Raw genomic sequence first — 115,343 nt, 5'->3', positions numbered from 1 at the left:
CTCTTGAGGACTAGCTCTGCCAATAAAAGTTTGTTGATGAATAGAAGATAGTTTACAAATGTATAAGATTGTCATTTAAGTCTTATTTCAATATGCTTACACTAAAACGTGGTCTGAATAAATAAAAGTGTTGGACTTAAATCAATCAGTAACACGACATGGCAGAAGAACCTACATCTACCTTAACTAAAAACTATGTCTCTGCTGCCAATAGACTGTCAAGTAAACCGACAAAAGTAACTTCGACAGCATCGGCTCGGCAATCCAGGTGGATGGTTCGCTTAGGTCATCTCCTGGCTGGCAGTTGGGCAATCGGGGCAGGGCTGCTGAGTGCTTCTGGGTGGGAATTGGTTCAATTGATGGATAATCAGGTGCTTTCTAGCTTTTTTCAACTGCGTGGGCCGATTGTGCCTCCAGAAGACATTGTAATTTTAGCAATAGACGATCAGTCAATATCAGTTCCCGAACAGTACTATAAAACAGATCCGAAACAGTATGCCTACCTAGAAACACTGAAATCTTATCCTTATCAACGTGCTGCATACTCCCAGGTAATCACAAAATTAATCCAAGCAGGTGCTAGCTCTGTAGCCTTAGATATTGTTTTTGATACAACTAGCAGCTATGGAGTTACGGACGATCGCCAATTCCAAGGCGTATTGCAAAAATATGGTAGTAAAGTCACTTTAGCGGCCGTTTACGAAAATTCCCAGACGCACCAAGGGTCTTTTATGCAGCTAACAGACCCACACCAAATGTTTCGCACCGGATCAGTGTCTATTGGCTCAGTTAATTTTCCCTTAGAACTAGATGGAAAAGTTCATCGATTAGCGAGTGAATTTCCCAAGTTATTAGGTGAAGATAATTTATTTACTCAGAAGCGACTTTCCTTTGATGAAGCAACTCTCAGGGCAGCACAAGTAAATTATCCCCGACCAAAGGGCGATCGCATTTATTTTTGGGGGAGTGCGGGTACATTTGAGCAAATACCCTTTTGGCACGTATTAGACCCAGAAAACTGGAACACCTATTTACAACAGGGAAAGTTCTTCAAAGACAAGATAGTGCTAATTGGTGCGACGGATAAGTTAAACAATGATTATTATCCAATCGCTGCGAGCAAAAGTACTGAACCCATGTCTGGCGTGGAAATTCATGCCAATGCGATCGCAACTTTGATGACAGGTAAAGCGATCGCCCCAGGAATTCACAATTTACCATTGCAGGGTTTGTTCGTGCTAATGCTAGTTGGCAGCACAGCCTTGATGATTAGCAAACGCAAGCGTAGTATCAATAGATTTCTCTATAGCCTTGCCTTATCTGGCAGTTGGGGAGGAATTAGCTATGGGTTATTTGTCTATGGTCAGTTAATTTTTCCCACTACTGTACCAATGATTGCGATCGCCATGACTGGATTTTGCTACTTGGGAACCTCTGTGGCGAGGGAAAGCATCAGAAAACGCCAATTAGTAGATATTTTTCAGAAGTATAAAACTTCCCCCGTTGTCCAAGAGATTATCAGCCAACAAGATGACTTCCAAGACCTAATCCAGCAACGAGATTTAGCCTTATCCGGCAAAATCTTGGCTCGACGCTACAAAATTGTCAAAGTTCTCGGTTCCGGTGGATTTAGCGAAACCTACATTGCTGAAGATACTCAACGTCCTGGGAATCCGCGATGTGTTGTCAAACAACTAAAACCAGCCAGCACTAAACCAGAAGGGTTGCAACTTGCGAGACGTTTATTTAACTCAGAAGCGCAAACACTAGAAAAATTGGGAACACACCCACAAATCCCGCAACTTTTGGCGTATTTTGAAGAAGACGAAGAATTTTATTTAGTCCAAGAACAGATAATTGGTCATCCTTTAAATCAGGAATTGCTAACAGGTAGAGTAATTGGAGAAATTGCAGCGATCAAAATTGTCAGAGATTTATTGCAAACATTAACATTTGTTCATGAAAACAATGTGATTCATCGGGATATCAAACCCAGTAATATTATCCGGCGACATTCAGACGGTAAATTGGTATTGATTGACTTTGGTGCTGTTAAAGAAGTAACTATCAAACCGCTTGACGATCAAGAGTCAACGCCTTTTACCATTGGCATTGGTACTCAGGGTTACGCACCAAACGAACAATGTTTTGGGCGTCCACACTACAGTAGTGACATCTATGCAGTCGGTATGGTTGGGATTAAAGCCTTGACAGGTGTAGCCCCCCGTGAGTTAGGTAGAGATACTAATGGGGAGATAAAATGGAGCGATAGCACTCAGGTAAGCCACTCCCTAGCTAAGATTCTCAGTAAAATGGTGCTGGATGATTTCAAACAGCGATATCAGTCTGCATCAGAGGTTCTTGAGGATCTGGAAGTTTTTGATGATATTGTAAATTCCCAAGGCAGACACCCCATGCTACGGAATGACTCATTAATCAATACCTTAGACCAAGTAAACGCTACCACCAAATATTGCTCAGAATCATCCTCAGAAACTCCTTGAGGCAGAGCCTCAACGACGAGCATTCCCAGTCTGAGACTGGGAACGAGACTAAGCTGTTGTGATTATAGTTTGCACATTGAGGCGGCAGGGCAGCAGGAAGCAAGGGAGAGGATTTACAGGTTTTGCCTAATCATACTTGTAATGCAATTTGCAGGCGCAACAGCTTATTATATAAGGCAGTCCTGATCAAACAAGTTTCACAGCCTTGAATGAAAGAATGACTGGGGACTGGGGACTGGGAACTGGGAACTAGTACTTTTACTCAGCACTCAGCACTCAGCACTTTCAAGTCAGGAGGGTTTCAGCCTCGTTCATTTTTGTTAAAATAGTTTGGTTTTATTCTGCCGAACTACTTAGGGAACTCCAAGAAATAAATTATCCAATATTGTGGGGTGGGCATCTTGCCCGCCCAGTCGCCCAGTCCATAGGGCGGGCAAGATGCCCGCTCCACAGGCATTGGATATTTTTTTATTTGGAAGTCCCTTATCTGAATAGATTTTGTTTCAAGTTTTCTAATAGTTGATAGATTTTAGATTTTCTGCTTGGTCTAAGGACTTGGGATGACTTGACAATCTATCCCACAATTCCTTGATGCACCACCAGGTATTCTCAGGTTGGCATAGTCACCACCTAGTTGAACATGTGATGGTAGTTGGTGTAGGCTTATACAGCACCTATGAACTGCGGCTTGGTACTCTCGCCATTGCTTACGGATTGCAATACTTTCAGCATCTTCGCCTAAATCTGAAAATCTTAGCCCTGCTCGAATCAGCCAAGATTCCACGTCAGTTGTTTCACCAACTATTTCTGAAATGGGATTAATCTTTTTCATGAGTCATATCTTATACGTATGTGTATTTGCTTTACTTTAAGATAAAGCATCAATACTAGCCAATATCATTTTTTATCAAAATCATCAATAAAAATGATTCATCTCTGAGTATAAATACTCAGAGATGACAGAATGTATTACTATTACGGCTGGTAAACATCATTGCTTTAGCTTCCGAATAAGCCGTTTTCTAGCTTGTAATCACTAGAAGCGATAGCCTAATCCAGCTTGGAAGCTGACGGCATCAGCATCACTATTTCTGTAAGCGTCAATACCCCATTTAGTATCGCCGTAGGCAATGACATTGTTGCTAACTTCTGATTCAATACCAAGAGTAACTACAGGTGAATTCTGATTACCCAATGGGGTTCTTTGACCTTCGTCAGTTACAAAAGAATAACCACCACCGAAGTAAACGTTAGTATTTTTGGCGATGGGTGCATCGTAAGTCACTATGGGCATAATTGCAGCAGCGTCACCACCATACAGTATTGAACCACGCAATGAAACAGGGGCATTGGGAACGGCGTAGCGTCCTTGAATATTACCACCAAGTTGTGCTTCATCGTTTCCTTGTCCGCCGTTGGTTGCACCAGCCGCAATCCCAGCACCGATGTAGTTACCGTTAGTACCTGCTGTTTGAGCAGATGCAATACCAGCAGAAAGAATAATGGAAGCAACAGCAAGTGCAGAGGCAGCTAATTTTGTAAGTTTCATAGGATTATTCTCACTAGAGTTAAGTAAAATCAATGTTCTCTAGTACTAGAATCTCTTTTTTTACAAAATGTAACCTCGCACACCTGGTTCACCCAAGTGGCTGAATTATTTCTCACCCACTTGGGTATATAGCAATCCGATAGCGAGTCAGACGCTCCTGCGTCGCTAACGCTGCGCTATCGAGCGTCTTTGATTTCTGAATCACTCGTAGAGGTAAGGGACTGGGGACTGGGGAATGGGAAGAAGGAATAAAGGTGTACTGAGTTTTTTCAAAAATCAAATATGAGTCCTATAGCAACTGAAATATTCCCTGATTCGTTAGAAAATAATTAAGCAATTATGCTATATAACATAGATGAATATCTTAAATAAGAATACCAGTATCTCTTGAGAATTATTTGATGATTGATAGGACTTAACGAAGTATTGAAGTCAAGTAAAGCCCCCTTGTTGCCAGCTTTGTGTTCCATACAGCCTTAGCCACAAATAGACTTGTACAACATGGCGTAAATAAAACACCCATTTTAAATGTCTGAAACCCTTGTAAACAATTAATTACGAATTACGAATTACGTTAGCGTAGCGGTAGCGAGTCCGGGAGCGCCATTACGAATTACGCCTTGCTGTACTAGGTTAATTTTTTAATTAGCTCTTCCCGATTAAAAATTAAATTTCCACAGAGAAAAAAGCAAATGAGCCAAAGTCTAAATATTCAGGAAATTGCCATTGCGATCGCAGCGAAACAGCACAATCCGACAATTTTAACTCCAGACTTTCTTAAATATAGTGGCATCGTTCCTAGTGATTGGGAACTTGCTCAACCCCCAATTATCACAGATTCGGCCGCTCAGGTAGTCTTTCAAAACAGCATTAATATAACTGCACAAGTCAATCGGATTATTTTTACTGAGGTAATTGCCACCAAAGAAGCCACAGATGTAGAAATTCCGGCTCTAGCTCGCAAATATCTAGAGACATTGGCGCAAGTAGACTATCTTGGGGTTTCCATTAACTTTCGGGGACATGTTTTCTTCGAGCAGCCAAACAATACAGCACGCAACTATATCTTGGCCACACTACTGAATCCTGGCCCGTGGTATGAGTTTGGCACAGCACCGGTGCAAGCGGCAATGCGGTTCGGTTACACCCTAGAAGGAGCGCAACTGAGCTTGGATATCAATGAAGGAGGGTTACAATTGCCAGATAAAACAGTACGGCCGATTGTGTTGTTCACCGCTAGTTTTAATCACGCAATTGTTCAAGAACAACAAAGTCAGCGACTAGATATTATATCACAAATTATTAGCAACTGGCAAAAAGACTTAGAGGCTTACACAGAACTTGTGGATACCAAGTTTCTCAACTCACCATATCAGATAAATCTAGCACCAAATCAATCTATCATCCCCACAGCAAGAATTTTTTGATGCCATGACTTATAGTCCATCAGTTATTTCTTCAAAAAGCGCTGACGTAGACGAGATATAAATATATTCACCTCTGGTATTTTCAGGCATGAAGCGATCGCCGCAAACACCGCAATCCCTACAAAGCCAGATAGACACAATTGCAACACCAGAATCAGTAAACCCGTTTTACCTAACAAGTGCTGAGAACCAAGCAATGTCCCATAGCTTGCTACTCCAGCTACCACGCTACCAGCAGCCAAACCCAAAATCGGTAAACTCCACTCGCGCCAAGGTAAACCATTGAGTTTGCGATCGAGTAACCATAACAGCATTAACATTGAGCTACAATTTACACCCACTGTTGCTAACACCAAACCGGGAGCGCCAAAAGGTTTCACGAAAAACCAATCTAATATAATGTTAAGCAAGATGTTAAAAACACTGATGCGAAAAGGTGTTTGTCCATCGCCCAAGGCGTAGAATACCCGCACCAAAACATCACGTCCCAAATAGACAAACATCCCAATTCCGTAAGCGACTAGCAATGATGAAACTAGCTCTGTGGCTTCTGGTTTGAAAGCACCGCGTTCATATACCACCTGCACAATGGGTACTGATAGCGACACCATCAGCGCCCCTAGCGGTAGCATGGTGAAGGCAGTGAGTAAGAGTCCTTGGCGAATACGTAATTTTAAATCTGGCCAATTTTCGGGGCCGGAAAGTTTAGCAAATATTGGTAATAGAGGCAGTAAAATGATATTAGAGATAATCCCCAAGGGAGTTTGAACTAATAAATTTGCATAGTTGAATCCTGCCGCAGCACCAGGGATAGGACTAGCAAAATAAAGGTCAGTGGCAACATTAATTGGCATCATTCCAGAGGAAACTGTCGCCGGAGTCATGATTTTGATTACTTCTTGAACGCCTGGGGATTTAAACTCAAACCGCAGGCGTAATGTACCCAATCCTAACCGCCACTGAACAATTAGCTGCACTAACCACTGGAGAATTGCTCCTGCTAAAGTTCCCCAAGCTAACACCATTCCACCGATTAAAGCGTACTCCGGCTTAATAATGTCTTTGCCTAGTTGCATAGCCAAGATCCCAAGACCAGCAACAACGGTAATACTAGATAATAGAGGACTAATGGAGAGTAACCAATATTGATTGGCTGCATTGAGAGTCCCGAAACCAATGCCAATTAAACCGGCAAATAAAGCCATCGGTGCCATAATGCGGAGTTGTTGAATAGCGATCGCTCTAGTTGTTTCTTGCAAACCATGACCGACTAAATCAATGATCGTATCCGCAAATAAAATTTGAGCAACTGTCACCAGCAACAGCACTCCACCTACTAGCGTTGTCACCGTTTCTACTAAGGGAGCCGCTTCTTCTCGCCGCCGCTTGGCTAAAACGCTGACAAGCGCGCTGTGTAATGGCCCATTAACGCCACCGAGTAAGATCAATAGAAAGCCAGGAATAATATAGGCATAACTATAGGCGGTGGCAGCAGCGCCAACACCAAATGCGGCAGCGATCGCTTGCTGCCGCACTAAACCGAAGACTTTACTAATTAATGTGGCTGCGGCAACAATGCCAGCAATTCCAGCGAAAGAACGAGAGGGTTTTTGGTCTTGTTGTGTCACGAATAATACCCGACAACTCTTACAGAGTGCATACTTTAAAACATTTAACCTGAAATTCCGCAGTCTGTCAGGTAAATTTCCACAAATTAGTTATTTTAAATGCTTTCACCCTTGGTATTGGCAAAGTGAAGGCTCAAAATTAAATTCCTGAGATTGCTATGATACAGCGAATTGCTAGTTAGTTAGATAACGATTCAAAAGAGGTCAGATCGCTTTTCTGATTTATCCCTGCAACACTAAGAGACTTCCAAGAAATAAATGATCCAAAACACGTCATTGCGATTGCTTCGCTCGCAATGACAATTGGGCATTTTTTAACGTGGAGTACTCTAACTTAAGTCGTTAGGCGTAAATAAAGTTAACTGGTGGGGATCGTCATTTGTCATTGGTAAGGGTTTCAGCCATATTTACGTTTTGTAACATAGTTTGGTTTATTCCCGCCTACCTACTTAGCTTTCTTTTTTTGTGTACAAGCCAAAATTATTTTTTCACTTATTACGAGGATAGATCGAGAAAGGGGAACTATAACAATAACCATCTTCTGGGAAATAGTTAAACTCTGTAAAAATTTGCAGGCTGTCATATTTTTAACATCCTTTAACCCCGTGAAGTTTGGTGTGAGGAACCCTTGTATAAAAACAAAATAATCCAGAGCAATGGAACCCAATTCAAATTTCACAGAAAATCAACTTCTCTTGTCTAGCGCTCAACTTCAAGAACAACTAGACCAACAAAAGGCTCTGGCGAGTGTAATTGTGCGAATTCGGGAGTCTCTTGACTTAGAAACAATTTTTCAAACGACCGTTACACAAGTGCGTCAATTGCTACAAGCAGACCGAGTAGCAGTCTTGCAGTTTGAACAAGGAAAAGATTGGGAAGGAGAATTCATTTCTGAGGATGTTGCACCTGGCTGGGACTCAGTAATGGCAGTGAAGGTATACAACTACTGCTTTGGAGAACAATTTGCTTCCAATTATCAAGAAGGTCAAGTGGAAGCAGTTGCAGATATTCACAAGGCGGGACTGAGTGATTGTCATCTGGCAATTTTGAGTAAATTTCAGGTACAGGCTAATCTTGTTGTCCCTCTAACGCGGAAGAAAGAACTGTGGGGATTGCTTTGTATTCATCAGTGCAGTGAGGCTCGTAATTGGAAAGAATCAGAAATTGAGTTTATTAGTCAAATTGCCGACCACCTTGCCGTTGCGATTCAACAAGCGAAGCATCTCCATGAAGTCCAATTGCAAGCTGCAAAATTAGCTCAAGCAGTTCAGCGCGACCAAGTAATAGCTAAAATTGTTGATGAAATTCGCTCACCCCTTGATATTGAAACCATTTTTAAAACCACAACTCAAGAAATACGTAAGCTGCTGCAAGCCGATCGAGTTGCCATTTTTAGCTTCAATCCCGATTGGAGTGGTAACTTTGTTGCCGAATCATTTACTGAAGGTTGGACTGCTTTAGTTGGACTTGAGCCTGCGATCGCTGATACTTATTTACAACAGACCCAAGGTGGACGTTACGTTAACAACGAGACATTTATAGTTAATGACATTTATCAAGCCGGATTAACAGACTGCCATATCACCTTATTGGAGCAATTTCAGGCAAAAGCCTTTGCAACTGCGCCTATTCTCCAGGGAGATCAACTTTGGGGAATCATCGCTACCTACCAAAATTCCTCACCCAGAGAGTGGCAATCTTATGAAGTTGAATCACTGAGCAAAATCGGTACACAAATTGGTGTAGCAGTTCGACACCATAAGTTACTGGCATACGCTCAGTACCAAGCAGAGCAACAAAAGACTTTAACTAGCGTAATTACTCGAATTCGGGAGTCATTAGATTTAGATACAATCTTCCAGACTACTGTCACCGAGGCACGGCAAATGCTACAAGCAGACCGAGTGGCAGTCTTTCGTTTTGACCCGCAAAAAGATTGGGAAGGAGAATTTATTTCTGAAGATTTTGTGCCTGAGTGTAACTCGGTAATAGCAGAAAAAGTTTATGATTACTGCTTTGGGGAAAACTTTGCGCACCTTTACGCTCAAGGTCGAGTCAATGCGATCGCTGACATTTATCAAGGAAAGTTTCCCGGTTGTTATGTCCAAATCTTAGGAAAATTTCAAGTGCGGGCAAATATGGTTGCACCTCTATTAAAGAAAGGTGAACTTTGGGGATTGTTGTGTATTCACCAATGCACTGCTCCTCGTTATTGGCAACCCTCTGAAATTGAATTTGCCAGTCAAATAGCCGAGCAATTGGGAGTCGCATTAAAACAGGATTCTTATTTAAAGCAAGTTCAAATGCAGGTTGTTCAGTTAGCAGAGGCCACTGAACGGGAGAAAGCAATGGAACGACAAGAACTTCTAGCTGCAACCATTGATAAAATCCGCCAATCACTTGATATTAAAACTATTTTTAGAACCACTACACAAGCTGTGCGAGAGTTGCTCGAAGTCGAGCGAATTGCAATCTACCGCTTCAACCCAGATTGGAGCGGTAAATTTGTGGCAGATTCCTTTAAAGATGGTTGGAAACCTGTTATACAAGTCCAACCAATGATTATAGAAACTTTTGAAGATACAGACGATGATAACGAACTTCCGCGTAACGAAACTTTTGTGCCGATTCGGGAAGGTGAGAAATTATGGGGATTATTAGTTGCTTATCAAAATTCGCAACCGCGTTATTGGAAAGAGGAAGAAATTAATTTACTGGCTCAAGTCGGGGTGCAATTGGGAATTGCAATTCAGCAAGCGGAATTACTCGAACAAACTAAACGTCAAACCTTAGAACTTACTCAAACTCTGCAAGAATTAAAACAAACTCAAACCAGGTTAATTCAGGGTGAAAAAATGGCAGGTTTAGGACAACTACTTGCTGGAGTCGCTCATGAGATTAACAATCCGATCAGTTTTATTTTTGGTAATCTGATTCATTTAGATGAATATACTCAAGAACTGTTAAAGGTGGTGAAACTTTATCGGGAAAACTCCTCTCTATTGCCAAATGTCAAAGAGAAAATTGACAAGACTGATTTGGACTTTCTCATCGAAGATTTACCGAAAACCCTTGAGTCAATGAAAGTAGGAACAGAGCGCATTTGTGAGATTGTGCTATCACTGCGAAACTTCTCTCGTACAGATGAGGCTGAATTGAAGCCTGTAGACATTCATGAAGGTTTGGATAGTACTTTGCTGATTTTAGGGCATCGGCTCAAAAACAATAATGAACGCCCAGCTATTGAGATTGTGAAAGAATATGCTGATTTACATTTGCTTGAATGCTATCCCGCACAATTAAATCAAGTATTTATGAATCTTTTGAGTAACAGTATTGATGCTTTAGAGGAGAAGTTTAAAACTATCCAGCAAAGGTATTTGAAATTATCCCAAATGTGTCCGAGAATACCCTTGACTATCTGGATTAGTACCCAAGCCGTTAATAACCAGATTGTAATTAGAATAGCTGATAATGGTCTTGGGATTCCCGAAGAGGTGCGATCGCACATATTTGACCCCTTCTTTACTACCAAAGCACCAGGTAAAGGTACAGGGTTAGGATTGTCTATCAGCTATCAAATAATAGTTGAAAAACATCATGGTCAAATTAAATGTTCTTCTAAACCAGGAGAAGGAACAGAGTTTTTAATTGAAATTCCGAGTGGTAATTAGAGGTGATTGATTTTTGACAATCCTAATTCCCACTAATAAGATTTGTGCTACAAAGCTTAACATAAAGCCTAGCATACCGATTCAAAGGTGTTGGTACGTTACGCTATTGCTAACACACCCTACTAGTGGTCTGTCCCATTAATTTTGAGAGATAAAAGAACGAACCGCAAAGTACGCAAAGAGCGCAAAGGAAGAAAAGTTAAGAATGAGTTCACCCATTAAATATAATGGGCTACTAGATCCCCGACTTCTTCAAGAAGTCGGGGATCTGAACACCACTAAACCTCTCAAAACTTTTGGGACAGACCACTAGTTGCAAAAAAATTGTAGGTTGGGTGGAGCGGAGCGCAACCCAACATACGTCTAATCCACTATTTTAAGCTTACTACGCCACTACTATCGACAACCTAAACTATCTCGCGTTGACACACCCGTAACTGGATTTACGCCATCGGCTCTTTCACACAGCAGCGACACTTGATAACGGTCAATTAAAGCATCGGTAAAATCAGCGCCAGTGACATTAGCTTCGTAAAAGCGGCTACGGGTTAAAGTTGCTTCTGTAAAGATGGCATTCTTGAGGTTAGCACCATCCATAGTGACGCGATCGACTAAAGCGCCGCTTAAGTTTGCACCTTCCAAATTTGCCTTTAACAAAACCCCTTTAGTCAGAATTGCATTAGTTAAATTCGCTCCTTGAAAATTTGTCCCCCGCATTTCCGCAGCTACAAATGTTACACCTGCCAAATCAGCATGAGAAAAGTCACGATTTTCTAAATTTATATTGTTGTAATTGATTGTGTTTACTTGAGCAAAAGCTGGTTTGGGATTAAGTATTATCCACCCAAACGCTAGTAGCAAAATCACAATCAAACCTAAAAAGCGCAGTAAAATCTTTTTCATAACTTTATTATTTTTCAGCAGTCCTTTGTGATTAGTCCTCTCTTAAAAAGTTCTGAGCGAAGGAAACCTCCGCTCAGACTTTGCGCTTTGTCATTTAACCAATGACCAATGACTAATGACAAATGACTATTTCCAATCTTTACCAATGCGGATTGTCAGATCAGATTCTAAATCACCAATTGCTGACACTTCTATTTGACCCAAGCCTAAGACTTTTTTCAAATCAACTCCAACTCGTCGGTTGCCTTTTTGGACAACAATCTGAGTTTGGCGCTGGGTATCTGGCCAATCAGGAACTTTGTAAATATTAGTAAAGCCTTTCTGTTTGAGATAAGCAATAACTTTTTCAGTTAGCTGAGGTTGATTGGAAGCATTTTGAATAGCAATTTTGAGGTTAGGAACCTGACGCATATCTGGTTTCAGACCAGGTACATTTACCCCAACATAATCATTCAGTAGGCTCTGTTGTCCAGTCATATTTAGCCAATAGCTATTAGGATCTTGGCTAAAACGGCTAAATGTACCAGGCAACACGGTCATTTGGAAATTATCTCGATCTAAGTTGAGACCGAAATTTACCAACGCCATCATTTCTTCCATCTTCAGATTGGTATCAAAGTATTTTCGCATTAAGCGAGTTAATTGAGGCAACTTGGGTAAGATGGTGGGACTCTTGAGGCGTTGCAGCAGAGCTGCTGTTAGTGCTTGCTGACGCTGCACTCTTGGCAAATCTCCCAAACCTGGTTCGCGGAATCGGACAAACTGTTCTGCTTGTTCGCCGTTGAGGGTTTGCCAACCACTGACTAAATTAATCGACAGCCGACTGCTAGAGTCTTTATATTCCATTGATTTTGGAACAAAAACCTCTACTCCGCCTAACTGATCGACTAACTGCCGTAATCCGCTAGTAGAAATACGGATGTAGCGATCGATTGGGGCGTTATTTAAGGTACGGCTAACTACCCGTGCTGCCAAGACTGGGCCGCCTTTGGCATTGGCATCAGATACCTTAGTTAATCCCTTTTCTCCCTTTTCGGGGATGGCGATCATTGTATCTTTGGGAATGGAAAGCACCCTTGCAGATTTTTCACTAGGGTTAAGCCGTACCAACAGCATGGAATCGCTTTTCCCGGCAAAGCTTTCTGGTGAACCATCAACAGTGCCGCTGAGTGGTTCAATCCCCATAATTAAAATATTCATGGGTCGTGAAAGCTGGTACTGGGAGAGTTTACTCCATAATTCCCCTGGTAGGGGAATTTTTTGCTCGTCTTTACCAGCAGTTCCTAAATCTTCATCTGTTCGATCGAGATTGCTCCATAAAGGAGTCCACAGCGCTAACGTTGACACTAGCAGTCCAGATAAGATGATGCCAATGACAACCGTCATAATCAGCAACAGCCATCGAGGTATGGTTAAGCCCAGTCTCTCAGAAAGCTGATTGGGAATCGCGCCCACTGATTCGACGACGCTACGGTTCGGATTCGCCGGCTGGTTTAGTTCTACATCCTCTTCCTCTGAGTCGGGTATTGGTGCAGGCGCTAGTTGACTTTCCGTCCGTTGAAGTTGCGACGATCGCACTTCACTTTCAAACTCTACTACTTGTTGAGATGTAACCGAATTTTCCGACCATTCGACTTGTTTTATCACAATTATCTCCCCACTCAACCACTCCCTAAAAGTATGTTAATGCAAGCTACAAATATTGCCAGTGGAAAAGCTCACTGTAAACTTGTAATGTTCTTCGGTAGGCGTGTATGACAACATGAATACTTTATTGTTCCCCGTGATCCTTGCTGGTGGTAAAGGTGAACGTTTTTGGCCCCTGAGTCGCAAAGAACGACCCAAGCAATTTTTAAGTCTTGATGGTAGCTCTAGAAGCTTATTACAAGCAACCGCCGATCGCTTGTTACCACTCGCGGGCGGTTGGGATACCTTGTGGGTCATAACTTCTAGTCAGATAGCTGAAGGGGTAAGACAACAATTACCTGATCTACCAGTTGAAAACTTATTGATCGAGTCCGAAGGAAGAGACACTGCCGCGGCCGTTGCTTGGACAAGTTTAGAAATCAAACAGCGCTATGGAGAAGACGCTGTGATTGGCTTTTTCCCCGCTGACCACTGGATTGCTGACCAAAAGGCGTTTGCACACACATTAAGCGCGGCTACGCAACTGGCAGCAAGCACAGCAGCGATCGTGACACTGGGGATCAAGCCTACTTTTCCATCAACCGGTTACGGCTACATTGAGCAAGGTGAAAAAATAGGTAGCTTTAATGAGTTGCCAGCTTATCACGTGAACCGCTTTACTGAAAAGCCCGACCGGGAAACGGCAGAGACTTTTTTATCTACGGGACGTTTTAGCTGGAATAGTGGAATGTTCGTTTTTCGGGCAGGGGTTGTTCTCAAAGAACTACATACCCATGCTCCAGAAATTATCGAACCTTTAGAACAACATGGCCCTGATATCTATCCCCAGTTGCCTAAGAAGAGTATAGACTATGCGTTAATGGAAAAGACAACTCTAGCATACGTTTTGCCAGTTGATTTTGGTTGGGATGATTTAGGAGATTGGAATGCGATCGAACGCTTACTGAAGACAGAGGACACTCCCAATGTGGAACTAGCTACTCACATAGGGCTGGATACCCAGGGGGCAATTATTTATGCCTCAAATCCAGAGGATGTAGTTGTTACTATTGGTTTAGAGGACGTGGTGATTGTGCGCGATCGCAATGTCACCCTCGTTGTTAAAAAAGAACGTACCCAGGAAATTAAGCAGATCCTCAAAATTCTCCAAAGCGATTCCCGTTTTACCGACCTGCTATAAAAGTTAAAACCCCTGGCAGAGGCGAAAAAGTCTATTTTCCTATTATAACTTGACTGTCTGTTATTTAATCTGACAGTTATGGACATTATTAGCTTTGAGCCTCTCGCCAAGACAATGGCCATCGATTCTATTACTGCGTATCAAAAATATATTTCTCCCTCCAAAGGATTTTCTTGTTCCCATCGCTTATTACACGGCGGGGATTCCTGCTCTAATTACGTCAAAAGGATGCTGAGTGAACAGAAGCTCCATGAAGCCGTACAATCATCCATAAAAAGATTTCAAGACTGTGCCGCAGCTAGAAAGACTTGTGACTTGCACCAAAGCTAGAGCCGACTCCCGTTGTATTGTTATCCCCTGCTGCTTACCTTTTTAACTTACAAAAATGTTCCTCACCCAAACTGTTCCCCGTCAACGAGAAATCCTGGAAGTCTTCCTTCGCAATGGCTGGGACTATATGCGAAGGTTACTTACTGGCGGTAAAGCTGATGAACCGCAGCTACCGACACCTGCGGTTTTAAAAAATATCCTGGTAGACTTGGGGCCAGTTTACGTCAAACTTGGACAGCTACTCTCTACCCGTCCAGATTTACTGAGCGCCGCCTATATTGAGGAACTATCAACTCTTCAAGATGAAGTACCACCAGTTCCTTGGTCAGAGATCGAAATAATCCTCCGCAAAGAATTAAAACGTCCATTAGCAGAAACTTTCAGCACAGTTAACCCGATTCCAGTAGCAGCCGGATCAATTGCCCAGACCCATCGCGCTACACTAGCAGATGGTCGAGAAGTCGCTCTGAAAGTCCAGCGTCCAGGAATTGATATTACTATTGCTCAAGATATTGCTTTAATTCAAGGTATTGCCGATTTAGTGGCGCGGACTGAGTTTGGGCAAACCTACGAAATCAAATCCATCGCCGAAGAATTTACCAAAGCTCTAGAAGCTGAGTTAGATTTTACACGGGAAGCAGGTTTTACAGACCAACTGCGACGCAACTTATCTAAAAGTCGTTGGTTTGATCCCACACAAATAGTAGTTGCAGAAATTAACTGGGAATTGACCACAGAAAAATTACTGGTGATGGAATGGCTCGATGGAGTGCCGTTCCTGTCGGCGGATTTGGATAGTAACACCAACGGTAAAGACCCAGCTGTACTGCGTAAAGAAATAACTACTTTGTTATTTCGGGTATTTTTCCAACAACTATATATTGATGGCTTTTTTCACGCCGATCCCCATCCGGGAAACTTGTTTTATCTCAAAGATGGCCGTGTTGCTCTTTTAGACTGTGGCATGGTGGGAAGACTCGATCCCCGGACACAGCAGATATTAACAGAGATGTTGTTAGCGATCGTTGATTTAGATGCTCAGAGGTGCGCTCAGTTAACTTTGCAGCTAGCAGATTCGGCTCAACCAGTAATTTTATCGCGGCTGGAAAATGATTATGACCGGATGCTACGAAAGTACTACAATGTCAGCTTGACTGAGATGAATTTCAGTCAGATAATTTATGAAATTTTGCAAGTTGCCCGCAATAATAAAATTCGCCTACCGAGCAACATGGGTTTGTATGCCAAAACCATAGCCAATCTAGAGGGTGTGGCGCGGACATTCAACCCAGAGATTAATCTGATTGATGAAATCAAACCATTAATTACAGACTTGTTTCGTCGCCAGTTAATAGGGGATAATCCAGTGCGATCGCTCCTACGGACAGCCTTAGATATAAAAAGTCTATCTCTCCAATCTCCCCGTCAAATCGAACTGTTATTAGACCGTGTTACCTCAGAAACCTTACAGTGGAATCTATCACTACGGGGTTTAGATGGCGTGCGGCGCACTATGGACGATGCCGCTAACCGGCTATCTTTCAGTATTTTAGTGGGTTCGCTGATTATGGGTGCGGCAATTATTTCTACCAGAGCGCAGACAACCCAGCTATCTTTTTTAAGCACCATTCTGTTTGCAGTCGCTAGTTTATTGGGTTTGTGGTTAATTATCAGTACACTGCGATCGGGACGTTTACGGTAAAACCATTTTGGATTGAAGAAAAATCTAAAATCTAAAAATAATTAAAGGTCTGTAGTAAGCTGTCCTAGCTCTTAAAATAGGTTTAGAGCCGTTTACTACAAACTCATTTAATTAATACTGTATTACGTAACATTGTTTGATTTATTCTTGACCATTTATTTGTACTAATTCCTCCAAGCTTGCACTTAATATCGGCGTAATTTGCAGTTCGTTTAATAAGCTAAAAAAATCTAATTTGAATAATAAAGTTAAACATTAAATCTTGTGGGGTGGGCATCTTGCCCGCCCAGTATATGCTTAATTAAATTGTATCCTCATAGCTAATTAGTCTTACATCTGCGATTCTAATATCAAAAATATGTCAATCATCATTGCAGAAAATCTGAGTAAATCTTATCCAGTAGCAGTTAAAAATCCCGGAATTAAAGGTACGATTACACACTTGTTTCGCCGTACCTACCGCTCAATTAAAGCAGTTCAGGATGTTTCTTTTGAAATTGCCCCTGGTGAAATAGTGGGATTTTTAGGCCCAAATGGTGCCGGTAAAACCACCACACTAAAAATGCTCACAGGGCTGATTCATCCCTCTGGCGGTACAGTCAGAGTCGCTGGACAAATTCCGTTTCAGCGTAAAGAAGCATTTTTGCAAAAAATTACCTTAGTAATGGGGCAAAAACAGCAGCTAATTTGGGACTTACCAGCACTCGATTCTTTTAAAATTAATGCCGCTGTATACAACATCTCTGATAAAGAATTCCAGCGGCGGGTGGGAGAATTAACAGAGATGCTTTCCTTAGAAGGCAAACTTACCCAACCAGTACGGAAGCTGTCTTTGGGTGAGCGGATGAAGGCAGAATTGTTAGCAGCACTTTTGCATCATCCCCACGTATTATTCCTAGATGAACCGACGCTAGGATTAGATGTAAACGCTCAGGCAGCAGTACGCGAGTTCTTGCGCGAATACAATCAGCGTTATCAGGCGACAGTGCTATTAACAAGTCACTACATGGCTGATATTACAGCTTTGTGTCAACGGGTGCTGTTGATTCACCAAGGAAGGCTGATGTATGACGGCAGCTTAGATAGACTGCTGGAACGTTTTGCTCCTTACCGAGAAGTCTACATAGAGTTAGCCCAACCTCTACCAATAGAAAAACTTATGACCTATGGTGATGTGAAACTTTTAGAAGGGCGAGCAGTGCGTTTTATGGTATCGCGAGAGGCACTCACCCGCACAGTATCTCAGATTTTAGCGGATTTGGAGGTAATTGATTTAACTGTCACCGAACCGCCTGTGGAAGAAGTAATTGGACGAGTTTTTCAGGCAGGTGTTGTGGAGTAGAGACGCGATTAATCGCGTCTTTATAAGAGTGGAGAATTCTGGGTAATTGTTGTAGTGGGAAGTGAATAAATGAAGCAGATAATCAGAAAAGCCCTAACTTTGCTGTCAGTATACTACGCCTACATGGTTGAGTATCGGGCAGAACTAATCTTATGGGTTTTAGCTGGGTCTTTACCGATTATCCTCATGGGTGTCTGGATACAGGCAGCACAAGGAGGACAGTTTGGGCTATCACCTGTGGACTTTGCTCGTTATTTCATTACAGTTTTTATTGTCAGACAATTAACTGTTGTTTGGGTAATTTGGGACTTTGAAAAAGAGGTTGTAGAAGGCAAGCTTTCGCCCAAGTTACTACAACCGCTCGACCCAGTATGGCATCACGTTGCAGGGCATATTTCTGAAAGATTTGCTCGTTTAACCTTTGCTTTTCTATTAGTGGGATTATTTTTTATTCTCTATCCCCAAGCTTTTTGGATACCAAGTTTAGATAGATTTTTGCTCTTTATATTGGCGGTAGCGCTAGCTTTTACTTTGCGATTTTTGATTCAGTACACCTTTGCTATGTTCGCCTTTTGGACAGAACGGGCTAGCGCATTAGAAAATTTCTGGTTGTTATTTTATCTATTTTTATCTGGTTTGATAGCACCTTTAGAGGTCTTTCCAGAACCAGTGCGAAAAATAGTTATGTTTACACCTTTTCCCTATTTAATTGATTTTCCTGCGAGTCTTTTGATAGGGCTACCTGTGGATATAGGGCAGGGCTTTTGGTCAATAGTGGGTTGGATATTAGTATTTTTGGGTGCGAATCGCTTGCTTTGGCGGGCGGGTTTGAAGCGGTATTCTGGGATGGGAGCATGAACAATTTATCGAAATAGGATTCAGGAGTCAGAATTAATTTTGTACGACTGGCGAATGAATAAATGGGTTCAAGACACCCCACCAGTTGATTCTGACTCCTGAATTCTTCTTCAAATGAATTGCCGTAATTCATCTAGAGTATTAACGCTCTTAATTCCCTGCTGAATTGCTCTTAATCTATCTAAATCGGAAATTTGAGATATTTCTGGCATCACTTGCAATCCCTCAGTGCCGAATTTTATCTCCAAAACGAGTTCAATACCTGACAGTATCTCTTCTCGCCGTCCTTATCGCCGTCCTCCTTCTTCCCCTTCTCTCAAAATTTGCTGATACCAGGGAGATTCGCGTAATATTGCCATATCCCACCTCATGATTTGCTGAACTAAATTTTACCCAATTTTCGGGTGCGAGGCTGATTAATCGCTTGGTGCTAATATCTGCTGCTTTAGCCATAAGAGAATGTAGATGACTATAGTTGTAGTTTATGGCGAAAGTGGTAATTGTTTACGATGGGCTATGCCTATATACTGATTGTACTTTGCTAGAGAATTTATAAATTGCTCGGTATTGTCTTAAACTTCTGTGCCGAACCCAAAGAATAATCTTCTAATTTAAAATCAGCAAAAGGCTTCTTCTCTAATCTATTTCTTAGCGCCTCGTCAACAATCACACCTGCTGATTTTTTTTTGACGCCAATGATTACAACACTTCTCTGATATGTAGTTAAATCTTCATTTTTTTGACAATTAATTCGCTGAAATTGACCCAAATTCAATAAGCGATATTGTTTGACGTTTGGTGTATTAGTAAATATTTTTCTCACTAAAAGTTGTATTTGCTTGGAACGTTCTAAAGCTACACGTTCTTGAACTGCTGTATCACTTTTGCAAGAAGCTGTGCCTACAGAGATTATCTCACTAGGAGCTTCCATTATCTTCTCTATACCTTCTTGCTCTAGGTTCAATTTTAAAATGTCAAGACTAATAATTTCATCATTATATTTTATTTGAAATTTGCTATCTAAAAACCATTTATATTCTGGTGATAAGACTGCTATATTAAACTCAGCTATTCTTCCCTGACTATCTCTACCTTCTTTATAAGAAAAATAATCTATATTACCTTTTTTTTCGGGATATTGTCTATAATTTGATGCTTCAGAGAATTCTGAGTTTCGCATTGCTAAAGCTACTATGCTCAGTAATCCTAACACTAATAGTAGTACTGCAAAAAATGCTAATAATGGCACTTTTTCTGGTTGCTTAATTGGAGTTAATAAATTGTCATTAATCGGTAAAGGTGAATTTTCAATTTCAGAAAATTCTCGGATATTAATATTTAGAGGATTAGTTTTTATTAGTTGACTTTCTATTTCTTCTAAGTAATGCAAAATTTCCTGGGCATTAACAGGGCGTTTTTCTATATCATTTGCTGTTAGCCAATCAATTAAATTCAATAGTAAGGGTGAAATATGGATAGCATGATTTTGCCAGTGCAATAAATTATGCTGAACATCATACATTTCTAAAGGATGGTATCCCGTCAGCAAAAATACAAAGGTGCGTCCCAAAGCAAAGAAATCTGATTGCGGTACTGCTTGACCATTCATTTGTTCTGGGGCGCTGTAGCCAGATGACATTAATGCTGTCATCTTATCGCCGTTACTAAGTTGGTCTTGGTAGGTTTTAGTAATTTCACTGGCAGTGCCAAAATCAATCAGTACTAGATTTCCCCAACTCTTCTCATGGGAGGATCTAATCATGATGTTAGATGGCTTAATATCTCGATGTAGGTAATGTTTGCTATGTACTACATTCAAAATTTCTATTAACTGTCTTAACCAGTCTATGGCTTGTTCTTGGGATATGAGGCTATTTTGCTGCTGCTTTAGCCACTGTTCTAAGTTGTAGCCATCGATTTTTTCCATTGCGATGCAATGCAATACTAAACCATTTCGGGTTTGATAGTGGAAGTAACTATCTTCTTTGGGAATGCCGGGATGCTGGAATTTTCCTAATACTGTTACTTCTTGCTGAAATAATTCTACTGCTTTGGCGTCGCCTGATAAATCCTCTTGGAGTATCTTGATAATTTTGGGGGTATCTTTTTCGTATGCCTCATAAACTTTACTAAAACCTGTTTTGTCACTCAACAGAGACTTCACCCGATAACGTCCTAGCAATTCCAGATGGGAACCACAACTTTGACAGAAGCGGTTTTGATGATTATTCGGGTGATTTGGTTTGGGGCAAACGGGATTGATACAAAAGCTCATGAGTAGGGAATGGGGAGTCGGAAGTGGGGAGTCGAGGAGATGGGGGGATAAGCCATGCCCAATGCCCCTATTAATTCTTCTATTGGTGTATGATAATCCCGTCCAATAATCATGAGATTTTTTATCTGTGTTTTGCTAAGAAAGCTGCTACTGTTTGATTAAATGCCTCTGGTTGTGTCAAAAATGGCCAATGATTGCCGGGAACTTGGCAGATACGTAAGTTTTGAAGATAGGTTTTGTAGGGTTGGATTTGCCAATTTTGGCGGTTCAGTCCTTGTTTTGGCTGGACGAATAGGGCAGGGGTGTCAAGGGGAATTGTAAAACCGGGCACTTGCATTACTGCCTCAAAAATCCCGTCGCGGGCGGCTATGGTAAATTTGCTGCCCCAACTCCCATCGGGTTTTTGTTCTATTCCTGCTTGGAAGACTTGCTGCTGTAAGGAACTCCATCCTTGATATTGCTTTAACTGCCGTGCTTGTTGTTCAGCTTCTTCACGACTGGGGAAGGGGCCCATACTTTTGAGAAAAGGCAAGAAGCGATACAACATTGGAAAAGTTAACCTGAAAAGGCTGGGCATTTTCCAGATGAAAATCGGATCGACTAGAATTATACTCCGTAAACGCTTTGGGTTTTGTCTTGCCCAGATGGCGGCTAATTTGCCTGTCCACGAGTGACTTACAATGTGGGCAAAATTCCATCCAAGATGATCCATGAGTGCTTCAAGGTCTGCGATCGCACTCTCAAAGCTATAATCTATTTCTGGTTTACTACTTTGGCCATGTCCGCGCATATCTGGCGCAACGATGTGGTAGTCTGCCGCCAAGTAATCTCCTAAACTAGACCATACCAGAGCATGGTCGCCTAAGCCATGTAACAGCAATAAAGGTTCTTGACCTTGATTCCACTCCAAATAAGAAAGTTGGATATCAGGCTTTGATAAAGTTTGACGTACAGGCATCATTGCACATTCAGCCGTAGATAGTTTTGCGCTTATATGGTATCGCGGAAGATGGGACTGGGGATTGGCGGCTGGGGACTGGGGACTTGGGAGTCGGGATTGGGAGACAACGGAAAATAACTAATCCCTAATCCCCAATCCCCAATCCCTAATCCCCAATGCCCAATGCTCAATGCCCAATCCCCAATCCCCAATCCCCAATCCCCAATCCAATTGTTACCAAATACCACTTTATGACTCTGAGGATTGTACCAATTGACACGAAACAATGAGGCTAATGAATGCCAAGATCAAGAAAAGGATAGGATGCCCCAAGGATATTAAAAGTACTATGCCAGAATTACACCAATCAATTGCCCAGCATTATCACGAACGGACTAAATACAACCCTGAGACTCTCGCCTCTAAAGGTCAGCGTTTAGACTGGACTAAACAGCCAGTACCCTTTAAAGAGTACAAAATTGGCTCTACTTTTGATCTCAAACCCTATATCCAAGAAAAACCAGAGGCTTATGCTAATAACCCGGATGCTCAATGGTGGCAAAGACTTTCGCGGCTGTTGTTTCGCAGCTATGGATTAACAGCGAAAATGCCTTCTATGGGTAGTGCGGTGTATTTACGTGCTGCTCCCAGTGCAGGCGGATTATACCCTGCTGAGGTGTATGTAGTTTCCCGTGGTACGTCGTTATTACCACCTGGTCTGTATAACTACCAGTGTCGGACTCATTCTCTCATGCATTATTGGGAAAATGATGTTTGGCAAAATCTCCAAGCAGCTTGTTTCTGGCATCCTTCTTTAGAAAATACCCAATTAGCAATTATTGTGACTGCGGTTTTCTATCGTTCTGCGTGGCGCTATGAAGATCGGGCTTACCGTCGGATTTTTCTGGATACGGGACACCTGTTGGGTAATATCGAGTTAGCTGGTGCGATTACTGACTATCGCCCTCATCTAATTGGTGGCTTTGTGGATGAATCAGTCAACGATCTGCTTTATGTCGATTCGCAACAAGAAGGTGCGATCGCTGTCTTACCTCTGGCAGACTTGTTAGATATTAATCAAAATTTGCCATTGGGATGTACTGCTTTACCTTCCGCTACCGAAACTAGTTATCCCCAAATCCCCGATGGCGAACTACTAACATATTTTCATCGACACACTCATATTCAATCAGGTGTAACTGGCAATCTCAATCTACCAACTATTAAACAAGAAAAATCTTTGGAGGATAAATACAATTTTCCTTTCTGTTTAAAAATTCCCACCAACACTGCACCTATAGATTGGGGAAAAAAGCTGTCAGAACTGGAAATCACTATGTACAAGCGACGCTCTACCCGCGCTTACAATGGTGATGATTTAAGCTTCGATGAATTGAAAAGTTTACTCGATTTCACTTACCAGCCACAAAATTACATCGACCAAAGTTTAGATATTTCTCCCGACTACTTCGATCTAAATTTAATCGAAACATTCATTGCTGTTTGTGGAGTCAAAGGATTGGAGGCGGGTTGTTATTATTATGCACCGAAAGCCCAAGAATTACGCCAAATTCGGTTTAAAAACTTTCGCCGAGAGTTACATTTTCTCTGTTTAGGACAAGAATTAGGGCGAGATGCAGCAGCAGTATTGTTTCATACAGCCGATTTGAAATCTGCGATCGCACAATATGGCGATCGCGTTTACCGTTACTTACACATGGATGCCGGTCATTTGGGACAACGCCTGAATTTAGCAGCAATGCACCTGAATGTAGGCGTCAGTGGTATCGGTGGATTCTTTGACGATCAGGTAAATGAAGTTTTAGGTATTCCTGCTGATGAAGCTGCTCTATATCTCACTACATTGGGACGCCCTAGATAAAAATAATCCCAGAGGCGCGGGGCGAATGCAGAGAGTATTTTTCTGTGTCCTTTACGTCTCTGTGCAAGTAATATTTGCTTAGTGTAAACTATCAGACATACTTTACACTGCAAGATTCGCATGAAGATTGAACCGACATATACCTCTGTAGGAAGTCTTTTTGAGTACAGACCTATGTTTTTTATCCCTAAATATCAAAGAGCTTATGCATGGAGTTCCGAATCTGTAGAAGACTTTATAAAAGATTTAAAGAACTGCTTTAGTAGAAGAAAATCAAATTCCCCTGTGAATCATTTTTTCGGAGGGGTACTTTGTGTAAGATATCCTGTTGGAGGAACAGTAAATCAACATGAATATGAAATTATTGACGGACAGCAGAGAATAGCAACTTTTACTATATTAGTTTCTTGTTTAATTAAGATATATGAAGAATTAAAAAAACAAGCTGAAAAATCCAATAGCTCTGACAATAAAATTATACTCGAAAGTCGAATCAAAGTTATTTCTGAAAGATTCATAGAATTTAGCCAAGAAGTTCAAAGAAAGATAAACTCTGTGGAGGTTTTAAGGCTATCAATGGTTGATCACCCGTTCTACAAAGAACTTATTAGAGGCAGAAATCCATCAGTTTCACGAGATTCTCATCAAAACATTTTATCTGCCTATAAAGCTTTAGATAAAGCAGTCAGAGACATTATTACTAGTTCCACATTGGAAGGAAAAATGGATAATGTGGAAATTATTCAAAATATTATAGATATTGATTTTACAATACTATATATGGTTACTGATAGCAAGGAAGATGCATTCCGCTTATTTCAAGTTATTAATGATAGGGGAACTAATCTAACAGTAGGAGACTTATTAAAAGCGAAAACTTTAGAAATTGTAGAAGGTTTTAATCACTATCAGGATAACGTTGAACTACTATGGAATAATATCCTTGAAGATGCTCCATCCGATACAGAAAAATATTTGAATTGGATTTACGAGTCTTACCAGGGTAACAGAGCTAGGCAAGATTCTCTTTTTGATCTGTTTCTTGATAAATTTTTTCCTCAGCATAAGAATCATAAAACAGAGAATTTTAAAGAGGATGAGGTCATACAAGTACATACAAAACTAAAGAATATACATGAGGACATCAAAAGCTGTAGGCTACTAGTTGAAGGCCAATGGCTTTACGAAGTAAAGCAGCCTATTATGAGTTGGGATAGAACTCGTTTAAATCTTCTTCTAAAAGAACTGGATCATGAATTATCTGTTCCATTATTTTTAGCTGCATCCAAGCTTGATCATAAACGTTTTGCAGAAATAGTACAGATTCTAGAAAAAGTCTTTTTCCGCTACAAAATAATATGTAACCAACATGTGACTCCACTAAAAAGTATTTACTATCAGGAGTTACTTGCAATTAGACAAAATCCAGATTCGTACAATGCATCAAGCTTGAGGCAAAAGTTAAGGAAACTAATAGATGATAAAGCACCAGAACGTGTATTTAAAACTAATCTTGAGACTCTTGAATATAGAGATTCAGGTGGTAGCAATAAGCCACTAAAATACTTTTTAATGACGGTTGAATATTACTACCAGTGGTATAAGAATGGTGCTGTAGGAAATCCCGAATGTGTAGACAAAAGTAGAGTTTATGACTTTGCTGGCACATCGATTGAACATATATATCCACAAAACGCAGAGAGAAGTTTTTTAGACTCTAATCTAGAACCTCTGAAAAATACATTGGGAAACCTAACCATTTTAGACCCTGCACAAAATACTTATGGTGGAAATGATACCTTCATTGACAAAAAACCACTTTATCAAGCTTCATCTATGTTATTGAATAGAGATATAGCAGTGCAAGCAAATTGGACTCAGCAAGAAATAAACAATCATAAAAATTTACTTGTAGATGTTGCTCTCAAGATTTTTTCTCCATAAATTATAAGTTGTGACACATTGAAGCTACAAATTTAATACGATGTCATAAAAAAAACAAATTTTGCAAATAATTAATGAGTATTTCAGATTAAAGCAAATTAAATCTGGTATTTAAAAAACCTTTTTTCACAACATCACCAATGCTATTTCCTGAGAATGAAAGTCAAAAGAGTTTTAATCTCCTCTTCTCTAAAAATCCTAACCCAATGTGGGTATATGACCAGAATAATCTACAATTTTTAGATGTAAATGAAGCTGCTGTTCTTCATTACGGTTACTCACGAGAAGAGTTTTTGCAAATGCGAATAACTGACATTCGCCCTTCAGAAGATGTCTCTCTCTTGCTGGAATATTTAGAACAAAATCACTCTAACTTACATTTTGCGAAACAATGGCGACATCGGCGAAAAGACGGACAGATTATTGATGTTGAAATTTTCACACAGACAATAGACTATAGCACTTGTAATGCTCGTTTAGTTAATATACGAGACATCACAGAACACAAACAAATAGAAAAAACTCTTCAAGAAAGTGAAGCTAGGTTTCGAGTTATTTCTGAAGCTATTCCTGTTCCATTCACTATTTCGCGTTTGTCTGATGGATTGATATTATACGCTAATACACAATTGCTTCAAATATTTCGGCTTTCTCCAGAGTATTTAGTTAGTCGCAAATTTTTTTTAGATTTGTATCATAATTTGGCAGATTTAGAAACACTTTTAAAAATTCTTAACCAGCAGGGTTTTATTCATAACTATGAACTTCAATTAAAAAGGGCAGATGGGACTAATTTCTGGGCAATTGCTTCATTGCAATATTTAACCTTTAATAATGAATCAGCAATTTTAACAGTATTTAATGATATTAATGACCGCAAAAATGTTGAGACAAAACTCCAAGAGCAAAATGAATTTTTGCGGATAATTTTTGAGAGTATACCTTTAATGATTGCCCTTTTTGATGCTAATGGTAAACTTCAGTGGATAAACCAAGAGTGGGAAAATATTCTTGGTTGGAAATTTCAAGATTTCCAAACTCGTGATGTCTTGGAAGTGTTATATCCTAATCCTGAATATCGACAGTATGTAATTAATTTTATTCAGTCTGCACAACGTAATTGGGGTGACTTTAAAACTCAGGTGCGCGATGGCCGTTTACTAGATACATCTTGGACTAATGTTTACCTTTCAAATGGTCAAATTATCGGTATTGGGCAAGATATCACAGAACGTAAGCAAACTGAACTAGCTCTAAAAGCTCAAGCCGAGCGAGAGCAATTAATGCGAACTGTTGCTCAACGAATTCGTCAATCTTTGAATCTTCAAGATATTCTGAATGCAACAGTTCAAGAAGTACGAGATTTACTTGGTGTCGATCGAGTAGTAGTTTATCAGTTTGACTCAGAGATGATCGGCACAATTATGGCGGAATCGGTAGAAGATGGATGGACAGTTTCTTTGGGCGTAGAGATTCATGATACATGTTTTCAAACAGGCACAGGAGTAGAGTATTATCAGGGACGCAAGCGAGCGATCGCTAATATTTATGAAGCTGGACTAACTGATTGTCATATTCGCCTGCTAGAACAGTTTGAGGTAAAAGCAAATTTAGTTGTGCCCATTTTACTAGAAGCAGGCTCTCAAAACCCTGGCTCTCACCTTTGGGGTTTACTGGTTGCTCACCAATGCTCTAGTTTTCGTGAGTGGGAAGAAAATCAATTAGATTTGCTCGATCATCTCACAGTCCAATTAGCGATCGCAATTCAACAATCTAGCATCTTAGAGCAAGCTCAAACTGAACTTGTTCAAAGACAAAAAGCTCAAGTAAAGTTAAAAGCTGCCTTAGCTGAAAAAGAAGTTCTCTTAAAAGAAGTTCATCATCGAGTTAAAAATAATTTGCAAATTGTCTCTAGTTTATTACAACTTCAGTCACAAACACTCAAAGATCCAGAAGTAATCAAAGTTCTGCGAGAAAGTCAAAATCGAATTGAGTCAATATCTCTAATTCATAAAAATTTGTATACTTCAGCTAATATTGGACAAATTGATGTTGCTGATTATATCCACAATTTGGCTGCAAGCTTACTAATTTCCTATCAAATATGGCCTAATAGAATCGCTTTAGAAACTGATATAGATCCATTGAGTTTGAATGTTGACCAAGCTATTGCCTGTGGATTGGTGATTAACGAATTAATCTCCAATGCTCTCAAGCACGCTTTTCCGGATCAACAAGTAGGCACAATCAGTATTGCTTTACGTAATGCTGGCAATAATATCGAAATGACTATCCGAGACAATGGGATTGGTTTACCAGATAATTTAGATTGGAGAAATACTGATTCTTTGGGTCTATCGTTGGTACATGATTTGGTTATAGAACAACTGGAAGGCGATATCACTCTAGAACGCAATCATGGAACAGTATTCAAAATCAAATTCACGCAGTTAACTTTGCATTAGTAAATATCAAATGGGTCAAGCTAGGATTTTAGTCGTTGAAGATGAAGTGATTGTGGCTAGAACTATTGCTAGCCAACTGAGTCAGCTAGGATACATTGTTACAGGTACCGCCTCATCTGGAAAAGTTGCCATTGCTAAAGCATCGGAAACTCAACCAGAACTAGTATTAATGGATATTATTCTTAAAGGTGATATGGATGGGATTGCTACTGCTATTCAGATTCGCGAGCAGTTAGATGTACCTGTAATTTATTTAACCGCTTATGGCGATGAGCATACTTTAGAAAGAGCAAAAATTACCCAACCTTTCGGATATATCGTTAAACCATTTACTACAAAAGATTTAAGAATAGCGATCGAAATCGGTCTTTTAAAACACCAGTTAGAACGTGAACTACGGGAGAATCGAGATCAGTTAGCAACCCTTTTAAACTCAATGAGTGATGCTGTAATTGCCGCAAATGAGCAAGGAAAAGTAACATTTATGAATCCTGCGGCTGAGGCACTGACTGGCTGGCAGCAAAAAGATGCTTTAGGAAATGAGGCGGCGAAAATTTTTCATATTGTCGATGAAGTTACAGAGACGACATTAGAAAACCCTGTGACAAAAGTACTGCGCGAGCAACAAGTTGTTTATTTAGGGGAATTCACATCTCTAATTACAAAAAATGGCAAAAGAGTTCCAATTGGTGATAGTGCTTCACCACTGAAGGGACGACCTGACCAGATAAATGGTGTAGTAGTTGTTTTCTGGGATCTTAGCGAACGACGGCAAACCAAATTGCTAGAGCAAGCATTGGAGAAGGAGCAAGAACTTAACCGTCTCAAGTCATTATTTATCTCTACTGTATCTCATGAGTTTCGTAATCCCCTAACTGTTATTCAAACGGCAGTAGAACTCATAGAAATGCAAGGAGCAAATTTGACCGATGCAAAAAGAGACATTTATTTAAAGCGAATTCAAGGTGCTGTGCAATCTATGGAAAAGCTCATGGAAGAAGTGCTGTTTATGGGTCGAGCGGAAGCAGAAAAACTCATATACAACCCTACTCCCCTTAATTTAGAGCAATTCTGTCTAGACTTAATCGAAGATTTTTCAATTATTGAAAGCAACGTGTATGAAATTATTTTTACCTGTCATAGCGAGAATACGTCCGCTGTCATGGATGAAGTACTCTTACATTACCTGTTTACAAATATTCTCTCAAACGCAGTTAAATATTCTCCCAGAGGTGGCAAGATTCAGTTTGATTTAATATGCGATCCGATTGAGAAAGTAGCAATTTTCCATATTCAAGATCAAGGTATGGGCATTCCCGAAGTAGACCAACCTCGACTGTTTGAATCATTCTACCGAGCCTCAAATGTCAAATCAATTAAGGGTACTGGATTAGGATTAGTAATCGTTAAAAGGTGCGTTGATGCCCATAGAGGTCAAATCAGTGTCTCCAGCCAAGTTGAAGTCGGTACTATATTTACAGTAATTTTGCCTTTAAATTCCGAATTATCCTTGACGGAAACTTCTGAATTATGAATGATTCTTCAACTCAAATCCTGATTTTTGTTACCAATTTGGGTTTGGTAGTGCCGCCATTTTTCCTGCTGACGCGCTCTTTTCTCTGCGGTGAGACTATCGAAACAATAGGGACAAGAGATACCTTGCTCATATTTGGGAGACGCTTTATCTTCCTCAGAAATCGGACGCCCACAACAGAAACACCGCTCACAACTCCCTTCCTCTAACCCATGACTCACAGCTACCCGCTCATCAAAAACAAAACATTCCCCTTCCCATAAACTTTCTTGTGCTGGAACTTCCTCCAAATACTTCAGAATGCCACCTTTGAGATGATAGACTTCTACAAAACCTTGGGCAAGCATGAAAGATGAGGCTTTTTCACAGCGAATGCCCCCTGTACAAAACAGAGCAACCTTTTTGTGTTTAGTTGGGTCGAGATTATTTAGCACATAATCAGGAAATTCCCGGAATGATTCAGTTTGGGGATTTTCCGCCCCTTGGAAAGTACCGATATTCACCTCATAATCATTGCGGGTGTCAATCAAGGTTACTTCTGGGTCGGAAATTAAATCATTCCATTCTTGGGGATTGACATAAATCCCAACTTGCTCATTTGGGTCAATTTCCGGCAACCCCAAAGTCACAATTTCTTGCTTTAACCGCACCTTCATCCGCTCAAAGGGTGGGGTTTCGGTATAGGACTCTTTGGATTCTATATCTGCTAGACGAGGGTCAGAACGCAGAAACCAGAGAATAGAGTCAATGGCCTGGCGCGAACCAGCAATTGTACCGTTAATCCCCTCTAGTGCCAGCAAAATCGTCCCCTTGACACCTTGCTCTTGGCAGTAAGATAGTAGAGGGTCTCGTTTCTGGGCAAAATCTGGCAGTTTGACAAATTTATACAGTGTTGCGACAACTTGGAGCTTTTCTGGCTTCATCCCTTTGGTAATTCCACAATATTAAGTTACAATAGCAACGACAGTAAAAGTTATCTACTATTTTAATTTTATGGGGGTTTAGCTCAGTTGGTAGAGCGCCTGCTTTGCAAGCAGGATGTCAGCGGTTCGAGTCCGCTAACCTCCATTTGAAATGTTTGATTAAAATTTTCGATGCCTGCGGCGGACTACACCGACGCATATACATCAATCAAAACCCCATTCCTTTATCGGGAATGGAGTTATTTTACCTTATAGACAAAAGGTTGCGTGGTAGCTTGCTTCCCCGTAGGGATACGTACTAAAACCCAACATCAACCCTCTATATTACCGAACACCTTTTACAGTTATATGTACTTAATTAGAGGAATCTCTAGATAAGGAGGTTAACTGTGACCTGACAGCACTCAGGTAATTTTGATCGTTCAAAAATTGCGGTGGTAATTTGTTAGCACTGACAGCAGCCTTAACTAAATCTTCCGCAAGAACCTTTCGGTTTTGGCGTTCAAAGATTAGAGTTCCTGCACTGGGAATGCCCTGCTGCTCTAAACCACCTTGGTAAGCAAGAGAAACAAGATTGAAGGGTTCGAGATAACGAGCAGTCGTGGAATTACTGAGTAAAGTGTTAGAATTTATCGCAGCTTTTATTGGCTCATTCTTTGCATCACTGGTAACACTAGCACTACCGTAGTTGTTATTTGTGTCTGGTTGAGCGTTAGCAATTCCAGATGTGAGGGCAACTGAAGCAATCAGAATTCCAGAATTGATCAAAGTTGCAAGTTTCATAGGTTTATCCTTACTTAACTTAACTTAATTAGGTAGGTGCGATTGAATTAATTTTTTCTAGTAACAGTGTCTCTTTTCTTATAAACGTTAACTCCCTGCGTTTGGTTCACCCGATTGGTTGAATTGTTTATCACCCATTCGGGTGAGTCTCTGGTAATGTCAGGAATAGTGTAATGAAGAGTGCTGAGTTCCGTTAGCGGTAGCGGAGCGTTTAGCCTGTGCTAAGTTAAAAGACCGCCCACGTTCGCAGAGAGGGGCGGAGTATCAACCAACTCAGGCATTAAAAGATTCCGCCCACAAGGGGCGGGGCTTTTACTCGCCAACAGTATCTTAGAAATCGCCTGGATTATTCAAAAGTTTGGCAATAAACTTGTTGTATTCATCCTTCATTGGCAAGTCTAAATCTTGCCTGATGCGTCGCCGTAGCTTTGGGATAGTTTCACCGCTGATAGGGTTGAATCCCTGCTTTTCGTATTCTTCCCAATACAGTCCCACACCTCGTTTTTGCCAATTGGGCAGATGATTAAAATTAATCCCATACTGGAATAATAGTTCGTTTTTATCGGCAACAGATAACCCTTTCATCATGCTGGTTGCTTCAGTTACACTTTTGCCATCTAGACGCAGACACCAGTAACAATGAGCATTGAGAGCATTTCTGTGGGCATCCTGACTGCGCCAACGAAAATAATTTACTACTTCCTCTATATTAGGAAGCTGTGAAATGCGACAGTCAAAGCAGCCAATAGCACCCAATAGTAAAGAAAATTTGGCGCTGGCTTCACCTGCTAAAACCGAATTTAGTTTTCTTACTTTTCGGTTAAAAGTGTTTTTTTTTTGAGCAAATAGCAGAGAAATTTCACCACTTTGGTTATAACCATAAGTGATATCTAACCCGCAGTTGAACAAATGTTCAACAGTTGCAAGCATCAAATCTAGAAAACGAATATCGTAGGGAGCCTCAAATTTATGAACTTCTTTTGTCAGGCGAGTAAAGCTGCGTCCATCTAATCTTGCAACTATGTAAAGTCCAGGTAGCACACAATGATCGTGTGCTGTCTCAAACACCCGCATTTTGCTATCAAGTTCATCAAATTTCATGCTTAAATTCCTCAACAACGAATGAATTATTTAAGTCATTTTTTACCGAATAAAGTGCATCAAAATCTTCGCTCCAACTCGGTAAATTCAGCTTTTTATACGTTGCTAACATTCCAACCAAAGGCACGATTTCTTCAGGAGGTCTCTGGCTATTTCGTTGCTTGCAGTCTTCGAGTTGAGACTGAAAGTAGTAACCCACAACCCGGAAACCTTTCGCTTTTGCTGGAGTAATATAGCGTTTTCTTTCTTCCACAGTCGGGTTAGTATTGTCCACAACGAAGCGCTGTTTAGCTTCTAAACAAGCTTGAAGAAAAATTTGCTCTCGATGACGGGTTTTGAGCATATCAAGGTTAATGCGGATGTGAGTATTAAAGAAGCGATCGCGATAAAATGTAGTTTTACCTGCTCCCTGGATGCCTACAAAAATAATTGCTTCCATGATCGATTGATGATACTAGTACCTCAAGGCGGAATTAAAAATTAAAAATTAAAAATGAATACAACGTAAGCGTTTCATTAATTTGGAATGGGTGATTTATTTCCGCCTTGCTGTACTAGGAGTGATGGCTAAACGCTGCTGTACATCGCTCTAAACTAGCTTCTAGGTAGAAAATGTTTTTCTTTTTTATCAAAACTTTTAATTTTGCCTTTGATGAAAGTTTTTGTATTAATACCTATTTGTAGTATATGTAATATTGATGCGTCAAGGGACACTACGATTTTTTGATCGGTTAGAGGACGGAGGTAGACTGCCCAACTCGAAACAAACAGTAGCATGAGGTGTATATTGTACAATCGCTTGTAAATGACTTATTAAGATGTAAACTGCAAAAAATTATTTTATTGTTATGACTATAAAACTCCATGCCGAAAAAGACCTTTTCACGGCAAGCACTAGTATAAAGATAAATCAAGAAACAGAAAACGAAAAAGTTCTATGTTCTCATTGTCAGCGCACCGCTACGAACGGTATTAAATGTAAAGGTATTTGTGTGGCTGACAATGACTATTAAGAGTTGATCTATCAAACAGAACTCAGGAGTCAGGAGTCAGAATTCAGTTGGGTATTCTGTATGACTGGCGGATAGCGCAGCGTAAAGCCTTCTCTTTTCCTTCTCCTGTGGGAGACGCTGCGCGAACAGAGACGCTAACGCGAGGCAACGCTATGAGCGAGTCTGCGATAGCGAGTATTTTCGAGTCGCGTCTGAATAACTGGGTTTAATACCCCCACCAAATCGTAGATTTGGTGGTGCAACAATTCAGTCGGGGATTCTGATTCCTGAATTCTTCTTCAAAAAGTTAACGATAAATCTTTTTGCCTTAGCTGCCACTACCAAATCTAGCCTAGCGTTCCCTAGTTGCGTCAATTCTCCTAGCCCTAGTTTTTTGTTGAGGATCGCTTGACTTTTAAGACAGTCGCTACAAATCTTCTTAACCTACACAGTATTAAATACAGTTGAGATGAGATTTCCGCCGATTCTTGTTGAAACTGACAGGTTACTACGGCACTGAGAGAGTATTTAATAACTTCCTCACGTCTTCTATCTCCGTGTCGAGAGAATTTTTGCCGTTAATACTAATTACTTCCTCAATATCTATTAGTTCTACTTATACCTGAATAATCCTGAGAAAAAATTGGTAAATCGTCAGGATATTACTTTTGCAGCCATGTAAATGTGACTATGCCAATTATAAAGATGACATTCACTGAAGGATGTTTATACTGTGTTACAAAAGTTACAACTGAAACCCGTCGAAGTTGAAATATTAACTAAGTAGTTGAAATATTGAAAGCCTAGCTGTGGATTGAAATAGCTATTGGTTGAATCAAAAATTTAGCAGCCGATTAAGTTCAGTAATACTGTATCCAATAAAACCATTACAGTTAATTTCTAAAAAAATTGTAATGGAACCTTCAACCATGTTAGTTCATCGTTAATCACGGGAACAATAGCAACAGTTGAATAGCTGACCGTAATCTAAGCTGACCGAAATCTATTGTTACCTGGAGCCATTGAGACGATCTTTATGCCAGCAACATCTTTTTATGCAGACGCCCCCTACAACACCAAAAAGTCCCGCCAGGCTTTGGACTCGGATCTCACGGTTGATGACAGTGAGTTATCGGTAGATGACCTACAGGAGCTAGAACTGGCTTCTGTTGACAATGCTAACTTTGCTGCTAGCACTAACCGTCGGAGTACAGACCTAGTACGTCTATATCTTCAAGAAATTGGTCGGGTTCGCTTGTTGGGGCGTGATGAAGAGGTTTCAGAAGCTCAAAAAGTCCAACGTTACTTGCGGATGCGGATAGTACTTGCTAAGGCCGCCAAGGAAGGGGATGAAGTGATTACGCCCTATCTAAGGTTAGTTGAAGTTCAAGAACGTCTAACCTCGGAACTAGGACATCGCCCCTCTTTGGAAAGATGGGCTGCTACTGCTGATATAGTTTTATCCGATCTCAGACCGACTTTGGCAAATGGCAAACGTCGCTGGGCTGAAATCGCCAAGTTGACTGTAGAAGAGTTGGAGCAAGTTCAGTCCCAAGGACTCCAAGCAAAAGAACACATGATTAAGGCGAATCTTCGCTTAGTTGTGTCTGTTGCTAAGAAGTATCAAAATCGTGGTTTGGAATTGTTGGATTTAGTCCAAGAAGGTACATTAGGTTTGGAGCGGGCTGTAGAAAAATTTGACCCAACGAAGGGTTATCGCTTCAGTACTTATGCTTACTGGTGGATTCGTCAGGGAATTACCCGAGCGATCGCTACTTCTAGTCGCACAATTCGCCTTCCGGTTCACATTACCGAAAAGTTAAACAAAATCAAAAAGGCTCAACGCAAAATTGCTCAAGAAAAAGGTCGCACTCCGACTTTAGAAGATTTAGCAACTGAGTTAGAGATGACACCGACTCAAGTCCGAGAAGTTTTGTTGCGGGTTCCTCGCTCCGTTTCTTTGGAAACCAAGGTAGGAAAAGATAAAGACACTGAGTTAGGTGAATTACTCGAGACTGACAGTGTAACTCCAGAAGAGATGTTAATGCGAGAATCTTTACAAAGAGATTTGCATCATCTTCTGTCAGATTTGACTAGCCGGGAGCGCGATGTAATTTTGATGCGGTTTGGTTTGGCTGATGGTCATCCTTATTCTTTAGCAGAAATTGGCCGCGCTCTTGACTTATCGCGCGAACGAGTCCGCCAAATTGAATCCAAGGCTTTGCAAAAGCTACGTCAACCCAAGCGCCGCAACCTCATCCGCGATTATTTGGAATCTCTAAGTTAGTCATTTGTCATTAGTCATTTGTCATTAGAAAATTACACTTGACAAATGACTAGGGACAAAAGGCTGATTTGATCCCCACTTTAAAAGCTTTTTATAAGCTTACAGCAAATAATTAGCATTAAATTGTACAAGAGTTGCCCCAGACCTTTGCTCAGATATCTTAAAGGTGGGGAGCAACTAGACAATTCAAAATTAACTTATACAAAATTCAAAGTCAAGGGATGCAATCGTTACAAGTATCCTAACTATTAGCTGTATGCAAATAAAACGCAATACAGCTTATTACTTGAATTTTGATCAAGATTTGATGAATTGTTCTTAAATATTTAGTATAAATTCTCAATAAGCAATGATTGTTGCAAATTGCTCCCAAGATTTGTTATATTCTCAACTAAAGAGCTTTGTTGAGAAATATTAGTATGACTGTCTACACAACTACTTCACTCAAGGCAGAACTGAACGAACGAGGCTGGCGTTTAACTCCCCAGCGCGAAACAATTTTACACATTTTTCAAGAACTTCCGCAAGGAGAACATCTGAGTGCGGAGGATCTTTATCATCGGCTAGAAACTGATGGTGAAGGGATCAGTCTGTCAACTATTTATCGGACTTTGAAGTTGATGGCCAGGATGGGAATTCTACGGGAATTAGAATTGGGCGAAGGACATAAGCATTATGAGATCAACCAGCCCTATCCTCATCATCATCATCACTTAATTTGTGTTAGATGCAACTCAACTATTGAGTTTAAAAATGATTCAATTTTAAAAATTGGGTCAAAAACCGCTCAAAAAGAAGGTTTTCACCTCTTAGACTGTCAAATGACTATTCATGCAGTGTGTCCTAAGTGCCAGCGGGCACTGATGCCGCTTTAGGACTTGGGTAGATAAATAAGACGAAACTACTCAAATTTACCAAAGAATTGGAATTCTGAGCAGTTCGTAATTTGCTATTACTGGAGGAAAGCAACCAGTTGGGAAGTGATACTAACAACACCAAAGCGGATGTTAAAAGCGTCCGCTCTTAAGATCCTTGAGACTGATGCCATAGAATTCCTGGGCTTGTTTAATCGCTTTTTTGGTGTCATCTGCCATTACACCATTCAGCTTGCCTTTATAAAAACCCCGCTCCCGCAGTCGCGTTTGGATTTCTAGGGTATTAAATTCGCTTTTGCTAGTAGTATTAACTGAGCTATATAACTTAGCTCGCGTAGTTGGGCCAGCAACGCCACTTGCTGTTAAGAAATTAGCTGCCTGAAATCTCTTTACAGCATCAGCAGTAAAGGGGCCATAGTAGCCATTTGGCTCTCCCTCTAAATATCCTGCCTGGATCAATTGCTCTTGAAGGATTCTAACAGGCTCACCGCGATCGCCTACACGAAGTTTATCTCGATTGACTACCTTTTTGGGAGCCTCTTCTCCATCACCAATGCCAATTCCTGGCAGTTTACGTAATGTTGCTGGGCCTGCAATTCCATCAACGCTTAATTTGTAAGAATCTTGGAACCGTTTAACAGATTCTTCGGTAATTGGGCCAAATATTCCTGTGGCGTTTCCGTAATAAAAGCCTGCGACTCTTAACCGTTCTTGCAAAGCTCTGACATCTTCACCTTCATCCCCCTTCGCAAGGTAGTTGGGATTGCGGCGTTTGCTGGCGGCTGAACTAGCTGAACTAGCTGAACTAGTAGTGCTAGGCTTTTTAGCCTGTTCACTTACAGCACTGGTTTTTTTAGTTTGTGTAGTTGCCACAACTGTGGACTTTTTGGCTTGCCAACTTTCTAATTTTTGCAGGGTGCTGGCTCCAACAATGCCATCCACTGGTAAACCAGCGGCCTTTTGGAAGCGCCGCACAGCTTCTTGTGTGGATACGTCATATATTTGGCTAACAGAAGCTTGGTAGAAACCTGCTGTTTTTAACTTTTGTTGTAGATTTCTGACAGAAGGGCCTTGATCGCCTTTTTCTAGTGCCATGACGCTACTAACAGCACCAAGAATAGATAAAGACAGAGCAAGGGGCAACATATACTTCCAAGCCCTACCAGAAAGCCTTTTCCAGTCTGGCGCAGCTGCTTTGTTAAACAAAGAACTGAGGGATACCAATTCACTGGGTGTGCTGTCTTCGTAGGCGAAAGCTAGGTGCAAATACGCAAGATTTTCCATATTTGTTTCCTACACCATTGATTTTTCTTCGATAACTGCTTCAGCTTGATGTACTAGGTTCCTCAAAGCTTCTAATGTTCCTATATTTACATCCTCCCACAAATTGCGCTGATGTGCTTCTAATAATTTTTCAGCAATATCACGCAGAGCATAAGGGTTCTTTTCCTGGATAAATTCTACAACAACTGGATCGAGTAAATAAGCATCTACTATGCCTTGATACATGTAATCTTCAACACATTTAGCTGTAGCATCGTAGGCGAAGAGATAATCTACTGTCGCCGCCATTTCAAAGGCTCCCTTGTATCCGTGACGCATAACTCCTGCAATCCATTTGGGATTAACTACGCGAGAACGATACACCCGTGCAATTTCTTCTTTCAGTTGGCGAACTCGTGGTTGGGCGGGTGTAGAATTATCTCCAAAATAAGTTTGAGGATTTTTTCCCTGTAGAGAACGCACCGCTGCTGTTAAGCCACCCTGAAATTGGTAATAATCATCAGAATCGAGTAGGTCATGTTCCCGGTTATCTTGATTGTGCAGGACAACTTGCATTTGGGACAAGCGTTGTTTGAAGGCTTCGGGACTGGGGATTGGGGACTGGGGATTGGGGACTGGGGATTGGGGATTGGGGACTGGGGACTGGGGATTGGAAATTTTATCCTCCCCTGCTCCCCCTGCTCCTGTTCCCGAAGAATAGGCGTAAGAACTCCAATTAATGTAGGCGCGGGCTAAATCTTCGTCGTCTGTCCAGTTTTGCGATTCGATTAAACCTTGGAGTCCTGCGCCGTAAGCGCCTGGGCGAGAACCAAAGATGCGATAGCGCGATCGCACCACGGCTGCTTCTAAAGTTAATCCTTGGCTTGTCCACAAATCAGTCTCTTGACGAACTGCATCCGCTAGGGGATTTTGTTCTGGCGGTTCATCTAAGTCTGCTACTGCTGATACTGCTTGATCGAATAAGTCAATTAAGTTAGGAAAAGCATCGCGGAAGAATCCCGAAATTCGCAAGGTGACATCTACACGGGGACGCCCCAAAATCGCTAGGGGCAAAATTTCAAAATCTACTACTCGCCGCGCTGCACCATCCCACACAGGTTGGACTCCTAGTAAAGCCAAGGCTTCGGCTATATCATCACCGCCTGTTCTCATGGTGGCTGTTCCCCACAATGATAAGCCTAGTGTTTTGGGATACTCGCCATGTTCTTGAGTGTAATATTCAACCAGAGTTTCGGCGGCTTTTCTGCCGATATCCCAAGCTGTCTCTGTGGGAATGGCGCGAATATCGACAGAATAAAAGTTTCTCCCTGTTGGTAGAACTTCTGGGCGGCCGCGTGTGGGTGCGCCAGATGGAGCGCTGGGGACATATCCGCCATCGAGTCCGTGTAATAAATGGGTGATTTCTTCGGGGGTTTTTTGTAAGGCTGGGAGGAGGCGATCGCTTATCCAGGTAGAGACACGATTCATTGCGTCTCCACCCTCAGCACAGACGCGATGAATCGCGTCTCTACAAAAGGTTTGATTTATTAGTTGTTCTACTAGAAGGGCGGCGTGTTCTTCTAGGACTTCGACGATATCGCCGAGGGTACGGCATTGTGTGCCATTGACTATTGAGTATTCACCACTAGTTATTGACAAATCGGCTGTGAGGGGATCAAAGTCTAGACCCCAATCTTGAGCGATCGCACGGGTAATGCCTGGAGAATGGCGATTGGGGATGCGAGCGATCGCTACTATTAAATCTCGCAGTTGCCTTCCTTGGGGACATTGCCCAAAAATGTGCAAGCCATCGCGGATTTGGGCTTCTTTCAATTCACACAGATAGCCACCGATAGAATTCAAAATTAAGGATTCAGACTTAAAAATTTCTGTTTCATTTTGGATTCCTAAATCTAGATGGAGATTTTCTTTGATTACCAGTTCGTGGATGCGATCGCGAATCACTGGCAAACGTGAAGGATCTAAACTGTCGGCTTCATAATACTCATCAATTAAATTTTCTAACTGTTGTAAAGAACCGTAGAGTTCCGCACGAGTCATCGGTGGCGTGAGGTGATCTATAATCACCGCTTGAGCGCGACGTTTGGCTTGGGAACCTTCACCAGGATCGTTGACAATAAAGGGGTACAGGTGAGGAAGTGCGCCAAAAGCTACCTCTGGATAACAATTACTCGATAAAGCCACACTTTTACCCGGTAGCCATTCAAGATTTCCGTGTTTTCCCACATGAACTACAGCATCAGCACCAAAACATTCTCTAACCCAATAGTAGAAAGCTAAATAATCATGGGTTGGTTCTAAATCCGGCGCATGATAATTCAAACTGGGGTCATTATCATAACCCCTTGCTGGCTGAATTCCCACGAAGATGTTGCCGAGTTGAATTCCGGGAACGGGGATGGGGATTGGGGATTGGGTATTGGGTATTGGGTATTGGGTATTCCTGTCGTTTATCCCGTTTTCCTTTTCCCCAGTCCCCAGTCCCCAGTCCCCAGCCCCCAGTGCCCACCTTTCACTAATACCTTGCTGAACTGCTGGGGGTAATGAAGCGAAATATTCTTGATATTCGTCCCAAGAGACGCTTTGGTGTACCGGAAGCCATTCTCTACCTTCTGGATCGTTGGTTACGCCATCTGTCAGCCGTTGAATCAACTCATCTCCTTGAACAGGTGGATTTTCTACTTCATACCCAGCTTGATGTAAAGCTTGCAGGATTTCTACACAACTAGCTGGGGTGTCGAGTCCCACACCATTGGCGAGGCGGCCATTGCGGTTGGGGTAGTTTGCGAGAATCAGGGCAATTCGACGTTCTTGGGGTGGTTTGGAACGTAGACGCGCCCAATTTGCTGCTAGTTTAGCAACGAACTCGATGCGATCGCTCACTGGTTCATAAATTACCACATCTGTTTCTAAATGGGGATTACGAGTTTGTAATGCTTTAAAAGACACAGCACGAGTAATAATCCGCCCATCTACTTCTGGTAGCGCCACATTCATTCCAATATCACGGGGAGAAAGCCCTTGAAACTGTGACTCCCACTGCTCAATTGCTCCGCCACTGAGAATTACCTGCAATACAGGCACATCTAATTTTTGCCACAGTTCGGTTTGGGGTGTTTCACTTTCCAATCGTGCTAAAGAAAAACTGGTGGTATTTAGCAGCACAGCGATTGATTCGGCTTCTTTGGGTTGAAAAAATTCACTCAATTCAACTTGAACATCAGGTTCACGCAATGAAGAAACAAATACTGGCACTGGTTGTAAATTTTTCTGTACCAAAGCTTCGCATAAAGCATCAATTACTTTAGTGTTTCCCGCTAAATAATGAGCGCGGTAGAAAAGGATGCCGATTTTGGGGATTAGGGATTGGGGATTGGGGGCTGGGGATTGGGGACTGGGGGCTGGGGATTGGGGATTGGGGACTGAGGACTGGGGACTGGGGACTGGGGACTGGGGACTGGGGATTGGGGATTGGGGACTGGGGACTGGGGATTGAGAGATTTGAGATTCCGAGGTGGATGAACGGAGTTCTGAGATGGATGAATCCAGTTCTGAGGTGGATGAATGGAGTTCTGAGGTGGATGAACGGAGTTCTGAGGTGGATGAACGGAGTTCTGAGGTGGATGAACGGAGTTCTGAGGTGGATGAACGGAGTTCTGAGGTGGATGAACGGAGTTCCGAGGTGGATGAACGGAGTTCCGAGGTGGATGAACGGAGTTCCGAGGTGGATGAACGGAGTTCCGAGGTGGATGAACGGAGTTCCGAGGTGGATTCATCTAGTTGTAACTCTCCTCTTCCCCAGTCCCCAGTCCCCAGTCCCCAATCCCCAGTCCCCATTCTCCACTCATACAATCCCACACGCGGAATCGGCTGAGGTGGCGCAGGATTATATGCAGTTGATAAACAACTATCGGAGATAAATTGCAGAGCATTAACGAAATTTTCCACGCCGCCTTCGCTAAAATACTGCCATGTTTGGTTAACAATAGCCAAGGGCACGGTAGACTGGGAAATTAAATCGGGATCAAAAGCGTCATCCCCTGGCATTACAATGAGGGTTCTACCATTACGTTGCACAATTTCTTGCACTACTTCTAAGCCATAACCCCAATAAGAGCGTCCTCCTAACAAACGCAAAATAATTACTTGGGCATGTTCTAAAACTTGCTCTCCATAAGTATCTATACTTAATTGTTGCTGCAACTGCAACAGGTTGGCGACTCTTAATTCCGGAAAGCTTATAGGTAATTTGGGAACCGCAGCTGCCAAGGTTTGAATGTCGGTATCAGCAGCCGTAATCAACACGAAAGGCGCTGGAGTTTGTTCTAAAAAAATTAAGCCTTCTGACTGATTCCATCCACCCGATGTGCTACTTATACGATGCATAATCCTGTGTTACCGTTTTAAATTGTTGGTTAGTACATAATCAAAAGAAACTTTTTTCCCTGCATTCAGCCCCTTCTTACCAAAATGACTGCAAATGCTTAGTTCTCCTGATTTGAGCTTTTCTCGAACCTTGCCTATTGTTGTATTTAATCAGCTTGGGGTGTTGTTAGAACAGATGGCTCAAACGGTGGGAAGTACCGCTCTGATACTGACAGAAGTTGTGTTGGTGCGGATTTACATACCTGTAAAGTGGCAAAGGCAAAGGTTTACGCTAGTGGTTTCTGAGCAATTTAGTGCGCTCTTGGTAGGAACCTTTGAGGAGGAGGAGGAGAGCAGAGGGGCAGAGGGGCAGGAAATTCACTCCCCACGGGCTAAACGCCCCGCTACCGCTAACAGCACTCAGCACTCACTCAATACTCAGTTGACGTTTAATTTAGAGACGATCGCTTCTTTTGTCCGCGAATTGAGAGATTTATTTGAGTGCGATTCTGATACTCACCAAAATCTCGAACGCTATCAGCAAATTATTAGACCCAATGATGCCACACTCCAAAGTCAATTTACGCTGTTGTTATTAGAATATCTCCTAACTCAGCCAAACCAAGAAATAATAGCACCTCCAAGCCCGATTGATCCGGCGGTTTATATCTGTCAGCCAGTGGAAGATGCTTTAAAAAAACAGATTTCCCAAGAGCGGTTGTTGAATCAGGTAACAACACAGATCCGCAAAAGCCTTGATTTGCCTGTCATTATGGCAACGGCGATTACACAGGTGCGTGAGTTTCTGGAATTAGACAGATTAGTAATTTATAAATTTGCAGGTTCCCAAGTTAATACTCAACCATACCAGTCTGACACTATTCCCTTAAATGAAACGGCACTGACAACAGGTATGGAACTATCAGTTAGGGAACCTTGCGAAATCTATTTTTCTATACATGAAAACAACGGGGAACACTCGCCTTTTGTATCAGTTAATAATAAAACCCTCTTAGAAGACTACCAACAATATGGAGGTTATATTGTCTATGAAGCCCGTGCTACAGATGCGATTAGCTCGGTATTGAATTACACAGAAGAAAATTGCTTTATCCGAACCTCTCAATGTTGGGAGAAGTATTGCCAAGGCTTTACCTTAGCCGTGGATGATGTCGAAAAAACTTATGCTCTGGAAGAGTGTTTGTTGAATTTTTTAAGGGAATGCCAAGTTAAGGCTAAGTTCGCTGCACCGATTATCTTTGAAGACAAACTGTGGGGATTGCTGATTGCTCATCAGTGCGATCGCCCCCACCAGTGGAATGATAGCGAAAAAAACTTGCTAATTGCGATCGCCGAACAATTAGCGATCGCTATTCACCAAGCTGAGTTAATGCAAACCCTCACCCAAGAAAAACAAAATCTCGAACAACGAGTGATTGAGCGGACAATAGCTCTCCGTGATGCTCTCCTCGCTGCCGAAGCCGCTAACCGTCTCAGAAGTGAGTTTCTCGCTACTATCAGTCATGAACTGCTCACGCCTTTAACTTATGTGATTGGGATGTCTTCGACATTATTACGCTGGCCTTTGGGTGAATTGAGTCAACGACAACGGGGTTATCTGCAAACAATCCACGATAGTGGAGAACATTTATTAGAAATGATTAATGACATCCTCGATTTATCGCAAATCGAGGCTGGGAAGACAGCTTTAAATATTTCGGAATTTTCTTTGGTGAATGTTGCTCAAAATGCTGTAGAGTCACTGCGAAAAAAAGCAACAAGCGAACAAATTAATCTCATACTGGATTTGCAAATCGATCCCAGTCGCGATCGCTTTATCGGCGATGCAGAAAGAGTAGAACAAATTCTCTGGAATTTGTTAACTAATGCGATTAAATTCACCCCTGAAAATGGTAGCGTTACCTTACGTCTTTGGGTGGAAGATGACACTGCTATTTTTCAAGTGGAAGATACCGGAATTGGTATTCCTGAAGAACAATTACCATTACTGTTTGAGAAATTTCAGCAACTCGATACACCCTATCGCCGCCGCTACGAAGGCACCGGAGTTGGACTAGCTTTAACAAAACAACTTGTACAACTCCATCGGGGTCGAATTGAAGTAGAATCAACTGTTAGTATTGGCTCAATTTTTACTGTATGGATACCAACTCAGGCAGTGAGAGTGTTTAGGAGTGCTGAGTAATGAGTGCTGAGTAATGAGTGCTGAGTAATGAGTAAAAATACCAGTCCCCAGTTCCCAATCCCCATTACCCCTTATCCCCAGTCCCCAGTCCCCAATTATTCTTTCATTCAAGGCTGTGAAACTTGTTTCATCAGGACTGCCTTCTGCCTTCTTCACCGATCGATCCAACGGCTCACTGCTGGCAATTGTGTAGAGAACCATAGCGCACCTAACATACTCAAACTGCCACAGACAATCAAGGCATTAGTCGCACCAAAGTTATGCGCCAAAGTTCCAGCCAACAGGTTCCCAAAGGGCATCATACCCACCATTGCTAAAGCATAAAAACTCATCACCCGTCCGCGCTTATCTTCGGCAACTAGGGTTTGGATAATCATATTACTACTAGTAATCATGAGGATAGTAAAGCAACCTGTAAACACCAGTATGACGATCGACAGCCAAACTTGACGCGATAGTGAAAAGGAGATCAGACTCATCCCGATCAAGACTTGAGAAACTACAATCAAACGCTCTAAACCCGCAATCCCTCTCCTGATACTCAGATACAAACAAGCAAACAGCGATCCAATCGGCGCTGAGGTACTCAGGTGAGCCATTGTAGTTGCATCCCCATTTAAAATCTTAGCGGCGAAAATGGGCATGAGCGCGATATGAGACATTCCGACTAAACCTTGTAACGCCAGTATTAATAAAATTGCTTTAATGGGCTGGAATTTGGAGACATATTCAAAGCCCTCGCGCAATTTCTGTAAAGTATCGCTAAGGTTCGTCAGGGTCAGCATGGGTCTGACTTTCAGCCGCATCGCTAGCAGGGTAAAGATGGCAGGGATATAGCTGAGAGTATCGTAGAGAAAACAATATTTCACCCCTAGCGTCGCAATCAAAATCCCGCCCATAGCTGGCCCCAATACCAGCGAGGAACTTAACATAACTGAATTCAAGGCGATCGCATTACTCCAATCGGCGCGATCGCCTACGGTTTCGGTGACAATTGTATGGCGCACGGGCATATCTAATCCCTTGAGCAAACCATTGAGAACACTCAGTACCAGTAGGATGGGAAATGTAATCCAATTCTGAAAAGTCAGAATCGTTAAAGTCAGGGAAACGCTGATTCCCAATATCTGCACCACCATTAACAAGTCCCGACGACTCCAGCGATCGGACAATACGCCCGAAAAGGGAATCAGTAATAATGTCGGTAAAAATTGTACAAACCCTGCAACTCCCAACAACCAAGCCGATTTAGTCAAATCGTATACTACTAGCCAAGGAATAGTCAACTGCTGGGTCATAAATGTCCCAGACATTGATAGTAACTGTCCCCCAAAAAACAGGCGAAAATTACGCCAACGAAAGGCGGGTAAATGGTGGTAAAGGGTTTTACTTATGCGATCGCCTACTTGCCCATTCCAAATTTTCATCAGGAGGAATTTTAATATGCTCTACGAACAATTAGATTAGCTAATAATTATAGGATAATTGCGTAGTTTACCGCCGCAGGCATCGCTTATCTGTCTGGGCTAACACCTTTACCCAAATAAGCTCAGATGCATTTAAAAAATAATCAATCGTTTTGTAAGCAGAGAAGCAGGGGAAAAGAAAAATATCATCTGAATAAATTGGGTAATTTATTCTCTGGAAGTCCCCAATATTTGAGCATTGGATCGCTATCTAAGTGATCTTGTAGCTATTTACACAAAAAATACAGTTAGTAATTATCATTCATTAACTGTTTTAAATATTTTTACTATCTCTTTAAATGTCTTAAATGTCTTAACTGTCTGTTTAACTGTTTTAACTACTATTGCATTTTATTGATAAAACTGAGATTATTTGTTTGTCAGATAATTACAAAAAAATAAATAAAAATTGTAGCTTTTAGTTAAGCTAAATAGATATTATTGCCCTTATTAATGTTTAACTAACAGATAAGTATTTGAGGTTGATTAAAATGGACGAAATCGTTAAAAAACTTGCTGGTCTGGGTCTTCCTGGTGTAATTCTCGTGATTCTAACAGTTACATCAGGAGGTAGCTCTGCCGCAGTAGCAGCTACCCTGACAGCATTAGGAGGGCCATTTGGCATCCTTGGAGGTATAGCTCTCCTTGGTCTAATAACAGTTGTAGGGGATGCTGTAGCTGGATCTGGACTTGAAGCAATTGTTAAGGCTATTTATAAAGAACGTAGCAAAACCGAATATGTTCAATTTCTCCTTCAAGAAATTAAAGGTCTACCGATTACAGAAGAGCTAAAACTCAAACTGAAAAATGAACTTAGCTCAGAAGTCGTTATTGATGCCCAAGAAGTTGAGATTCCGAAAACGTAGTTTTTCACTATTTTAAGCTTGCCACACCACTAGTACAAGAAGGCAAAAGTAAAAAGGCAAAAGTAAAAAGAAAGAATGCTGATTTTGTAAGCTTTCTGGCTATTTTAAATGGGTGGTTTCTTTACGCCGTGTTGTACTAGTCAAGTTGTTTTCGCAAAAAGCTATGAAAAAACCTGCTAATCATTTTGCAAAGACTAGCAGGTATGGCTTATCATCAATCGGAGCGGCGGGATTCGAACCCACGACCTCCACTACCCCAAAGTGGCGCGCTACCAAGCTGCGCTACGCCCCGGTCAGAATTACTATATTATAACAAAATTCTAGGATAATCAAGAGGCAAATTTAAAAAAACTTAAGCATCCCAGTCGCTTGCAGTAAATCTGGAACAGCAGAAGCACTCCATTTACCTTCTACACATCGCCCTGTATTCAAGATGAAGCGCAGACTGTAATCATGAGGATATCCTTCTACTTCCATCCATAATAAATCGCTTTCGGCTTCACAAGCAATTTTTTCCTCTTCCATTAACTCATCTGCAAGTTGTTTCATGGTGTCTGCTAGCTGTGCTAGTAGACGGCAAAAATCATTCAACTCGGCTTCGGTTAACTCAATTGCCCAATCATCTGTACCGACTAAACCTTTAAACTCAGGTGTATCGGGGTTCCAGCCAATACGCCAACCCAATCCAGTTTTAATCACGCGTTCCATAGTTTAATTTTTGAAACGCAGAGGTACGCAAGTCACGTCGCTTTGCTCCGAATTCAAAATTCAAAATTCAAAATTCAAAATGAATGATCCCCATAAATAAATTTAGGGGCTTGTATCATGAGTCGTTTTCGGTCATTTCAGTAGTTCGGCCCCTCCCCGTTGTGGTGGCTGTGGGGGTGTGGATGTAGCCGGACTGGTTGTGGTGTTGGGGTTAGGGGGTAGGGTATTTTGGGAAGTGGGGTTAAATATATTAACTAAGACTTGTACTAAGGCATCTCGCTGGCTGCGGGTAAGATTGGTGATGGCTTTGCGATCGCCTTCTATCGGATTTTCCCGTAGTGAATCATTCCCTGGATAGCTAGCATCATACATAATTTCATTAGCACCCAAGTAATCAGCTAAAGTCAGCTTCCAATCCAAGCGATAAATTGGGGCGCGACCTTTGGTATAAATATGATATCTAATTAGGCGATTTGCTAAGGTGTTGTTTTCGGCAACCTTCCCGTTTTCTTTGCTGATATATTTATTTTCTAGTGGAAAATCTGGCAACTGTTGATACACTTGCTGCCAAACATCGCTAGGGGTGATTCTCTGAGCGTATGCTGGTTGGATACCAAGTAAAGTTGTCTGTGTTGATTTGTCCGCCCCTAAACCTAAAACAATTACACCCACTACCATGAAGGCAAGTAGTAGTTGTGTTAGTGGATAGCTAGGGTTTAGCCAGTGCTGAATTCCAAGTTTTGAGAGGATTGATTTAGGTAAAAGTTTTTTATTTTTCATAGAACGATATTTTGGGCGTTGCTGAGTGAAGATATGAATTTGCCTTATTCAGAATTCAGAACTCCTAACTCAGAACTCCTAACTCAGCACTCAGCACTCCTAACTCAGCACTCAATCTTATAGTTCGCCGATAATTTCTGGCTGAGTCAATTCATCAGACATTTCGATAATTGCCCTTAGCACTGGCTTCATGATTGCATCTTCGTTACTTTCAAAGTCTTCGTAACGCCGACGTTTAGCACGATTTGCCACCTGAACCGTAATGCGATAACGATTTGAGGCTGCACTAATTAGATCCTCAGCACGGTGCATAATCTGAGATTGAGTTGTCTCGAACTTAGAACGCTTTAGCATAATCAGTGGTTCTTGGGGTCATTCTCCAGTGTAACAGTAATGAAAAGTGCTGAGTTCCGAGTTCCGAGTGCTGAGAGATGAAAGACCGCCCACAATATGCGGAGTATCAACCAACTCCATACCACAAGATTCCGCTTAACATCGGGTGGCGCTTTTACCATAGTGCAAAATTATTGAGTATTATTTTACTCAGCACTTAGTACTGAGTATGGTAAATCAGTCTGCTGCTGTCTGTTTAATCGCCAGCAACCTTTCGGTTGATAGAGGCTAAGAGTATTTTAATCACTTATAAATAATTTGTAGTATAAGATAACGCACCCTCATGGCTGACCTTGTGGAAACTGCGATCGCAGCAGGTAATTTCAATACCCTAATAAAGGCTGCTGAAGCTGTAAATTTCATAGAAACTTTGAAAAGCCCTGGTTCTTTCACACTCTTTGCACCGACTGACGAAGCTTTTGCTAATCTGCCACAGGGAACTTTAGATTTGTTATTACAAGATATTCCCAAGCTCCAGAAAATTGTGGCGTATCATATCGCTAGTGGGGATATCAGGTCTGATGATTTGCTAGAGATTAATGAAGCAGAGACGCTTGAAGGTTCAATTGTAGCCATTGAATCTGCCGACGGTAAATTTAAGGTGAATAACGCCAATGTCCTCAAAACAGATATTCTGACAGACAATGGCGTAATCCATATTATTGATGCGGTGTTGATACCTGCAATGGTGGCGGGAAGGTAATAGACATCTCCGAAAATGAATGTAGAGACGTAGCACTGCTACGTCTCTACAAGGGTTTTGGATAACGCATATTTAATTTCTGGAGATGTCTAATGTATTGGGTGGGCATGGGGAAAGAGGAGGCAGGAGGCAGAAGTTTTTGAATTGATTTCTCCCCAGTTCCCAGTCCCTAATTCCCAGTCCCCAGTCCCTACTCCCCAATCCCCAGAATGCACCCACTCCGTGCGGGAACAGTCAATGACAACTGCTGAGTTTCTCCCTCACCATTCCACTTAATTTCAGCAGTGCCATATAACAACTTTTTGGGTTGAGTACGCAAACTGGGGACATCTGCATTCGCTGTTGCCGAACTTGTGCCAGCGTTGATGGCAATTATCAATTCCTCTGTGCCCAAAGTTCGCGCAAAGATATAAAGTTGTCCTTGAGCATGAAGAACTTGGTAATCACCTGTACGCAAGGCTGGGTAAGTTTGACGTAGGGCAATTAATTGACGGTGAGTATTGAAAATTTCTTGATTCCAGTTACTCTCTAAAGGAAAGCCACGACGGGAGTCGGGATCTATGCCACCAGGTAAACCAACTTCATCACCATAGTAGATGCTAGGCGCACCGGGAAAGGTGAGTAGTAGTAGAGTTGATAATTCTACGCTGGCTATATCGCCGCCTGCAATGGTCATCAATCGGGCTGTATCGTGACTTGCAAGTAAATTAAGTTGAGTTAGCTGAATTTCCCAAGGGTAAAGTTGCAGTACTTCTTGAATTTTGGTGGCGTATTCAGCAGCAAATAAGGGTGGATAGGGTTGATAGTCGCGGCTTTGGACTTGTTCTAAGACTACGCGATCGCCTGCTGCAAAGGCAATTGTCGGCCCAGCAAATAGATAATTCATCACGCCGTCAAACTGTGTCCCATCCAACCACTGGCGAGAATCTCCCCACACTTCGCCCACAATATAAGCTTCGGGATTGATGGCTTTGACGCGATCGCGAAATTCCTGCCAAAAGCCAGGAGTTTTTATTTCAAATGGTACATCCAACCGCCAACCATCGATGCCTAATTTAATCCAATATTCGGCAATCTCCATAATGTATTCCCGCACTTCTGGATTGTCGTGGTTAAATTGTGGTAGAGCGCGATTTCCCACCCAACTCACATAGTTAGCAGGCAATTCCCCGTTGTAAGGTGCTAGAGGCCAGCCTTCAATTTTGAACCAATTTACCCAAGGCGAATGGGGGCCATTTTCTAAAACGTCGTGGAAAAAGAAAAAGCCACGGCTGGAATGATTAAACACCCCATCCAGAACAACTTTGATATTCCGTTGATGGGCTGCGTCTAGCAATTCCTTAAAAGCCTCGTTGCCCCCTAACATCGGGTCAACTTGGTAATAATCGTGGGTATGATAGCGATGATTGCTGGCGGATTGAAAAATAGGTGTGAAGTAAATCGCGTTAATTCCCAAATCCTGGATGTAGTCTAATTCCTCCAAGATGCCCCATAAATCGCCGCCTTTATAACCTTGGAGGGTTGGCATGGCGTCCCAATCTTCCCAACGGGCTTCCTGGAATAACCGTTTGCGCGGCTGTTTGCTTCTGGCAAAGCGATCTGGGAAAATTTGGTAGAAAACGGCGTGCTTCACCCAGTCTGGTGTTTGAATTTGCATGAAAAACTCTTTGTATGTTCAGAAGCGATCGTTGCAAATATTAGCTTCTTTATGGCTCTTACTTATGATAGAAAATCTGTAATTTGTCAGTATTTATTAGCAATTTAGACTTCCTGATCCTGTTTTATACATAAATGTCATCAGTAATTTGTTTTAGTTTTTAATAGTTCAACAAAACAGACTCGTCACTGATTACATTCTGACTCCGGAATTATTATTCAAAAAATTTATCTTTTTTATTTATTACTTAATTATTCTTAATTTTATTTTATTCACTTTGTCCGTAATGATTTAGGCAGACAATGGATTAGTTTAATAGCTTCATAAAAATTACCTGTTACCGAGACTTGGGTAATTCTTAGATGCGCCTGCTCAAAGATGTCTCATGAACCAGAGAAAATTACTATGAGGGAGACTTCATTCAGGAATATGAGTTATAAATTAGCAATTGTCTTAGGAATAAATTCCTGCATCCTAAGCTTATTTGATGTTATCTCTGAAAAAAATAGATAACTATAGTCGCATCAAATGATCAAGGCTAAAAAACTACATAATCTGCATTAATGCTAGAGCGACTGATCTTGCTAAAATCACTACTTCGTTGACAGCGAATAATTTAACTTGAGGTAAAAATGAGACACGAAAAACTTTCTCCCGGACTACTGTTAGCATTTCAAGACTATCAAAATGAAGGAGATAAAGCTTTAGTTACACACAAAAAATCTCTTGGCATCATTGCCCACAAAAGCCCAGTAAAACCCACTAAGAGCGTTGTTTTTATCTACTGCGACCCTGATGCAGACTTAAGTTACTTATCACAATATAATATTGAAGTCAATCAAAACTCTGGGAGTGTGCGGACGGCTTTCTTACCGATAGAGAGTTTAGACGCCTTATCTGAAGAAGATGTGATTCAGCGGATTAAGCCATCACGCAAACTTCATTTGAGGATGGACACTGCCCTGGGAACAGTCAAACTACCAGAGTTTAAGAACCGAACCGGACTTACTGGTAAAGGAGTAATCATCGGCATTATAGACAGTGGCATTGATCCGAAACACCCCGCCTTTGCTGGACGAATTTTACACATTTGGGATCAAACACTGCCAGGGCCAGGAGTCACAGAGGGCGGCTATGGGGCTGAATTGACGGGAGCGCAACTGACAATTTCTCAGGATACTGCCGGACATGGTACTCACGTTGCTGGCATTGCCACTGGTGCTGATACTAACTATGGCGGTGTCGCACCAGAAGCGGAATTAGTTATTGTCAGATCAGATTTACAGGATGCCCACATTGCCGATGGTGTGCGTTATGTTTTCCGAGTTGCTAGAGAGTTGGGACGCCCAGCAGTGGTAAATCTCAGCTTGGGTGGACACGCTGATGCTCATGATGGTAGCGACTCCTTATCAAAGGTAATTGATGCCGAAACTGGCCCAGGAAGAATTGTTTGCTGTGCTGCGGGTAACGAAGGAAACGATAACATTCATGGACAAGCGATCATACCCAGTGGACGCACTCGTGGTATGCGCTTTAATGTTCCTTTGAATCAAGTAGGCATAGTTTGGTTAAACGCCTGGTATTCCAAAGACAGCGAATTAGAAGTATCTGTGCGGAGTCCTAACGGTTTTGTCACCCCCTTCCAAAAAATCATTACTGACGGTAATGCCGCCCAAGATTACCAGTTACCAGATGCACGCGTACAATTAGCGACACCTGCGCCAGATAAAGCCAACGGCGACCATAATTTCTTTGTGCAAATACGTGGTATTGATCCCTCGCCAGTAATGGGAGGTGTTTGGCAACTGCGAGTCCGCAACACTTCTTCAACTGACACACGTTTAGATGTGTGGACATTAGATGACACTTCGTCAGTGTTTTTTACAGGTAAAAGTGTGAAGGATGCAGTCAAAATTGGTTCGCCGGGAGCCGCTAGCAGTGCAATTACCGTTGCCGCCTATACTACTAAAACCAGGTACACAGATATTGATAACCAAGTACGAGAAATGGGGTTAGAACTGAATACTATTTCGGAATTCAGTAGTGAAGGGCCTCTACGTAATAATGGACAGAAGCCCGATGTAGCAGCACCCGGAGCAATGATTATTTCCACCCTTTCCGCCGATGCCAGTTTTGACCGTTCATCGATGATTAATTCCAAGTTTGTGGTGCAGGCTGGTACAAGTATGGCGACACCCTTCGTTAGTGGGTTAGTTGCACTGCTGTTGCAGCGAAATCCTGAACTCGATCCGACTGCTGTGAAAGACTACCTACGTAAAAATAGTGCAATTCCCGGAAAAGATGCAGGCACATTTGATGACAAATGGGGCTATGGAGTGATTAACGCTTTAAATCTGTAATTAGACTGAGAAAGGTGGATATTATTTCTGTACAAAGGTAGGCAATAATAACCGATAAATTTGATAAGTTAGGGTAGGCAGAAATTGTCTACCCTCTTTACCAAGGAGTTGCTGATGAATTATCAGAAACTAGATGCCGCTCTTGCTACAGCCCTGAATGACATTCAAGATTCAGAAGAAACTAATTTGGCAGTTTTCATCCATACTGAACCAGTTTTAGACTCGGCTGCAACTGCTGTTTTAGAAAGTTTAGGTGTCAGTGATATTAGCAGTGGCAAAGATATTTTCACAGCAACACTGTCACCCAATGCCATTTCCCAGTTATCAGAGCAACCTTGGGTGAAATTTTTGAAGCGATCGCACCAATTACGTTTGGTTAATAAGAGAATAAATATAGGCAAGTTGGGCGTTTAATGGGTATTGCCTACTTTTTATACAGATAATTATTTTGATGTTACTGTGAATCAGGTTTTTGTTTTTCTGGAAACTTACACTTCACGGCAATTTCCAGATTACTTTCAGCAGAGCCTTCGGTAATATAAGCAATATAGTGCCCGTATTATAAGGTATAAATTGACAGCACTTTTTTGTGTGCGATCGCCAGAGCTTTTATACTCTAATTATAAGCAAACAGCAGTAATACTATTTCACTTAAAAAATGATACACATGGGCAAGCAGGGGAAGTGATTTGTATCAATAATTTCGTGAATTGGTATAAGACTGAGTATTATTGAGGTTCTTAAGCGCAACGGCAATTCCTTCGTCTTGGGTCGATGTGGGGTAATGAAGTCCTTCAGGAGGCAGAAGCATTAGACTGGTAGTAGACCAAGTTGCTCAGAAAGAAATCCTCTATAGTGGCAACTGGATTACAAACTCTGTTCCTTGCCCAAGCGTGGAATTTACCTCAATGCTTCCACCATGTTTTTCGATGATAATTTGAAGTGCGATCGCTAATCCTAAGCCCGTTCCTTTACCAACAGGTTTAGTAGTAAATAAGTGGTCAAAAATTTTCTGCTTAACTTCTGGGGTCATTCCTACCCCATTATCTTTAATTCGTATCAATACACTCTTCTGGTCTTCGTTTAGCTTGGTACTTAGAGTAATTCGATTAGGATTTAGTTTAATCTCATCTATATTACGCCCTATATTTGACTCTTCCAAAGCATCAATAGCATTAGCAAGCAGGTTCATAAATACCTGACTAAGTTGGCCAGGAAAACACCGGACTAACGGGATGTCATCATAATTTTTCACTACTTCAATCGCCGGACGAATATGTGAGGCTTTCAGACGGTGTTTGAGAATCAAAATTGTACTTTCGATAACTTCATAGAGATTGCAAGGAATTGTTGTTTGGGTATCTCCTCTAGAAAAAGTACGCAAGCTTATGCTTACATCATAAATACGGTTTATCCCTTCTTGCATCGAAGCAATTAGTTTAGGTAAATCTTCACGCACATACTCCAAGTCTACTTCTTCAACTGTTTCTGTAATTTCTGCTATAGGTTGAGGATAGTAATGTTGATACAAGCTAATTAACTTTAACAAGTCTTTTACATATTCACTTGCAGGTTTTAAGTTGCCAATAATAAAACCAATGGGATTGTTAATTTCATGTGCTATCCCTGATACTAAATTACCTAAAGTAGACATTTTTTCACTTTGCACAAGATGCAATTGCATTTGCTTGAGTTCAGATAGTGAAAATTCTAATTGTTTAGCATAGTCTTGAGCTTGTTGATAAAGTCGAGAATTCTCTAAAGAAATAGCAGCTTGGGATGTGATTAAATTCAATATATTGACACGCTCTGATGTAAATGCACCTGCAATCAGTTTATTTTCTAAGTACAAAATACCAATAATTTTACCCTGATAGAAAATAGGACTGCACAATATTGATTTTGGCTGATGGCGTTGGATATAAATATTTGATTGATAAAGAGTCTGAGAAATAGCATCATTTATCACCAAAGTTTCTTGGGTTCTAGCAACGTAGTTAACTATGGAAATAGGGATATCTTGGCTTGCTTGAATCGGAGTTGATTGCAGAATAATAGAGGAACTTTCTGTAGTATTGATTGCTTCTATAAATAATTCATTATCTTTGACTAAAATCAGACAACCTTTTTGGGCAGAAGCGTTTTCGAGAATTATATTTAAAAGAGTATCTAGCAGTTTATCTAAAACTATCTCGCTACTAATTGCTTGCGAAGCCTTTATTACCGTAGCAAAATCCAAGACACCATTGCCGTTACTTATGGTTTGTGAGTAATTTATTTTTGTTGTAGCAATAGTCCTAGTTACATCTATTGCTAACTGGTTAATATTTTGAGTACGAATTATCAAATTAGTATAGCGTTCATCTAAGTCCTGTACTTTCGCGATAGCTCCCCAATGGATATAACCATAGTAAGCTTCAGTCATATACATCTTGGCAATTTTTTCTTTACCTAAACCGATATAAAACTTTGCTGCTAGTTCATTTGCCAAAGCCTCTTCTTGGATATAACCATTTTTTTTAGCTCCAGCAATAGCACAGTCATATAAATCTATTGCCACTTGTAATTTACCCAATACTCTTGCTTTCTCTGCTTCCACTAGTTCATATTTGTGCTGGAAGTTACATGGTGCTTGTTTTGCCCATTTTTTCATTTGCTGCTGATTCGCTGCTACCTGTTTTAAGTATTGCTTTTTCTTCAAAGGTAAAGCTTGTTCAGAAAATGATATTAGAGCCAAAGAATAATAAAAATTATTAGCAGTATAAATTAATAATCCAACGTTATCCGCATGAGTCTCTTCAGCGATAATTGCATTTTCAATTGCTAGTTCATATTCTTCAAATAAATAACATAATATAGTTTTAGAACCATAGTAAAAACCTTTAAAAGAGTAATTTTTAGTTACTTCAGATGCCATTGTTATTTCATCAAAGGCCTCGCCAACTAAAGCAGTTTTTATCAATGACTTTGCCTGTAAATTTAAAGTCGTCTGTCTAAAAACACTTGTAGCTGCTGCTAGAGATTCAAGCCTTAACTTCTGCATCAACTCGACATAGCTCAATATTTTTTTATCTACCAACTCCAAGTTTTCCCCAGAAAGCAAAGAATGATAGCCTGCAATTACAGCACAATAGCCAGCATTTTCTATATTTCCTAATTCTAATCCACTCTGCATCCCTTCTAAAAGTGGTGCTATTGTGTCTTTAATATGCTCTTTATAAAACCTAATTGTGCCATTATGTACAAAGTAAACTGTGGCTTTGAGTGAGTTATTGTTCGTTCTTGAAAGTAATTCTATTGCTAGCTTTCCTAATTTATATCCTGTTTCAACTTGGTTGAATTTATCAGATAGAATAGTACCATAAGCTGCATAAGCATAAGCCGAAACAGGTGACTTGCCGTATTTTACAGATAACCTCACCATAGCAAATACAGCTAATACAAAAAGGAAAGATCCTGCCTGACTAGCAGCTGGAACAATTTGCAATAATATTTGCATAGCTGCTAGTTTATAGGGGTCAGACATTTCAGGTAACAAAGCTAAGTCTTCTATCGGTTTACCTATTAGTGTTAGTTTTGTCTTAATTAAAGCTGACAAAACATTTAATTTTGTAGGTTTATTAGGTAGTATTACTCCTAGCTCTTTGAGAGCTTTTACACCAATTTGTAGGACTTCTGGCATCTGATTGTGTGCCATGTAAGTTAGCATTTTTATTTCATGTAACTTAACCTTATCTAAGGTACTATTTGCTTGACTCAGTGCAATATCTACTAATTTATGAGCATTATCAAAATGACCATTTAAATACTCTGCTTCTGTAGTCTCAGTATACAAATTTAATGTTAGGTCATAGAATTGATGCCAACTATCTGTTGTTAATAGTCCTAAGCCTATATTTAAATACCTGCCAGAAGACTCGTAAGCAGTGGCTGCTTTAGCTTTTTTACCAGCTAGCAGATTAAGTTTTGCCAGCTCATATTTTTCAGATTTTTGAGTCAATAAGTCCAAACCCACATTAAGCTGGTTCACAATATCTAAAATATTTTCTGCTAACGATTCAGCAGGTGTCTGTTGGAGTAATAACTGACCTATTTTTAAATGAGTTCCTTGTTTATTATTTTCTGGAATCAGTGAATAAGCAGCTTGTTGAATGCGATCGTGTAAAAATTTATAACTAATCTGTTTAGAATCAAAACTTAGTTTAACAGATTCTTCTTGTTCAAAAGCTAAGGGAATACGATAAGCATCACTCAAAGGCAAAATTAACCCACATTGCAATGCAGAATAAAGTTCACTAGCCGTACTTGTAATAGATTTTGAGCTGACAATAGAAAGTATATCTAGAGAAAATCTATTGCCAACACACGCTGCTAGTTTTAATATTTCTTGTGTGGCTTCTGGGAGGTTTTTAATTCTGCTGGCAATCAGTTCTACTATACTCTTATCAGTAATACCAATTGCTTGAATTTTTTCTATATTCCACTCCCATAAAGCAGTTTCAAAGTTAAATTTTAATAACTTATCTTGATAAAGTACCAGTAATAGCTGTGTTAAAAAAAAGGGATTTCCTCCTGTTTTATTGTAAAGTAAATCTACTAATAATTTTATAGGTTCTGGATTTTGATGTAATGTATCAGCGATTAAGTAATTAAAGTCTTCAAAAGAAAGAGCTTGTAAAATAATACTGTTAATAACAGTGCCACTTTGAGTGACTTCTTCTATTATTCCCATTAAGGGATGTGTGATGCTAACTTCATTATCTCGATAGGCTCCAATTAGGAGTAAATATTTGGTATTATAGTCAGTAATTAGAAGTTTTATTAACTTTAAAGTAGCTGAATCTGCCCATTGCAAGTCATCTAAAAAGATAACCAAGGGGTGTTCTTTTTTGGCGAAGACGTGGATAAATTCACTAAAAACACGATTGAAGCAGTTTTGTGATTCTAGCGCACTCAGTTGAACTACTTCTGGTTGTTTACCTATAATTAATTCAACTTCAGGAATTACATCAATGATGACTTGTCCATGTGATTTTACGGCGACTAAGATTTCATTACGCCATGTTTCAAGTTTAGTAGCATTTTCTGTAAGCAGCTGCCGCATTAATGAACTCAAAGCTTGAATCAATGATGCATAGGGAATATTGCGTTGGAATTGGTCAAATTTACCACTAATAAAAAAGCCTTTGGCGCGAGTGATGGGTTTATTGACTTCATTAACTACAGAAGATTTACCAATTCCTGAATAGCCAGAAACTAATATAAGTTCACGCCCTCCTTGGCTGACTCGCTCAAAAGCCTCTAAGAGTGAGTTAACTTGAGTTTCTCTGCCATAAAGCTTTTGAGGGATGAGCAACTGACTCAAAACATCTAAACGACCAGGTATGAAATCAGTGATTTCACCTGTTGTTTCTAACTGCTCTTGACAGATTTCCAAATCTGCCAAGAGTCCTTTAGCTGTTTGGTAGCGGTCTTCAGCATTTTTCGCCATCAGTTTATTGACAATAGACGAAATGGCAGTCGGTATTTCTGGGTTTAATGTTTCAATCTCTATAGGTTGTTTAGCAATATGACAGTAAACTAACTCTAATGGGTCATAACTTTGAAAAGGTAATTGCCCGGTAAGTATTTCATAGAAGGTAACTCCAAGAGAATAAAAGTCACTCCGATAGTCAAGAGTACGGTTCATTCTACCGGTTTGTTCCGGTGATATATAAACTAAGGTACCTTCTAGTTGGTTAGGGTTAGTTAGTTGTGTTGTTTCTTTATCGAGGCGTGAGGCAATACTAAAGTCGGTAAGCTTTACAACCCCAGTTTCTGGATTGATGATAATGTTGGCAGGTTTAATATCTTTATGAATGATCTGGCAAGTATGTACAGATACTAAAGCTTGTGCCAGCTGAATTGCAATCCGAATAAAACTCTTTAACTCTTGTTTGCCTGTAATCAGTAGTTGTTTAAGGGAATATCCATTAAAGTCTTCAAATACGATCGCTAAACGATTTTCGTGGGTTTCGAGTCTTAATATTTTGACAACAGCTTCTAAATCCAGGTTTTCTGTAATTTTGTATTCATGCTTCAGACGAGCGATCGCATCTATGGAGGGATAATCTGTTTTAAGAATTTTCAGAATTACAGATTGTTTGTCAAGTTGTGATGTAGCGCGATAAATAATTGTATCATCTCCCTCATGGAGCATTTCTTTGATATCGTACCCTGAAATTGAGCCTGATGTGAGCATTGACATTACCCTTCTTAGTAAAGACCAAATTGTGTATATTTATGATTCCCATTTTTGCTATTTTTTAATCAATATTTTAGATAATTATTGCTAATAGCATGGTATGTAAAAGAAAACATTTTAATCATTTTTTGTGATTGAAGAATAAACCCATATTGATACTATAGGAATCTTATTTTATTTATGAAAATTGGAATATTAAGATTCCCGACTTCTTATAAAAATCGGGAATATAGTTTTTCATTAATAATCAAAGACTGTTAGATTCTGGAGTTCTCTGGTAGAAAAATTTTTATCAAATTTGGGTAAGTATTGTTTCATTAGTTCCTTGTCAATTTTTGGGCATAAAATACCCGAACTTTGCATAGCATCAAAGGTGTTATCTACTTTGCATACAGGAGTACGATGGTGTACTTCTAGTATAGTGCTACGGTTTTGATACACTTTTTCTTGGAAAAAAGAAGTCAATGGATACAAGGGATTAATTGTTGACAAACTAGAGAGAGCATTCAACCAGTTTTTGGGTGAAATTTTTTGTAAGGGATAGCCCAACTCCTTGAAGCACTCAAATATTTCTGTATTACTTAATTCCTGTTCTCGAGGTACAACAATATTGTAATTGCCACCTGTGTGCTTTGCGTCTAAGGAAATATAGGCGATGACGGCAGCAACATAGTCTACAGGTACAGGAGTCCAATATTTTTCTGGCCAGTCTGGATATATGCCCATCTCAATACAACCACTAATAAAGCGGTAGAACGTGTCGTTAAGGTTAGCAACTCCTGTTTGCCTGTGTCCAGAAATAAAACCAGGACGGTAAATAGATACTGCTAATCCTTTTTCTTTAGCTGATTTGACCATGCGTTCGGCAGCCCATTTTGCCCGTACATAGCCGTATTCTACTGACATAATTGGTAGGCTAAAATCAATATCAAAATCTTCTGAAACTTCATTTTTACTTAATAATGAAGTCACTGCTCCATAAACAGACACAGTAGATATGTAATGCAGTGTTTTATGACGACGATGTGCTGTTAAAGTAAGAATATTCGCAGTCCCATCTACATTAGATTTTTTAATTAGCGAATAAGGTTTGATGTAATTAGTGTCAGCAGCTACATGATAAATTTGATCAACTTCTTCACCCAGTTTGTCAAATAACATTGTTGGTAGTTGCAACTGTGGTTGCTGAATGTCGCCAGCGACTACATGCACTTGCGCCAATTTTGTTATTGGTAGCTGATATTGAATAAAGGTTGCATGCAGCCTTGCCATTGCATCTGCATCACTTTCTGCTCTTATTAAGCAATAAATTCGGCGATAGCTGCCTTTTGTGAGCAGTTCATAGAGCAAGTGTGCCCCTAGAAAACCTGTTGTACCTGTAATTAATGCACAGTCATATTTAACGTTTGGTGCTTGTTGCCAAACAGATGTATTCAAATCTGGAGAAAGTCTGGCTTCTGTTTGTAAGTCAATATGTCCATCATTAACTGCACTTTCGCTTTTGAATTTCAGCTGTTCTAACAATTGTGCTAAACCCGATGGTGTAGGATATTCATAAATTAAGCGAGAAGGAAGGGTGACACCAAAATCGCGATCGAGTGCATACAACACATGAGCGATGCAAAGTGAGCTACCACCTGCCTCAAAGAAATTCGTATGAGGCTTGCAAGTTCCAGTAGGTAACTCTAAAGCTTCATCAAAAACTACCGCTATTTTGAGAGAGCTATCCATCGCATCAGTCAGGAAAGATGGGGTTTCTGGCAGTTCTGGTAAAGCATTTCGGTCTACTTTACTGCGATTAGGTAATAAAGGCAATTCGTCCATAAAAACAAACCGCGCAGGTATCATGTAATCTGGTAGTTGTTCAGCAGCAAAGCGTTGCAGGTGCTTTTCTATCAAAAACTGTCCAGCTTTAGGGACAATATATGCAACAAGCATTGATACGCCATAATTTTCTGTCACATCGCTACGTTCTACTCCTGAAGTTCTAATTGCTTTGACTGCATTTGTTTGTACGCCAGGATGCTGGGCAAGTATCATTTCAATTGCTTCTATTTCTATACGCTTGCCCCGAATTTTGACTTGATGATCTGCTCTGCCAGCATAGTGTAACAGCCCCAGTTCATGCGAATCTTCGTAAACGATATCACCAGTTTTGTATATTTTGCCCAAACCAAAAGGGTTATCTAAAAAACGAGTACTTGTAATCTCAGGTTTATCTAGATAGCCTTTTCCTATTCCTAAACCGCCTACATATAACTCACCCTTTTCACCACGATTACAAAGTTTAAATTCTTCATCCAAAATGTAAAGTTCTACATTTGGCAATGCATAACCAATAGGCAGACTCATATCCTGTTGCTTAAATTCGTAAATTGTGCAACAAACTGTTATTTCTGTTGGTCCATAAGCATTAAAAAAGCGGGTATGAGGTGAAACCCATGCTTTAGCAAGTGATATGGGACAAGCTTCACCACCTACCACTACCATTTGTAAATCAGGTAGCTGGTCGGAAAAAGATGTCAGTGTTGCAAGTACAGAAGGGGGTAACATCACCCATTGCACCTGGTATTTCATCATGAAGTTTGCTAATAGTTGTCCAGGAAGCATTTGCTCTCTTGCACCCAGTACCAAAGTCGCTCCACCACATAATGCTGTAACTAATTCCCACACTGCTGCATCAAAACTGATGGAGGCAAACTGAAGTAAACGCAAGCCTGGTTTGATATTAAAAGTACTACAGCTAGCCTGAGCAAGATTTAGTAAACCTCGATGGGTAAGCATTACCCCCTTCGGTACACCTGTAGAACCAGAGGTATAAATAATGTAAGCTAGTTGTTCAGCCTCTACTACTAAAGGTAATGCAGAGGGTGTAGTTAACTGTTCCCAGACAGCAGGAGTATCCAAAAAACACATTTGCCCATTCAAACCACTCTGCCGCATTGCTGGCTCAATATCAAAAGCAAACTTTTGCTGTGTCAGAATCGTGGTTAATTTAGCATCAGCAATCATGTAACTGAGCCTCTGGCGGGGTAAATCTGGGTCAAGGGGAACAAAAGCTGCACCTGCTTTCAAAATGGCATAGATAGCAATAACCATTTCAAAAGAAGGTTCTATACACAGTCCAACTAAACTGTTAGGTTTTAGGTAACCTTGTCCTATTAAATACTGATATAAATGTTCTGCCCGCTCCTGTAATTCTCCATAAGTAAACTGTTGATTTTCTAGAATTACAGCCAGTTCATCGTGATACTTGTGACAACTAAATTCGATTAAGGAAACAATTGTTTGATGGATTTGGGTATTTTGAATTTTCATTTGAATATAGATACGTACTGGTTCAAGAAATGCAAATTTAGAGGTAGATAAAATAGCTCTGACAACAATTAAATATCAAGCCAAAGAAAAGCAAAGCAAAGCTATGGAAAACCTGATAGTGACTGCATCAGCGTTCTCCATATTGCTAATTTATAATTTGAGATGCGAGAGCTATCCTATTTCACTTGTGAAAATGAGTTTTTGACAAACCGCATTCTCCAAATCAGAAGTCGCAGCTTAGTACACATAGACACAAAGCGGCTGATCGAAGAGTATGCACAGAATAAAACAAAAAGAAGATTTCACTTTTTAATATGTTCCGTAATTTTCTCAAAACAAGCTAATTAGAAAAACTTTGGTTGATAGATAAACATTCTGACAAAAATATTCTGAAATATCTAGCAATTTGCTAAATCTTTAACTTCATCAAATAAATACAATGAACACATAGGAAATATTTAAGTAATAATATCAAGCTAAGTTTACATTTTTGTCTAACGAAATAAGGCTTTGAATCAATATTTAACTGGTATTTTTATTTACCTAATTAATTGATTCATAAAATAAATATTTTAATATTAAAGATTTAAGTAATTGTACGCAAACTATACTTTCGCAGAAAACAATCCAGAAATGAAGCTCTTGGGCTGACCTCTTAAAGTGTCGCAACTGGAGGTTAAAAGCAGTCAGACGGAGAATTTGGTCTAACTAAAGACATCTCCGAAAAAGAATGTAGAGACGTAGCAGTGCTACGTCTCTACAAGGGTTCTGGGTAACGCATATTTAATTTCTGGAGATGTCTTAAGAAGCCGTAGCGGCAAGACCAATCAAAGGAGCGGACTTTTGGGAAAGTATTTGAGCGATCGCTTTCATGTTAAAGTCTTCCATGAAGGTGGTAAAAACTAAAAAATAGAACTCAAAGCCTCAATTTTTGGCATCCAGTTCGTTTCAGTTTCCATTTGGAATAAGCGCAATAAAGAGTAAGCTACACAAGCTAAATACACAAATAGGTCAATAACTTATTCCCAAAAACAAAAGATAGTCACCTAACCCAAAATGCTGCTTCAAAATCTAATGGCTAATTCAATGCAAAAATGACAAGAGTAAATTTCAATATATCTATCTTCTTTTCGTTTTCTACGGAAGAGCATTGTAGCCAAAAGTTCCTAATATTTTTCACATCAATATAATACAAATGTTCTACTTTGACTTATCGCCCCACTATCTATCACCACCATCATTCTGTAAAATTCATCCCAAAGAATCAGATGATCCCCCTTACTTGTGGTGGCAGACAGTCCTAAACTGAAGATGAGAGTTGAAAGGCAGCTGGGAGAAATTTTGTGAAAAAAGTTTTATCAATCATTCTTGGTGGTGGTGCAGGTACTCGACTTTACCCGCTAACCAAACTCCGCGCTAAACCAGCAGTACCAGTAGCGGGGAAGTACCGCCTAATCGATATCCCTGTTAGTAACTGCATAAATTCTGAAATATTCAAAATCTACGTCCTGACACAATTCAACTCAGCTTCCCTGAATCGTCATATCGCCCGTACCTACAACTTTACTGGCTTCAATGAAGGGTTTGTAGAAGTGCTAGCCGCACAACAAACACCAGAAAACCCGAACTGGTTCCAAGGTACAGCCGATGCTGTACGTCAGTATCTATGGTTAATGGAAGAATGGGATGTAGAAGAATATCTAATTCTCTCAGGCGATCACCTCTACCGCATGGATTATCGCCAGTTTATCCAGCGCCATCGGGAAACGGGGGCTGATATTACTCTCTCAGTCATCCCCATCGATGAGCGCCGTGCTTCAGATTTTGGCTTGATGAAAATTGACGATTCTGGTAGGGTAATCGATTTTAGCGAAAAACCCAAAGGCGAAGCATTACTCCAAATGCAAGTTGATACAAGCGTACTGGGATTATCAAAAGAACAAGCCCTGCAACAGCCTTATATCGCCTCAATGGGGATTTATGTCTTTAAAAAAGAGGTTTTGTTCAAGTTGTTAAGAGAAGGTATAGAAAGAACTGATTTCGGTAAAGAAATTATTCCTGATGCCTCTAAAGATTACAACGTTCAAGCTTACCTTTTTGATGACTACTGGGAAGATATTGGAACAATTGAGGCATTTTATCATGCCAATTTAGCCCTAACTCAGCAGCCCCAGCCACCTTTTAGTTTCTACGATGAAAAAGCACCAATTTATACCCGCGCTCGTTACTTACCTCCAACTAAACTTTTAGATTGCCACATCACAGAATCAATTATCGGCGAAGGTTGTATTCTGAAAAATTGCCGCATTCAACATTCAGTCTTAGGAGTGCGATCGCGGATTGAATCTGGCTGTGTCATCGAAGAATCTTTGCTCATGGGTGCAGATTTTTACCAACCTTCTGTGGAACGCCAATGCAATGTAGAAAAAGGTAACATTCCTGTAGGTATTGGTACTGACACACTCATTCGCGGTGCTATCATCGATAAAAACGCCAGCATCGGTCACGATGTCAAGATTATCAATAAAGATAACGTGCAGGAAGCTGAACGGGAAAATCAAGGTTTCTACATCCGCAGTGGCATCGTTGTCGTGTTGAAAAATGCTGTAATTCCCGATGGGACAATCATTTAATAGTGCTGAGTTGTGAGTGCTGAGTGCTGAGTTATGAGTTAGAAGTTATGAAAAAAATTTCCAATCACTCTTCACTTCTCACTCAGCACGGGCTGAACGCCCCGCTACCGCTAACAGCACTCATCTTGCTGATTGGTCTTCCAGGTAGCGGTAAGTCAACTTTGGCAAAACAATTACTGGCAAAATGCCCCCAGATGCCACTGATTTCTACAGATGCCATTCGGGGGCAGTTGTTTGGTTCCCAAGCTGTTCAGGGGTCGTGGCTGCTGATTTGGGGCGAAATTCAGCGGCAATTTCAGCAAGCTATTTCCACCGAAAGTACAGCTATTTTCGATGCCACTAATGCCCAGCGCCAACATCGCCGTGAAGTGATTGCTTTAGCCCGTGACTTGGGTTTTACCCACATTACGGGAATTTGGGTGGATACACCAGTTTGGCTGTGTTTGGCACGGAATAAAAGGCGATCGCGCCAGGTTCCTGAAGAAGTTATTTTGCGGATGCACCGTCAACTCCGGGATGCTCCCCCAAGCCTGGAAGAAGGACTAGACAACCTGATCCGCCGATCAGAAAAATCGGAGTACGGAAATTGCGATCGCTTGGTGAGCGAGAACCACACTTGATTTTATATATTTTTTGTTAACTTAAAATCAGATTATTTTTGCTTGGCACTATACCAGGCAAATTAAACATCTTAAAAAAAAACATAATGGGAATTTCTATAGGAGGCTGGTAGATGGCTGCAACCGACTTCAAGGACTATTACGCTATTTTGGGAGTCAGTAAGACTGCCACTCCAGAGGAAATTAAACAAGCTTTTCGTAAATTAGCCCGCAAATATCATCCTGATGTCAACCCAAATAACAAACAGGCAGAGGCACGCTTCAAAGAAGTTAGTGAAGCCTACGAGGTTGTGTCAGACCCAGATAAACGCAAAAAATACGACCAATTCGGTCAATATTGGAAACAAGCTGGTGAAGGTTTCCCATCTGGCGGTGTTGGTGCCGATATGGGTAACTTTGACTTCAGTCAATACGGAAATTTTGATGAGTTCATCAATGAGTTGCTAGGACGTTTTGGTGGTGCTGCGCCTCGCGGTGGACAACAAAGTTACTCTTACCGCCCTCCTACAGGCGCGCCAAGTGGTTTTGGCGGCTTTAACGATTTTGGGTTTCAAGATGCAGGTGCGGGTACTAGCCAAGATAGTGAAGCTGCGATCGCTCTAACTCTTGCTGAAGCATTTAATGGTGTGCAAAAACGCTTCAGTTTAGGTAACGAAACAATAGATGTCCGCATCCCATCTGGGGCTAAAACTGGTACTCGCTTGCGCGTGCGGGGCAAAGGTCAAATCAACCCCATGACTAAGCAACGCGGGGATTTATACTTAAAAGTCGAACTCCAGCCGCACTCGTTTTTCCAAATGGAAGGCGAGAATTTGGTGTGCGAAGTAGCAATCACACCAGATGAAGCTGCTTTGGGAGCGTCTATTGATGTACCCACTCCTGATGGTTCAGTTAATGTTAAGCTGCCGGCGGGAGTGCGTTCTGGTCAATCTCTGCGTTTGCGTGGCAAAGGTTGGCCTCTAGCTAAGGGTGGACGCGGCGATCAGTTGGTCAAAGTGGCGATCGTGCCACCAAAAGAACTCAGCCCACAAGAGCGGGAATATTATGAAAAAATCCGCGCTATACGTACTTATAATCCCCGTAGTCATTTGAATCAAGTCAGGCTGTGAATATTTTGGATTGTAGAGACGCGTTAAGCGAGCTGCATAAATGTGCAACTTCGCGTCTCTAAATTCATTAGGTATGAATTTACTGCGCCATTCTCGCTACCATAATGGACTTCAAGGCTTCTATTGCCTCCGGTGTCGCCTCGGTAGCTTGCCACGATGGACGTGCCACTAAGCGATCGCACCAAGCATTTAATTTTGGATATTCACTTAAGGAAATGCCTACACTTGGCAGCACATTTACTACAGTTCCAGCCACAACTTCAGCAAGAGTGAGGTTGTGACTAGCAAAGTAAGGGCGATCATCTAATAAATTTTCAAAAAACTTCAGCACTGTGGCAATTTTATACAGTGCCTTCTCGATTTTTTCTGCATCTCCTCCAGGCAAGCCTAGATACTGAGGTAGAAATGTGGTGGTTGCTGGCAAAAGTTCATTCACAGTTACCAGTTGTACCATACGTGCGATCGCTAAATCCTTGACATCTTTAGGCAACATCGCAGGTGTAGGATATTTTGCCTCTAAATAGTCCAGAATTGCTAAGGATTCCACTACATTAAAGCCGTCATCCACCAAAACTGGAATATGATGGAAAGGGTTAATTGTCAAAAACTCCGGTTTAAACTGCTCTCCATCCAGTTTTATCTCTACCAATTCAAACTCAAGTCCTTTTTCCAGTAGAGTAATCCAGACGCGACGCGAGTTGGGAGAAATCGATGCGTGATGAAGTGTCAGCATGAAAAACCTCACAGTTTTATAAGTAAGGCGGACAATGCCAATTTTACACCTTATACTCAATTGAATTGTTCTAACAATGTCTCAACGCTAGCATTGTGATCCAGAAAAGAAAATAAATGCCAGTAGCGGAGTTTTCCTTCTTTATCTAATACAAACTGGGCTGGTAAAGGCGCTCCTAGTGCTTGTCCTACTTGATAGGTACGAAATACTCTACAACTAGGATCGCTCAGTAATGGCATTTGCAAGCCTAAATCTCTCACAACTATTTGACTCTGCCGTTCATCGGTACTAGTAATCATTAAAATTTCTATACCGAGTTTTTTAAATCGTTCGTAGTTCTCATTTAAAGCTTTGATGTGAGGAAAACAAAAGGGACAATATTGCTTTTCGGTAAAGATGCGAGTAAAGGCAATTAACACAGGTTGCTTACCTTTATAATCAGACAATTTTAATAATCTTCCGTTCGTAATATCTGGCAGTTGAAAATCTGGTGTTCCCACTCCCAATCTGAGTTTATTGCTAGCTGGAATTGGTAAAAAGTTGCGAAAGAATCGCTCATTTAATAAGCCACTAAAATCAGTTGAAGTAAGCATAATAAAATTTTAGATTTTGGATTTTGGATTGTTAAAGAGTTATTGGATACGCTTTTGAGCGTTTCATCAATAATAATTAATGCGGAAGTGTATTATTTTTTCACATTGATATTGTTTAAATACCATTTAATGAAAAAACCATAGATATATACGGAGGTTGACATTGTTTAATGTATATCTCTGTTTATCTATGGTTTTCATTTATTTTGCTCTCAACTCCAACAGTTTGGATTAGAGTTTGCTAGCGAAATTTAGACGGCAGAGAAGTAGACTTTAGACTTCACTGGGTCAGGATTCAGTGTTTTGTCACCAGGTTGCCAACCAGCTGGGCAAACTTCATCGGGGTGAGACTGAACATACTGAATTGCTTGTAATGTCCGCAGGGTTTCATCAACGCTACGACCAAAGGCTAGATTGTTAATGGTGGCGTGCTGTATGATACCATCTTTATCGATGATGAACAGACCACGCAAGGCAATGCCTGCTGCTGGGTCAAGAACGTTGTAAGCGGCGCTAATCTCTTTCTTGATGTCGGAGACTAGGGGATAATTTAAGTCGCCAACGCCACCAGATTTACGATCTGTTTGAATCCAAGCGAGGTGGGAGAATTCACTGTCAACGGAAGCCCCAAGGACTTCAGTATTGATTTTCTTGAATTCTTCGTAGCGATCGCTAAATGCTGTAATCTCAGTAGGACAAACAAAGGTAAAGTCTAGTGGGTAGAAAAACAGGACGACATACTTACCGCGATAATCGGAAAGTTTGACTGTCTTAAATTCCTGATCTACCACAGCGGTTGCTGTGAAATCGGGAGCTTGTTGACCAACGCGGAGGCTTCCTTCGGTTCCGTAAGTAAGGGACATTAACCTAATTCTCCTTTATCGGTTTAGTAGCGTTGGAATTCGGGTCAAGTAAAACTCACCCATCCACGCTCTCACAGTTTAATTACGATCTGTTACGACTATATCATACTCATAACGATTTTGAGTAGCAAATGCCTGATTTAGATACAAGAGAATGGTTGCTTACCAATGGCTTAGGAAGTTTTGCCAGTGGTACTGTTTCTGGTGTCCGCACACGTACTTATCATGGTTGGCTGTTTGCCGCAACAAACCCGCCTTCTGGGAGGACTCTGCTGTTTTCGCACCTAGAAGCTAGTTTGGAAGTATTAGGGAGCGTTGTATCACTAGGGACAAATTTTTGGGGTAAAAATCAGATTGAGCGGACAGGCTACGAACTGCTACGCAATTTTGATATTAACCCAGTTCCAAAATGGACTTGGGGTCAAGATAACTGGCAGTTAACCAGAGAGTTGGTGATGCCTTATGGGTTGGTGGGGGCTGGGGGCTGGGGACTGGGGACTGGGGAAGAAGCAGGGGAGCAGGGAGCAGGGAGCAGGGGGAAAATTCCTCTCCTCTGCACCCTTCCCCCTGCCCCTCTGTCTCTTCTCAATGACGCCAGTTGCTTCAAGTCGGCAAAGCCGCCCAACGCACTGGCTCCCCAATGCCCAATTCCCAATTCCCCTGCCCAATTTTGCCATCGAATTTTAATCCGGTATCGCTATGAGGGAAGTCATACAGCGATTTTACGGTTGCGACTATTGATAGCAGAACGTGACTTTCATCACCAGCAGACATCTAGTCAAGAATTAAAGTTCTCACAATTACTAGGGCAAAAGCAAGTCTGTCTACAAGCAATCGATTCTGGACATTTCGGTATACCTTGGCACTTGCGCTGGACACAGGGAAATTATCAACCAGATGCCGTTTGGTATTGGGATTATGGATTGTCTGAGGAGACGAAACGGGGATTAGGCGATAAGGAAGACCTATACAGTCCTGGTTATTTGATAGTCACATTGCAACCAGGAGATACAGTAACTCTAGAAGCACGAGTAGGTTTTCCCGACTCGGTGTCAGGTATTCTCACCCCCGAAACCTTTGTAGAAGCCGTGAAGGCAGAGCAAGAAAGGCTCTCAGAGATTTTTGGATGGAGTGAGAGAGGGATTGGGGGCTGGGGACTGGGAACTGGGGAAGAAGCAAGGGAACTCTTAGCTGGGAGTAAGGGAGAAGAGTTTTCCCCTCTGCTCCCCGCACCTCGCCCCTCTGCCTCTTTTCAATCCTCACTCAGTCAACAATTACTCAAAGCAAGCGATCAATTTATCGTCTATCGAGCCTCAATTGCAGGCCCTACGGTGATTGCTGGTTATCACTGGTTTAATGACTGGGGACGCGACACATTAATCGCCTTACCGGGGTTGGCACTAGTTCCACAACGCTTTGATCTGGCAAAAGGAGTATTGCGAACTTTTGGGCATTATTGTCGCCACGGTTTGATTCCTAATGCATTTCCTGATGTCAATGGCGAACCAATTTATAACAGTATTGATGCAGCGTTGTGGTGGATTGAAACTTTAGGACTTTATTTAGAAGCTACCCAAGACTGGGATTTTTTGGCAGAGCAATTCCCCGTAGTACAGCAAATCTACAAAGCATTTGTTGGTGGTACACATTTCAATATCCAGGTCGATGCTACTGATGGGCTAGTTAGTTGGGATACTCGTGGTGTAGCCCTCACTTGGATGGATGTGGTAATTGGATCGCTTCCTGTTACTCCTCGTCACGGGAAGCCAGTGGAAATCAATGCATTGTGGTATTCTGCTTTATGCTGGCTGAGTCAGTGGGCAGAGCGCTTGAGCCAGCTTGAGTATGGTTCGCCAGTGCGTCTCACTAAGCAATCACAGCGTTATGCTCAACAAGCACAACTTGTAAAAGCCTCGCTGCAAAAGTTTTGGAATTCTCAGCTAGGTTATTTGTACGATACTATTGAGCCGGACGATCGCCGGAATTTTCAAATTCGTCCTAATGCTGTTTTGGCGCTGTCACTGCACCATTGCGGGTTTTCTGAACAGCAAGGGTGTCAGATATTAGATTTGGCAACTACCAGCTTGCTTACTCCCTATGGTCTTCGCAGTCTCGATCCAGGAGATCCTGAATATAAAGGGAGATATGAGGGCAACCAAGAGCAACGCGATCGCGCTTATCATCAAGGCACTGTTTGGACTTGGCTAATTGGGCCATATATTCGGGCTTGGCAACGTTTTTATCCGCAACAATCGCTACCTTTTGATTGGCAACCCCTGCTAGATCACTTCCGATTTGACGCTTGTCTTGGTTCTATTTCTGAGATTTTTGATGGTGATTTACCTCACACACCCAGAGGAGCGATCGCTCAAGCTTGGTCGGTTGCCGAGGTAATCCGACACATTCAATAGTGCTGAGTGCTGAGTGATGAGTGATGAGTGCTGAGTGTGATATATCGCTATAAGTAGCCATCATGAACGAATGGCATTAATGCTTGTAATCTCTATGGAGCAAGCTTAGAGCTTTTCTTAGTGCCATTTAATCCAGTGGTTATTCTATTAGCCACTAAATCAACGCTTCCAATTCTTCTAAAGCTTGAAAACTTCCTACTTGCCAACTACGTTCTACAGCAGCAGGGATAATCTGAGTAATAGCTATATCCTCAAAATTAGGACTGGTATTAGATTTTATATATTTCCCCTCTTTCAGTAAATAAATAGAAAGGTTTCCACTGTCGTAAACCCATAATTCTGGTACTCCAATGGCTTCATAAGCATCGAGGGTAGTTTTTGATGTAACATCAGTCTCAATCGCTAAATCTGGCGGCGGATCATCAGGTTCCAAGCGGCGATGACCAATCATCTGTTGATAATTCTGAATATAAAAGCAAGCATCAGGTTCAACTCCTGCTACACCTTGCCGTTTAAAATTGGTGGAACCAAAAGGTTGGTATCTGATATCTTTAGCCTTGAGCAATATTTTAACAATATCAGAAATTAAATCTTTGGGAATTTCATGTTCTGGTAAAGGAGCCATAATTTCTAAAGCACCCTGGCTGTAGGCAATTCGGGTAGTTCTTTTTTCTCCCAATTCTTGTAAAATGGATTCAAATTCTTGCCAGCTAACATCAGGAATAGTCACTGTGCTACCAGGTGCTAACTGCATCCGGCTAACAACTTTGAAAACGGGGATAGCAGCAGTCACGTCGCTTCGCTCCAATTCAAAATTCAAAATTCAAAATTCAAAATCTATTAGGTTACGGTGGGCTGTATATCTACCGTAACCTTTAGATTAATAGATTGAGTTTAACAAAAGCGGCTAAAAGCGATCGCTCTACACCTTAAACTTCTCGGCAATCCGCTTCATCGCCTCTTCGACATTCTCCCGACTGTTAAACGCTGAAATGCGGAAGTAACCCTCACCCGCAGCACCAAAGCCAGAACCAGGTGTACCCACAACGTTGACAGTTTGCAGCAGCTTATCAAAGAATTCCCAACTGGATAAACCATTAGGCGTTTTTACCCAAACGTAAGGTGCATTCACACCACCATAAACTGATAATCCGGCGGCAGTAAGTTTCTCGCGGATAATTTTGGCGTTTTCTAGATAGAAACTCACCAATCCTTTGATTTGCGCTTGTCCTTCTTCGGAGTAAACCGCTTCGGCTCCGCGTTGGATGATGTAAGAAACACCGTTGAATTTGGTAGACTGGCGACGATTCCAGAGTTTCCACAGTTCGACATCGGAACCATCGGCGGCTTTTGCGGTGAGTGTCTTCGGTACTACAGTTAACGCGCAACGGGTTCCTGTAAAACCTGCGTTCTTGGAAAAAGACCGAAATTCGATCGCAACATCTCTTGCACCTTCAATTTCATAAATTGAGTGCGGAATCGATGGATCGGTAATATAAGCTTCGTAGGCTGCATCAAAGAAAATAATCGAGTTATTAGCTTTGGCATAGTCTACCCATGCTTTGAGATATTCTTTGGTAGCAGTTGCGCCAGTGGGGTTATTGGGAAAGCAGAGATAAATTAAATCAACTTTCTTTGCGGGAATCTCTGCGGTAAAGTTGTTATCAGCCGTAATTGGCAGATAAACTAAACCTTCAAATTCGCCTTTATCGTTAGCATCCCCAGTATTTCCCACCATTACGTTAGTGTCTACATACACGGGATAAACTGGGTCAGTCACGGCAATTATATTGTCATGACCAAAAATTTCCAGAATATTGCCCGTGTCGCACTTGGAACCATCGGAAATAAAGATTTCGGAAGCATCTATATCGGCTCCCCGTGCTTGGAAATCATGAGTAGCAATTTTCTCCCGTAACCATGCGTAGCCTTGCTCTGGGCCATAGCCTTTGAAGGTATTGCGATCGCCCATTTCTTCCACAGCTTTAATCATCGCTGTGCGGCAAGCCTCTGGTAGAGGTTCGGTAACATCACCAATGCCCAGCCGAATGATTTTAGCATTACTATTCGCTTCTGCAAAGACATTTACCCGTCGAGCAATTTCTGGAAACAGATAACCCGCTTTCAGTTTCAGGTAGTTGTTGTTAATAGTTGCCATTATGTAGATTATGAAAAACGCCCTCAAATAGCTTACTGCTAATTTATGAGGGCGGGGAGAAATCAATTCAAAATTCAAAATTCAAAATTCAAAATTCAAAATTGTTCGCGTAGCACCTCGTAGAGAAGAAAAAGACTGGAGGAGAGGGAGCATCTCTGTTTTGCAAATATACCTGGCGATTAGAAATCGCGGCTATACAAACTAAGTCCGCGTAGGCGGACTTAAGAAATTGGAAACCCGCCTACGCGGGTTTTGTCTGTGTAGCCGCGAATTCCATTCGCTAGGGCTTTTTACTCCTAACTTAATATGCCCAACTAGACATTTAGCGGCTGTTTATTCTCGGCTGAATAACTGTTGTGATCGCTAATTACAAATTCCGTGATTGATTCTTTTCCTGTAATCAATCTTGCTCCGCGATTACGGGTGAAATAGTTCCACGCCCACTGAATCATTACTACTAATTTGTTGTTAAATTCAATTAAGAAGTAGATGTGAATCACTAGCCAAAACAGCCATGCAAAGAAACCTTTCAGCTTAATAAAGCCTAAATCTACCACGGCAGAATTGTGCCCAATCATCGCTAAACTACCATGATCGGTATAAGCAAAGGGTGGCAAATTTTTACCTGCAAGCCGCTGTTTAACTAATGTTGCTACATATTCACCTTCTTGCTTGGCTACAGGTGCAACACCAGGTAGGGGTTTACCATTTTGATGAGAAAAGTTTGCTAAGTCGCCAACTACAAAAATATTGGGATGTCCCTTAATACTCAAGTCAGGTTCAACAATAATTCGTCCAGCGCGATCGCACTCTGCACCTGTGCGTTCCGCTAGCACTTTGCCCATTGCGGAAGCTTTCACACCTGCTGCCCATAATACCGTTTTTGAGGCAATTTCTTTAACTTCATCACCTTGTTTGAGAGTAACAACATCATTTACAATATCTGTTACCAGTGTTTTTGTTTGGACAATTACCCCCAAGCGCGTCAGGGATGCTTCAGCTTCTTGTGATAACTCTGGTGCAAAGGGTGGCAGAATCCGATCCAGCCCTTCTAATAGCAAAATTTTGGCTTCTGAGGTGTCGATGTTGCGGAAATCTTCTTTGAGGGTTTGGTTTGCTAATTCTGCGATCGCACCTGCTAATTCTACACCTGTTGGGCCACCACCCACAATTACAAAAGTTAACCAAGCACGGCGTTTTTCTGGATCGGTTTCATTTTCTGCGGCTTCAAAGGCCGAAAAAATCCGGCTACGCATTTCTATGGCATCTTCTACAGTTTTCAAGCCTGGGGCGAATTCTTCCCAGTTATCTTTGCCAAAGTAGGAATGCTTTGCACCTGTGGCGACAATTAATGTATCGTAAGCTATTGCTTCGTTGCCCACAGTGACTTGTTTGGCTTCTGGATCTATATTATTCACCTCTCCCAGCAGCACTTTCGTATTCTTGCTCTTGCTGAGGACAGAACGCAACGGTGAGGAGATATCAGCAGGAGATAGCGCACCTGTGGCGACTTGATATAAAAGGGGTTGAAATAGATGAAAGTTACGTTTATCGATTAGGGTAACGTTTACTGCCGCCTTGGCGAGTGTTTTTGCCGCATAAAGTCCACCAAAACCACCGCCAACAATAACTACTTGATGGGGTGGATTATTGTCAAGTGAATTTACCATAAGAAATATTATCGTGTATGCCGACTATTGTAACTATTCTTAACAAATTTGTATCAAAAATGTCATCATATATGTTGTATCGCTCTTTACATTTGAAAAAGTATTAAAGTAATCGAGGCTACAGGATAAACAAAACTTTTCAAGCGAAAAGTTCAAACCATAAAGGCTTGAATTATTTAAATCCCTCTTTGCTTGTATAGATTTATCAAAGGTAGATGTAGGGTTTATGCAGGTTCACTCAGAAGTAGTTGACTCTGGTGTTTGTGTCAAACGTGGGGAATGAGTTCGCCGCAAACGGGTAAAGCCATAGATAAGAGCAACAAAAATTAACAAATAGGGGCTGTAAACAATTAACCAAATACCCAGTTTGAGTAAGCCAATGGAAAATGCACTTAGAGAATGGGTAGAGTTGTTCCAAGTTTCCTGAACTTGCAAACCAAAGGCAGGTTGGGGACTGGTGCTAGAAACTGCTGCTTCTAAGTTCAGTGTAATCGTGGAATAAGCAACTTGATTTTTGAGGTTTTTCAGTTGGGCATCAATTTGTTCTATGGTTTGTCGGACATTACTCAGTTCTTGGGAAACACTAAGCACATCTCTAATAGAACCTGCCCGATCCATAATTTTTTGCAAATTGGCTTCAGTTTTTTGCAAATTGGTTAATCTAGCTTGGAAATCCACCAGGCGATCGCCCACATCTTCGGCAGTGATATTACGACTATTAACGGTGCCCAATTTAGCTAGTTCTTCTAGGGTAGGTTCCAGCCGATTTTCTGGTATCCGCAATTGTATGGTTGCTGTGTAACGTGGGTTGTCTTTTTTGGGTTGTTGTTGTTTCAACCCGATTAAATCCCCTTGCTGTTGATTGATAATTTGCGAAACAGCATCAACAGTCTTATCTACAGAGTTGACAGTCAAAGACATTGCTGCCTTTTTGATGAGTTGGGGGCGAGAACGGGCTATTGGTGAAGCTTCCGCCTTTTGAGAAATACTGCTTTCACCAGCCGGTGCAGATGCTCGATTTGCCATCCCATCGGCGGCCATTTTAGGTAAAGCCGAACTTGTTGAGCGATCGGCAGAGGCGCAACTGGTGAAAATCACCCCTCCCAATAACGCACTTAAAAATAAAGCAGATGTGCGCGGTAATTTAGTAGAAGTATACATAATCTACCCCCAGATGGATGAAGTTAACCCCAGTATTACTGAATAAAAATTCAAAGCTTGTATTGTTGCGATTTATGTAACAGGATTGGGCATTGGGCATTAGTCATTGGGCATTGGGCATTAGTCATTGGGCAATAATTAATAGTTCTTCTTTCCCTGCTTCCTCATCTCCCCAATCCCTAGTCCCCAGTCCCCAATCCCCAGCCCCCAATTCAATATTTGACAGTTCATCTGTGGTTACTCAATTTGAGGTACAATCTTAAGTCTGCGAATTAATGACGATGCTTGCTGACAGGAGATGCTTCTATGGCCCGGATGTATTATGACGAAGATGCCAATTTAGACCTTTTGGCTGGAAAAACTATTGCTATTATCGGCTATGGTTCCCAAGGTCATGCCCACGCTCTCAATCTCAAAGATAGTGGTTTGAATGTGATTGTGGGACTATATCCGGGTAGTAAGTCAGTTGCAAAAGCCCAAGCAGCTGGATTAACTGTGAAAAATGTTGCAGATGCCGCTAATGCTGCTGACTTCATCATGATTTTGTTACCTGATGAAGTCCAAAAAACGATTTATAAAAACGAGATTGAACCTAATCTAGAAGAAGGGAATGTGTTAGCTTTTGCTCACGGTTTCAATATTCACTTTGGGCAAGTTGTACCACCTGCTAACGTAGATGTGGTGATGGTAGCACCCAAAGGGCCGGGGCACTTGGTACGGCGGACTTATGAAGGTGGGGAAGGTGTACCAGCGCTGTTTGCAGTTTATCAAGATGCTAGTGGTCAGGCACGCGATCGCGCCATGTCTTATGCTAAAGGTATCGGTGGGACTCGCGCTGGTGTTCTCGAAACTACTTTCCGCGAAGAAACCGAAACCGATTTATTTGGCGAACAAGCGGTATTGTGCGGTGGTTTGAGTGCTTTAATCAAAGCCGGATTTGAAACTTTGGTAGAAGCTGGCTATCAACCAGAATTGGCTTATTTTGAATGTCTGCATGAAGTCAAGTTGATTGTTGACTTGGTTGTAGAAGGTGGTTTAGCTAAAATGCGTGACAGTATTTCTAACACCGCTGAATATGGCGATTATACCCGTGGCCCGCGGATTGTCACCGAACAAACCAAAGCTGAAATGCAGAAGATTCTCAGCGAAATTCAATCTGGACAATTTGCACGAGAATTCGTTCTCGAAAACCAAGCTGGTAAACCAGGATTTACCGCCTTGCGTCGCAAAGAAGCTGAACACCAAATTGAAGAAGTTGGTAAAGATTTACGCGCTATGTTTAGCTGGTTGAAAAAAGCTTAAGCAAAGAATGTAGAGAATCAAACTTCTACTTTAGGGACTTCCTACAAATAAAATATCCAATCTTGTGGGGTGGACATCTTGTCCGCCCTTGACTATGGGCACGTCGCCATTGGTGTCAACTTAACGTAAAGCCAGACTAGAATACCGATTCACTAATCCTCAAAACCAGGTTTTTGTTTTGGTGAAGACCGATTGAACTGGGTATATATCAAAGACAGCATCTATACTTAACAATACTTAACAAAGGCATATTTTCAACTATTGTCTGAGCGATTAAAATTTGGTCAAAAGGATCGCGGTGATGACTTGGTAAAGTTTCTAAAGCATAGATATGAGCCAATTGAATAGGTAATATTTGTAGATTATTCGCTCGCTGTTGAGTTTCGATGAAATTAGGAAGCTATAAGCTTAAATTTAGCTTACCAAGCTGAGACTTTTTTTACCATCATTCAACGCACTTGTTAAGAGACATCACACCTTCCGTACTGAAATCATGCGATCGCTTTTACTCACCCTTGACTGCTATTCTTGCAACAATAGTAATTACAGCTATACTAACCAGCCTGCAACATCTACCTTGAACTTTAAGAAACTATGCTTGCCCAAGATAAAAAACAACGCAACTGGAAACCCATTCTCAAAGCATTCGAGGCTATCCTTGGCAAAAATGGTGTGGTGCAACGCCGTGAAGAACTAATTACCTATGAATGCGATGGTTTAACTGGCTATCGCCAAAGTCCTGCTGTGGTGGTTTTACCCAGAACTACAGAACAAGTTGCCCAAGTTGTGAAGATATGCAATCAATATTCTATACCCTTCATCGCACGCGGCTCTGGCACTGGTCTATCTGGTGGTGCTTTACCAGTGAAAGACTCTGTTTTAATTGTTACTTCATTGATGCGGCAAATCATCAGCATTGACTTGGAAAATCAACGGACAGTTGTACAACCAGGGGTGATTAATAGTTGGGTAACACAAGCCGTTAGTGGTGCTGGATTTTACTACGCACCTGACCCTTCCAGTCAAATTATCTGCTCTATTGGGGGCAACATTGCTGAAAATTCTGGTGGGGTGCATTGTCTCAAATACGGTGTTACCACTAACCACGTTTTAGGATTAAAAATTGTCACACCAGAAGGGGAAATTATCGATTTAGGCGGACAAATCCCAGAAATGCCTGGTTATGATTTAACCGGTGTATTTGTTGGTTCTGAAGGCACTTTAGGAATTGCCACAGAAATTACTTTGCGAATTCTCAAAAGTGCAGAATCAATTTGTGTGCTGTTGGCAGATTTTACTAGCATTGAAGCGGCTGGGGCAACTGTTTCTGACATCATCAGCGCCGGCATTATTCCTGGTGGTATGGAAATGATGGATAACTTCAGCATCAATGCAGTTGAAGATGTTGTTGCAACTAATTGTTATCCACGCGATGCTACTGCAATTCTGCTTATAGAAATTGACGGTTTAGAAGTGGAAGTTGCAGGAAATAAGCAGCGAGTTATTGAAATTTGTAAAAAAAATGGTGCGCGTAATGTCACTTCTGCTACTGACCCAGAAACCCGATTGAAATTATGGAAAGGACGCAAAGCAGCTTTTGCGGCGGCTGGACATTTAAGCCCTGATTATTATGTACAAGATGGTGTAATTCCCCGGACTCAGTTGCCTTATGTTTTACATGAGATTGAGGCATTAAGTAAACAATACGGTTATCGTGTTGCTAATGTGTTTCACGCTGGTGATGGCAATCTTCATCCGCTAATTCTTTATGATAATTCTGTGTCTGGGGCATTAGAGCAAGTAGAAGAAATGGGTGGAAAAATTCTCAAACTTTGCGTTCAAGTCGGTGGTAGTATTTCTGGCGAACATGGCATTGGTGAAGAGAAAAAGTGCTATATGCCACAGATGTTTAGCCAAGTTGATTTAGAAACTATGCAATGGGTACGGCAAGTTTTTAATCCTAAAGGGTTAGCAAATCCTGAAAAGATATTCCCTACACCACGAACTTGTGGTGAAGCTGCAAATGCATCGGCACTTAAACAATTTGAAGGTGTGGAAAGATTTTAATTTTCTGCAAAGGTTTATTTACAGAATCACTAACAGTTGCTCATCGAAATCTTTGAAAAACTCAGGTTTACTTCTGTAACGTGAATTTGCTTGATTTCGATGATGCAGTCTACCAATATGCTTGGGTTAAGGGTTATGGTTCTTCAGTAGGTGTTATGCTGAAATTTTAATTAAACCCCAAAATTTTCCTTTAAAATCAAGGCTTGCAGGCGATTATAAACTCAATTTCAGCACGAAGACTCAAATGGTAATCATAATGCCTGTTATTCTAGCTATAAATTTTTTCACTAAATCGCGCTCAAAGTAACTTTACTGATACCATATTAAAATTTAACTTTTCACAGATGGCTTGAAATCGTACACCCATTTGTGAAAATCATCATTAAGACTCGTTTGCCGTTCTTGCGTCTGCCCTGTAGATGCGGCGAAGTTAGTGTCATAGTACCGCATTTCGCCTAAGGCGCTACGAGCTTGGATGATTTTCGTGCGCTCAATGCGAAGTTGTTCGTAGCTAGTCAGAACTGCTTGGAGATTCGCTGAATCAGAAAAACACTCTCGCAGTTGGTATGCATCTTCAAAAGTGGTATTGGCTCCTTGTCCCATAGCAGGTGCCATTGGATGGGCGGCATCGCCTAAGAGTGTGACTCTGCCTTCACTCCAGCGACTTAACGGTGGGCGATCGCAAATCGGCCCTTCCCAAATTTGCTCGGCTGGTGTCGCTTTTACCACCGCTCGAAAGGATTCATCCCAGTCGGCTAATTCATGGAGAATACGAGACTTCACCTCATCGGCACTGTGAGAAAGGGAGTATTCAGGCGAGAACTTTCGACTAATCCAACTGGTATAACCGCCACCCACATTAAGAAGATACATAAACTGTTTATTGCCTTTGACAAAAACTAGTTCATAGTCATTAAATAGCTCGTGGCGATACTTGATGACGGCGCGCCAACACATACTACCAATATAATTAGGCTTACCCTCGCCAAATAAAGTTTCTCGGATGACAGAGTTGACGCCATCAGCCCCAATCAGCAAATCTGCATATACTGATTTTTCACTATCAAAATGAATTTCCACACCGTTTTCATCTTGCTCAAAGCCGATGCAGCGATGATTGAGGTGAATGATGTCAGAAGGTAATCTTGATGCTAAGACTTGCTGTAGACGATACCACCAAATAGTCAACAATGGTTGTCCGTATTGTTCTAAATATTTAGTTGCATTAGTTCGGATTGTTTCTCCTTGAATATTCTTTAAAACCGTGTGGTGAACTTCGCACCCTGAACTTTTGAGGGCTTCGACAATTCCTGGCGCGATCGCATCTAGGGAATTCAAACCATTGGGGGCAAGTCCAAGTCCAGTTCCAGCCGGACGAAATTCTTGAGCTTTTTCGTATACTTGAACGTCTATCCCTTGGCTTCTCAATGCGATAGCAGCAGCTAAACCACCTGGGCCAGCACCGACAATAGCAACTTTATCTACTATAGGTTTGGATGATTTCTCAGTTAGATTTGTGTTCATATTTATCAGAGAGAATAGGGAACTCTTAACTGGGGAAAGAGGTAATATTAATTTACGATTGCTGCTAGTAACAAAAACTACATGCACTCAGAATTTTTCGTAAATCTGACAATCTCGAATAAATACCATTACGTCAATTTTGGCGATAAATTGACTAAATTTCATAAACTTACTGTAACAGAACTAAGCTTGCTGTATCATTTTTATATTCAAAAAAGATTGTGAAGAGTTTTATATTCAAAAAAGATTGTGAAGAGTGCGATCGCAGCCTTACAATCGATTAAAAGCCAGACATTGAATGGTAAACTTGAACCATCAGGAGGAACTTCAACCCTTGGTCTAGCTCATGGTGTGGCGGATTAGATTGAGCCATTAGATTCGCCATTATTAAAAGCTGTCGGTGCAATCGAGGAATATTACCAAAAACAACTCTAAATTTTCGGGAACACGATATTAAGAAGTAAAAAGTAAAAATATTGATAAACTTCTTTGTTTATTTTAACTTTTTACTTGTTCAAGCCCCTAAATTTATTTATGGGGATCATTAATGCAAGAATTTTGAATTCGGAGCGAAGCGACGTGACCCACGAATTGAAAATATTAGGTTTAGAGGAAGTAGAATTATCGTTGAATATCAATAATGTTTCCTACACCTTGAAGCTAGAACCTCGTGTGACTTTACTGGATGCTATACGCGAAAAGCTGGGTTTGATGGGCACTAAAAAAGCTTGCGATCGCGGTGAATGTGGTGCATGTACTGTATTAGTTGATAATCGGCGAATCAACTCTTGTATGACTCTAGCTGTAATGCACATCGGTAGTAAAATTACCACAATTGAGGGAATAGCACAAGATGGCAAACTCCATCCTATGCAAACAGCTTTTATTACTCATGATGCTTTTCAATGTGGTTACTGCACATCGGGTCAAATTGTCTCAGCCGTAGGGATGATATTAGAAGAACTACCAAAATCTGAAGAAGAAATTCGAGAAAAAATGAGTGGAAACCTTTGCCGTTGTGGAGCATACCCAAATATTATCACGGCGATTCAGGATGTGCTAGAGGAAACAGAAAATGCAGCCATTTAGTTATGCTAAAGTTACCTCAAAAGAAGTAGCGATCGCAACAGTTGAGCAAGACAAAACTGCTGCATTTATTGCTGGTGGCACAGATTTACTCGGATTAATGAAAGATGGTGTCCAAACAGCGAATATATTAATTGATATTAATAGTTTGCCCCTAGCAAATATTGAATCTCAGCCTGATGGAATCCGCATTGGTGCAATCTCTCGTATGAGTGATGTGGCTTTTCATCCCCAAATTCAAGAATTTTATCCAGTAATTAGCCAAGCTTTATTACAAAGTGCTTCACCGCAACTACGAAACATGGCAACAGTGGGCGGTAATTTACTGCAACGAGTCCGCTGTGGTTACTTTCGCGATCCGGTTTTTCCTTGTAATAAACATACTCCCGGTATCGGTTGTTCGGCAATTACAGGTTACAATCGAATGCACGCTATTTTCGGAGCGAGTGAACATTGTATTGCCGTTCATCCCTCAGATTTAGCTGTAGCCTTAACGGCATTAGATGCGGTGATTTGCATCCAAGGGATAGAAAAAAATAGGCGAATTTCAATTCATGATTTTTATCTCTTACCAGGTGAGACACCACAAAAAGAAACTCTATTACAGCCAGGAGAATTAATTGTTGCCATTGAAGTGGCTAATTCTGCCTATAAATCCCATTATTTAAAAGTTAGAGATCGTGCTTCCTACGAATTTGCTCTCGTTTCCGTAGCTGTTGCCTTAGATATAGAACAAAATATCATCAAATCAGCACGCATCGCTTTTGGAGGAGTAGCACCTAAACCTTGGCGTGCATGGGAAGCTGAGGAGTTATTAAAAGGGAAAGTAATTAACGAAGTTATCTTTACAGCCGCAGCCGAAGTAGCTATTAAAGAAGCGAAACCGCAAACACACAATGAATTCAAAATTGAATTAGTCAAACGCGCTTTGGTACGCGCACTCTCAATTGTGGCAGAACAATTATGAATAAAATTATCGGTAAACCACTCGATCGCGTTGATGGTAGGCTGAAAGTTACCGGAGAAGCACCTTACACAGCCGACGTGCCTATAGATAATTTAACCTATGGAGTGATTTTTCAAAGTGCGATCGCCAGTGGTAAAATTATCCAAATAGATACATCCGCCGCCGCAGTCGCCCCTGGTGTGATCGATGTCGTTACTTACCAACAAACTCCATCTTTGGTAAAAATACCCTTCTTTGGCCCTCAACAACCCCAGCCAACGGAAAAAGACCATAATATCTACTACGATGGTCAACATCTGGGGATTGTAATTGCCGAAACTTTAGAACAAGCCGAAACTGCTGCCTCTAAGATAAAAATTATCTACGCAGAAGCCATTGCGACGCTCACAATGGCACGTACAGAGATATTTGAACCCGAATCAATATTTTTTGGCATCATGCCGGGTAAAATCACCAGAGGGGACATTGAATTGGGGAAAGCCCAGGCAGATGTGCTGGTAGAGCAAGTATATACCACACCAATGGAACATCATAATCCCTTAGAACCTTCTGCAACGATCGCAATGTGGGAAGGGGATAATTTGATATTGTATGAAACCACTCAAGGCGTTTCTGCAACCCAAAGAGCGATCGCATCTGTTCTCAATATTCCTCAAGAAAATGTGCGTGTCATCTCCAAATATTTAGGTGGTGGATTTGGTTGTAAGGCGCTGCTGCGATCACATACAATTCTAGCTGCCATTGCATCTCGTCAAGTCAAGCGCCCTGTGAAAGTTGTGCTAACGCGATCGCAAATGTACACTGCTTGCGGCCACAGATCGCAAACTCAGCAGCAGCTAACATTAGGTGCAACCAGCGAAGGCAAACTAACCCTGATCAATCACGTTGGCACATCCTTAACTTCCTTCTTTGATGACTTTGTAGAACCAGTGGGTGCAGCAACAACCATGATGTACGCCTGTCCCAACTTGGAGGTTAAATACCGTTTAGCACGCATCAACGCCGGTACACCAACCTTCATGCGTGGGCCAGGAGAAGCAACAGGAATGTTTGCCCTGGAATCGGCAATGGATGAACTGGCATACACCTTAAATATTGACCCAATAGAACTAAGACTGAGAAATCATGCAGATATCGATCCCTATAAAGAATTACCTTGGTCAAGTAAATCTCTGAAAGAATGTTATCAAAAAGGGGCAGAAATTTTTGGTTGGTTACAACGCAACCCAGTTCCCCGTTCCATGCGAGATGGTCATTTTCTGATTGGTTGGGGAATGGCAAGTGCGACATTTCCCACCAATTCGGGAACGGCATCAGTCAAGGTAGAAATTTTTGCGACTGGAGAAGTACGAGTCCAAAGTGGCACTCAAGATATCGGTAATGGTACTTATACCGTGATGACGCAGGTAGCTGCGGAAGTATTAGGCTTACCAGTGCAGTTTGAATTAGGTGATAGTAATCTTCCAAAAGCCCCAATTACAGGAAACTCAATGACAGTTGCTAGTGTTTCCCCGGCGGTGCATAAAGCCGCGATCGCCGCACGGGATAGAATAATTCAAATGGCGATCGCTGATTCTAATTCTCTACTTTATGGATCTCAAGCAGAAGATATTACCGTTGAGTCAGGGCAAATATTTTTAAAACAAGATCCATCAAAGCGAGACAGCTATACCGATATTCTGCTTCGCCACGGATTAGAAAGTTTAGAAGTTACAGAGGAATCCTCACTCAGCCCCGAAAGCAAAGAATACTCCAAACACTCATTTGGTGCAACATTTGTCGAAGTTGCAGTCGATGAGTTGTTGGGAGAAATCAAAGTTAGACGTTGCGTAGGCGTTTATGGTGCTGGACGAATTCTCAACTTCAAGACAGCGCGGAGTCAAGTTATCGGCGGCATTACCTGGGGAATTGGGATGGCGCTGATGGAAAAAACTGTAATGGATATCAATCAAGGCAGAATAGTTGGTGCTAACCTTTCCGATTACTTGATTCCGGTTCATGCAGATATTCCCAATATGGAAGTGCAATTTGTTGAAGAACACGATGCTTATGTGAATGCTTTAGGAACCAAAAGCTTAGGAGAACTTCCCATTGTTGGGGTAGCTGCTGCCATATCTAACGCAGTTTATCATGCCACAGGTAAGCGGATTCGTGACTTACCGATTACGCCAGATAAGCTGCTTTGAAAAAGATTATACCAATATAATCTAAAATCCAAAATCCAAAATGGTATTACTTTTTCAATGCCAGAGTTAAACCATCTGCGATCGCAACTAAACTGAGACTAACTCGCTCATCTTGATGCAGCTTTTGATTAAAGGCACGAATTCTTTTAGTTCTATTATCCTGCACTTGGGGGTCAGCAACCCTACCTGACCAGAGGACATTATCAATGGCAATCAATCCCCCCGGACGCACTAATTGCAGCGATCGCTCATAATAATCATCATAGTTCCTCTTATCTGCATCGATGAAAGCAAAATCAAAAGTTTCCGTTTCTCCAGTTGCCAGTAGCCGATCCAAAGTCTCCAAAGCTGGGGCAATATGCAGTTGAATTTTATCCGTCACTCCAGCTTCCTGCCAATAACGTCGAGCGATCGTTGTAAACTCCTCACTAATATCACAGGCTACCACTTTACCGTCCCCCGGTAACGCCAATGCCACCACCAAGGAACTATAACCTGTAAATACTCCAATATCCAAAGTTTTCTTCGCTCCCAACAACTGCACCAGTAACGCCAAAAACTGCCCCTGTTCGGGAGCAATCTGCATTCTCCCTATTGGATAATCGGCTGTTTCCTGTCTTAATTGAGTTAAAATTTCCGGTTCTCGCAGAGAGACTGACAGCAAATAATCATACAGGTTTTGTTCGAGTCCTAATGTTTTAGTTGTCATAAAATTGGGCATTGAGAATAGGAGACGAGTCTTTTTTACTCGTAAATGATTTTTTAAAAGCCAAAATTATATTTAAATGCAACTCAGTATGATAAACAAGGGACTGAAAAATAAAAAATATCCAATTAACTCTTGTGGGGTGGCATTAGTGTCAACTTAAGGTAAAAACCCATTTGTCAACGATGGGTTTTGTGAGGAACGAAGTATAAAGGTGAACTTTTTCTAACTTTTATACGCAAGCTGGGAGTGATGCTAATAAACAAAGCATTAATAGTCCCTGAAAAAGTTCGTTTTTTGTCCCTTTCAAACCGAATTTATCAGCATAAATGCTTATTGACATAGGAAGTTTGAGCTTAACTTGACACCTATGGCAACATGAGCGCCCAGTCCATAAGGCGCTCATGTTGCCCACCCCACAATATTGGATAATTTATTTCTTGGAGTTCCCCAAAGCGATGTCTACGACGGGCTGCGCCTACGCTCAGGATATTTTACATGCCAAACCTTAAAGAAGATGATAACGCCCTACGTGAGGTGTTGATCCAAGCAAAAACCATCGCTGTTGTCGGTCACTCTGATAAACGCCATCGCACCAGTTATCAAATCGCCCAATTCTTGAGGCAAACAGGCTATATAGTCTATGCTGTCAACCCTCTAATTAAAGAAATTGACGGTCAAGCCAGTTATGCTGCACTCCAGGAATTACCTGAACCCGTGGATATTATTAACGTGTTTCGCCATTCTGAGTATTTGCCAGAAATTGTAGATGAAGCAATTTCTATCAATGCGAAAACTGTTTGGACACAACTGGGTATCTGGCATCAACTATCAGCACAAAAAGCTATAGATGCAGGACTCAATGTAGTTATGGATGCTTGTATCAAAATTGAATATCTGCGGCTGAGAGTGGGTTCATCAAGGAATGACTAGTACCGCAAGGCGGAATTCAAAATTCAAAATTCAAAATTCAAAATTAATACAGTGTAAGCATTTCATTGATTTTGAATGGGTGGTTTATTTACGCCGTGTTGTACTAGTTTTTATGCATACAGATAACTCTAACAATTATGTAGATTATAAATTATTGTACAAAAAGCGTAGTTTACCGCCGTAGGCATCGCACAAACATTTTATGTGTAGAGATATTGCATACCAAGTCTTTGTTTGAGTTACTTGCTTAAACCCTTCTAGAATAAAAACTATTGTGGGTATTTTATTACTAAAGTTGTTTTTATTGTGGGAGGTTATGATGAGTCGTCCAATCATTCTTGGTATTGTCGGCGACAGCGCGGCTGGTAAAACAACACTAACGCGAGGAATCGCTCAAGTACTCGGCCCAGAAAATGTCACGCTCATTTGTACAGATGATTATCACCGTTACGATCGCCAACAACGTGCAGAAATTGGTATCACTGCCCTCCACCCTGACTGCAACTACTTGGATATTATGCAGCAACACCTATCGTTGCTACGTACAGGACAGCCAATTCTGAAGCCAGTTTACAGCCATAAAACTGGTACATTCGAGCCACCGCAGTATATCAAGCCCAGTAAATTTGTGATCATTGAGGGATTACTCGGTTATTCTACTCGTGCCGCCCGTGACTCTTACGATGTAAAAGTTTACCTTGCACCACCTGAAGAACTACGCGCTAAATGGAAAGTTAAGCGAGACACGCAAAAGCGCGGCTACACTGCTGAACAAGTGCTAGCGGAACTAGAAAAACGCGAACCAGACTCAGCACAATTTATTCGTCCGCAGCGACAATGGTCTGATATAGTCATTAGTTTTTATCCACCCGCCGAGAATGATGATGAAATCAATGGACATCTAAATGTCCGTCTAGTACTACGTCCGACAATTCCCCACCCAGATTTTACCCAGATTATCAACTCTGGCTATGGTAATTCTGACTCAGCAATCCGCTTGGGGCTAGACAGAGATATGAGTAAACCTGTGGATGTCTTAGAAGTTGATGGTCATGCCACCTTAGAACAGGTGAATAAGCTAGAGCATATTATTTGTTCTGATATGCCCCACTTACGAAGTATTTGCGATCGCGAAAGTAATCCCGAACTGGGTAAAATTGCTGGTACAACTGGAGAAACACTGCAAAGTTATCCTCTCGCGCTCACCCAGTTAATAATTACCTACCACATGCTGAAAGCAACTCAAATTTATCAGTAATCAGCGAAGATGAAGGGGTTTAATGGGTTTGTGTAGAGGCAAACCCGCTTGTTGTCAGACTTAGTTAACTTATTTTTAGTATTCCCTTTGAAAGTTGCAAATGAAATTACCCACACAAACTTATCAAGCTTAAAGATTTTCTCAAATAAAGATGATTTTGAGAGCAAACGAGGGATAACTAAGGATAGTTCTATGTGTGGTGCTATTCTCTTAGTTTAATATGACCTATTGCCTCAGAATTGCCGACCTACCTACAAATGAGCGTCCGCGTGAGCGATTAATGACGCATGGTGCAAAAATTTTAGCCACAGCGGAGTTAATCGCAATTCTTCTAGGCACCGGTCAAGGGCCAGGAAAACTATCTGCTGTCGGTTTGGGGCAATATATTTTGAGCGAATTAGGCAAACACCAACGCGATCCGTTGGCAGTTCTGCGAGAAGTTAGCCCCGCAGAGTTGATGCAAATTTCTGGTGTTGGTCCAGCAAAGGCAACAAGTATTTTAGCAGCAATTGAATTAGGTAAACGCGCCTTTCAATCTCGTCCAAATGATGGCACATTAATTGATAGCCCACTTGCTGCTGCTGCTACCCTTAGCCAAGATTTGATGTGGCAGACACAAGAACGTTTTGCAGTGGTGCTGTTAGATGTCAAGAATCGTTTGCTGGGTACGCAAGTAATTACCATTGGCACTGCAACTGAAACCCTCGCCTCTCCCCGTGATATTTTTCGAGAAGTTATTCGCCAAGGTGCAACACGGGCAATAGTTGCCCACAACCATCCTTCTGGAAACCTTGAACCCAGTCAGGAAGATATAGAATTGACGCGCCAGTTATTAGCAGGGGCGCAGCTTTTGGGCATTCCGGTACTAGATCATCTAATTTTGGGTAATGGCAATCATCAGAGTTTACGGGAAATAACAACCTTGTGGGATGAGCATCCGCAGGGAGATTAAAATAATTCGTAATGACGCTCTCTACGTTCGCGCAGCGTGTCGCAGACAGACGCTAAAAGCGTAGCTTGCTTCCCTGTAAGGGTACGCGGACTCGCTACCGCTACGCTAACGTAATTCGTAATTCGTAATTAAAGACTTTTGAGAATTGCACAAACGGCAGATTCCCGACTAATTATTAATTATTCTTAACTGCTTGCGGTTACTAAAAAACGCGATCGGATGATGAAGTGTCTATTAACTAATCCAGAAAGCGATATCTAAGGGGGGCTACAGCTACACCCTTATCCAGTTGTGATAACGTAGAGCGATCGCCCCTGCAACCAAAAATTATCAAGTGTATCAGTTGCTCACCATCAAATGAGCCACCCGTTCTGCTAAAGCAGCAATAGTCATGGAAGGGTTGCGTCCAACAGCTTGAGGCAAAATTGCCCCATCAGCGACATAAAGATTTTTGTAGCCAAAAACTTCTCCTTTATGATCGACCACACCATCTTCAGCAGTTGTCCCCATTTTGCATCCTCCAAGGGGATGCACTGTTAACAAACTGCGGAGAACTGACCAGTAAAAGGGAATATAAAGCTTACCGCCATTGGCTTGGGAAAGTTGCTTTTGCAGATTCAGGATGGCATCAATTGCAGACTTTGAGCGCTGGATATTCCAATCCAGTTTTAAATCTGTTTCCCAAGGTTTGAGCCAGTTACGACCGAGAGAAAGTTGTCCATCGGCAGCATCAACACCCGCACCTAGCCAAACCATAACATTGCTTAAGGGATTCTTTTCATCCAAACCACGCTGCAAATGGTTGCGTAAAGCTAAAGCAAATAAGCTAAATTTACCAGAATTCAGTTTGCTGCTAATGGCATTCAGCAACATATTGGGAAAGCCATCATCTTCAATAATAAAACTCTCACCCTCAAAGCTACCGTCAGTAAAGTCCATACCTGCGGTAATTGTTGGGCCAATGGACTGCCTAACCTCAACATCTTTGCCATAGAAATCAGGGGTAAGAACGTTGGCGTTAGCACTCCAATTTTTACCGAGTTGCTGACTAACTTTAGGTAAAGTGCGGTACTTATCGCGGCTATTTAATAGCAACTCACTAGAACCAAGGGAACCTGCGGCGATGACAACTATTTTGCCCCTCTCTTCCCCACGAATTAGTTGCCCGTTTTCGATGCGGTCAAAAATAACGCGATAGCCGCCCTCATCTGGTTGAATATAGCGTACCAAGTGGAGCGATCGCACCTCTGCTCCTTTGTTTTCTCCAGCCGGGATATAGTTCAAATCGAGAGTATTCTTGGCGTGGACATCACACCCCAAATCACAATTACCCAAATGAATACAAGTGCCTTGTTTTTGTCCTTGGGCATTGACAAATTGCCGGGAGTGCTTTTCATTCAAGGGGTCTTCCAGTTGGTAATTCCAGTCTGGATCGAAAGAGATTGCTAAGGGCATACTTTGGAAGCGCTCGCCATATCCCACCTTTTGCGCCGCTTGTTCCATCAATTTTGCCCGTTGGGTATGCTGCCCTGGAGGTATGGGATGCACACCCATCATTTTCCGCACGCGATCGTAATAAGGCTGCAATTCACTGTAAGTAATTTCCGGTGGCCAACCTTGCTCAAATCGCGTTGGATTTGCTTCTAAAACCACGCTGGAATAGCACAGAGAACCGCCACCAACCCCCGCCCCCTGAGCAACAGCCATCCCCTTAAAAAAGCGTATATCGAGCCAGCCATTATGTTTTTGCGGCTGGGTGTGTTCATAAATCCAGGCATCTTTGGCTTGACGTGGGTATTGGTCTTTCGTCCAACGCCGACCGCGTTCTAATACCAAAACCCGCGCTCCTGATTCAGCCAAACGGCAGGTAACTACTGACCCACCAAAACCGCTACCGATTACGATGACATCAAATTGCTGGCTCATAAGATTTACTTAATCACAACGGGGTCTGCTGGACGGGCAAGGTTATCTCTTTCTGGTACTGGAATGTCGCGGGGAATCCAAAAGTGTATCCGTTTATCGCAACCTTCACAGATGGAATAGTCATTGAATTCAATCACACCCAACTTCGTCCACTCTTTTTCATTGAAGTTTTTGACGTTGATGGTATAAACCAATTTGTGGTCAGGATACTTTTCTAACCGCAATTCATCGCGGAAGTCTTCTGCATCTATCTTGGCTGTGCCTTCTGCGACCCGAAGCATAAATTGGTCTGGGGTGACAATTTTGCTTCCTGGTGCTAACCCAAGGGTTGAAATCGGGAATAGCTGACGAAAACCTGGTCTTTTGTCCATCAGCCGGAAAATGATCCGGTTAACTAAGTTAGCACCAAGATCCAAACCGACAGAAGGAAAATTAGTTAACTCGGTATCAGTAATATGCTTTGTCTTAATACCTGTTAGATAATCGACAGTCACAAAATTACCTGGTTTTACCTTCTCATCAGGGTTGAGGGTAGGATAAACCTTACCTGCAATGCCAAAGGCCCGGCGATCGCCCCGCTTGATGTTAGCACCAGCAACCGAAAGGCGGGCAAACACTAAACCTGCTGAACCCTTAGCAAAGTAGCCTGTATAAGGAGAACTCTCAGTAATTCGCCAAATGCCTGAGCAACAAACACCATTAGCGTGAATTAACTTGTCGTAATAAGGGCGGATATCCCGTTTATCGAACATATTCCGCGCCGAATCATTGAGAAACTGTAAAAATTTTGTTATTCCCAGACCCTCATGATATGGCAGTGGTTCACCGTAGGGGCCACTAAAACCAACTTCTTTGACTTCGTTGTGGGTAGACCCGTCATACTCGAAAACATCTTTATCCGGGGTGGAAGCTTGAGGTTTGTTGAGCATAGTTAGTATCAACAATGGGATTTGGAATAAGCACAAAACTGAGTCAATAATCCCGAAGGCAGGATAAATATTGGGGTAAAGAAAGAAAAAGAACAGAACTCCAGGCGGACGGGAAAGGGTCGCTAATACAGCGTTGGGAGTGTAGCGGTAGGGGTCATTTGCTCCAGGAATGTAGAACAGCGACAGCAGAACCACTAACAAACCAGCAAAAGAAGTCCATACTGGGTCTTGGCTAGGTCTTTGGTGGAGTAATTCCAGCAACCAATTCGGTGCAAAAATCGCCGGTAAGCCAATCGCCCAATCTTGGATAACGCCTAGCCAGACGATGCGGCGAAACCAAACAGCATATTTGTTCATAGCTTAGTTACAAAGTTTTGAGATATTCAATTAATGCTTGTTTCTCTTTGGCAGGTAAATCAGTGCCATATAGATGTCCTTGGTTACTATTACCAGGAACGCTAATGTCGTATTTAAAACCTACACGTTCTGCTTCTTCTCCTTCGGAAATAAAGCCAACTTTCTTCTGGTCGTAGACATCAAATCCTCGGTAAAAAGATTGGGGACGATTCTCTGGTTTTTCTAACAAATCTTGTAGAGATGGCACAGAACCATTATGGAGATAAGGCGCTCTTAACCAAAGACCATCAAGAGAGACAGATACATAACCATCAGTCTTCCGCAACTCCTTGAAGTCCCAAGGATAACCATCACCAAATTTGTTGTAAGTATCTGCTGCTTGCTGCGTCCACATATCTAGACGGTGGCGGTCAGTTCCCACTTCTGCAACAGGAATTACCTTACCAGTCCTTTTGCCACCAAAGGCGTGACAAGATGCACAAGTACTGCTAAAAATCTCTTTTCCTTGTGTAGCTAATTGCTGATCAACTGCAAACGGATATTTGGGAGGTGGTAATTCCGAAATATAATCTTCTACCCTTTGGAGATCCTTTACTGGTAGAGACTCTTTAGTTGCCCCGTCACCAATAGCCCCAGTTTGCACTGTTTCTCGCAACGAAGTTTCTAAACCATCCCAATGCAAGGCAAAGTTTTGGTGTTCCTTTTGATTCCACAAAGGCATCATATCGGAGTTACCAATGGTGTCATCTTTAGGCAACTTTAAGGTAGTGAACTTCACAGGGTTAAAGGGGTCAATCCTACCCGGCCCCCAATTAGGACGAGAATCAGTCCAAGCAAAGTCTGCTTTTTGTTCCAGCAATCCTTTCTTGGTTTGGGGAATAATCACAAAGCGATAAAGCAGGTTTTCCCACCAGGAAAACTCATGGCTATATTTAATTTCATCAAGGATATAGTCAGGTTCAAATCTAGGGTCACTAGCAGCGTTACCAAGAAACCGAACATAGCCTTGAGAATCAAATTTGTTAGCAGGCCCGGCTGCAATGATTGTTGGCTTATCTTTGAGGTTTTCTCGATAAGTAGCATGATGACAAACAGCACAAGTTATCCCAACTCTCGGAAATCCAATGGTTTTTTTAGAAAAACCGACTGGTAGCTCTTTACCTTCTTCCCATGTAATTCCCAAAGAAGTATAACCGCCTGGGCCTGGTAGCTTATCGGGAAAGATCCGCGGCAATACTAACCAAATCCAATACGGTACACCTTGCGCCTGTTCTGTACCAATAGAACCATATTTAAAATGATCCTCTGGTAACTCATAAACTTCGCTAGGAGCTTCGCGGAAAAGACTGTACCATCCCGCGTAACCCACAACCCCAAAAAGAAGGACAATAACTACAGCAATTGAGGTGATTATTTTCCCTAATTTTGACTTAAATATTGCCATAAACTTAGGTTTCTCCTTGCTAAAGTGTCCTTCAAAGTTTCTTCATGTACTCAACAATTGCATCTTTCTCTTCTGGGGAAAGATCAACGCCATACAAGTGACCGCTATTGCTGTTACCATCAAGTTTTGTATCGAACTTGAAGTATTTTTTACCATTTTCTGCGGCGACATCAGAGACAAAGCCAACTTTGGCTCTATCGATAACGTCGTAGCCCCGATAGAATTCTTGTGGTCTATTCTCTGGTTTTTCTAGTAAATCCCGTAGGGTGGGGACTGAACCATTGTGCAGATAAGGGCCGCGTAACCAAACACCATCAAGGGGCATATTTGCATAGCCATTAGTTTTGCGGAAATGCTTAAAGCGCCACGGATACCCTGCATACAGAGTATTTTGGTTAGAGATGGTTTCATAAGTAAATGAATCTAGGCGATGGGGGTCTGTTCCAATTTCTTGAATTGGAACAACTTTGCCTGTATACGCACCACCAAAAGCGTGACAACTAGCGCAATTACTTTCAAAAAGTGGTTTTCCTGTAGCCGCTAAAGTTTCGTTAACTTCGTAGGGATATTTTGGTGGTGGTAGTTGCCAAAGCCAATCGGCAATTCTCTGGATTCGAGGCAAATCAATCGTGGTAGGCGTGACTCCAGTACCTAAAGCTGCACTCTTATTTCGTTCATCAACAGACTTATTATTACCATCCCAATGTAACTGCAATCCCTCGCGGGGTTTTTGATTCCAAACTGAGGGGAAATCAGAAGTACCAATCAGTTCATCCTGACGCAATTTATCCATTGGGAAATGGAATTGAATTGCTTTATAAGGATTAAAAGTATCTACTCTACCTGGCCCCCAATCTGGTTGTTCTTCCACGAACTTCAGTCGATATGCCTGATTAATTAGTGCATCCCTAGTTTGGGGAATTGCAATGAAGCGATAAAGTAATTTTTCAATGGGATTCAGACCACCACTGATTTTTTCAATTTCTGGTAACATCCGGTTAGCAGTAAAGCGCTCATCCACACCAACTGCTGATAAAAATTTGATATATCCCTGCAAATTAAGCACATTAGCAGGCATCGTTGTGATGACTTGATGTTCGCTATTAGGGTTATCTCGCAGCGTTCCTGTATGGCATACTGCACAATTCAACCCAACTCGATTAATAAAAACTCTCCGTTGCGAAAAACCTACAGGTAAATCTTTGTCAGGTTCTTTGATAAATCCCAGGGAAGTATAACCTTCCCCGGGTAATTTATCTGGGAATAGGTCTGGTAAAACTTTCCAAATCCAGTAAGGAATACCATTGATGGGTTCGCTGCCGATTGAACCATATTTAAAGTGGTTTTCAATGTCAGCATAATCCACTGGAGAGTTAGACAAAACAGGCCAAAGGAAAAATACTGCTACTGCAATAACACCGACAATCACAACCCAAATTCGCTGGAATATTCCCTTAATAGAGGTCGGTAGTAGGCTAGGGTTTGTTTGTTCAGTCATGAAACACTCCCCAGATTGTCGAGATTATTTGTAAGCGAAATTGTCAATATGATACCCATCGCTTTTTTATTTAGATGAATTGGCAAACTGAGTTGGATGAAAAACTGACATGACTTCTTCCATCATCTCTTCATAGCTATTGAAGCGTTCCTCCTCGTAACAACCTAAAGGATTCTCAGTTACATTCAGTAGGCATTTATTACAATAGGTACAGGGTTTATCTGCCAGGTCTTTACCTGCTTGAAAAGATTTAACTAAGTCATTATTAGCAATTAGGGTACGAGCCATTGTGACACCATCACAATACTGATCATTAATTGCCTGACGAATATAAGAAGCCTGTTGCAAACCACCAGTACATAGTACGGGAATATTAACGTGCTTTTTAATTTCTCTGGCATTCAGTAAGTTTCTGCCTTGGTTCTCTGCCAGTAATTGCTTGATTTTAGGGTCTTTTACATCGTCACCACTAAATGCTTGAGGAGCCAATTGCTTTTTGACTCGATTCCATAAAAGATTGAAAACAGGATGCAAAAAGGAATTACGAAATAAAATGTAGTTGCGTGTAGTCTCTACGCCACTCGACAACATGGTGTCATAAGTTCTAGTAATGACATCAAAATTAAAATCACCAATGGGATTAAGTGGATGAGGAAATAAGCTACCAGTTGATACATGGACGCCATCAGCGCCAGCTTCTTCTGCCCATTTACAAACTTGAATGGAATCTTCTATGGTATTACCTGGTTTTTCCCAAAAAGTGACGGCGTTGTTATAATCAACAGCACTAATTTTGAATTGCAAGTGAAAGTCATTGCCTACTTCTTTGCGAATTGCCCTAATGACATCTAGCAAAAACCGCGCTCGATTCTCTAATGAACCACCATATTCATCTTGACGGTCGTTAATTCCAGAACTGAGAAATTGGTTAAAAAGATATCCATTAGCACTGTGCAATTCTATTCCATCTAAACCTGCTTCACGGACACGTCTAGCGCCATCGGCAAAGTATTGGATTGTTTCTTTAATTTCTGCTAATGTCATCGCTTGACACAAAAAGCCGTGGAATGGCTCAGTTTGGCTGGTGGAACTTAATGCTTTTTTTCCTAAGTTTTCTACACCCCCAATATCCTGCTGTCTCCCGGAATGGCTTAATTGTAAGATAAATTTACAGTCATATTCGTGGACTTTTTCTCCTACTTTTCGCCAAAAAGGAACGGTTTCATCAGAGTGAATTGTGGCGTAATTGGGCATAATTCTGCCTCGGATGGCCACTGGGACAAAGGAAGTAATAATCGCCCCGACACCACCACGAGCAAACTTTTCTTCCCAGTTGATTCGGGCTTGAGTACCTGAACCATCATAGTTATCCCATCTCCCGGAAATACTAGAGCGAAATATCCGATTTTTTACTGTGAGATTATGGAATCTCAATGGTTCAAAGATAATATCGTTTTCCATTTGTTCCTCTGTCTTTCGTGTTGTTTCGGCAATAAGATTCGGCTTGGTGAATTTTTTGTAGCATCAACAGTCTCGCCAGAGAACTGTTATTTTCAGTGTCTCTGCGAGGGCAATTTTTTAGGTCTACAAATCTACAGTGCAGGTTTTCGGATGGGAACGCTAATTATTAATTTTTTGTTACTTAGATTTACTTACCAAATTTCAGCATGGGTATTTAGCCTTATTGGTTTTTACAGTTATATAAAGACTTTTGCAATTTGTAAACCTACGGTATTTACAGAGCAATTCTTAAAAAAAGTGAAAATTTTCGTCTTTCTTATTTCTCTGATCGGGTTAAGACAACTTTAAAAGAAGCACTTGAAAATTTGTTACAAACATTACCAAGTACGTAAGTAACGCATATAACCATAGCAAATTGCTTATTCAAACCACTGTAAATTTACAATTTTTTAAATTTTTTGTTTAGAAATGTATAAAAGTTTATTAATGACGTTTTGCAAACTTGTGTAGTAAGTTCATATATAGCGAACCTCAGTAAGGTACATTTTAAATCATCAAAATATCCCAAGACTAAATCTGGAAAATGGGAAATTAGTGATGAAGCATTAGTGTGCCTCTGCAAACGTGAGGTGCAGTGGAGAAGGTTTGGGGGTTACAACCAGAGAGTTTTATGAAAAAGACAAGTCTATTTTTTAAGGGCTGTCTGCTCCTTCTGTTCGTGACTATGTTTATAGTCTGCGGCTTTTATGGAACGCCTACAGCCCTAGCTGATGAGTATAGTGAAACACCTGCGCCCATAAGTAACAAGTACTCTGACACTGGTGTAAGCAAATACCCCGATAACTGCGAGGGTATCGGTTATCTCCCAGAGTACACAAAGGAGAATTTGACAGATGCCGAAAAACGGGGTCGTTGCACCTGGTACTTATGGACTGGTGGTAATGATAAGTACTATCGTGATTTAGCGAAACGGACACACGGCGGTGCTGATCTGCTAAAGCTGATTGACTCAAAAGAGCATGACAAGCGATTTGAGTTATATGGCGCAATTAACGATCCTGGATGTGAAAAATCCACAGAAAAAGATGAATACGGGTTGCAGCTAGATAAATGTAAAGACCCGCTCTCAACTGGCGTTATTGGGTTGCGTAAGTTCCCTAATCCCAACTTCGACCGAGCAAAATGGAACGCTGAGGAGTATTTCAAAACCTCACAAGTCGAGCCTCCCTACTTGATTGGGCAGTCTTGTGCCATCTGTCATGTAGCATTAGATCCCCTCAACCCACCCAAAGACAAGGAACATCCGAAATGGGAAAACCTCGTACCAGCATTGGGTAATCAGTACATCAAGGAAAACAAATTCTTTGGAACCAGCGTTGGGGAAAATAGTTTTGTTAAGCAAGTACTTGATTCTCAACAACCTGGGACTTCTGATACTTCGCGGATTGCTACCGATCACATTAACAATCCGAATGCGATTAACGCCATTTTTAATTTAAGCGATCGCCCCAAATATCCAGAGGTGATGAACGATGGTTCAACCAAGGATGTGAATCATATTCTCAAGGATGGTGCAGACTCTACAGGAGTGGCCAATGCCTCACTACGCGTCTACGTCAACATTGGGATGTGCGGCGATTACTGGACAAGTCTCCATGAACCTTTATTAGGCAGAACTCCCCAAAAACCTTTTGACATCGCCAAGGCGCGGAAAGACTGCGAAGGCTGGAGACAGACAGAAGCACGTATGGCTGATGCCGAAGCATTCCTGAAAACCATCAAGCCGCTACACCTAAAAGATGCACCTGATGGTGAAGACTTCTTAACTAAAGATGAGGAAGTTCTCAAACGTGGCAAACTGGTTTTTGCCAGCACTTGTGCTAGTTGCCATTCCAGCAAAAAGCCACCTGCTGAAATTGCTGCTGACCCCGAACAGGCTCAGAAATGGTATGAAGAGTCTGTACTTAGTAGTAATTTCTTAGACCACAACTTCTTGTCTGATGACCAGCGTTATCCAGTTACCCTAATTGGTACTAATGCGGCGCGATCGCTAGGAACAAATGCCACTAAGGGGCATATTTGGGATCAGTTCTCATCCAAGACTTACAAAGAACTGCCATCACCAGGTACTTTGACGCTGTACAACCCCTTCGATGAGAAAAAACCCATCGAATTTAAGATACCAGACGGCGGTTTGGGATATTACCGTACACCTTCGCTAGTGAGTATTTGGGCAACAGCACCACTTCTTCACAACAACACACTAGGACTTTACAACGAAGATCCTTCAGTGAAAGGACGTGTAGAAGCCTATACGGATGCGATGGAAAAGCTACTCTGGCCTGAAAAGCGTGAGGGAATTATCAGCAGGACATCTAAAGATACTAAATTAGAGCTTCCCCCAGGAGATCCGAATCCGAGATTTAGAATTCCTGTTCCTAAAGGTACGCCTGTGAATTTGCTGGCAAGCATCAATATCAGAGAGGCGATTACATCTCTAAATCTCAGCAGCCTTTTCCAAGACTTGAAACCAGGTGGAGGAATTAAGAGTAAGTTGGCACGTGTGCTTTTAAGAGCCAACAAATCTCCTGACTTCGTGGAAGATGAGGGTCACTATTTTGGTTCCGATCTCCCAGATGAAGATAAGAAGGCCTTAATTGAGTTTGTGAAAACGTTCTAGTACAGTTTCGTAGTGTTTTAAATGCTCCAGATGCACAGAAAATTCGCTACGAATTGATAAAATCTTGTACTAAAACAACTTGTCTGAATACTCTGCACTCGTTCCCAGGTTAAAACTGGGAACGAGCAAAAATATTTATTACATAGCGAGGATATATATGCAGTATTTACCAATCATCTTCGTTCGTGGATATGCAGGTACACAAAAAGATGTTGAGCAAGTAGTTGACGATCCATTTTATGGATTCAATAATGGTTCAACCCATATTCGAGTAGATGAGAGCGAAAATCCCCAGAAGTTTTTTTTCGAGAGTCCATTACTGCGGCTAATGACCGATCATGGTTATCAACCAATTGTTGACAATCAAAATGTGAGCAATCAAATTAAAAGATTGTCTGGACAACTTAATAAAACTATTTGGGTCTACCGATTTTATGATGTAACTACACCTAGTTTTAACTCTTCAAGTGTAGTCAGACAGGAAATGGAGCAGATAGCTGAGGGTTTAAGAATACTGATTCAGAATGTCAAGGAGACGACGGGTGCTGACAAAATTTATCTTGTCGCTCACTCAATGGGAGGTCTTATTTGTCGTAGCTTGATTCAAAAGATTTATCCAGATCAAGGTGAGCAAGCTATCGATCACATTGACAAATTCTTTACCTACGCTACACCTCATGGTGGTATTTATTTTGAGATTGGAAGTGGTTTAATCGAAAACCTTAGAGATAAGTTTAAGTTAAATAATTCCGATGATTTTGGCCCCCAGAGGATGTACCAGTATTTAACACCTAAAGCCAACGATCCAACAAATGAGTTACCCGATGACTTTCAGCTAGAAAAACTACAAAGCCTAGAAGATGCATTTCCGCCAAACCGCGTTTTTTCTCTAATTGGTACTAATGCACATGATTATGAAGAACTTTTTGGTATTTCACGAAAGGCTGTAGGGGTGAAAAGTGATGGTCTAGTTCAGATCGATAAAGCTTACATTACAGGATCTCATCGTGCTTATGTTCACCGTTCTCATGGTGGGCGTTATGGCATAGTCAACTCAGAAGAAGGTTATCAAAATCTACAACGCTTTTTGTTTGGTGATATCCAGGTGAAACTATCTCTGAGCAATGTTGAGTTAAAAGACGAGGACAATAATTTTTATCAACTAGAAACTAGAGTTGCTTTGCGTGGTCTTCCTATTCCTATATATGAGCAAGCGATCGCTCATTATTGCCCAATCACCCAAGAGTTACTCAGAATAGATAAACCTATTCCCCTGTTTACAGCTTTCTTAATCCCCAGAAATTCAGCTAGTGATGATAATACCTGTAGATATGCTCTGCGTTTAGCACTGCATTCTTTTACAAAACTAGAGACGAATTGGTTGCGTGACAGTCATCTCGACCAAGTACCGCTATGGTCTGACTATTTAATCACTGATGTTGCCGCATCAGATAGCACATACAAAGCTACCTATAGTTGGAATTCCGATCAAAAAGAGCCAGTAACAGATTTAACTCTCAATCAAGAATCCAGTTCAGATGTATATGTTGCTTATGTTTCTTTACCTGAACGGGGGCAAAAAGTCTTAGGAACAAATGCGGCAGTTCGCTTAGAAATTTCCCAATGGAAATAAATGTCATTTTTCAAAAGAAGCCTAGTGAGTGAGCAAAAATCTACCTGGATAAGGATTTTAGACTTTCCTATAGCGAGGGTGATTAAAGAACGTTAGGTTACTAATGATTCATTTGTTTTGAAGTAGTTAACAAAGGAAAAATTATGCAAGGTGATCGCAAACAAACGGCTCTAATTACGGGGGCATCTGGCGGTATCGGTTATGAATTCGCGAAGTTATTTGCTCAGGATGGTTACAATCTTGTGTTAGTAGCTAGAAGCGTGGACAAGCTGAATAAAATAGCTGATGAATTTAAAAAGAAATTTGGCATTGATGTCAAAGTTATTTCCAAGGATTTATCTAATCCATCAGCCCCAGAAGAAATTTTTACTGAGCTAGAACAAGCATCAATCAGGGTTGATGTGCTGATAAATAATGCTGGCTTTGCTACCTACGGATTATTTCACGAAATTGACTTGAATTCTGAACTGCAATTGCTACAGGTCAATGTCTTATGTCTGACACATTTAACCAAGTTATTCCTCAAGGGTATGGTTAAGCGGGGGTCTGGAAAAATATTAAACGTGGCTTCAACTGCTGCTTTTCAGCCAGGGCCGCTGATGGCAGTATACTACGCTAGTAAAGCCTATGTCTTATCGTTCTCAGAAGCGATCGCTAATGAATTAGAAGGTACAGGCGTTTCTGTAACAGCACTTTGTCCAGGCCCTACCGAATCCGGTTTTCAACAGAGAGCCGCAATGGAAGACTCAAAGTTGGTAAGCGGTCAAAAAATTATGACTGCGGAAGCGGTAGCCGAAATCGGCTATCGTGGTCTATTTGAAAACAAAACTGTTGTTGTTCCTGGAATTAAAAATAAGCTACTCGCTGAATCTGTAAGATTTACTCCCAGAAAGCTAGTGACTAAACTAGTCAGAAATATGCAGGAAAGCAAGTAAGTTGTAACATAGCAATCCTAAATCAAACGCGCAGAAACAAGATTCCCGACTTCTTAAAGGATACAGCTGCCGAATAGGGGGTTACACCCCCTGGAAAAGGTAGGTGCAGCAAATAAGAAGATACAAGCACTGTTAGTATCTTTTTTTAACTGCGTATGACACTGCATCCTGTGAATCAATGGGAAATACCGACACCGACAGCAAAAATAGCACGTGCGTCATTCCCACTCGGAAATATGTATATGAAAATGTACGACGAATTGGGATTTTTTGACTGGTCTAATCATGTTACTAAAGCTCGTACTCGTACTAGTTCTTTTGCTAGATTGCGTGTTCATTGTGCTTAACTAACAAGTCCTAAATTCATGATCATTTGTTCTCCAGGGACAGTTAAAACTGCCTTGATCGCAAATTTTCATACTCAAAAAGGTGCGCTGATTTGAAGCACACCTTTTCGAGAGGACTTGTTGATTGTTCAAAACCAACCCCAGTTGCTCCTTGTGGGGTAATACCCCCTATTCGCCAGCTGCATCCTTCAAGAAGTCGGGGATCTAGCAGCCCCACAAAATTAATGGGACAGACTACTAACCTCTCAAAACTAATATTAAAGATCGCCCTCTAACTGTCGGGCAACAAGTTGAGCAAATAACCCTTCTTGCACAATTAATTGCGAGAAAGTACCCACTTGTATAATATGACCAGCGTCTATTACATAAATGCGATCGGCATTGCGAATTGTACTGAGACGATGGGCAATAACTACTCTAGTAGCGTTTAACTTGGCTAAACTTTCAGTCACAATTGCCTGGGTGCGGTTATCGAGGGCGCTGGTTGCTTCATCCATTAAAATGATTTTGGGCTTTGAAACTAGCGATCGCGCAATCAATAATCTTTGCCGTTGTCCACCCGAAAGATTACTACCACCCTCAGCAATAATTGTATGCATTCCCATTGGCATTTGCTTGATATCATCAGCCAAACCTGCCATCTGTGCTGCTGACCAAGCTTCCTCTAAGGAAACTAAAGCCCCGGTGCTGATGTTATCAAAAACTGAGCCTGTGCCAATTTTACCATTTTGTAGTACCACTCCTAACTGTCTTCGCACAGCCTGGAGTTCCATCTCTGCTAAGTCTTTGCCATCGTAGTAGATGCTGCCTGTCAATGGAGTTTCAAACCCCAATAGCAAACGCAAGATGGTTGATTTTCCACTTCCAGAAGGGCCAACGATCGCAATAAATTCCCCTGGTTCGGCATGGAGGGTAACATCATTGAGGATTAGGCTGCCATTCTCCGAGTAGCGAAAGCTGACTCGATTTAGGGCAATTCGACCGCTTAATTGTCCGGGATTGACTTTGGTTGAGTCATATTCAGGCTGCGATCGCCAAATTGGTTTTGACCGTTCCCATATTGGTACAATACCCAAAATTTCTGATGTGGTATTGCTCAGGTTAATTACTCCTCTGATAAAAATCGCCAAAGCATAGTTAAAAGCAACGAATGTACCCAATGTGAGGCGTGGCTGCATCAACAGCATGGCAAACCCAAACAGCAATATAGAACTTACCAAAGGCAGGGCTTCATTAAATACAGAAATCCCATCTTTAATCTCTTGCCAACTCGCCTTTAATCGGATCTGCTGGCTGTATTTTTTTGCCCAAGTTGCAAAGGCCCGTTCTTCTGCCATTGCTACCCGCAATTTGGCGACACCATTAATGAGTTGTACGGTGAGTCCCTGAATTGCCCCATCTAGTTCTTGCTGTTTTTGCGATTTCTTCACTAACAGGAAACTAGCAACAGTTGTAACCACGACGGCAAAGATTGCTAAACCTACGCCTACAAAGGCTAGTTGCCAACTGTAAACAAACATCAGCACCAAATTGAATAAGGCAAAGACTCCACTCAACAAGGTGCGTTGGGTAGCGCCACTGAGTTTTTGGTGAATTTCTCTCACCGCCATCACACGGTTGACTAAATCTCCAGAAGTATATTGACGAAAAAAACTCGGACTTAATCTGAGTAAACGATCCCAAATGGCTGGCTGCAATATACTATCAGTGGCGCTTTCGACTCTTAAGGTAATAATGCTTTGGGCAATTTGAAAAGCTAACTGCCCAAAAGCCACCGCAAACATAACTAATCCGATCTGCCACAGTAAAGCGCGATCGCTATCTGGAATGGCATGATTAATTAAAATCGCTGTTGCTTGTGGTGCAACCATTCCCAATATTGTGCCCAGTAACCCCACCACTAGAATACTGGCGATGTCTTTTTCATAGCCCTTCACCCCAAACCGCAGCAAATCGATGGCGTTGAGTGCAACTTGGGGTAACGGTCGATACAAAACGTAGGCTAATGATGTGAGTGTTTTTGCTACTGTTTCATTTACAGGTGTGCGAGTTCGTGCTATGGGGTCGAATATCAGATAATCCCGATTATCTGTAGGTAATAAAGCTACTGGTCGCTTTTCTGATTGGGTATAAGCTAACATTGCCCCTTGATCTTGACGCCACCAGCCATCTGCTAAAGTTACACGCCGAATCCGAATTTGCGATGCTTGAGCGATCGCCGCTACAGGGTCTTTAATAGAATTTAAATCCGCTACTGGTGGATGAATTTCTATTCCTAGTGCCCGTCCAACTGCCCCCAATGCTACCAATAAGGGCGGCCCTTCTTGAAAGAAAACCGTCTCTTGTTGCGGCTGCAAGACTGTTGCTAAGTCAGAAAGTGCCGCCTCTATGACTTGCTGATTAAATTGTTCGCGTTCTTGAAACTGCCGAAATTCTGCTTCTACTTCTTTATTTGCCAGCAAACTGAAGTAGTGAAAAAAATAAGTCTGTAAACTGGCTAAACCTGCAATGAGTTCCTCAGAATTTGCTAAATCTGCCGTTGACAACATTTGGCCGCTAACTGCATTTTCTGCCTCCAGCCACATCGCACTCGTGAGTGGAAACGCTAGTGAGGTAGAATTCAATGTTAATTCCCCGATTCCCATCCAGTAAGTATTGCCTTGCTGCAACTTCACCCATAAGAGTGTTTGTTGCCTTCCCTGTAGCGTTTCACCAGCCGATAAAGAAAAATCACGTTCAATGTTTGGCTGTACAAGGTTTAATGGTGTTGTCAAAACTGTTTGCTGGGCGCTAAGAGATTGTCCTAAATGATTGATCCAACCTTCTAAAAGTTCTATGGATTGCAAGTCAGCCGCGCCAATTCCCTGAACCAAGTCAACGATTGACATCTGGCATAATTGGGTAGATTCAATTGCGATCGCTACAAAATTCCATTGGTTTTGTGCGATTACTTCCGGTAACAAGGCTTCACCAGCATTGACATGAAACAAATAGCGGCGACGCTCCTTTGGTAAACTGTTTTTAACTCTAGTGGCAAACACTGCTAATGTTCCAGACTGCACTATCCAGACAGTTTGTGAGTTATCCAACAGTAATGGTTCGTTTGCTTGAAGGCAGTATGGTTGGGGAAGAGGATTCACTGAATGTAAATCGATGTGAGTTTGACGAGTGGAAAAAAGATAGAAAAACTATTGTATCCCGGTTGAATGTAACAGAAAGTTTTTTGATGATAAAATTACGTTCTGCTAACCTAAACGATATAGATTTCATCCTCACTCAAGAAAACAGAGATGAATTCAAAGACCTGATCATCTGCTGGAGTCGAGAAGAACACAGCAGAAACTTGCACTCTCCTGATAAACATTATTTAATAATTGAAAATAGTTCAGGAGAGACGCAAGGCTACGTTATTTTGTCTGGGTTACAATCACCAAACAGGAGTATTGAATTAACTCGAATTATCGTTGCTGAACCAGGATTAGGATACGGCAAGCGTGCATTGCGAATGATCCTCAAAAAGGTTTTTGAAGAGTATAATGCTCATCGTTGTTGGTTAGATGTCTTTGAACACAATCAACGTGCTAGACATGTTTATCAATCGGTTGGCTTTCAGGAGGAAGGAGTTTTGCGAGAAGCTTTGAGGCAAAAGGATAAGTATTCTTCGTTAGTAATTATGTCTATACTTGAAAACGAATACTTTTATTGAAGAAGAATTCAGGAGTCAGAATTAAGACAATACAGTTCAGAATGAGCAACAAAACCCTGATGTAGAGACGCGATTTATCGCGTCTTGAAAGACCAGTTATCCACACCAATAACCCTTAACCCAAGCGTATTGAGCTATAAGACGCTCTCAACGGGAGAAGAGAAATCTTTACGCTGTGCTATCCGCCAGTCGAACAGAATGAATGCTGTTCGATAAATGTTCTCAAACTTGATATTATGCTTCTGCCGCGTGAAGTAATTGAACATAAGTCCCGCCTTGCTGCCATAATTCTTCATGAGTGCCACGCTGCACGATTTTACCTTGCTCTAGCACGATAATTTCATGGCAATCGCGAATTGTGCTGAGGCGGTGGGCGACTACAATACAAGAACAACCACGCTGTTGCAAGTTACGGTTAATTATCAACTCTGTTTCTGCATCCAGGGCGCTGGTTGCTTCATCAAGTACTAACACGGTGGGATTTCTCACCAAAGCGCGGGCAATTTCTAAGCGCTGGCGTTGGCCACCACTAATATTCATACCGCCTTCAATTAACTCGAAGTCATATTTTCCCGGTAGAGATCCGATCGCATCATGAATAGCTGCATCCTGGCAAGCCTGCACCAAATCAGCTTCTAGCACCGTTGCATCCCAAAGAGTAATGTTTTCTCGCACAGTCCCGGCAAATAAAAAGATATCTTGTTCAACCATTGCCAACGAGTTAGCCAGAACAGAACGCTTGATTTGCGATCGCTCTACACCATCAAAGCAGATTTCCCCCTGCCAAGGTTGATAAAGACCACAAATTAATTTAGCAACTGTGGATTTACCAGAACCACTTCCCCCCACAAGTGCTATCCTTTGCCCTGGCTTGACAGTCAAGCTCAAATTCTCAATCAACGGAGATTCCACACGACTGTACCCAAAAGTGACATTTCGTAACTCAACATTGCCCTGTAATTGCCAGAGAGACGAGGAAGTAATTTTTCCAGTCCCCAGTCCCCAATCCCCAATCCCCAGTTCCCGCCTCCCCTCCACTTCCAAATCAACGGGATTTTGCAGCACATCATCAAGGCGGTTTAAGTCAGCTTCTAAAGTTTGGAGTGTACCGCCAAAATTGACGAGGCTATTGACTGGCTCTAAGAAGCTCAGTGTTAAACTTTGGTAGGCAACCAGCATCCCAATGCTGAGATTGTTGTTCATTACCTGTAAACCACCAACTAGCAAAATAGAAGCAGTGGTTAAGGCTGTCAAAATTGTTGGTAATGTGGTGAGAATTTGAGTTTGCAAGCCTAATTCTTGTTGGGCGTTGAGTGCTTTGGCGTAATAACCTGCAAATCGAGCAAATAAATCTGACTCCAGTCCAGAAGCTTTGATAGTTTCTATGGTTTGGATGCCACTAACCGTTACTCCACCCACCTTGCCATATTCCTGAGCTAGGCGCATATTGGCATCTACACGAGTTTGCGATAAAAAGAAGAGAGCCAGAATGTTGATTGCAGCAAAACCAACTGCGATCGCACTCAATAATTGGTCATACTGAATCATAATTAGCAGGTAAAAGACCATCATCACTGCATCAATGATTGTGGTTGCTAAAGATCCTGAAAGTACTTCCGCCACACGATCATTCAGTTTCATCCGGCTACTAATTTCCCCAGCAAAGCGCTGATCGTAAAACCCGATGGGCAATCGTAGGATATGCCAGAGAAATATTCCTGATGTGCTGACTGACAACTTAACCATCAATCGCCGCAGGTAGGTAAGGCGCAGTCTAGCAATGAATGCCCGTAATAAAGTAGTTAACAGCATTCCTAACAGCAAAGGTCGTAACCAATCTTGTCTATCTTGGACTAAAATCTCATCGATAAATACCTGAGAAAAGGCTGGTACAGCTAACCGAGGCAATGTTAGCAATAACCCGGCCAGCAGACAAAATAAAATGGTAACTCGTGAGTTTTGCAAGCGACTACTTAAAGCTGAGACAATGTGATTTTTTTTGCCTCCCTTCTGAAAGTCTGCTCTCGGTTCCATCACCAGCACAACTCCCGTGTATGCGCGATCGAATTCCTCCCAACTAACCGTTCTCCGACCATTGGCAGGATCGTTGAGGTAGACGCGTTTTTTGCTATATCCTTCTACTACAAGAAAATGGTTAAAATTCCAAAAGACAATGTAGGGAAGGCGGGTAGTTGTCACCTGTTCTAGAGACAGTTTTAAACCTTTAGCATTGAGTCCATAATTTTTTGCAGCTTTGAGAATATTAAAAGCTTTACTCCCATCCCGCGAGACACCGCATTCTTCACGCAGTTTAGCCAGTGGCACAATCCGTCCGTAATAGCTAAGAATTATTCCCAAAGCAGCCGCACCACATTCGACCGCTTCCATTTGCAAAAGTGTAGAAGTGCGGACGCGATTATTGGGGACTGGGGATTGGGGACTGGGGATTGGGAATTGGGGATTGGGCATAGGGAAAAGGGATTTAAATGGAAATTGAGCTTCTGAGGGTGGACGTTAAGCTTCTGAGGGTGAAAGTTGAGCTTCTGAAGGTGGAAGTTGAGCTTCTGAGGGTGAACGTTGAGCTTCTAAGGGTGAACTTTGAGCTTCTGAAGGTGGAAGTTAAGCTTCTGAAGGTGGAAGTTGAGCTTCTGAGGGTGAACGTTGAGCTTCTGAGGGTGGACTTTTAAGTTTTAACTCCCAGACCCCAATCCCCAATCCCCAGTCCCCAGTCCCCAGTCCCCAATCCCCAATTTAATAAATCCCCGTCCAAGAACGCAGCATAGGAATAATATAAGAAATCGGTGCTTTTTCTCCTACTTTCACTTGAACAGAAGTGATTGTGCCAGAGGATATTTTTAAAGCTGGCCCATCAGAAGATGATGACCATTTGTAACCACTGACTGATGTCGGGTTTTCTTGGAGTTGGACAAAAGCTTGTACCTGACCTTCACCTTTCCCTGCAAGACTGGCGGCCATTTCTTTGTTACCAACGATCGCTGTAATATCTTGTGTAGTTACTGGAAATGCAGAAATATCTGCGATCGCACCAATAATACCACCTTCGCGCTCACGTTTGGCAAAGCTGGGAGTCACTTGTACAGCCATCCCTGGCTTGATTTGCTTACCATCTTTATTAGCAAAGTAGACAAGACTCACAAGTTTTGAATTTGCCTCTTCAGCTTCGATTGACCCCAGGCGAGTACCAGGATTCATCATTTGACCAGGCACAACACTCACTTCCAAAATATGACCATTGTATTTACTAATAATTCTACTTTCTTGAGACAGTTGTAATTCTAATTGGGCGATTCGCCGTTTTACTTCTCGAATTTGATTAGTTTTGTCAATTGATTGCTTTAAATCTTGTTCGCGTAATTTAGTATTTTGAGTATTCAGGTCTTTAATTTTGGTTTTAATTTCGTCAATCTTATTCAGGTTTTCCAGATATTCTCGTTGCGTTGTGGTTTCTTGGATTTCGAGATCCTTTAGTTGCACATCAATATCTGATAGTTCGCTTTGAGTATTAAAATATTCTTGTTCAGCTTGTACCAACATATCTTGGCTGATGACATGCTGTTCAAAAAGGTGACGACGGTTATCAACTCGCCCTTTGAGGGTTTTAAGTAAATAATTAATTTGTTGTTTGCGGGAATTAATGCTTTGACGTTTTTGGGCGATCGCTCTTTGTGTTTGATCGCGTAACTTTGGTGCAACTTCCTCTCGGCGCAGATTATTTTCCAGATCCATTCTCTGCTGTCCAAGGGTGATGATTTGTTGGTCAATCAGCAGCTTTTGTAACCTGTCTGTTTCTTGATTCTGAGTTTGCAATTGCTGTAACTTTGTTTGCTCTTGCTGTAGTTGCTGCTTTAGTGCTGATTGGTCGATAATACCCAGCACATCACCCTGTTTAATAATATCTCCCGCCTTAACCTTGAGAGTTAGTAAGGGGCCTGAACTGGGTGCTTGAAATTCCACAACATGGTGCGGTTTGATCAAGATGCCTTGGCCGGTAACAGTCAGGGGAATTCTGCCAAACACACTCCAAACGCCAGCCACAGCAACCACAAAACTCATAGCAGATAAAGTCAACCAAGCTTGAGGCTTGACCACATTGATCGCTTGATCCAGTTGTTCTGGTGAAGATAAGCGTTCTAGGGCTTCTTGGCGAAAGATGTGACTGTGTTTTAGTTGCATTGTCCTCCTTCTTGCTGAAAGCACCCAAAACCTTAAATCTTCTAGACTTTTAAGATTAAAGTGCGATCGGGGAGAACTAGGGGAGAACTCAATACGGTTTGGTTAATAAAGTTATCTGTTGAGGGGAGTAGGGGAAGCAGGGGGGCAGGGGAGGAAAGAGAGTTATTGCCATTGGTGTTAGGGACTTCCAAATAAAAAAATATTCCAAAACTGACACAAAAATCCTCTTAATCTCTCCTCTCTCTGTGTTCTCTGCGTCTCTGTGGTTCGTTTTTTGGGATAATTTATTCCTTGGAAATCCCTTAACCTAAGCTAAACCCTTTTCAAATCTCGTTTCCAGCCGGAGGCTAGAAATGTTGCTCATGGTGGCTCTGCCGCCAGCAGGAGAGGCGGAGCCTCAAAGATAGGCGTTCCCAGTCGGAGGCTGGGAACGAGACAATTCTGACTCCTGAATTCTGACTCCTGAATTCTTCTTCAATATGTCAAAGGTAAGCAGATGGTGAAACAAGTTCTACCTGGCTGCGATTCAAATGAGAGTGTACCGTGATGGCGATTTTCTACAATCCGGCGAGTAGTTTCTAAACCCAATCCCGATCCATGCCCTACTGATTTGGTGGTGAAGAAGGGTTCAAAAATGCGCGTTTTAATTTCCAGTGGAATTCCACTGCCAGAGTCGATAATGTCAATATGAGCATAGCGATCGCAATGCCAAGTTTTAATTTCCAATAATCCTTTACCATCCATTGCATCAATGGCGTTGTCAATTAAGTTCGTCCACACTTGATTTAGTTCACTGCCATAGGCAAGAATTTTCGGAAGACCCCGATCGTAATTGCGTTGCACTTGCACACCGCTCTTGAGTTTATGGGCAAACAATCGCAAGGTATCTTCCAAGCCTTGATGTATATCTACTTCTTGCTGAATACCTTGATCGAGGTAAGAATAAGACTTCATCGCTTGCACAAGTTCGGAAATCCTCTCAGATCCTCGCAAACCATGTTTAATCATCGACATGACTTCAAAGGAAAGCGCTAGCCAGTGCAATCCCATTTCTCGCAATTCCGTGTTGTCGTTGCGCCAACGTTCCATGAGTTGGTCTAAGGTTTCAATCTCAACACCACCTTCCGCTAAAGGTTCTGCTAATTTCCAGGCTTGTTTTACACCATAGTCTTCTAACCATTCCAGTAATATGGTTTCGCGATCGCTTAATGTCACTGGATCTACACGATTATTCAAAATTGCGTCATGGCCTTGATCGCGTACTCTTAACCAGTGTTGAGTATGGGCTTCATCAACATTGCGTTGCCCATAAACTAAATTCATTCGTTGTAACTCTAGGATGGCAGCTGGCATTTCTCCTAAAGTCCGAACCAGGGCGGCTGCTGGGTTATTGAGTTCATGAGCTAAACCGGCGGCAAGTGTCCCTAAAGCTGCCATCTTTTCTCGCCCACGAATGAAAGACTCTAGCCCCCGGACACGACGCTGCATAATTCGGAAGACCATCCGCTCAAAATCACGACATTCATGCAGCAGTTTACGGAAGTCTTCTCCCTTCATTTCATAAATGTGGCAATTTGTCAATGCCCGCATTGTCACAGGTGCAGGTTCATCAGTGAGTACGGGAATTTCACCAAAAAAAGATGGGGCTTCGTGTTGCCCGATGGGAATTTCAACTCCTTCACTGCGGCGGGTGATGTTGATTTTACCTTTGACTAAGATAAATAAGCGACATGCAGGGTCTCCCTCATAGGACAATACTGCTCCGGCCGAAAGTTCAACTGTTTGAGCGCGATCGCAAATCCACTCCAACCGCTCTTTAGGAAGCTGTTGAAATGGGTCTAAGTTGATTAATTCTTCAACACATAACATCAATAAACCTCCTTGAGGGGGCAGAGGGGCAGGGGGCAGGGAGCAGGGGAGCAGAGGAGAGGTTTGCAAATATATAGTTTTTCCCGTTCTAGCTAAACATTACTCAGGTAGCGGTGAACGAATTGAATGGCGATCGAACCTTCTCCCACACCGGATGCCACGCGCTTAACTGAGCCATAGCGGACATCTCCAGCTGCGAAGATGCCTGGAATATTGGTTTCTAGTAAAAAAGGAGAGCGTTCCAAATTCCAACCTGGGGCAGATTTGCCATTATGTATTAAGTCTGGCCCGGTGATGACAAACCCCTGAGCATCGCGTTGAATAACGCCATCAAGCCAATCTGTTTTAGGGCTAGCACCGATGAAAATAAAGAGCGATCGCGCTGACACGGTTTCAGTTTGTCCTGTCTTGGCGTGGGCAATCACAATTGCTTCTAAATGTTCCTCTCCCTTCACTTCCACAACGCTACAACTTGTGCAAACTTGGATATTTTCAGTGGCGGCAATTTGGTCAATTAAGTATTGGGACATAGTTGATGCTAGTGACTCACCCCGCACCAACATAATCACTTTCCTGGCATACTTACAAAAGTGCATTGCTGCCTGTCCGGCAGAGTTTGCCCCGCCTACCAAGTAAACCTCTTCATTGGTGCAGGCGATCGCTTCAGTCATGGCAGCACCGTAGTAAATTCCTGCCCCTGTAAGCTTTTCGGCTCCTGGTACATTTAGCCAACGGTAGGAAACCCCAGTTGCAACTAAAAGCGCATGGCAACTAATCTCGCTACCATCTGCCAATTGCAGAATCCGATAAGGATCTTCCAGCCTCACTCCAGTTACTACTTGAGGTGTGAGAATCTCTACGCCAAATCGCCGCGCCTGGGTGACTCCCCGCCTTGCCAAATCACTACCACTCAAGCCAATAGGAAACCCCAAATAGTTCTCAATCCGCGAACTCGTGCCAGCTTGTCCTCCTGGCGCTTCCCGCTCAATTAAGACAGTACTCAATCCCTCAGAAGCGCCATAGACGGCGGCAGCCAGTCCCGCAGGGCCAGCACCCACGATCGCCAAATCATAAAAGGGACGCTCTGCCTGAGTTTGCAGTCCAATTTTGGCAGCAATCTCTAAATTAGATGGTTGAATTAACCGGGAACCATCGGGAAACAGCACCAAGGGCAATTGTTGTCTACAATCAGCTTGGGCGTATTCCACCAATTTTGCTGCCTCTGGTTCCAGTTCAATATCTAACCACTTAAATGGAATCTGGTTACGTGCTAAGAAATCTTTCACCTGATGTGAAAAAGGCGACCAGCGATTACCAATGACTCGAATCCCTTCAAATGGTGGGCGGAATCCAGCTAGCCAGTCATCTAGCAAATCATCTAAAACAGGATACAGCTTCTCTTCTGGTGGATTCCAGGGCTTGAGTAAGTAATAATCAAGTCTGGCGCTATTAATTGATTTAATAGCAGCATCCGTATCTGCATAGGCTGTCAACAAGGCACGTTTCGCATCGGGAAAGATGTCTTTTGCCTGTTCCAGAAACTCTACACCTCCCATCTGGGGCATACGTTGATCTACCAAGAATAGGGCAACAGCTTCGTTTCGTAATTTGAGTTGTTGCACCACATCTAAAGCGGTAATACCGGAATCTGCCCGAACAATACGGAAGCGATCGCCATACTGATGCCGTAAGTCTCGTGACACTGCTTGCAGCACCTCTGGATCATCATCGACGGTTAAAATTGCTGGTTTCGCCATAATTACTGTTACTCAACAATTGCAGTGCCTAGCCGTTATTTTCAAAAATCTGTTGTCAAAATATCTACTGTTTAACCAGTTGCTTTAAACGAAAGTATGCCTCTTCTGGTGTCAGAGGTTCGGATTGACTTTCATTAGGGATATAAAATACCCAGGTATCGGGAAAGTAATGCACCACAAAGCTGGGAATCAAACCCAAGCTCAATGCTTGCTTTCCAAGTTTTTCGGTTTGTTCCTCTAAACCCAGTTGGTTATGAAATACATGTTCAGCCATACTTGTTCATCTCCCTACACTTTATTTGACCTTGGAAGAAGGTTTCGGTGATTCACCATTCACCATGTTTCAGAATGAGCTTGAGAATATTTTGGTAATTTCACAATATGCTTTCGTAGAGAATCATAAAACTATTTTGGTCAGTCGCGTTAATCTGAAATTGAATTAGGGACTGACAAATAAAAAAATATTCAATTAACTCTTATGGGTTGGGCATCTTGGCATTGGCGTCAAGTTAAGAAAAATAGAGTCTTGTCAAGAGGGGCCTAGTAATTGACTAAACTCAACGCCATGGTGCTGAGTTTA

Annotated in this window: 77 protein-coding genes, 2 tRNA genes and 1 pseudogene; 37 read left to right on the top strand and 43 right to left on the bottom strand. The window is 41.6% G+C overall.

Annotated elements, in window-relative coordinates:
- The first annotated feature begins 158 nt into the window (after window positions 1–158).
- Window positions 159–2,504 (top strand): CHASE2 domain-containing serine/threonine-protein kinase, encoded by a 2,346-nt coding sequence (locus tag V7L07_RS28910; RefSeq protein WP_335062602.1) that lies wholly within the window; start codon window positions 159–161, stop codon window positions 2,502–2,504.
- Between the two features lie 547 nt (window positions 2,505–3,051).
- Here V7L07_RS28910 and V7L07_RS28905 read toward each other — a convergent pair.
- Entirely contained in the window at window positions 3,052–3,336 is a 285-nt protein-coding gene (locus tag V7L07_RS28905) for a hypothetical protein (RefSeq protein ID WP_335062600.1), read from the bottom strand.
- A 204-nt stretch (window positions 3,337–3,540) separates the two neighbouring features.
- On the bottom strand, window positions 3,541–4,053 hold the full coding sequence (locus V7L07_RS28900; RefSeq protein WP_335062599.1) for an outer membrane beta-barrel protein: 513 nt from the start codon (window positions 4,051–4,053) through the stop codon (window positions 3,541–3,543).
- Window positions 4,054–4,745: 692 nt separating this feature from the next.
- On the opposite strand from V7L07_RS28900, the gene V7L07_RS28895 reads away from it, so the two are divergent.
- Window positions 4,746–5,480 (top strand): hypothetical protein, encoded by a 735-nt coding sequence (locus tag V7L07_RS28895; protein WP_335062597.1) that lies wholly within the window; start codon window positions 4,746–4,748, stop codon window positions 5,478–5,480.
- Between the two features lie 23 nt (window positions 5,481–5,503).
- On the opposite strand, the gene murJ is transcribed toward V7L07_RS28895, so the two are convergent.
- Window positions 5,504–7,108, bottom strand: a complete 1,605-nt coding sequence (gene murJ / locus V7L07_RS28890) for a murein biosynthesis integral membrane protein MurJ (RefSeq protein WP_335062595.1) — start codon at window positions 7,106–7,108, stop codon at window positions 5,504–5,506.
- Between the two features lie 656 nt (window positions 7,109–7,764).
- Between murJ and V7L07_RS28885 the strand changes: the two genes are divergently transcribed.
- Window positions 7,765–10,782 carry a GAF domain-containing sensor histidine kinase gene (locus tag V7L07_RS28885; RefSeq protein ID WP_335062593.1) on the top strand — a complete coding sequence of 1,006 codons (3,018 nt, stop codon included), beginning with the start codon at window positions 7,765–7,767 and terminating at the stop codon, window positions 10,780–10,782.
- A 396-nt stretch (window positions 10,783–11,178) separates the two neighbouring features.
- Here V7L07_RS28885 and V7L07_RS28880 read toward each other — a convergent pair whose 3' ends face one another.
- Window positions 11,179–11,685: a pentapeptide repeat-containing protein gene (locus V7L07_RS28880; protein ID WP_335062591.1), complete on the bottom strand. Its 507-nt coding sequence runs from the start codon at window positions 11,683–11,685 to the stop codon at window positions 11,179–11,181.
- 126 nt (window positions 11,686–11,811) lie between these two features.
- On the bottom strand, window positions 11,812–13,332 hold the full coding sequence (locus V7L07_RS28875) for an LCP family protein (RefSeq protein WP_335062589.1): 1,521 nt from the start codon (window positions 13,330–13,332) through the stop codon (window positions 11,812–11,814).
- Window positions 13,333–13,447: 115 nt separating this feature from the next.
- Here V7L07_RS28875 and V7L07_RS28870 point away from each other — a divergent pair, with 115 nt between their 5' ends.
- From V7L07_RS28870 to V7L07_RS28850, 5 genes are all read left to right on the top strand, one after another.
- Complete coding sequence (locus V7L07_RS28870) at window positions 13,448–14,512, top strand: mannose-1-phosphate guanylyltransferase (protein ID WP_335062587.1); 1,065 nt, start codon at window positions 13,448–13,450, stop codon at window positions 14,510–14,512.
- Window positions 14,513–14,590: 78 nt separating this feature from the next.
- The gene (gene yidD, locus V7L07_RS28865; protein ID WP_335062585.1) at window positions 14,591–14,842 is read left to right on the top strand and encodes a membrane protein insertion efficiency factor YidD; all 252 of its coding nucleotides are present in this window, start codon (window positions 14,591–14,593) and stop codon (window positions 14,840–14,842) included.
- 55 nt (window positions 14,843–14,897) lie between these two features.
- Complete coding sequence (locus tag V7L07_RS28860) at window positions 14,898–16,544, top strand: ABC1 kinase family protein (protein ID WP_335062584.1); 1,647 nt, start codon at window positions 14,898–14,900, stop codon at window positions 16,542–16,544.
- 358 nt (window positions 16,545–16,902) lie between these two features.
- Window positions 16,903–17,886, top strand: a complete 984-nt coding sequence (locus V7L07_RS28855; protein ID WP_335062582.1) for an ABC transporter ATP-binding protein — start codon at window positions 16,903–16,905, stop codon at window positions 17,884–17,886.
- Window positions 17,887–17,955: 69 nt separating this feature from the next.
- Window positions 17,956–18,744, top strand: a complete 789-nt coding sequence (locus tag V7L07_RS28850; RefSeq protein ID WP_335062580.1) for an ABC transporter permease — start codon at window positions 17,956–17,958, stop codon at window positions 18,742–18,744.
- Between the two features lie 110 nt (window positions 18,745–18,854).
- Here V7L07_RS28850 and V7L07_RS28845 read toward each other — a convergent pair.
- The 4 genes and pseudogenes from V7L07_RS28845 to V7L07_RS28830 form a co-directional block, all read right to left on the bottom strand.
- Window positions 18,855–19,130 (bottom strand): annotated as a pseudogene (locus tag V7L07_RS28845) (transposase); the annotation flags it as partial.
- A 164-nt stretch (window positions 19,131–19,294) separates the two neighbouring features.
- Entirely contained in the window at window positions 19,295–21,019 is a 1,725-nt protein-coding gene (locus tag V7L07_RS28840) for a serine/threonine-protein kinase (protein ID WP_335062578.1), read from the bottom strand.
- A gap of 121 nt (window positions 21,020–21,140) precedes the next feature.
- Window positions 21,141–21,977, bottom strand: coding sequence for an alpha/beta fold hydrolase (locus V7L07_RS28835; RefSeq protein ID WP_335062614.1), 837 nt, complete (start codon window positions 21,975–21,977; stop codon window positions 21,141–21,143).
- Between the two features lie 32 nt (window positions 21,978–22,009).
- Entirely contained in the window at window positions 22,010–22,207 is a 198-nt protein-coding gene (locus V7L07_RS28830) for a hypothetical protein (protein WP_335062576.1), read from the bottom strand.
- A 101-nt stretch (window positions 22,208–22,308) separates the two neighbouring features.
- On the opposite strand from V7L07_RS28830, the gene V7L07_RS28825 reads away from it, so the two are divergent.
- The 4 genes from V7L07_RS28825 to V7L07_RS28810 all read left to right on the top strand — a co-directional run bounded on the left by V7L07_RS28825 (window position 22,309) and on the right by V7L07_RS28810 (window position 29,784).
- The gene (locus tag V7L07_RS28825; protein ID WP_335062574.1) at window positions 22,309–23,841 is read left to right on the top strand and encodes a SagB/ThcOx family dehydrogenase; all 1,533 of its coding nucleotides are present in this window, start codon (window positions 22,309–22,311) and stop codon (window positions 23,839–23,841) included.
- 120 nt (window positions 23,842–23,961) lie between these two features.
- Window positions 23,962–25,785 (top strand): DUF262 domain-containing protein, encoded by a 1,824-nt coding sequence (locus V7L07_RS28820; protein ID WP_335062573.1) that lies wholly within the window; start codon window positions 23,962–23,964, stop codon window positions 25,783–25,785.
- A 140-nt stretch (window positions 25,786–25,925) separates the two neighbouring features.
- Window positions 25,926–28,250: a PAS domain S-box protein gene (locus V7L07_RS28815; protein WP_335062571.1), complete on the top strand. Its 2,325-nt coding sequence runs from the start codon at window positions 25,926–25,928 to the stop codon at window positions 28,248–28,250.
- Window positions 28,251–28,260: 10 nt separating this feature from the next.
- A complete protein-coding gene (locus V7L07_RS28810; protein WP_335062569.1) occupies window positions 28,261–29,784 on the top strand; it encodes a hybrid sensor histidine kinase/response regulator in 1,524 nt (507 codons plus the stop codon).
- Window positions 29,785–29,792: 8 nt separating this feature from the next.
- On the opposite strand, the gene trhO is transcribed toward V7L07_RS28810, so the two are convergent.
- Window positions 29,793–30,707: an oxygen-dependent tRNA uridine(34) hydroxylase TrhO gene (gene trhO / locus V7L07_RS28805; protein WP_335062568.1), complete on the bottom strand. Its 915-nt coding sequence runs from the start codon at window positions 30,705–30,707 to the stop codon at window positions 29,793–29,795.
- A gap of 72 nt (window positions 30,708–30,779) precedes the next feature.
- Here trhO and V7L07_RS28800 point away from each other — a divergent pair.
- Window positions 30,780–30,852, top strand: a tRNA-Ala gene (locus V7L07_RS28800).
- A 209-nt stretch (window positions 30,853–31,061) separates the two neighbouring features.
- Here V7L07_RS28800 and V7L07_RS28795 read toward each other — a convergent pair.
- The 3 genes from V7L07_RS28795 to V7L07_RS28785 form a co-directional block, all read right to left on the bottom strand.
- Complete coding sequence (locus V7L07_RS28795) at window positions 31,062–31,490, bottom strand: hypothetical protein (RefSeq protein ID WP_335062566.1); 429 nt, start codon at window positions 31,488–31,490, stop codon at window positions 31,062–31,064.
- 330 nt (window positions 31,491–31,820) lie between these two features.
- Window positions 31,821–32,591 carry a tRNA(His) guanylyltransferase Thg1 family protein gene (locus V7L07_RS28790; protein ID WP_335062564.1) on the bottom strand — a complete coding sequence of 257 codons (771 nt, stop codon included), beginning with the start codon at window positions 32,589–32,591 and terminating at the stop codon, window positions 31,821–31,823.
- Window positions 32,581–33,030: an ATP-binding protein gene (locus tag V7L07_RS28785; RefSeq protein WP_335062562.1), complete on the bottom strand. Its 450-nt coding sequence runs from the start codon at window positions 33,028–33,030 to the stop codon at window positions 32,581–32,583. Before V7L07_RS28785 ends, V7L07_RS28790 begins: the two co-directional genes overlap by 11 nt.
- A 1,589-nt stretch (window positions 33,031–34,619) precedes the next feature.
- Here V7L07_RS28785 and sigC point away from each other — a divergent pair.
- Together sigC and V7L07_RS28775 are read left to right on the top strand one after the other, a co-directional pair.
- The gene (gene sigC / locus V7L07_RS28780) at window positions 34,620–35,870 is read left to right on the top strand and encodes an RNA polymerase sigma factor SigC (RefSeq protein ID WP_179066298.1); all 1,251 of its coding nucleotides are present in this window, start codon (window positions 34,620–34,622) and stop codon (window positions 35,868–35,870) included.
- 419 nt (window positions 35,871–36,289) lie between these two features.
- Entirely contained in the window at window positions 36,290–36,745 is a 456-nt protein-coding gene (locus V7L07_RS28775; protein WP_012407750.1) for a Fur family transcriptional regulator, read from the top strand.
- Window positions 36,746–36,877: 132 nt separating this feature from the next.
- Here the strand turns inward: V7L07_RS28775 and V7L07_RS28770 are convergent, their stop codons facing one another.
- Both V7L07_RS28770 and cobN read right to left on the bottom strand, forming a co-directional pair.
- Complete coding sequence (locus tag V7L07_RS28770) at window positions 36,878–38,029, bottom strand: peptidoglycan-binding domain-containing protein (RefSeq protein WP_335062560.1); 1,152 nt, start codon at window positions 38,027–38,029, stop codon at window positions 36,878–36,880.
- 9 nt (window positions 38,030–38,038) lie between these two features.
- Complete coding sequence (gene cobN / locus V7L07_RS28765) at window positions 38,039–42,415, bottom strand: cobaltochelatase subunit CobN (protein WP_335062559.1); 4,377 nt, start codon at window positions 42,413–42,415, stop codon at window positions 38,039–38,041.
- A 94-nt stretch (window positions 42,416–42,509) separates the two neighbouring features.
- On the opposite strand from cobN, the gene V7L07_RS28760 reads away from it, so the two are divergent.
- Window positions 42,510–44,600, top strand: coding sequence for a GAF domain-containing sensor histidine kinase (locus tag V7L07_RS28760; RefSeq protein ID WP_335062557.1), 2,091 nt, complete (start codon window positions 42,510–42,512; stop codon window positions 44,598–44,600).
- Window positions 44,601–44,752: 152 nt separating this feature from the next.
- On the opposite strand, the gene V7L07_RS28755 is transcribed toward V7L07_RS28760, so the two are convergent.
- Window positions 44,753–46,027, bottom strand: a complete 1,275-nt coding sequence (locus tag V7L07_RS28755; protein WP_335062555.1) for an MFS transporter — start codon at window positions 46,025–46,027, stop codon at window positions 44,753–44,755.
- A gap of 530 nt (window positions 46,028–46,557) precedes the next feature.
- Here V7L07_RS28755 and V7L07_RS28750 point away from each other — a divergent pair.
- Window positions 46,558–46,932, top strand: a complete 375-nt coding sequence (locus V7L07_RS28750; RefSeq protein WP_335062553.1) for a hypothetical protein — start codon at window positions 46,558–46,560, stop codon at window positions 46,930–46,932.
- 218 nt (window positions 46,933–47,150) lie between these two features.
- Here V7L07_RS28750 and V7L07_RS28745 read toward each other — a convergent pair.
- The 4 genes from V7L07_RS28745 to V7L07_RS28730 form a co-directional block, all read right to left on the bottom strand.
- Window positions 47,151–47,224: transfer RNA gene (locus tag V7L07_RS28745), tRNA-Pro, on the bottom strand.
- Between the two features lie 50 nt (window positions 47,225–47,274).
- Entirely contained in the window at window positions 47,275–47,640 is a 366-nt protein-coding gene (locus V7L07_RS28740) for a DUF1818 family protein (RefSeq protein WP_335062551.1), read from the bottom strand.
- A 132-nt stretch (window positions 47,641–47,772) separates the two neighbouring features.
- A complete protein-coding gene (locus V7L07_RS28735) occupies window positions 47,773–48,318 on the bottom strand; it encodes a hypothetical protein (RefSeq protein ID WP_335062613.1) in 546 nt (181 codons plus the stop codon).
- Window positions 48,319–48,537: 219 nt separating this feature from the next.
- A complete protein-coding gene (locus tag V7L07_RS28730; protein ID WP_179064685.1) occupies window positions 48,538–48,774 on the bottom strand; it encodes a DNA-directed RNA polymerase subunit omega in 237 nt (78 codons plus the stop codon).
- Between the two features lie 322 nt (window positions 48,775–49,096).
- On the opposite strand from V7L07_RS28730, the gene V7L07_RS28725 reads away from it, so the two are divergent.
- Window positions 49,097–49,516: a fasciclin domain-containing protein gene (locus tag V7L07_RS28725; RefSeq protein ID WP_335062549.1), complete on the top strand. Its 420-nt coding sequence runs from the start codon at window positions 49,097–49,099 to the stop codon at window positions 49,514–49,516.
- A 190-nt stretch (window positions 49,517–49,706) separates the two neighbouring features.
- On the opposite strand, the gene V7L07_RS28720 is transcribed toward V7L07_RS28725, so the two are convergent.
- The gene (locus tag V7L07_RS28720; protein ID WP_335062547.1) at window positions 49,707–51,173 is read right to left on the bottom strand and encodes a glycoside hydrolase family 13 protein; all 1,467 of its coding nucleotides are present in this window, start codon (window positions 51,171–51,173) and stop codon (window positions 49,707–49,709) included.
- 632 nt (window positions 51,174–51,805) lie between these two features.
- Between V7L07_RS28720 and V7L07_RS28715 the strand changes: the two genes are divergently transcribed.
- Entirely contained in the window at window positions 51,806–53,533 is a 1,728-nt protein-coding gene (locus tag V7L07_RS28715; RefSeq protein WP_335062545.1) for a S8 family peptidase, read from the top strand.
- Between the two features lie 114 nt (window positions 53,534–53,647).
- The gene (locus tag V7L07_RS28710; RefSeq protein ID WP_335062544.1) at window positions 53,648–53,947 is read left to right on the top strand and encodes a hypothetical protein; all 300 of its coding nucleotides are present in this window, start codon (window positions 53,648–53,650) and stop codon (window positions 53,945–53,947) included.
- A gap of 436 nt (window positions 53,948–54,383) precedes the next feature.
- On the opposite strand, the gene V7L07_RS28705 is transcribed toward V7L07_RS28710, so the two are convergent.
- Both V7L07_RS28705 and V7L07_RS28700 read right to left on the bottom strand, forming a co-directional pair.
- Window positions 54,384–59,732, bottom strand: coding sequence for a trifunctional serine/threonine-protein kinase/ATP-binding protein/sensor histidine kinase (locus V7L07_RS28705; RefSeq protein WP_442936092.1), 5,349 nt, complete (start codon window positions 59,730–59,732; stop codon window positions 54,384–54,386).
- Between the two features lie 285 nt (window positions 59,733–60,017).
- Entirely contained in the window at window positions 60,018–63,095 is a 3,078-nt protein-coding gene (locus V7L07_RS28700; RefSeq protein WP_335062541.1) for a non-ribosomal peptide synthetase family protein, read from the bottom strand.
- A 1,343-nt stretch (window positions 63,096–64,438) separates the two neighbouring features.
- Here V7L07_RS28700 and V7L07_RS28695 point away from each other — a divergent pair.
- From V7L07_RS28695 to V7L07_RS28685, 3 genes are all read left to right on the top strand, one after another.
- A complete protein-coding gene (locus tag V7L07_RS28695; RefSeq protein ID WP_335062539.1) occupies window positions 64,439–65,728 on the top strand; it encodes a glucose-1-phosphate adenylyltransferase in 1,290 nt (429 codons plus the stop codon).
- Window positions 65,729–65,775: 47 nt separating this feature from the next.
- The gene (locus tag V7L07_RS28690) at window positions 65,776–66,348 is read left to right on the top strand and encodes an AAA family ATPase (protein ID WP_335062537.1); all 573 of its coding nucleotides are present in this window, start codon (window positions 65,776–65,778) and stop codon (window positions 66,346–66,348) included.
- Window positions 66,349–66,461: 113 nt separating this feature from the next.
- Window positions 66,462–67,457: a DnaJ C-terminal domain-containing protein gene (locus V7L07_RS28685; protein ID WP_335062535.1), complete on the top strand. Its 996-nt coding sequence runs from the start codon at window positions 66,462–66,464 to the stop codon at window positions 67,455–67,457.
- A 79-nt stretch (window positions 67,458–67,536) separates the two neighbouring features.
- On the opposite strand, the gene V7L07_RS28680 is transcribed toward V7L07_RS28685, so the two are convergent.
- From V7L07_RS28680 to V7L07_RS28670, 3 genes are all read right to left on the bottom strand, one after another.
- Window positions 67,537–68,190: a glutathione S-transferase family protein gene (locus V7L07_RS28680; protein ID WP_335062533.1), complete on the bottom strand. Its 654-nt coding sequence runs from the start codon at window positions 68,188–68,190 to the stop codon at window positions 67,537–67,539.
- Between the two features lie 56 nt (window positions 68,191–68,246).
- A complete protein-coding gene (locus tag V7L07_RS28675) occupies window positions 68,247–68,783 on the bottom strand; it encodes a peroxiredoxin family protein (RefSeq protein WP_335062531.1) in 537 nt (178 codons plus the stop codon).
- A 251-nt stretch (window positions 68,784–69,034) separates the two neighbouring features.
- Window positions 69,035–69,646, bottom strand: coding sequence for a peroxiredoxin (locus V7L07_RS28670; RefSeq protein WP_335062529.1), 612 nt, complete (start codon window positions 69,644–69,646; stop codon window positions 69,035–69,037).
- A gap of 131 nt (window positions 69,647–69,777) precedes the next feature.
- Between V7L07_RS28670 and V7L07_RS28665 the strand changes: the two genes are divergently transcribed.
- Entirely contained in the window at window positions 69,778–72,057 is a 2,280-nt protein-coding gene (locus V7L07_RS28665; RefSeq protein WP_335062528.1) for an amylo-alpha-1,6-glucosidase, read from the top strand.
- A 154-nt stretch (window positions 72,058–72,211) separates the two neighbouring features.
- Here the strand turns inward: V7L07_RS28665 and V7L07_RS28660 are convergent, their stop codons facing one another.
- The 4 genes from V7L07_RS28660 to V7L07_RS28645 form a co-directional block, all read right to left on the bottom strand.
- Window positions 72,212–72,850, bottom strand: a complete 639-nt coding sequence (locus V7L07_RS28660; RefSeq protein WP_335062526.1) for a Uma2 family endonuclease — start codon at window positions 72,848–72,850, stop codon at window positions 72,212–72,214.
- Between the two features lie 129 nt (window positions 72,851–72,979).
- A complete protein-coding gene (locus V7L07_RS28655; RefSeq protein WP_335062525.1) occupies window positions 72,980–74,215 on the bottom strand; it encodes an LL-diaminopimelate aminotransferase in 1,236 nt (411 codons plus the stop codon).
- 314 nt (window positions 74,216–74,529) lie between these two features.
- Window positions 74,530–75,885, bottom strand: a complete 1,356-nt coding sequence (locus V7L07_RS28650) for an NAD(P)/FAD-dependent oxidoreductase (RefSeq protein WP_335062523.1) — start codon at window positions 75,883–75,885, stop codon at window positions 74,530–74,532.
- 234 nt (window positions 75,886–76,119) lie between these two features.
- Window positions 76,120–77,046, bottom strand: coding sequence for a DUF4349 domain-containing protein (locus V7L07_RS28645; protein ID WP_335062522.1), 927 nt, complete (start codon window positions 77,044–77,046; stop codon window positions 76,120–76,122).
- Between the two features lie 306 nt (window positions 77,047–77,352).
- Here V7L07_RS28645 and ilvC point away from each other — a divergent pair, with 306 nt between their 5' ends.
- The gene (gene ilvC, locus V7L07_RS28640) at window positions 77,353–78,348 is read left to right on the top strand and encodes a ketol-acid reductoisomerase (protein ID WP_335062521.1); all 996 of its coding nucleotides are present in this window, start codon (window positions 77,353–77,355) and stop codon (window positions 78,346–78,348) included.
- Between the two features lie 594 nt (window positions 78,349–78,942).
- Window positions 78,943–80,415, top strand: a complete 1,473-nt coding sequence (glcD, locus tag V7L07_RS28635; protein WP_335062519.1) for a glycolate oxidase subunit GlcD — start codon at window positions 78,943–78,945, stop codon at window positions 80,413–80,415.
- A gap of 330 nt (window positions 80,416–80,745) precedes the next feature.
- Here glcD and V7L07_RS28630 read toward each other — a convergent pair whose 3' ends face one another.
- Window positions 80,746–81,939 (bottom strand): FAD-dependent oxidoreductase, encoded by a 1,194-nt coding sequence (locus V7L07_RS28630; RefSeq protein WP_335062518.1) that lies wholly within the window; start codon window positions 81,937–81,939, stop codon window positions 80,746–80,748.
- A 579-nt stretch (window positions 81,940–82,518) separates the two neighbouring features.
- On the opposite strand from V7L07_RS28630, the gene V7L07_RS28625 reads away from it, so the two are divergent.
- Genes V7L07_RS28625 through V7L07_RS28615 form a run of 3 tightly spaced genes read left to right on the top strand, consistent with a single transcriptional unit; the run spans window position 82,519 to window position 86,178 of the window.
- Window positions 82,519–83,028: a (2Fe-2S)-binding protein gene (locus V7L07_RS28625; protein WP_335062516.1), complete on the top strand. Its 510-nt coding sequence runs from the start codon at window positions 82,519–82,521 to the stop codon at window positions 83,026–83,028.
- The gene (locus V7L07_RS28620) at window positions 83,015–83,992 is read left to right on the top strand and encodes an FAD binding domain-containing protein (RefSeq protein ID WP_335062515.1); all 978 of its coding nucleotides are present in this window, start codon (window positions 83,015–83,017) and stop codon (window positions 83,990–83,992) included. The genes V7L07_RS28625 and V7L07_RS28620 overlap by 14 nt, the downstream gene beginning before the upstream one ends.
- Window positions 83,989–86,178 carry a xanthine dehydrogenase family protein molybdopterin-binding subunit gene (locus V7L07_RS28615; RefSeq protein ID WP_335062514.1) on the top strand — a complete coding sequence of 730 codons (2,190 nt, stop codon included), beginning with the start codon at window positions 83,989–83,991 and terminating at the stop codon, window positions 86,176–86,178. Before V7L07_RS28620 ends, V7L07_RS28615 begins: the two co-directional genes overlap by 4 nt.
- Before the next feature lie 46 nt (window positions 86,179–86,224).
- Here the strand turns inward: V7L07_RS28615 and V7L07_RS28610 are convergent, their stop codons facing one another.
- Window positions 86,225–86,887, bottom strand: a complete 663-nt coding sequence (locus tag V7L07_RS28610) for a class I SAM-dependent methyltransferase (protein WP_335062512.1) — start codon at window positions 86,885–86,887, stop codon at window positions 86,225–86,227.
- 495 nt (window positions 86,888–87,382) lie between these two features.
- Between V7L07_RS28610 and V7L07_RS28605 the strand changes: the two genes are divergently transcribed.
- The 3 genes from V7L07_RS28605 (at window position 87,383) to radC (ending at window position 90,027) form a co-directional block, all read left to right on the top strand.
- Window positions 87,383–87,817 carry a CoA-binding protein gene (locus V7L07_RS28605; RefSeq protein ID WP_335062510.1) on the top strand — a complete coding sequence of 145 codons (435 nt, stop codon included), beginning with the start codon at window positions 87,383–87,385 and terminating at the stop codon, window positions 87,815–87,817.
- 319 nt (window positions 87,818–88,136) lie between these two features.
- Complete coding sequence (locus V7L07_RS28600) at window positions 88,137–89,075, top strand: phosphoribulokinase (RefSeq protein ID WP_335062611.1); 939 nt, start codon at window positions 88,137–88,139, stop codon at window positions 89,073–89,075.
- A 220-nt stretch (window positions 89,076–89,295) separates the two neighbouring features.
- Entirely contained in the window at window positions 89,296–90,027 is a 732-nt protein-coding gene (gene radC / locus V7L07_RS28595) for a RadC family protein (protein ID WP_335062508.1), read from the top strand.
- A gap of 339 nt (window positions 90,028–90,366) precedes the next feature.
- Here the strand turns inward: radC and V7L07_RS28590 are convergent, their stop codons facing one another.
- The 5 genes from V7L07_RS28590 to V7L07_RS28570 form a co-directional block, all read right to left on the bottom strand.
- Window positions 90,367–91,953, bottom strand: a complete 1,587-nt coding sequence (locus V7L07_RS28590; RefSeq protein ID WP_335062506.1) for a GMC family oxidoreductase — start codon at window positions 91,951–91,953, stop codon at window positions 90,367–90,369.
- A gap of 5 nt (window positions 91,954–91,958) precedes the next feature.
- Window positions 91,959–93,239 carry a hypothetical protein gene (locus tag V7L07_RS28585; protein ID WP_335062504.1) on the bottom strand — a complete coding sequence of 427 codons (1,281 nt, stop codon included), beginning with the start codon at window positions 93,237–93,239 and terminating at the stop codon, window positions 91,959–91,961.
- 7 nt (window positions 93,240–93,246) lie between these two features.
- Window positions 93,247–94,683, bottom strand: coding sequence for a cytochrome c (locus tag V7L07_RS28580; RefSeq protein ID WP_335062503.1), 1,437 nt, complete (start codon window positions 94,681–94,683; stop codon window positions 93,247–93,249).
- Between the two features lie 31 nt (window positions 94,684–94,714).
- Window positions 94,715–96,181 (bottom strand): cytochrome c, encoded by a 1,467-nt coding sequence (locus V7L07_RS28575; RefSeq protein WP_335062502.1) that lies wholly within the window; start codon window positions 96,179–96,181, stop codon window positions 94,715–94,717.
- Window positions 96,182–96,247: 66 nt separating this feature from the next.
- Window positions 96,248–97,642: an NADH:flavin oxidoreductase gene (locus V7L07_RS28570; RefSeq protein ID WP_335062500.1), complete on the bottom strand. Its 1,395-nt coding sequence runs from the start codon at window positions 97,640–97,642 to the stop codon at window positions 96,248–96,250.
- Window positions 97,643–98,312: 670 nt separating this feature from the next.
- Between V7L07_RS28570 and V7L07_RS28565 the strand changes: the two genes are divergently transcribed.
- From V7L07_RS28565 to V7L07_RS28555, 3 genes are all read left to right on the top strand, one after another.
- Window positions 98,313–100,322: a hypothetical protein gene (locus V7L07_RS28565; protein ID WP_335062498.1), complete on the top strand. Its 2,010-nt coding sequence runs from the start codon at window positions 98,313–98,315 to the stop codon at window positions 100,320–100,322.
- Window positions 100,323–100,479: 157 nt separating this feature from the next.
- Window positions 100,480–101,955 carry an alpha/beta hydrolase gene (locus tag V7L07_RS28560; RefSeq protein ID WP_335062496.1) on the top strand — a complete coding sequence of 492 codons (1,476 nt, stop codon included), beginning with the start codon at window positions 100,480–100,482 and terminating at the stop codon, window positions 101,953–101,955.
- 143 nt (window positions 101,956–102,098) lie between these two features.
- Window positions 102,099–102,890, top strand: a complete 792-nt coding sequence (locus V7L07_RS28555) for an SDR family NAD(P)-dependent oxidoreductase (RefSeq protein WP_335062495.1) — start codon at window positions 102,099–102,101, stop codon at window positions 102,888–102,890.
- A gap of 604 nt (window positions 102,891–103,494) precedes the next feature.
- On the opposite strand, the gene V7L07_RS28550 is transcribed toward V7L07_RS28555, so the two are convergent.
- Complete coding sequence (locus V7L07_RS28550) at window positions 103,495–106,326, bottom strand: NHLP bacteriocin export ABC transporter permease/ATPase subunit (protein WP_335062493.1); 2,832 nt, start codon at window positions 106,324–106,326, stop codon at window positions 103,495–103,497.
- On the opposite strand from V7L07_RS28550, the gene V7L07_RS28545 reads away from it, so the two are divergent.
- On the top strand, window positions 106,314–106,943 hold the full coding sequence (locus V7L07_RS28545; protein WP_335062491.1) for a GNAT family N-acetyltransferase: 630 nt from the start codon (window positions 106,314–106,316) through the stop codon (window positions 106,941–106,943). The two genes, V7L07_RS28550 and V7L07_RS28545, sit on opposite strands and share 13 nt — an antisense overlap.
- A 234-nt stretch (window positions 106,944–107,177) precedes the next feature.
- Here the strand turns inward: V7L07_RS28545 and V7L07_RS28540 are convergent, their stop codons facing one another.
- Window positions 107,178–109,412, bottom strand: coding sequence for an NHLP family bacteriocin export ABC transporter peptidase/permease/ATPase subunit (locus tag V7L07_RS28540; protein ID WP_335062489.1), 2,235 nt, complete (start codon window positions 109,410–109,412; stop codon window positions 107,178–107,180).
- A gap of 17 nt (window positions 109,413–109,429) precedes the next feature.
- On the opposite strand from V7L07_RS28540, the gene V7L07_RS28535 reads away from it, so the two are divergent.
- Window positions 109,430–109,630, top strand: coding sequence for a hypothetical protein (locus tag V7L07_RS28535; protein WP_335062487.1), 201 nt, complete (start codon window positions 109,430–109,432; stop codon window positions 109,628–109,630).
- A 64-nt stretch (window positions 109,631–109,694) separates the two neighbouring features.
- Here V7L07_RS28535 and V7L07_RS28530 read toward each other — a convergent pair whose 3' ends face one another.
- The 4 genes from V7L07_RS28530 to V7L07_RS28515 form a co-directional block, all read right to left on the bottom strand.
- Window positions 109,695–111,137 (bottom strand): NHLP bacteriocin system secretion protein, encoded by a 1,443-nt coding sequence (locus tag V7L07_RS28530; protein WP_335062486.1) that lies wholly within the window; start codon window positions 111,135–111,137, stop codon window positions 109,695–109,697.
- A gap of 474 nt (window positions 111,138–111,611) precedes the next feature.
- Window positions 111,612–113,006 (bottom strand): ATP-binding protein, encoded by a 1,395-nt coding sequence (locus tag V7L07_RS28525; protein ID WP_335062485.1) that lies wholly within the window; start codon window positions 113,004–113,006, stop codon window positions 111,612–111,614.
- Between the two features lie 92 nt (window positions 113,007–113,098).
- Window positions 113,099–114,763: an FAD-dependent oxidoreductase gene (locus V7L07_RS28520; RefSeq protein ID WP_335062483.1), complete on the bottom strand. Its 1,665-nt coding sequence runs from the start codon at window positions 114,761–114,763 to the stop codon at window positions 113,099–113,101.
- A gap of 64 nt (window positions 114,764–114,827) precedes the next feature.
- Window positions 114,828–115,037 carry a hypothetical protein gene (locus tag V7L07_RS28515; RefSeq protein ID WP_179068100.1) on the bottom strand — a complete coding sequence of 70 codons (210 nt, stop codon included), beginning with the start codon at window positions 115,035–115,037 and terminating at the stop codon, window positions 114,828–114,830.
- Between the last annotated feature and the right edge of the window lie 306 nt (window positions 115,038–115,343).

This window comes from Nostoc sp., from assembly GCF_036916985.1.
Lineage (GTDB): Bacteria > Cyanobacteriota > Cyanobacteriia > Cyanobacteriales > Nostocaceae > Nostoc.
The sequence above is the reverse complement of the archived record's forward strand: the minus strand, read 5'-3'. Positions and strand labels throughout refer to the sequence as shown.

Bases quoted from the DNA above. Each gene is read 5' to 3' on its own strand.
- V7L07_RS28910 (WP_335062602.1), top strand. From the start codon at position 159: ATGGCAGAAGAACCTACATCTACCTTAACTAAAAACTATGTCTCTGCT.
- V7L07_RS28905 (WP_335062600.1), bottom strand. From the start codon at position 3,336: ATGAAAAAGATTAATCCCATTTCAGAAATAGTTGGTGAAACAACTGAC.
- V7L07_RS28900 (WP_335062599.1), bottom strand. From the start codon at position 4,053: ATGAAACTTACAAAATTAGCTGCCTCTGCACTTGCTGTTGCTTCCATT.
- V7L07_RS28895 (WP_335062597.1), top strand. From the start codon at position 4,746: ATGAGCCAAAGTCTAAATATTCAGGAAATTGCCATTGCGATCGCAGCG.
- V7L07_RS28885 (WP_335062593.1), top strand. From the start codon at position 7,765: ATGGAACCCAATTCAAATTTCACAGAAAATCAACTTCTCTTGTCTAGC.
- V7L07_RS28880 (WP_335062591.1), bottom strand. From the start codon at position 11,685: ATGAAAAAGATTTTACTGCGCTTTTTAGGTTTGATTGTGATTTTGCTA.
- V7L07_RS28870 (WP_335062587.1), top strand. From the start codon at position 13,448: ATGAATACTTTATTGTTCCCCGTGATCCTTGCTGGTGGTAAAGGTGAA.
- yidD (WP_335062585.1), top strand. From the start codon at position 14,591: ATGGACATTATTAGCTTTGAGCCTCTCGCCAAGACAATGGCCATCGAT.
- V7L07_RS28860 (WP_335062584.1), top strand. From the start codon at position 14,898: ATGTTCCTCACCCAAACTGTTCCCCGTCAACGAGAAATCCTGGAAGTC.
- V7L07_RS28855 (WP_335062582.1), top strand. From the start codon at position 16,903: ATGTCAATCATCATTGCAGAAAATCTGAGTAAATCTTATCCAGTAGCA.
- V7L07_RS28850 (WP_335062580.1), top strand. From the start codon at position 17,956: ATGAAGCAGATAATCAGAAAAGCCCTAACTTTGCTGTCAGTATACTAC.
- V7L07_RS28840 (WP_335062578.1), bottom strand. From the start codon at position 21,019: ATGAGCTTTTGTATCAATCCCGTTTGCCCCAAACCAAATCACCCGAAT.
- V7L07_RS28835 (WP_335062614.1), bottom strand. From the start codon at position 21,977: ATGCCTGTACGTCAAACTTTATCAAAGCCTGATATCCAACTTTCTTAT.
- V7L07_RS28825 (WP_335062574.1), top strand. From the start codon at position 22,309: ATGCCAGAATTACACCAATCAATTGCCCAGCATTATCACGAACGGACT.
- V7L07_RS28820 (WP_335062573.1), top strand. From the start codon at position 23,962: ATGAAGATTGAACCGACATATACCTCTGTAGGAAGTCTTTTTGAGTAC.
- V7L07_RS28815 (WP_335062571.1), top strand. From the start codon at position 25,926: ATGCTATTTCCTGAGAATGAAAGTCAAAAGAGTTTTAATCTCCTCTTC.
- V7L07_RS28810 (WP_335062569.1), top strand. From the start codon at position 28,261: ATGGGTCAAGCTAGGATTTTAGTCGTTGAAGATGAAGTGATTGTGGCT.
- trhO (WP_335062568.1), bottom strand. From the start codon at position 30,707: ATGAAGCCAGAAAAGCTCCAAGTTGTCGCAACACTGTATAAATTTGTC.
- V7L07_RS28795 (WP_335062566.1), bottom strand. From the start codon at position 31,490: ATGAAACTTGCAACTTTGATCAATTCTGGAATTCTGATTGCTTCAGTT.
- V7L07_RS28790 (WP_335062564.1), bottom strand. From the start codon at position 32,591: ATGAAATTTGATGAACTTGATAGCAAAATGCGGGTGTTTGAGACAGCA.
- V7L07_RS28785 (WP_335062562.1), bottom strand. From the start codon at position 33,030: ATGGAAGCAATTATTTTTGTAGGCATCCAGGGAGCAGGTAAAACTACA.
- sigC (WP_179066298.1), top strand. From the start codon at position 34,620: ATGCCAGCAACATCTTTTTATGCAGACGCCCCCTACAACACCAAAAAG.
- V7L07_RS28775 (WP_012407750.1), top strand. From the start codon at position 36,290: ATGACTGTCTACACAACTACTTCACTCAAGGCAGAACTGAACGAACGA.
- V7L07_RS28770 (WP_335062560.1), bottom strand. From the start codon at position 38,029: ATGGAAAATCTTGCGTATTTGCACCTAGCTTTCGCCTACGAAGACAGC.
- cobN (WP_335062559.1), bottom strand. From the start codon at position 42,415: ATGCATCGTATAAGTAGCACATCGGGTGGATGGAATCAGTCAGAAGGC.
- V7L07_RS28760 (WP_335062557.1), top strand. From the start codon at position 42,510: ATGCTTAGTTCTCCTGATTTGAGCTTTTCTCGAACCTTGCCTATTGTT.
- V7L07_RS28755 (WP_335062555.1), bottom strand. From the start codon at position 46,027: ATGAAAATTTGGAATGGGCAAGTAGGCGATCGCATAAGTAAAACCCTT.
- V7L07_RS28750 (WP_335062553.1), top strand. From the start codon at position 46,558: ATGGACGAAATCGTTAAAAAACTTGCTGGTCTGGGTCTTCCTGGTGTA.
- V7L07_RS28740 (WP_335062551.1), bottom strand. From the start codon at position 47,640: ATGGAACGCGTGATTAAAACTGGATTGGGTTGGCGTATTGGCTGGAAC.
- V7L07_RS28735 (WP_335062613.1), bottom strand. From the start codon at position 48,318: ATGGTAGTGGGTGTAATTGTTTTAGGTTTAGGGGCGGACAAATCAACA.
- V7L07_RS28730 (WP_179064685.1), bottom strand. From the start codon at position 48,774: ATGCTAAAGCGTTCTAAGTTCGAGACAACTCAATCTCAGATTATGCAC.
- V7L07_RS28725 (WP_335062549.1), top strand. From the start codon at position 49,097: ATGGCTGACCTTGTGGAAACTGCGATCGCAGCAGGTAATTTCAATACC.
- V7L07_RS28720 (WP_335062547.1), bottom strand. From the start codon at position 51,173: ATGCAAATTCAAACACCAGACTGGGTGAAGCACGCCGTTTTCTACCAA.
- V7L07_RS28715 (WP_335062545.1), top strand. From the start codon at position 51,806: ATGAGACACGAAAAACTTTCTCCCGGACTACTGTTAGCATTTCAAGAC.
- V7L07_RS28710 (WP_335062544.1), top strand. From the start codon at position 53,648: ATGAATTATCAGAAACTAGATGCCGCTCTTGCTACAGCCCTGAATGAC.
- V7L07_RS28705 (WP_442936092.1), bottom strand. From the start codon at position 59,732: ATGCTCCATGAGGGAGATGATACAATTATTTATCGCGCTACATCACAA.
- V7L07_RS28700 (WP_335062541.1), bottom strand. From the start codon at position 63,095: ATGAAAATTCAAAATACCCAAATCCATCAAACAATTGTTTCCTTAATC.
- V7L07_RS28690 (WP_335062537.1), top strand. From the start codon at position 65,776: ATGAAAAAAATTTCCAATCACTCTTCACTTCTCACTCAGCACGGGCTG.
- V7L07_RS28685 (WP_335062535.1), top strand. From the start codon at position 66,462: ATGGCTGCAACCGACTTCAAGGACTATTACGCTATTTTGGGAGTCAGT.
- V7L07_RS28680 (WP_335062533.1), bottom strand. From the start codon at position 68,190: ATGCTGACACTTCATCACGCATCGATTTCTCCCAACTCGCGTCGCGTC.
- V7L07_RS28675 (WP_335062531.1), bottom strand. From the start codon at position 68,783: ATGCTTACTTCAACTGATTTTAGTGGCTTATTAAATGAGCGATTCTTT.
- V7L07_RS28670 (WP_335062529.1), bottom strand. From the start codon at position 69,646: ATGTCCCTTACTTACGGAACCGAAGGAAGCCTCCGCGTTGGTCAACAA.
- V7L07_RS28665 (WP_335062528.1), top strand. From the start codon at position 69,778: ATGCCTGATTTAGATACAAGAGAATGGTTGCTTACCAATGGCTTAGGA.
- V7L07_RS28655 (WP_335062525.1), bottom strand. From the start codon at position 74,215: ATGGCAACTATTAACAACAACTACCTGAAACTGAAAGCGGGTTATCTG.
- V7L07_RS28650 (WP_335062523.1), bottom strand. From the start codon at position 75,885: ATGGTAAATTCACTTGACAATAATCCACCCCATCAAGTAGTTATTGTT.
- V7L07_RS28645 (WP_335062522.1), bottom strand. From the start codon at position 77,046: ATGTATACTTCTACTAAATTACCGCGCACATCTGCTTTATTTTTAAGT.
- ilvC (WP_335062521.1), top strand. From the start codon at position 77,353: ATGGCCCGGATGTATTATGACGAAGATGCCAATTTAGACCTTTTGGCT.
- glcD (WP_335062519.1), top strand. From the start codon at position 78,943: ATGCTTGCCCAAGATAAAAAACAACGCAACTGGAAACCCATTCTCAAA.
- V7L07_RS28630 (WP_335062518.1), bottom strand. From the start codon at position 81,939: ATGAACACAAATCTAACTGAGAAATCATCCAAACCTATAGTAGATAAA.
- V7L07_RS28620 (WP_335062515.1), top strand. From the start codon at position 83,015: ATGCAGCCATTTAGTTATGCTAAAGTTACCTCAAAAGAAGTAGCGATC.
- V7L07_RS28615 (WP_335062514.1), top strand. From the start codon at position 83,989: ATGAATAAAATTATCGGTAAACCACTCGATCGCGTTGATGGTAGGCTG.
- V7L07_RS28610 (WP_335062512.1), bottom strand. From the start codon at position 86,887: ATGACAACTAAAACATTAGGACTCGAACAAAACCTGTATGATTATTTG.
- V7L07_RS28605 (WP_335062510.1), top strand. From the start codon at position 87,383: ATGCCAAACCTTAAAGAAGATGATAACGCCCTACGTGAGGTGTTGATC.
- V7L07_RS28600 (WP_335062611.1), top strand. From the start codon at position 88,137: ATGAGTCGTCCAATCATTCTTGGTATTGTCGGCGACAGCGCGGCTGGT.
- radC (WP_335062508.1), top strand. From the start codon at position 89,296: ATGACCTATTGCCTCAGAATTGCCGACCTACCTACAAATGAGCGTCCG.
- V7L07_RS28590 (WP_335062506.1), bottom strand. From the start codon at position 91,953: ATGAGCCAGCAATTTGATGTCATCGTAATCGGTAGCGGTTTTGGTGGG.
- V7L07_RS28585 (WP_335062504.1), bottom strand. From the start codon at position 93,239: ATGAACAAATATGCTGTTTGGTTTCGCCGCATCGTCTGGCTAGGCGTT.
- V7L07_RS28580 (WP_335062503.1), bottom strand. From the start codon at position 94,683: ATGGCAATATTTAAGTCAAAATTAGGGAAAATAATCACCTCAATTGCT.
- V7L07_RS28575 (WP_335062502.1), bottom strand. From the start codon at position 96,181: ATGACTGAACAAACAAACCCTAGCCTACTACCGACCTCTATTAAGGGA.
- V7L07_RS28570 (WP_335062500.1), bottom strand. From the start codon at position 97,642: ATGGAAAACGATATTATCTTTGAACCATTGAGATTCCATAATCTCACA.
- V7L07_RS28565 (WP_335062498.1), top strand. From the start codon at position 98,313: ATGAAAAAGACAAGTCTATTTTTTAAGGGCTGTCTGCTCCTTCTGTTC.
- V7L07_RS28560 (WP_335062496.1), top strand. From the start codon at position 100,480: ATGCAGTATTTACCAATCATCTTCGTTCGTGGATATGCAGGTACACAA.
- V7L07_RS28555 (WP_335062495.1), top strand. From the start codon at position 102,099: ATGCAAGGTGATCGCAAACAAACGGCTCTAATTACGGGGGCATCTGGC.
- V7L07_RS28540 (WP_335062489.1), bottom strand. From the start codon at position 109,412: ATGCCCAATCCCCAATTCCCAATCCCCAGTCCCCAATCCCCAGTCCCC.
- V7L07_RS28535 (WP_335062487.1), top strand. From the start codon at position 109,430: ATGGAAATTGAGCTTCTGAGGGTGGACGTTAAGCTTCTGAGGGTGAAA.
- V7L07_RS28530 (WP_335062486.1), bottom strand. From the start codon at position 111,137: ATGCAACTAAAACACAGTCACATCTTTCGCCAAGAAGCCCTAGAACGC.
- V7L07_RS28525 (WP_335062485.1), bottom strand. From the start codon at position 113,006: ATGTTATGTGTTGAAGAATTAATCAACTTAGACCCATTTCAACAGCTT.
- V7L07_RS28520 (WP_335062483.1), bottom strand. From the start codon at position 114,763: ATGGCGAAACCAGCAATTTTAACCGTCGATGATGATCCAGAGGTGCTG.
- V7L07_RS28515 (WP_179068100.1), bottom strand. From the start codon at position 115,037: ATGGCTGAACATGTATTTCATAACCAACTGGGTTTAGAGGAACAAACC.